Consider the following 115343-nt stretch of genomic DNA (forward strand, 5'->3'; position numbering starts at 1 on the left):
GGGGTCGATGTTCTCGCGGCTCTGGTCGACGTACGAGATCTTGACGGTGTCGCCGACCTTGATCTCGCCCGAGTCGGGCTGCTCGATGCCCTGGATCATCTTGAACAGGGTCGTCTTGCCGGCGCCGTTCGGGCCGATGATGCCGACGATCCCGTTCCGCGGCAGGGTGAAGCTGAGGTCGTCGATGAGGACCTTCTCACCGAAGGCCTTGCTGAGGTTGTTGACCTCGACGACGACGTTGCCCAGGCGCGGGCCCGGCGGGATCTGGATCTCCTCGAAGTCCAGCTTCCGCATCTTGTCGGCCTCGGCGGCCATCTCCTCGTAGCGGGCGAGGCGCGCCTTGGACTTGGCCTGCCGCCCCTTGGCGTTCGACCGCACCCACTCGAGCTCTTCCTTGAGGCGCTTCTGCCGCTTGGCGTCCTTCTGGCCCTCGACCTTGAGGCGGGCGGCCTTGGTCTCCAGGTACTTCGAGTAGTTGCCCTCGTAGGGGTAGAGGCGGCCGCGGTCGACCTCGCAGATCCACTGGGCGACGTTGTCGAGGAAGTACCGGTCGTGGGTGACCGCCACGACGGTGCCCGGGTACTTGGCCAGGTGCTGCTCCAGCCAGTTCACGGACTCGGCGTCGAGGTGGTTGGTGGGCTCGTCGAGCAGCAGCAGGTCGGGCTGCTCCAGCAGCAGCTTGCACAGCGCGACGCGGCGGCGCTCACCGCCGGACAGGTTGGTGACGGGCCAGTCGCCGGCCGGGCAGCCCAGGGCGTCCATGGCCTGCTCGAGCTGGGCGTCGAGGTCCCAGGCGTTGGCGTGGTCGAGCTGCTCCTGGAGCTTGCCCATCTCGTCCATGAGCTCGTCGGTGTAGTCGGTCGCCATCTGCTCGGCGATCTCGTTGAACCGGTCGAGCTTGCCCTTGATCTCGGCGACACCCTCCTGGACGTTCTCCAGGACGGTCTTGTCCTCGGTCAGCGGGGGCTCCTGGAGCAGGATGCCGACCGTGTAACCGGGGGTGAGGAAGGCGTCACCGTTGGACGGCTGCTCGATGCCGGCCATGATCTTCAGGATCGTCGACTTGCCGGCGCCGTTCGGGCCGACGACGCCGATCTTCGCTCCCGGGAGGAAGCTGGTCGTCACGTCGTCGAGGATCACCTTGTCGCCGTGCGCCTTACGCGCCTTGCGCATGGTGTAAATGAACTCAGCCAAGAGAAACCGTCCGGCAGCTTGAATACGGCAGTGGGCAGATACACCCCATCTTGCCGTACCGCCACCCCTGGGTGGAAACGCGTATGGCCGGGGGGCTCTGACCTGGGGCTTCGGGGGTGGTGGCTGAGACTCGCCGGTCACTGCCGGTGGCCGTTGGCCGCCCTCGCGCGGCCCAGGGGCGGCCCAGGCCGACGGGGCACTCCTCCACCGCGCCGGGCTATCGTGCCGCCGTGACCAGCGCAGCGAAGCGCCCCTTGCTCTTCCTCGACGTCGATGGCCCACTCATCCCGTTCGGGTCGTCGTCCGGTCACGCACGGGTCCCTGGGGCCGACGCCTCGACGCCTGTCGACAAGGGGAATCCACTGCTGACGCGGCTTGACCCCACGATCGGGGCGCGCCTCATGGCCTTGGGCTGCCCTCTCGTATGGGCCTCGACCTGGATGGAGGAGGCGAACGAGGTCGTCGCCCCGCGCATCGGGCTACCACGGCTACCCGTGGTGGAGTGGCCGGATGTCGGTGCCGGCGAAGGCCCGCGGGGCCTGCACTGGAAGACCCGCCCCCTTGTTGAGTGGGCCGACGGCCGGCCGTTCATCTGGGTCGACGACGAGATCAGCGGCATGGATCGTCAGTGGGTCGCTGCCGGCCACCCCGGGCCGTCACTTCTCCACCGCGTCGACCCCGTCAAGGGCCTCACCGACGCCGACTTCTCAATGCTCGCCACTTGGCTCTGCACAGCTCTGTAGGGCCGAGACGCGAGCGCCGGGTGGTCGCACCTACGGCGCGGTGGCCGTGAGGGCACGCCGCTGGGATTTGGGCTGCGTCAGCGGACGTCGAGTCATAGGTTGGCGGCGTGCTGAGGACATGGGGGAGGCAGGGTGAAGGTTCCTACGGCGTTGATCGGTGCTCGGGTGGACAGCACCGCATTTGATCTGCAGGTTCGGCTGAGTTTCGGTGCCTTGGACCCGGACGAGGGGTACCGGCTGGGTGCCGAGTTGGTGTTGGATACGCCGTTTCTGTTCCGGGACGCTGCCGGTGAGTGGCACGAGCTGGACCCCGGCACCGGTGTGAGTCTCGCCCCCGTTCTGGCGCTCTTCGGGCAGACCGTGGTTACGGTCGATGTCCGCGACCGCGGTGTGCTGGTCATCGACTTTGAAGACGGTGCGGGGCTATGGGTGGGCCCGGACCCGCGGTTCGTGTCCTGGCGTCTGATCGGGCACGGAGTCGAGCCGATCACGGTCGGGCCCGGGGGCGAGGAGAACTGGGAGCGCTGACCACCACGCAGCGCTGGTTACCCGCCGCGGTCGGCGGAGTCTTGATGGTCTTCGAGGCCGTCGGTCCATGGCGTGGACATACCAGCCGTGGTGATCTTGCTTTTGGGACGATGCCCGCATGACAGATGAGATACGGAACGTGTATCTGCATGCGGCCGAGCGGGCCGTGGAGCTGCTGGGCACCGAGCAGGTGGCCCGCTGCTGGAAGGACGAGTCCGTGCTCGCCGGGATGTCGGTGGGCGGCCTGGCCGGTCACCTAGCTCGGAGCGTCCTGCAGGTGGAGTGGTTCCTCGACGGCAAGGTGCTCGGCGCCGAACCGGTGTCGCCGGTGCGGTACTACGCGCGACTCGTCGGCACGTCAAAGCCGGAATCGGCACTGAATGTCGGGGTGCGTGCCCGCAGCGAGGAGACAGCCGCGGCCGGACCCGATGCCGTCGCCGAGCAGGCACGGGTGGCGTGGGAGCGACTGACGCGACGGCTGAGCACGGAGCCGGCCGACCGACGGGTGGAGGTCCTCCACCGGCCGGGAGAAGAGATGCTGCTCGACGGCTACCTGCAGACCCGCTGTGTCGAGCTGGCGGTGCACATCGAAGACCTCGCGCTCAGCGTGGGCAGTGATCGCCGGGCGCCCGGCGACGCACTCGCCGTAGCGGTGGACGTCCTCGTCGCAGCCGCCCGGGACCGGCACGGGGATCAGGCCGTGCTGCATGCGCTGGCCAGGCGAGAGCGGGATGTCGACCAGGCTCTGCGCGTGCTGTAGCTCGGAAACACGGCAGCGTGTTCCACGGCCCCTCATCGGCAACGAAACCGCTGGTGAGGGGCGCCTTCATGCCCTCGCGTGACAGGTTTGGTGTCAGTGCCGGTCGCCGTTGAGGGGTTCCGGTGCTGTCGCGCCGTCGTCCTCTCCGAAGTCCGGGGCCTGGAAGGGGTTCGTGGTGGGAGGAGGCGAGGCCGTGGCCGTGCCGTGGGGTGCCCCTTCCGGGGCGGAGAAGAGCGAGGTCAGATCGATGGGAGGTCTCCTTCTGGTGCCAAGCCCCGGGAGGGACCTGGTGTGCCGTGACCGGGCACAGCGGTGTCAGAGCTTGGTCATCTTGGCGTACGGGCTCAGGATCCGGTGCTGGGCGGAGCCGAAATCCACGAGGACCGCGATTCCGTCCTCGATGCCGATGACCCGGCCGAGGCCGTACATGTCGTGTGTGACCTGGTCGCCCACAGCGAAGTGCTTGGGAGCTGGAATGACCGGGGCCCTGAAGGGGCTGGTGGGCAGATGGCGCTTCGGTGCAGCAGGCTTTGTCATTGCCCCTAGTATGCGCCCTCGCGTGTTCGGGCGTCTTCGTCTGTCCATCTCCGTTGTCCCGCAGGGCCCCGGCCGGTCTCGCGGCCGGGCCTCTCTCACGCCCTGAAGTGCGCCCGCAACCGCTCCTGCGCCCCCTCCCCGGCTCCCACCTCGTCCAGCCCCAGCAGCGCCGCCCCCAGGACAGGGCCGGCCGTGACCACCTGCGGGATCGCCTTGGGCGCCCGGTCGGACAGCACGTCGGCGATCCTGCCGTTCAGCTGCGCGTGCTGGGCGGCCAGGACCCCGCCGCCCAGGAGGACGGGCGTCGGCTCGTCCAGCAGGTCCAGGCGGGTCAGGGCCACCACGGCCATCGCGACCACCTCGTCCGCCTGCCGCTCGACGATCGTGCGGGCGACCGGGTCGCCGTCCGCCGCCGTCGCGAAGAGCACCGGCGTCAGTTCGTGGCGACGGGATTGTTCTACGTCGCCCAGGTGCAGCGCCTCGATGAGGGCGTACATGGACGGCAGGCCGAAGTGGGCGGGGAGGGTGCGGGCCAGGGCTGTGGGGCGCCCGCGGCCGTCCTCCGCGCGGGCCGCGTGCCACAGGGCCTCCTCCGACAGGCCCCAGCCGCCGCCCCAGTCGCCCGAGACCCTGCCGAGTGCCGGGAAGCGGGCCGTGCGGCCGTCGGGGCGCATGCCGACGCAGTTGATGCCCGCGCCGCAGACGACCGCGACACCCCGGGGTTCCGTCACACCGGCCCGGAGGATGGCGAAGGTGTCGTTCCGGACCGTCACCGTCGCGCCCCAGCCGCGAGCGCGCAGCGCGGCCGCCAACCGGTCCTCCTCGACCGGGAAGTCGGCGTTGGCGAGGCACGCCGAGACGTGGTCGACCGCGGTGAGTCCGGCGGTGGACAGGGCCTGGGTGACCGTGTGGGTGAGAGTGGTCATCGCCGTGTCCAGGCCGACCGCGGGCGGGCGGAAGCCGCCGCCGCGTGCCGTGGCCAGGACCTCTCCGTCCGCCGTCACGATCGCGACGTCCGTCTTGCTGTTGCCGGCGTCGATGGCGAGGACACGTGCGGTCAGGCCCACGCGAGGTGCTCCCGGTTGTGTGCGACGAGTCGGTCGGTGAGCGCCTCGGCGTATTCGTACTGGCCGATGAGGGGGTGCGAGAGGAGGGCCCGGAAGACGCGGGTCCGGCCGCCGTGCAGAGCCGCCTGAAGGGCCAGGTCCTCGTACGTCGTCACGTTGGCCATCAGGCCCGCGTAGAGGGGGTCGACGGAGGGGACCGGGAGGGGAGTGGCTCCCTGCGGGCCCACCGCCGCCTGTACCTCGATCACCGCGTCGTCGGGGAGGAACGGCAGCGTGCCCCGGTTGTACGTGTTCACCACCTGGTACGGGGTACCGCCGCCACCCAGCAGGGCCGCCGCCAGGTCCACCGCCGCCTCCGAGTAGTACGCGCCGCCCCGCTTGGCGAGCAGGGCCGGCTTCTCGTCCAGGGACGGGTCGGCGTACAGGGTGAGCAGTTCGCCTTCCATGGCGGCCACTTCGGCTGCGCGGGAGGGCTTCGTCCCGAGTTCTCGTACGACTTCGTCGTGCGCGTAGTAGTAGCGCAGGTAGTAGGAGGGGACCGCGCCCAGGCGGTCGAAGAGGGGGCGGGGGAGGCGCAGGTCCGCCGCGATCGTGTCGCCGTGGTCGGTGAGCAGCTTCGGCAGGACGTCCTCGCCTTCCGGGCCGCCGAGGCGTACTCCCGTCTCCCAGGTGAGATGGTTGAGGCCCACGTGGTCCAGGTGGACCTCCGGGGGCTCGACGCCCAGCAGGCCCGCGAACTTGCGCTGCAGGCCGATCGCCACGTTGCACAGGCCCACCGCCTTGTGGCCGGCCTGGAGCAGGGCGCGGGTCACGATGCCGACCGGGTTGGTGAAGTCGATGATCCAGGCGTGCGGGTTCGTGCGGCGTACCCGGTCCGCGATGTCCAGGACGACCGGGACCGTGCGCAGGGCCTTCGCGAGGCCGCCGGCGCCGGTGGTCTCCTGGCCCACGCAGCCGCATTCCAGGGGCCAGGTCTCGTCCTGCTCGCGGGCCGCCTGGCCGCCGACCCGGAGTTGCAGGAGGACCGCGTCCGCGCCGTCCACCGCCCGGTCGAGGTCGGTCGTGGTGGTGATGCGGCCGGGATGGTCCTGGCGGGCGAAGATGCGGCGGGCGAGGCCGCCGACCAGGTCAAGGCGGTCCTGCGCGGGGTCCATCAGGACCAGTTCCTCGACGGGCAGAGTGTCCCTCAGGCGGACGAAGCCGTCCACGAGTTCGGGGGTGTAGGTCGAGCCTCCGCCGACCACGGTGAGTTTCATGTGTCTAACCCTTTACTCCTGTGAGCGTGACACCCTCTACAAACGCCTTCTGGGCGAAGAAGAACACGAGGATCACGGGGGCCATCACCAGGACGGTGGCGGCCATGGTGAGGTTCCAGTCGGTGTGGTGGGCGCCCTTGAAGGACTCCAGGCCGTAGGAGAGGGTCCAGGCGCCCGGGTTCTCCGAGGCGTAGATCTGGGGTCCGAAGTAGTCGTTCCACGCGTAGAAGAACTGGAAGAGGGCCACTGCGGCTATGCCCGGTTTCGCCATCGGGAGGACGACCTTCAGGAGGGTGCGCAGGTCGCCGCAGCCGTCCACCTTGGCCGCGTCCAGGTACTCGTCGGGGATCGTGGTGAGGAACTGGCGCAGCAGGAAGATCGAGAACGCGTCGCCGAACGCCATGGGGATGATCAGCGGCCAGAGCGTGCCGGACAGGTCGAGCTGCTTCGCCCAGAACAGGTACATCGGGATGATGATCACCTGCGGCGGCAGCATCATCATCGAGATGACCAGCATCAGGGCGAGGCTGCGGCCCCGGAAGCGGAACTTCGCCAGGGCGTAGGCCACCGGGATCGAGGAGATCACCGTGAGCGCCGTGCCCAGGACCGCGTAGAACAGGGTGTTCCGCCACCAGGTGAGGAAGCCCGGGGTGTCGAAGACCCTGCGGTAGTTGTCCCATTCCCAGGTGTGCGGGATCAGGTCGCGGCTGAGCGCCTGGCTGTCGCTCATGAGTGAGGTGAGGAAGACGAAGAGGAAGGGGAGGGTGAAGAAGAGGGCCGCCGCGACGCCCATGGAGTGGATCGCGATCCACTCCAGGAACGCCCTGCGGTGAGCCGTGCGTTCCGCGGGAGAGGGCGGTGCCTTCGACTCCAGTGGCTTGTCCAGTAGTTGTGTCATCGTTCACCTCCCTGGATCAGACCGCCCTTGCGGCGCATGAGCAGTGCGGTGAAGGCCATGGAGAGGGCGAAGAGGACCAGGGCGACCACACAGGCGGAGCCGTAGTCGAAGCGCTGGAAGCCCAGGTTGTAGACGAGTTGGGGGAGAGTGAGGGTCGACTTGTCCGGATAGCCGGGCTCGAACTGGGTGCCCGCGCCCTGGATCACGCCCGAGGCGACCTTTCCGGCGATCAGCGGCTGTGTGTAGTACTGCATGGTCTGGATCACGCCGGTGACGACCGCGAACATGACGATCGGGGAGATGTTCGGGAGCGTGACGTACCGGAAGCGCTGCCAGGGGGTCGCGCCGTCCAGTTCGGCCGCTTCGTACTGCTCCTTCGGTACGTCCAGCAGCGCGGCCATGAAGATGACCATCAGGTCGCCGATGCCCCACAGGGCCAGCAGGGTGAGGGCCGGCTTCGACCAGGCGGGGTCGTTGAACCAGCCGGGGGCGGGGAGCCCGGTCTTCTCCAGGATCGAGTTGACCGGGCCCGTGCCGGGGTTGAGGAGGAAGGCGAAGGCCATGGTGGCCGCCACGGGCGGCGCCAGGTACGGCAGGTAGAAGAAGGTGCGGAAGACACCCGTCCCCGTCTTGATCTTGGTGATCAGCAGGCCCACGCCCAGGCCGAAGGCGACCCGGAGCGTGACCATGACGAGGACCAGCCACAGGGTGTTGCGCAGGGCGGGCCAGAAGAACGGGTAGTGCTCGAAGACGTACGTCCAGTTCTTCGTGCCCGACCACACCGGCGGCTTGAAGCCGTCGTAGTGCATGAAGGAGAAGTAGACGGTGGAGATCAGGGGGTAGGCGAAGAAGACCGAGAAGCCGATCAGCCAGGGGGAGAGGAAGGCGAGGGTGCGCAGCGTCGAACGGCGGTGTTTCGCGCGCAGTGTGTAGGTGCTCGCGGTGTTCACGGTTTTCACGGTGCTCATGGCTTACTTCGCCTGCGCGATGTCCGTGTCGATCTGCCGGGCCGTCTTCTTCAGGCCGGCCTTGAGGTCGGTGGCCTTGCCGCTCTCGTAGTCGTAGCCGAACTCCTGGATCGTGGTGAGGTAGACGCCGCCGTTGACGGAGGCGGGGGCGGTGGTGGAGTCCGGGTTGGCGGCGATCTCCAGGAACGTTTTGAAGCGCGGGTCGTACTTCAGGTTCGGGGACTTCAGGGCCGCGAGCGTGGAGGGCACGTTGTGGATGGCGTTGGAGAAGTTCACCACCGCGTCCGTGTCGGTGGTCATGTACTTCACCAGCTCCCAGGCCGCGTTCTGCTTGGTGCTGGTCGCCGCGATGCCGGCGATGGTGCCGGTGATGTAGCCCTTGCCGTACTGGTCGGCCTGGTCGTCGGGGACGGGCAGCGGGGCCACGCCGATCTCGAACTTCGGCTTGGTGTCCAGAGCCATGCCGAGGCGCCACTCGCCGTCGAGCTGCATGGCGACCTGGCCGGTGTGGAAGGGGTGCTTGGGGCCCCACTCGTCGCCGAGCTTGGAGCGGTAGGTCTCCAGCTTGCGGTAGCCGCCGAGGGCGTCGACCAGCTTCTTCTGGACCGTGAAGGCCTTTTCGAAGGCGGGGTCCTTGGCCACGTTCGACTTGCCGTCCTTGTCGAAGTACGTCGGGGAGAACTGGCCGAGGTAGTGCTCGGTGGTGGTCTCCCAGCCGTGGTAGTTCGGCATGAAGCCGAGCTGCTTGTAGGACTCGCCCTGGGGGATCGTCAGCTTCTCGGCGGTCTTCTCGAACTCGGACCAGGTCTTCGGCGGGCCGGCGATGCCGGCCTTCTCGAACGCCGTCTTGTTGTAGTAGAGGCCGTACGCGTCGCCGAGGAGGGGGACCGCGCAGCGGTTGCCCTCGAACTGCGTGTACTCGTTCATCGCCTTCGGGAAGGTCTTCTCCGGGGCGATGCCCGACTTCTCGAAGAACGGGTTCAGGTCCACCAGGGCGCCGGAGGAGCAGAACCTCCCGACGCTGTTCGTGGTGAACGACGAGATCACGTCCGGGGCCTTGCCGCCGCCGGTGCGGAGGGCCTGGTTGATCTTGTCGTCGGTCATGTTGCCGACGACGTTCACATGGATGTTGGGGTGCGTCTTCTCGAAGCCGGCGACCAGCTCCTTGACGGCCTTCGCCTCGGAGGGCGCGCTCCAGGCGTGCCAGAAGTTCAGGGTCGTCTCCTTGGAGGCGTCGTCGGAGGCGCCGGAGTCCGCCTGGCCCGTGCAGGCCGTGGCGAGGAGGGCGATGGAGGCGGAGGCGGCGAGGGCGATGGCCGCTTTTCTGGATGTTCCGGGCATGGCAGAGCTCCCTGAGGTACGGGGGAAGAAGGGAAATACCGGGGAGGGGGGTGGGGTCAGCGGGAGGTGTCGAAGACCTCGTCGCGCGTGGTCGCGAGCGCGCTCTCCAGTGCGCCGCGCAGCACGGGGTGTTCACGGACGTCGCCCACGACCAGGCGTGGGCGGGACGCGGCCAGTTCCTCCAGCTCGGCCTGGACGAGGGTGCGCAGCGTGTCGCCGCCCGAGGTGAGGGCCGCGCCGCTCAGCACGACGAGCTCGGGGTCGAGGACCGAGACGAGGGAGGCCAGACCGGTGGCCAGCCGGGTCGCGTAGGTCCGCAGGAGGCGGCGGTGCGGTTCGTCGTCCCTCTCCGCGGCCCGGGCCACCAGGTGTGCGGCGGCCTCGGCGTACGGGCCCGCGGGGATGTCCTCGATGCCGAGTTCGCGGGCCAGCCTGGGGACGGCCTGGGAACCGGCCAGCTCCTGGTAGCCGCCGCTGTTGGCCTTGGTGACCTGGCGGACCAGGGGCGTGCCCGGCACCGGCAGGAAGCCGACCTCGCCGGCGCCGCCGGTCCAGCCGCGGTGCAGCCGGCCGCCCAGGACCAGGGCGGCGCCCAGGCCCTCCTGGTTCCACAGCAGCACGAAGTCCGTGTGGTCCCGGGCCGCGCCGAGGCGCTGTTCGGCGAGTGCGACCAGGTTGACGTCGTTCTCGTACTCGAACGGCATCGGCAGGGCGGCGGCGAGCTCGTCCAGCAGGGTGGGGGAGTGCCAGCCGGGGAGGTGGGAGGCGTAGCGCAGGCGGCCCGTGGTGGGGTCGAAGGCGCCGGGGGTGCCGATCACGAGCCGGTGGATGTCGTCCCGGGCGAGGCCCGCCGCCTTCACAGCGCCGTCCAGGGCGTCGGTGACCTGCTGGACGACCGGGGTGCCGGTGCGCCTGCCGGGGGTGGGCAGCTCGTGGCGGCCGACCGTACGGCCGGTGATGTCGGCGACCGCGGCGAGGATCCGCTGGGGGGTGACGTCGAGCCCGGCCGCGTAACCGGCCGCCGGGTTGACCTCGTACAGCTGGGCGTTCGGGCCCGGCCGGCCTTCGGTGGTGCCGGTGGCCAGGACGAGGCCCGCGGCCTCCAGGCGGGCCAGGAGCTGGGAGGCGGTCGGCTTGGACAGGCCGGTGAGCTTGCCGATCCGGGTGCGGGACAGCTGCCCGTGCTCCAGCAGCAGGTCCAGGGCGGCCCGGTCGTTCATGGCGCGCAGGACGCGCGGGGTGCCCGGCGTGCCGGCGGTTCCTGCCATGCGTGTCCACACCTGCCCTTCGGCTGCTCAGCTTCTCAGCGATCCGGTGGGGAAGTCCATCGGCCGACCTGCGCCGGATCACTGTTAGGAAAGTTTCCTATCTGTGGGGAGGAAGGTAAGCCCGGCGCCGCGCGGGCGTCAATAGGGGACGGTTCAGGCAACGCAGTCGTTACCCGGGCGTGCGAAGCCGGGCATGCGAACCCGGGCACGCGAACCCGGGCATGCGAAAGGGCGGCACCCGGAAGCCCGGGTGCCGCCCCCTTCGTGCTGCGGGCCGGCTACTTCGTGGTGCTCGTCGGCGGTGCGACGGGCGTGAGCGGGGACGCCGCCGCCGACTGCGGGGACGACGAGTTCGCGTACACCGACGGGGGCGCCATCCCCGCCGTCGGGTCGGCGGGCGTCTCCTCGGCCGTGGCCGTGGCCCCGCCGACGATCCGGATGTCCGCCGCGTCGAAGGCCCGCTTGATGCGCCAGCGCAGCTCGCGCTCCACGGTCAGGGACTTGCCGGGCATGGTCTTGGCGGAGATGCGCACGACCATGGAGTCCAGCAGGACGCTGTCCAGGCCGAGGACCTCGATCGGGCCCCACAGCAGCTCGTTCCAGGGCTCCTCGGCGCTCAGCTTCTCGGCGACCTCGTCCAGCGTCGCCTTGACCTTGTCCAGGTCCTCACCGGCGTGGACCGTGACGTCGACGTTGGCCGTCGCCCAGCCCTGGGACAGGTTGCCGATGCGCTTGACCTCGCCGTTGCGGACGTACCAGATCTCGCCGCCGTCACCGCGCAGCTTGGTCACGCGCAGGCCCACCTCGATCACCTCGCCGGAGGCGACGCCCGCGTCGATGGTGTCGCCGACGCCGTACTGGTCCTCCAGGATCATGAAGACGCCGGAGAGGAAGTCCGTGACCAGGTTGCGGGCGCCGAAACCGATCGCCACACCGGCCACACCGGCCGAGGCCAGCAGCGGGGCCAGGTTGATCTGGAAGGTGCCCAGGACCATCAGCGCGGCCGTGCCCATGATCAGGAAGGATGCCACCGAGCGCAGCACCGAGCCGATCGCCTGCGAGCGCTGGCGACGGCGCTCGACGTTGACCAGCAGCCCGCCGAGCCCGGAGCCGTCCACGGACTGGCCGGTCCGGTTCATGCGGTCTATCAGCTTGGTGATCGCGCGCCGGACGACGACCCTCAGCACGGCCGCTATCACCACGATCAGCAGGACCCGCAGGCCGATCGCGAGCCACGTCGACCAGTTCTGCTCGACCCAGCCCGCGGCGTTCGTCGCCTTCTCCTGGGCGTCCTGGAGCGAGGGCACTCTCGGGGTCTGTGTGTCCGAGGGAGTCGGCGACGGCGACGGACCGGCGGCGAGCAGGGCGGCGGACAAGGACACGGCAGGTACCTCCAGGTGCAGCGGTCTGCCCCGGCGCGGTGGTTCAGGGGGGTCAAGGTCACGACTGGGTCACCGAAGGGGCAGAACCACCACACTAACGGGGCATTGTGTGTGCCCTTGCCGGATGTGTGAAGGAGAGACCGTGCTCACCTGGGCTTGAACAGGCCATGATCCGGGGGATGAATCAGATGTGGTCGAAAACACTCCCAGCCCGTTACGGGGACATGGTGGCGCTTTCACCAGGCATGAGGAGAGACTGGCTACGAATCGTCCCGGCGCGAGCCACGCGCCGCCGGCGTCCAAGGAGGCATCCGTGCCGCACGTCCTGGTCCTCAACGCGTCGTACGAGCCGCTAGGTGTCGTACCGCTCCGCCGCGCGCTCGTCCTCGTCCTCGAGAACAAGGCCGTATGCCTCGAGGAATCCGGCGCCTATCTGCACAGCGCGACCGTCACAGTCCCCGCACCCAGCGTGGTCCGGCTCAAGCGATTCGTCCGGGTTCCCTATCGGGGGCCCGTTCCTCTGACCCGCCGGGCGCTGTTCGCCCGTGACGGGGGCCGGTGCATGTACTGCGGTGGCGTCGCAACCAGCGTCGACCACGTCATCCCGCGCAGCCGCGGGGGCAAGCACGTCTGGGACAACGTGGTGGCGTCCTGCCGCCGCTGCAACCACGTGAAGGCCGACCGTCACCTCTTCGAGATCGGCTGGCGGCTGCGCCACAAACCCGCTCCGCCCTCCGGCCTGGCCTGGCGCATCATCGGGACCGGCCATAGGGACCCGCGCTGGCTGCCGTACTTGCAGCCGTACGGCGCGGACGACGCCTTGGCCCGGATCGACGGCATCTCCGCCTGACGAGGATCCGGGCCTTCGTACTGCCGCGTGCGGCCGGCCGACCGGCCCGGGGAACCCCCGTTCCCCCGGGCCGGCCCGTCATGCGGAGGGCGCTCACGCGTACCGCAGCTCCCCCGGGCGCAGCGAGCGGCGCAGCAGGGGCAGCGAGGTGGCCGCGGCCAGCAGGCAGGCGGCGTAGACGGCGACCGGCACCAGGGTGATCGCCCAGGGCACCGGCCGGCCGGCGAGCAGGGCGTACCACGTGCCGATGGCCGTCCCGCCCAGGCCCGAGAGCAGCACGGCGGGGGCGAGCGGCAGCGCGGTCTCCAGCAGCAGGGCCCGGCCGAGCACCGTGCGCGGCACCCCGGCGGCGGCCTGCGCGGCCAGGCCCCGGCGGCGGGTGGCCAGGGACTCTGCGGTGCCGACGGCGAGGCCGGACAGGGTGATCGCGAAGGCGATGGCGATCGCGGCGCCGGTGAGGTCGAGGCCGGTGGTGTAGTAGGACGCGGGTGCGGAGAAGCGCTGGGTGCGCACCACGTCGCTCATGACCTGCCGGATGCCCAGGAAGCCGGTGCCCACGACCGTCACCAGCAGCACCGCCGCGTGCGTCCGGGCGGCCGACCAGGGGTCGTCGCGCAGTCGTTCCGCCGCGATCAGCGTCGCCGCCGACCGGGCCCGGACCGCGAGGATCCGCCCGGTCGCCTTCGCGGTGGCCCCGGAGAGCCACACCGCGCCCGCGCCGACCGCGAGGACCACGCCCATGAGCTGCAGCGGCGGCCCGCCGTTCGGCCGGTTGGAGGCGGCCGGGGACGTCGTGCCCACGGTCAGCAGCGCCAGCACCCCGACGAGCAGCACCCCGGCCAGGAACAGCAGCCCGGGCCCCCGTCCGCCGCGCGGCCCGACCCGGCGCACCCAGCCGAGCGGGGAGGCCACGACCCGGCGCAGCGCCAGTGCGCCGGACGCCGCGCCCAGCACCGGTACGGCGACGGCGACCAGGGTGATCCCCACCCAGGCCAGGGCGGTGGGCCGGTCCCACTGGCGCAGCAGGAGCAGCACCGTGCAGACGGTGGCGACCGCCGAGCCCAGCAGACAGGCCAGCCCGGTCTCCAGCGCGGCGATCCGCCGCACCTGCCAGGGCGTCGCCCCGGCCAGCCGCAGCCCGGCCAGCCGCCGGTCGCGGTGCACGGCGCCGATCCGGGCGCACTGGCCGAGGAACCCCAGCACCGGCACGAGCAGGAGCAGCAGGCCGACGATCACACCGGACCGCGTACCCGGCTCGTCCAGCAGGCCCGCGGCGACGGACACCCGGTAGCTGCCGCGCAGGGAGGCCAGGGCGACGGCGGCCAGCGCGAACCCCGTCGCGAGCGCGGCGCCCGTCGCCGTCAGCGCCACCCGCCACCACTTCCCGCGGTCGGAACCACGGGTGAGCTCCCAGGCGAGGCGCAGATCGGCACGCAGGGCCTTCATGCCGTCACCCCCAGCGGCGCCACGGCACCGTCCCGCAACTGGACCTCGCGGTCCGCGTACGCCGCCACCTGGGCGTCGTGGGTGATCAGCAGGACCGCCGTGCCCGACTCGCTGGCCGTGTGGACCAGGGCCGTCATGACCTGCTCGCCGGAGAGCGAGTCCAGGGCCCCCGTCGGCTCGTCGGCGAAGACCACTCTCGGGCCGGTGACCAGGGCCCGGGCCAGCGCGGTCCGCTGGGCCTGGCCGCCGCTCATCTCGCCCGGCCGCAGGTCCTGCTGCCCGCGCACGCCGAACCGCTCCAGCCACTCACCGGCCAGGGTGCGGGACCGGGCGCGGTCGGTGCCGGCCAGCAGCAGCGGCAGGGCGACGTTGTCCAGGGCCGTCAGCTCGGGGATGAGCTGCCCGAACTGGAACACCACGCCGAACTCGGTCCGCCGCAGCTCGCTCAGCCGCTTCTCGGGCAGGTCCGCCAGCCGTCGGCCGTCGTACGTCACCGAGCCCTCGTCGGGCCGGACGATCCCGGCCAGGCAGTGCAGCAGCGTCGACTTCCCGCTGCCGCTCGCGCCGGTCACGGCGAGGATCTCCCCGGCGTGCAGGTCGACCGAGGCGCCGCGCAGGGCGGGCGTCCTGCCGTGCGCCTTGGTGAGGCCGCTCGCCGAGAGAAGAGGCACGGGTCTGCTCATGCTGCGTCGACCTCCGCGGTCAGGGTGGTGAGCCGGGCCGCCGTGGTGCTCATCCAGCGGAGGTCGGCGTCGAGGTGGTTGAGGGCGTAGTCCGCCGAGAGCACGGTCGCGAGGTCCGCGCCCTTCGCGGCCTTGAGCGCCGTGAGCTCCCGCATCCGTTCCATGTGGGCGGCGCGCTGGGCGCTCAGATACGCGGCCGGGTCGCCGCCCGAGAGGATCGCCACGACGACCTTGGCGAACAGCTCGTTCGCCACGAAGGGCGCGGGCGCCGCGATCTCCCCGGCCCAGCGGGACAGTTCGCGCGTCCCCTCGTCCGTGGCGCGGTACATGGTCCGCTCCGGGCCGCCGTCCGAGCCGGTGCCCTCGATCTCCGCGAGGCCGTCGCGGACGAGGCGCTGCAGGGTCGTGTAGACCTGCCCGTAGGCCAGCGGGCGGGCCTGCGGGAAGCGTTCGTCGTGGCGTCGCTTGAGGTCGTAGCCGTGGCTCGGACCCGTGGCGAGCAGGCCCAGCAGGATGTGGCGGGTGCTCATGCCGAGCATTATGTACTGAGTACATGTACTGAGTGAATAGTTGGCGATCCATTTTCCCGGCCCGTGCCCGAGGGGCGGGTTCAGTCCGTGACGGCGTACGCCTCCACCGACCACAGCGAGTACCCGTACGGCGTGGCCCGCTTCTCGCCCTGCACCCGTACGAAGCGCACGTCGCGCTCGTCCATGCGCACGCTCTCCCGGCCGCCCCGGCCGTCCCGTACCGCGGCCGCCGTGCGCCAGCGGCGGCCGTCCGGCGAGACCTGGACGCGGTACGCCGAGGGGTGGGCGTCCTGCCAGCGCAGCACGACCTGCCCGAGCCGCGCCGGACGCGGCAGTTCGACCTGCCACCAGGCCCCGTCGTCGACGGGGGACGACCAGCGGGTGTCCGGATCGCCGTCGTTCGCCGCCGACGCGGGGAAGTCGGGCGTCTCGTCGCCCGAGGAGCGCGCCGTGCCGGTGCGCGCCAGGTCGGGTCCGCCGGTGGGCGGGAAGGCCCGGACGGTGAGCGTGCGGGTTGCCCCCGCGAACCCCAGCCGGATGTCGTAGGACCGCATCGGCGCACCGCGCTCCACGGTCACCTCGACCGGGATTTCCACCGTCGTGCCGCGCCGCACCGTCAGCCCGCCCTGCGGCACCCGGACCCGGACGCCCTCCGGCGCCTCGGCGGTGAGCCGGCCGCGGGCGTCGGCCGGGCGCAGCGAGCCCAGCCGGGCCGTCAGCCGCTCGGTGCGGCCCGTCTCCACGTCCGCGCGGTCGCGCGGCAGCCCGAGGGAGGTGGCGGGGGAGTCGGCGAACCAGGGGATGAGGTGGTGGACGCGGGAGGGGGCGGGGCCGGTGATCCGCAGGGCGTCGGCTCGCGCCGAGAACCGCACCTCGGTCGCCCCGGACCGGTCCAGCCGGCCCGCCTCCCGCCAGCCCTGCCCCGGCACATGAACCTCGACGCCGCCCTCGGCGCCCGGCTCCGTCAGAGCCGTCACGGCGGTCAGCGCCCGGGGCTGCGGGAAACGCAGCGTGCGGCCGTCGCCGGGGTTGCGGGGCGGCTCGTGGTGGATGCCCGACCAGGCCGCGTACGCCTTCTGCGCCCGCTGCAGGAAGGGGTCCAGGACGTCCGTGCCGACCTCGACCGGCGCCGGCTCCAGCCGGGCCCGCAGCGCGCCGAGCCGGCGGTACGCCGTCCAGGCCGCCGCCGCGTCCCCGGCGCGCTGCGCGTCCAGCATGTCGAGCGCGGCCGTGCCCGCCTCGCCGTAGTACGCCAGCTGCTCCGACCAGGGGGCGACCTCGGAGCCGAGGCCGGTTCCGGACAGCCGCCGGGGCAGCTCGCGCAGCACGGTGAACGCCTCGCGCAGCCGCCGCGCGGCGGCGCCGTCGGTGCCACCCGCCGTACGGGCCCGCCAGTACGCCTCGGTCAGCGGGCGCAGGTATGCCGACTCCTCCTCGCCCAGGACCGACGACGCGTCGTTCCCGGCGAGTGCGGTCAGGGCCTCCTCGCGGCGCCGGTCGCCGCCCGCCAGGTCGGCGATCGCGGCGCGCCAGGACTCCCCGGGGCGGTAGGCGCGCGGGTTCCAGGCGTAGTCGGCGGCGGTGAACAGGGGGATGCGGGACGCCTCGGGCTGCTGCATCGCGTTGGCGAGCAGGGCGGCCGAGCCGGTGGCGACGGCCGGCTCGCGGCCCCGGTAGGGGCCGAGGAAGAGACGGCCGGGCTCGTAGTCGTTGACCGGGTAGTTGTCCATCGTGACCAGCGGATGCCGGAACGCCTCCCGGGCGTCGGCCAGTTCACCGCCCGTGATGGTGCGGGGCACCACCCCGACACCCGTCCACGCCACCTCGGCACCCGGGTCCAGCGTGCCTGCCAGGGCCCGCCGGTAGTCGGTCGTGCCGTCCTCGTAGTACTCGGTCGGCATCAGCGACAGACCGGCGGCGCCGGGGTGCCGTTCCGCCAGGTGCCGGGCCACCGCGTTCGCCACCCGGGCCTGCGCCCGCGCGGCCGCCCTCGGGCCGGAGCCGAACCGGTCGGCGTCCGCGTCACAGTGCCACTCGCTGTAGCTGACGTCCTGGAACTGGAGCTGGAAGGCCCGGAAGCCGAGCGCCCACATCGCGTCGAGCTTGCGCGTCAGCGCGCGTACGTCGGCGTCCGACGCGAAACACATCGCCTGGCCCGGGGCCACCGCCCAGCCGAGCGTGACGTGGTTGCGGCGCGCCCGCTCGGCCAGCTCCCGGAACTCGGCGCGCTGCCCCGCCGGGTACGGCTCGCGCCAGCGCGCCTGCCGGTACAGGTCGTCCCCGGGGGCGTACAGATAGCGGTTCTGCTTGGTGCGCCCCATGAAGTCGACCTGCGCCAGCCGCTGCCGCCGCGTCCACGCGGTGCCGTAGAAGCCCTCGGTGATACCGCGTACGGCGGTGCCGGGCCAGTCGCGTACGACGGCCGCCGTGATCGTCCCGTCCGGACGCAGGAGCTGCCGCAGGGTCTGCACCGCGTGGAACAGCCCGTCCCCGCCGGTGCCGGTCAGGGAGACGCCGCCCCCGCCCACGGACAGCTCGTATCCCCCGGCCGGGAGGGCGTGGCGGTCGCCCCGGCGGACGGGCTCCGTCCGCACCCGCACGACCAGCGCCCCGGGCCCGGCCGAGTCCGTGATGCGCCGGGCCCCGGCCTGCAGCAGTAGCCCGCGCAGGGTTTCGAGGGCGTACCTGTCCGACGATGGGCCGGTGATCAGCGCGACCTCGCCGGTGACCGCGACCGGTGCGCCGTTCGCGCGCAGGGACTGGGGGCGCGGCCAGACCGAGAGGCCCGGCTCGGCGGTGTCGGCGGTGGGTGAGGCGGTCGCGCCCGGGACGGGAGGGGCCGCCACCGCAGCGGAAGGGGCGCCCAGGGTTCCGGCGACGACGGCGACGGCGAGAGCCGCCGCCCGCTTCCCACGCCGCAGTCCCACAGGCCCCCTCCAGGTGTGTTCGACCGGGAGAACGAGCCCACCACCCGCCCGGTGAAGGTGTCAACGAGAGTGGCCGTTATCACTGGATTGCCGGAATCTGGAAGGGGTGGAGGGCAGTGGAATGTGAGCAGAAGCACGATGTCCGGCCTGGGGTGTCTGCCTTCGCGTCGACTGGGTAGGGCTGCGATAACCGTTGAATGCCGTACCCGACAAGGAGGCCCCCGTGGCTGCGATGACTTTCCTCCCGCTCCCGGCCCCGTCCAAACCCGTGGCGGACACGTCCGCCGACCTCGACCCCCACTATGACGATCCCCGCTACGAAGACCCCCACTACTGCGTCTTCAGCTCCGAGAGCACCTGCGCCGAGCCCCCGCTGACCAGCGAGACTCCGCTGCCCGACGCCGAGCCCCTCACCAGCGAGCCGCCGCTCGCCGAATCCGCCCCCCTGACCAGCGAACCCTCCGCCTTCGTCCCGGACTTCACGAGGTCCTAGATGACCGCACCCCGGCCGGCCGAACCGCCTTCCGAGGACCTGTCCCGCCTCGCCGAACTGCACGGCGTCGCCACTTCGTACAGCCCGTCCCCGGACCGTACGGTCGCGGCCTCGGCCGCCGCGGTGACCCTCACCCTGGCCGCTCTCGGCGTGGCCGCGAGCACGCCCGGCGCCGTCCGCGCCGCGCTCGCCGCCCGGGAGCGGGACCGGGGCACCAGGCTGCTGCCGCCCACGGTGGTCGGCTGGGGCGCCGGCCCCCCGGCCGCCCTGGCCGCGCTCCCCGAGGGAAGCCGGCTGCTGATCGAGACCGAGCAGGGCGAGACACGCGCCTCGGCCGAACACCTCCCGCCCGGGGTCCACCGGCTGACCGCCACCGTCCCCGACGGCCGCACGGCCACCGCCCACCTGGTCGTCGCCCCGGCCCGCCTGCCCACTCCCACCGGCCGCTCCCACGGACTCCTCGTCCAGCTCTACTCCCTGCTGTCCCGCCGTTCCTGGGGCATGGGCGACCTGGGCGACCTCGCCGAGCTGGCCGGCTGGGCCGGGCGGTCGCTCGGCGCCGGATTCGTCCAGGTCAACCCGCTGCACGCGGCCGTGCCCGGCGCCCCCACCGACCCCTCCCCGTACCGCCCCTCCTCGCGGCGCTTCCCCGACCCGGTGCACCTGCGCATCGAGGACGTCCCCGAATGCGCGTACGTCGAGGACCGCGATCGGCTGCGCGCGCTGCTGGAGCGCTCCGGCCGGCTGCGTGAAGCGGTGCTGGAGAAGGGCGCGCTGATCGACCGGGACGCCGTGTGGGAGCTCAAGCGGGAGGCGCTCGAGCTGCTGTGCGAGGTACCGCTCGGTCCCGGCAGGCGCGCCGCCTACTGCGACTTCCTCGCCGAGCAGGGGCGGGCCCTGGAGGACCACGCCACCTGGTGCGCGCTGGCCGAGGTGCACGGCCCGGACTGGCACCGCTGGCCGACCGGCCTGCGCGACCCGCGCTCGGCCGAGACCGCCCGGGCCCGCAACGGGCTCATGGACCGGGTGGACTTCTGGTCCCGGCTCGCCTGGCTCACCGACACCCAGCTGACCGCCGCGCAGCGCGCCGGGCGCGAGGCCGGAATGCCGGTCGGGATCGTGCACGACCTCGCGGTCGGCGTCCACCCCGGCGGCGCCGACGCCTGGGCCCAGCAGGAGTACTTCGCCGCCGGCATGTCGGTGGGCGCCCCGCCGGACGCCTTCAACGCCCGCGGCCAGGACTGGGGCCTGCCGCCCTGGCGCCCCGACCGCCTCGCCGAGTCCGGCTACGCCCCCTTCCGCGAGCTGCTGCGCGCCCTGTTCCGCTACGCCGGAGCCCTGCGCATCGACCACGTCATGGGCCTGTTCCGCCTGTGGTGGGTGCCGCAGGGCCGGCCACCGACCGAGGGCACCTACGTCCGCTACGACGCCGAGGCCATGCTCGCCGTCCTCGTCCTGGAGGCTTCCCGGGCCGGGGCGCTGGTGATCGGTGAGGACCTGGGCACCGTCGAACCGGGCGTGCGCGAGGCGCTGCGCGAGCGCGGGGTGCTCGGCACGTCCGTCCTGTGGTTCGAACGCGACTGGGAGGGCGACGGCCGACCGCTGCCCCCCGACCGCTGGCGCGCCGACTGCCTGGCCACCGCCACCACCCACGACCTGCCCTCCACGGCCGCCCGCCTCACCGGCGAGCACGTCGAGCTCCGCGACAGCCTGGGCCTGCTGACCCGCCCGCTGCAGGAGGAGCGCGCCGAGGCCGCCGCCGACATCGCCGAGTGGCTGGCCCTGCTCACCGAGCTCGGCCTGCTGCACGGCACCGGCGGCACCGACACCTCCTCGGAGGAGGCCGAGATCCAGGCCGTCCACCGTTTCCTGCTCCGCACCCCGGCCCGCATGGTCGGCGTCTGGCTCCCGGACGGGGTGGGCGACCGCCGCCCGCAGAACCTCCCGGGGACGTGGGACCAGTACCCGAACTGGCGGCTGCCGATCGCGGACGCGGAGGGACGTCCCGTCACGCTGGAGCAACTGGCGGCGTCGCCGCGGCTGCACGCCCTCATCGAGGTTCTGCGACAGCCGGCCGGCGCGTCCGACGAGTGAAGACGGCTCTTACGGCACCCCGGGCGCGCGGCCCCGGCCGGCGTTGGATACTTTTGGCACCGTGGACAAGAAGAACGCCCTGCGAGCCGGCGCCCTGGCAGCCGGTACGACGCTGATGATGCTGCTCATGTCGTCGCCCGCCTCCGCGCTCACCCGCGACGACGGTGACGACCCCGGCCCGGGCCTGAGCGTCATCGAGACGCTGGGCCTCTTCGTCGTGGCCCCGATCGTGCTGTACCTGGTCATCGCCGGTCTGGTGATGGTCGGGGACAAGTCGCACAAGAAGAAGGACCCGACCAGCTCCAACATCACGACCAAGGCTGAGGGCAAGGCCGAAGCGAAGGCCTGACCGGGGCTCGCTTCGAGTCCGCCGCGCGCCTTTTCCGAGGGCGCCGTCCCCGTCGTACGCACGCGCATGCCGCCGTACGAGGACCGGGGCGGCGCCCTCGGCTTGTCCGGCGGGCGGGCGTCTGGTCGGCCGGGCGTCAGGGATTCGGTGCCGTCAGATAGCGCTGCACCGTCGGCGCCAGCCAGGCCACGATCTCCTGGCGGCTGAGCGCCACGGCCGGTGGGAGGCGCAGGACGTACCGGGCGAGCGCCATCCCGAGCAGCTGCGTGGCGGTGAGCGCGGCCCGCGCCGGGACCTGCTCGGGGTCGGGGCACACCTGGCGGGCGACCGGGAGCAGCTGGTCCTGGAAGATGCCCTGCATGCGCTCGGCCCCGGCCTGGCTGGTGGCACCGACCCTCAGCAGGGCCGTGAGGACCTCGTTCTCCTCCCACATGGCGAGGAAGTGGGTCACGAGGGCGGACCCGACCTCCTCCCGGGGCAGCGGGCCCAGGTCGGGCAGCTTCAGATCGACGGCGACGGCCGCTGCGAACAGGCCCTCCTTGCTGCCGTAGTACCGCATCACCATGGACGGGTCGATTCCCGCGTCCCGCGCGATGGTGCGGATGGTGGCGCGTTCGTAGCCGTCGGCGGCGAAACGCTCGCGGGCGGCGTCGAGGATGGCGGCGCGGGTGGTGTCCGAGCGTCTGGAGGGGACGGCGGGCTTGTTGTCGGGCATGCCAACGAGCGTATGCCAACACGTGTAGGCCAACAAGCGTTGACGAAGTGTGCGTGCGGCTTTACGTTGGTCAACGACCGTTGGTCAACGGGTGTTGGCAAACGTGCGTTGACCAACCGGTCGTCGACCAACCGGTCGTCGACCAACACGTGTTGGCCTACAGGGAGGCCCTGATGAGCGACACCACCCGTACCGTGATCGTCGTCGGTTCCGGCCCCACCGGCCTTCTCCTGGCAGGCGACCTGGCCACCGCCGGTGTCCCCGTCACCGTCGTCGAGAAGCGCCCGCACAAGATCGGCAACCTCTCCCGTGCGTTCGTCCTGCACGCCCGCACGCTGGAGCAGTTGGACGCCCGAGGGCTGGCCGAGGAGCTGGAAGCCGTGGGCCGGCGGCTCGGTCGGTTCCAGCTCTACGGCCGCCTCAGCCTCGACCTCTCCACGCTTCCGTCCCGCTTCAACCACCTCCTCGTCCTGCCGCAGTACGAGGTGGAGAAGGCTCTGGAGCGGCGGGCGCGTCAGGCCGGGGCCGAGTTCCGGTACGAGACCGAGGTGACCGGGCTGACGCAGGACGCGCGGGGCGTGACGGTCGAGGTCCGCGGGCCCGGCGGCGGCGCGGAGGCGCTGCGCGCGGCGTACGTCGTCGGCGCCGACGGGATGCGCAGCACGGTGCGGAACGCGATCGGGCTGCCGTTCCCCGGCCGTTCGGTGATCCGCTCCGTCATGCTCGCGGACGTACGGGTGACCGAGGAGCCCGGGGAGCTGCTCACCTTCGACGCCGTCGGCGACGCCTTCGCCTTCCTCGTCCCGTTCGGCGACGGCTACCACCGCGTCGTCTGCTGGGACCGCGGTCGCGAGCTCCCCGACGACGCGCCCGTCGGGCTCGACGAGATCAGGGAGACCACCCGGCGCGCCCTCGGCCGGGACTTCGGGATGCACGACCCGCGCTGGATCTCCCGCTTCCACAGCGACGAGCGGCAGGCACCCGCCTACCGGGTCAACCGTGTCTTCCTCGCCGGGGACGCCGCGCACGTCCACACCCCGGCCGGTGCCCAGGGCATGAACACCGGCCTCCAGGACGCGGCCAACCTGAGCTGGAAGCTGGCCGCCGTCCTCAAGGGACACGCGGCAGACCCGCTCCTCGACACCTACCAGGCCGAACGCCACCCCGTCGGCAGGTCGGTGCTGCGCAGCAGTGGCGGTATCGTGCGCGCCGCCATGGCCAGGCGGCCCTGGACGATCGCCCTGCGCACCGCCTTCGCCACCTTCCTCGGCGCCGTCGGCCCCGCCCGTCGCAAGGCGCTCGGCCAGGTCACCGGCATCGGATACCGCTACCCCGCTCCCCGCGGCTCCCACCGTTTCACCGGCCGCCGCGTCCCGGACGTCGCCCTGGCCGGGGGCGGTCGCCTCCACGAGGCGATGCGGGGCGGCCGGTTCGTGCTGATCACCCCGGAGCCGTACCGGGCCGGGGGCGACCGTGAGGACCGGCTGGCCGTGGAGCGCTGGGCGGGTGACCGCCGTACGACCGTGCTGGTGCGGCCCGACGGGTACGCGGCGTGGGCGGCCGACGCGGCGGACGCCCGGGCGATCGAGGCGGCCGTCGCCGCGCACGTGGGGTAGCACCTCGGCGGGCCGGCGCCGGTACAGGGGCAGGCCGGCGGATCCGCGGACGCCGGCTCAGTCCTGCCGGCCCTCCGCCGTCCTGAGCAGCTCCCTGAGCAGCTCCGCCAGCTGTCCGGCCTGCTCGGCGTCGAGGCCGGACAGTGCCTCCGTCTGGACGGCGACTCCGGCGCCGACCGCCTCGTCGATCAGCTCCAGGCCCTTGTCGGTGAGTGTGACCTGCAGGCCCCGGCGGTCGTGCGGGTCGGGGGAGCGGCGCAGCAGCCCGGCGCGCTCCAGCTTGTCGAGACGGCCCGTCATCCCGCCCGTCGTGAGCATCAGTGTGGCCGAGAGCTGGCGGGGCGAGAGTGTGTAGGGCTCACCGGCGCGGCGCAGTGTCGCGAGGACGTCGAACTCCCCGCGGCCGATCCCGAACCGCGCGTACGCCTTCTCCGTCCGGTCGCCCATCGCGCGCGAGAGCCGGTAGATGCGGCCGAAGACCTCCATGGCGGCGGTGTCGAGGTCGGGCCGCACCGTCGCCCACTGGTCGATGATCGCGTCGACGGGGTCCTTGCGCTGCTCGGGGCGTTCGCTCATGGCACGAGTATCCGGCCGCTCTGGGTCGCCCGCAAGAAAGTAGCTTGACGGAAAGTAGCTTAGGGCTAAGCTACTTTCTGCCGACCTACTCGAAGGGCGCCTCTCATGGCCATCTCCCGCCCGGCTCTCATCACCCTCACCGCCCTCGCGCCCGTCTCCTGGGGCACGACCTATGCCGTCACCACCGAGTTCCTCCCGGCCGACCGCCCCCTGTTCACCGGCCTCATGCGCGCCCTGCCGGCCGGTCTGCTGCTGCTCGCCCTCGCCCGGGTGCTGCCGCGCGGTGCCTGGTGGTGGAAGTCGGTGGTGCTGGGCGCGCTGAACATCGGCGCCTTCTTCCCGCTGCTGTTCCTCGCCGCGTACCGGCTGCCCGGCGGCATGGCGGCGGTCGTCGGCTCCGTCGGCCCGCTGTTCGTGGTCGGCCTCGCGGCGTTGCTGCTGGGGCAGCGGCCGACGCCGCGCACGCTGCTCACGGGGATCGCGGCCGCGTTCGGCGTCAGCCTGGTCGTGCTTCAGGCGGCCGGGGCGCTGGACCTCCCGGGCGTGCTGGCGGCCCTCGCCTCCACCGCGTCCATGTCCACCGGCACCGTGCTCACCAAGCGGTGGGGCCGCCCCGAGGGCGTCGGCCCGCTGGCCCTCACCGGCTGGCAGCTGACCGCGGGCGGCCTGCTCATCGCGCCCCTCGCCTTCCTCGTCGAGGGCGCGCCGCCGGCGCTGGACGGCCGGGCGGTCGGCGGCTACCTCTACCTCGCCGTGGCGAACACGGCGATCGCGTACTGGCTGTGGTTCCGCGGCATCGGCCGTCTCACCGCCACCCAGGTGACCTTCCTCGGCCCGCTCTCCCCGCTGACCGCGGCCGTCGTCGGCTGGGCGGCGCTCGGCCAGGCGCTGACTCCCGTCCAACTGGCGGGCATGGTGCTGGCGTTCGGAGCGACGGTGGCAGGGCAGATCGGACCGCGACGGAAGGTGGCGGCCCCGCGCACCCTCGCTGTCGACCGGGCGGTACGGCCTTCTGCCTCTCGGCGCGGCGGCAGGCCCGAGGCGTATGTCAGCGTGGGGCGCGGTCCGCGGCGATGACGGCCCGGATCAGGCCGGGGAACCTGCGGTCCAGGTCCTCCTTGCGCAGGCGCATGCACAGCAAGGGGGCGCCCGGCACAGTGCCGGGCGCCCCCGCAGTCGTGACGACGGGGAACGGCTACTCCGCCGCCGCGTCCGCCCGCTGTGCCCGCAGCGCGCGCTCGACGCCCGCCCGGGACTCCGAGACCAGCCGCCGCAGGGCCGCGGTCGGCTCGGCGGAGGTCAGCCAGGCGTCCGTCTTGTCCAGGGTCTCCCGGGAGACCTGGACCGTCGGGTAGAGGCCCACGGCGATCTGCTGGGCCATCTCGTGGGAGCGGGAGTCCCAGATGTCCTTGACCACCTCGAAGTAGCGGTCCGCATACGGGGCGAGCAGCTCACGCTGGTCGGTCTGGACGAAGCCGGCGATGACCGCCTCCTGCACGGCGTTCGGCAGCTTGTCGGAGTCGACGACCGACGCCCACGCCTCCGCCTTGGCCTCCGGGGTCGGGCGGGCCGCGCGGGCCGTGGCGGCGTGGCGCTCACCGGCGGCCGTACGGTCGCGGTCGTACTCGCCCGCGATCTCCGTCTCGTCGAACCGGCCCACGGCCGCGAGCCGCTGGACGAACGACCAGCGCAGCTCCGTGTCGACGACCAGGCCCTCGATCGTCTGCGAGCCCTCCAGCAGCGCGTCCAGCAGGTCCAGCTGCTCGGGCGTGCGGGCCGTCGCGGCGAACGCGCGCGCCCACGCCAGCTGGTGGTCGCTGCCCGGTGCCGCCGCCCGCAGGTGGGCCAGCGTCGCGTCGGTCCAGCGGGCCAGCAGCGCCTCGCGGGCGGCCGGGTCGGCGTACAGGTCGACCGCCAGCTTCACCTGGCGCTGCAGCGACTGCACGACACCGATGTCGGACTCCTTGCCGATGCCGGACAGCACCAGGGACAGGTAGTCGCGGGCCGCCAGTTCGGCGTCGCGGGTCATGTCCCAGGCCGACGCCCAGCACAGGGCGCGCGGCAGGGAGGACTCGAAGTCGCCGAGGTGTTCCGTCACGAAGGCCAGGGACTGCTCGTCCAGGCGGACCTTCGCGTAGGACAGGTCGTCGTCGTTGAGCAGGATCACGGCCGGGCGGCGCTTGCCGACCAGCTGTGGCACGGCGGTCAGCTCGCCGTCCACGTCCAGCTCGATCCGCTCCTCGCGCACCAGCTTGCCGCTGGCGTCGTCGAGTTCGTACAGGCCGACGGCGATCCGGTGCGGGCGCAGCGTCGGCTCGCCCTTCGCGCCGGCGGGCAGGGCCGGGGCCTCCTGGCGGATGGCGAAGGACGTGACGACACCGTCGGCGCCCGTCTCGATCTCCGGGCGCAGCACGTTGATGCCGGCGGTCTCCAGCCACGCCTTCGACCAGGACTTCAGGTCCCGCCCGGAGGTCGTCTCCAGGGCGCCCAGCAGGTCGGACAGGCGCGTGTTGCCGTACGCGTGCGCCTTGAAGTACGCCTGCACGCCCGCGAAGAACTCGTCCTCGCCGACGTACGCGACGAGCTGCTTGAGCACGGAGGCACCCTTGGCGTACGTGATGCCGTCGAAGTTGACCAGGACGTCGTCCAGGTCGCTGATGTCCGCCATGATCGGATGCGTGGAGGGCAGCTGATCCTGCCGGTAGGCCCACGTCTTCATGGAGTTGGCGAACGTCGTCCACGAGTGCGGCCAGCGCGAGCCCGGAGCGGAGGCCTGGCAGGCGATGGACGTGTACGTGGCGAACGACTCGTTCAGCCACAGGTCGTTCCACCACTCCATCGTCACGAGGTCGCCGAACCACATGTGGGCCAGCTCGTGCAGGATGGTCTCCGCGCGCACCTCGTACGCCGCGTCCGTCACCTTCGACCGGAACACGTACTGGTCGCGGATGGTCACCGCGCCCGCGTTCTCCATCGCGCCCGCGTTGAACTCCGGCACGAACAGCTGGTCGTACTTCTTGAACGGGTACGTGTAGTCGAACTTCTCCTGGAACCACTCGAAGCCCTGCCGGGTCACCTCGAAGACGGCGTCCGAGTCGAGGTACTCGGCGAGCGAGGGGCGGCAGTAGATGCCGAGCGGGACGGACTGGCCGTCCTTCTCGTACACGCTGTGCACCGAGTGGTACGGGCCGACGATGAGCGCCGTGATGTACGTCGAGATGCGCGGCGTCGGCTCGAACACCCAGACGCTGTCCTGCGGTTCGGGCGTCGGCGAGTTGGAGATGACGGTCCAGCCCTCCGGCGCCCTCACGGTGAACTGGAAGGTCGCCTTCAGGTCCGGCTGCTCGAAGCTCGCGAACACGCGGCGGGCGTCCGGCACCTCGAACTGGGTGTAGAGGTAGGCCTGGTCGTCGACCGGGTCGACGAAACGGTGCAGGCCCTCACCGGTGTTGGTGTACGCGCAGTCGGCGACCACCCGGAGGATGTTGCGGCCCTCCAGCAGGCCGCGCAGGGCGATCCGGGAGTCCGCGAAGACCTCGGCGGGGTCGAGGGAGTCCCCGTTGAGGGTCACCTCGTGCACGGCCGGGGCCACCAGGTCGATGAACGACTCCGCCCCGTTCTCCGTGACGTCGAAGCGCACCGTGGTCACGGACCGGTAGGTGCCGCCCTCCTGCGCGCCGGAGAGGTCGAGTTCGATCTCGTACGACTCAACGGCGAGCAGCTTCGCCCGCTGCTGCGCCTCTTCGCGGGTCAGGTTTGTGCCAGGCACGCGGTCATCTCCTCGGTATGGGTGGGTTGCGCCATCTTTCCACGGCAGCCTCGCATCAGGCGACGACCTGGGTGTCTCCTAGGGATACCCCTCGCCCGGCGAGGGCCCGGGCGAACTCGCGCACCGCCGCCGTTTCCCCGTCCCGGTGCCACACCAGGCCGAGAGCCGACTCGGGCACGCCCTCCACCGGTACGAACACCACGTCCTCGCGCCGGTGGTACGCGGCCGTGGGCCGGCACAGCAGCATGGCCGCGCGGCCGGCCGCGACCTGGGTCAGGCCCTCCTGCAGGGTGGTCACCGCCGGGCCCGGCACGGCGGACGGGGCGTGGGCCGCCCGCCAGTACGCGGGGGCCGGGGGAGCGGCCGTGACCAGCGGGGCCGCCGCCACCTGCGCCGCGGTCACCTGCGCGAGGGACGCGAACGGGTGGTCCCGGCCGACCGCGACCGTCTGGGGCCGCTCGGAGAAGACCGGGCCCAGCACCAGGTCGGGTTCCTCGACGGGAAGCAGGACGACCGCCGCGTCCACCGTGCCCTCGCGCACGGCGCCGAAGGGATCGGCGAGCGGAATCTCCACCACGTCCGTCACGCACTCCGGGTGCGCGGACCGGAAGGCCCGCACCGCCGCCGTCAGCCCGGTGTCCGCCGTCCCCTGGAAACCGATCCGCAGGGTGCCCTCGACACCCCGGGCGGCGGCCCGTGCGTCGTCCACGGCGTCCCGCAGCCCGCCGTACGCCGGACGCAGCCGCTGTACGAACCGCTCGCCGAGCGGCGTCAGGGCGACCCGGCGGCTGGTGCGGTGCACCAGACGGCCGCCCACCCGGCGCTCCAGCGCGCTCAGCAACTGGCTCACCCTGCTCTGCGAGACGTACAGCCGCTCCCCGGTCCGGCCGAAGTGCAGCTCCTCGGACAGCACCAGGAAGCACTCCAGCTCCCGCAACTCCAGCCCCGCCACGGCCGTTTCCCCTCGGTTCCGATCGATCAGTCCCGCTCATGCAAGGGTGAGGACTTCGCCGTTGTTCCCGGGCGGGCCGCGCAAAAAGGTGGAGGCATGCCCTCCACCAGCTCCACGACCTCCATGACCACCGCCCCGGAGACCGGCACCGGCAGGCCGGCGCGCCCCTGGCCCGCCGTCCTGGCCCTGGCCGGCGCCACCTTCTCCGTCGTCACCACCGAGATGCTCCCGGTCGGCCTGCTCACCTCGCTCGGTACCGGCCTGCACGTCTCCGCCGGCACCGCCGGGCTCGCCGTCACCCTGCCCGGCCTGGTCGCCGCGGCGAGTGCGCCCCTGCTGCCGGTCGCGGCCCGCCGCGCCGACCGGCGCACGGTGCTGTGCGCGCTGCTGCTCCTGCTCGGGGCCGCGAACGTGCTCTCCGCCCTGGCCCCGCACATCGCCGTCCTGCTGCTCGCGCGCGCCCTGGTCGGGGTGTGCATCGGCGGGGTGTGGGCGATCGCGGCCGGGCTGGGGGCACGGCTGATGCCGCCGGACCGGGCGGGCCGGGCGACCGCGCTGATCTTCAGCGGGATAGCGGTGGCCTCGGTGCTGGGCGTCCCCGCCGGCACCTTCCTCGGCTCGCTCGCGGGCTGGCGCTGGGCGTTCGCCGCCCTGGCCGTCCTCGCGGCGGCCGTCGCCGGAGCCCTGGCCCTCGCCCTGCCGCCGCTGCCGCCCGAACGCCCCGTCAGGCTCGGCACGTTCCCGGCCCTGCTGCGCACGCCGCCGGTCTCCCGCGGCCTGCTCGTGACAGCGCTGCTGGTCACCGGCCACTTCACGGCGTACACCTACGTCCGCCCGGTCCTGGAACGCGTCCCCGGTCTGGGCGCGGGAACGGTCAGCACCCTCCTCCTCGGCTACGGCCTGGCCGGAGTCGCCGGCACCTTCGCCGGCGGATGGCTGGCGGCCCGCGACCCACGCCGGGCCCTGCTGGTCATCGCGGCCGGGCTGGGCACGGTCGTCCTGCTGCTGATCCCGGCGGCGGTCTCGCTCGCCGCCTCGACGCCGCTGCTCGTCGTCTGGGGCCTGGTCTACGGGGGCGTCTCGGTGTCCGCCCAGAACTGGCTGTCGGCCGCCGCACCGAGGGCCCGCGAGGCCGGTTCGGCGCTCTTCGCGGGCGTCTTCAACACGGGGATCGCGCTGGGCGCGTTCACCGGGGGCCGCGCGGCCGACGCCCTCGGCCCGACGGCGGTGCTCTGCGTGGGCGGTGGCCTGGCGCTGCTGGCCCTGCCCGCGGTCGTACGGGCCGGGCGGCCCGGGGCAGAGGCAATACGACGTCCGGATTCCGCCGGTACGGAGGCCCCGGGCGCGCAAGTCTGAGGAGCATGACGACGACGTACACCGCAGAGCCCATCGCCCCGCGCGTCCTGAAGGAACTGCGCGCGACGGACGACGCGGGCCGCCCCACGGCCCCCTTCACCGACACCGAGGGCGGGGCACCCCTCCGCTGCTGCCTGTGCCGCAGCGAGCCCGGCGAGCGCATCGCCCTGGTGTCCTACGCCCCGCTGCGCCGCTGGGCGGCGGACCAGGGCGTGGACCCCGGCGCGTACGACGAAGTGGGCCCGGTCTTCATCCACGCCGACGACTGCCCGGGACCGGACGCCGGCGCCGCCCTGCCCTTCACCAACGCCCACCGCACGGTCCGCCGCTACTCCGCCGAGGGGCACATCCTGGGCGGGCGGCTGGTCCAGGAGCCGGATGCCTTCGAGCGGGCCTTCGGGGAAGCGTTCGACGACCCGGCCGTGGCGCTCGTCCACGTCCGGGCCGTCGAGTACGGGTGTTTCCTCTATGAGGTCCGCAGGGGCTAGCCCTTGAGCTCGGCCGCCACCAGCTCCGCGATCTGGACCGCGTTGAGGGCCGCGCCCTTGCGGAGGTTGTCGTTGGAGACGAAGAGGGCCAGGCCGTTGTCCACCGTCTCGTCGCGGCGGATGCGGCCGACGTAGGACGGGTCGTTGCCGGCGGCCTGGAGGGGGGTGGGGATGTCGGAGAGCTCGACGCCCGGGGCGTCCTTCAGCAGCTCCGTCGCGCGCTCCGGGGAGATCGGGCGGGCGAAGCGGGCATTGATCTGCAGCGAGTGGCCGGAGAAGACCGGGACGCGCACACAGGTGCCGGAGACCTTCAGCTCGGGGATCTCAAGGATCTTGCGGGACTCGTTGCGGAGCTTCTGCTCCTCGTCGGTCTCGTTCAGACCGTCGTCGACGATGTTGCCCGCGAGCGGCAGTACGTTGAAGGCGATGGGGCGCTTGTAGACGCCCGGCTCGGGGAAGTCGACCGCCTCGCCGTCGTGCGTCAGCTTGTCCGCTTCGGCGACGACCTTCTGCGTCTGGCCGTGCAGCTCGGCGACGCCCGCGAGGCCGGAGCCGGAGACCGCCTGGTACGTGGCGACGACCAGGGCTTCCAGGCCCGCCTCCGCGTGCAGCGGACGGAGCACCGGCATCGCGGCCATCGTCGTGCAGTTCGGGTTGGCGATGATGCCCTTGGGGCGGTTCGCGATCGCGTGCGGGTTCACCTCGGAGACGACCAGCGGCACCTCCGGGTGCTTGCGCCAGGCGGAGGAGTTGTCGATCACGACGGCGCCCTGGGAGGCGACCTTCTCGGCCAGCGCCTTGGACGTGGCACCGCCCGCGGAGAACAGCACGATGTCCAGGCCGGTGTAGTCGGCGGTCGCCGCGTCCTCCACCGTCACGCCGTCCAGCTGCGTGCCCGCGGAACGGGCCGAGGCGAACAGGCGCAGCTCCGTGACCGGGAAGTTCCGCTCCGTGAGGATCCTGCGCATGACCGTGCCCACCTGTCCGGTGGCTCCGACGATTCCGACCCTCACGGTGACTCCCTCTCCTGCGTCTCTTCACGTACTCGTTGCTTGGCCGAGGCTTTTCCATCATGCGGCCGACCACGGCCCGCCTGTCCACTTCTTTCCCCGGTCTGCCCGGGGAGTGGGACGACGTGTCCCGTTCCATGGTTGCGGACGTCCGGCGCCCACCCCCGCTGAGCTGGAGAAAATCGTCTGCCGGGGGGGCATACGCCGCAAGGTCGCCTGCCCCTGTTGCTCTCGGCCACACGGGAGTGTGACGTATGCCTCTGCCGTCCTGCCACGCCCTGCCGTCGTCCTGCCGGAAAAAGGACCGAACGTTCCGGGCCGTGCCGGCGTCATAGGAGAAACACGGCGAGGGGGGGTGGCTTGTGCTGCTGCGCGGGAGGGCCCGGCGGGGCCGGGAGGCGCACGCCGGGACCGGCGACGATCCGCTGGACGCGGCACAGGAGCGCCGGGTGCGGGCGGTGCTCGCGCTCGGCGGAGTGCCGCAGGCGGACCTGCCGGACGGGGTGCAGCAGGTCCGCCTGCGGTTGCTGGAGCGGGCCGCGAGCGGCCGGGAGGCGCCGCGGGACGTGTCGGCGTGGGCGGCGGTGGTCGCGTCCAACCTGGCCATGGACTGGCACCGCGCCAAACGCCGCCAGGAGCGCCTCGGGGAGCGGCTGGCCGCCCTGCGGCAGCCGGCGCATCCCTCCGGCGAGGACACCAGCGTGCTGTCCCTCGCCGTCGCCCAGGGCCTGGACGAGCTGCCCGACGCCCAGCGGCAGGTCGTCGTGCTGCGTTTCTACGCCGACCTGCCGGTCCGGTCCATCGCCGAGCAGCTCGGCGTCCCGGAGGGCACGGTCAAGAGCAGGCTGCACACGGCGGTACGGGCTCTGCGCGCCCGCCTGCACGAGGACGAGGTGGTGTGACGTGACCGCCCGGAACGACGACGACCGGCGCGACGCCGACTACGACGGCATGGACGCGCTGATGGCAGTGCTCGTCGGCGACCCGCTGCCGGAGGGGGCCCGTCGGGACCCGACTTTCATGACGGCCCACCGCGCGGCCGCGGCGGACGTGGCACTGCTACGGGATCAGTTGCTGCTGATGGGAGACACCCTGGCGAACGCCACAGGGGCGGACGTGGCCGGCCCCGAGCCGGAGCCCCGCGCCGGGACCGACACCGGGGCGCGGACTCGAACGGAAGCGGCGGCTCCGCCGGGGGGACCCCCGGCGGCCGACCCGCGCTCCGCGCACGCTGCCGGGCGGGGGGCGGGTGTGGACCCGTCGCCGGAAGTGGTGGATCCGCCGGGGGGAGTCTCGGTGGACGGCCCGCGGGCCGTGCACGCCGACCTGTCGGGCGCGGCCGGTGACCCGTCCGTCAGGGTGCTGCCCATGGGGTCCCGGGCACATGGGGGGCGGTCCGGGCGGCGTAGTCGGGCCCGCGGTGTCGTCCTGCGCGGGCTCGTCGCTGCCGTGGCCGCCACCGTCGTGGTCGGTATGGGATGGCTCGTCGTGCAGGGCGATCACGGGGCGGGGGACGATGCGGGCTCCGGCTCGGCCGCCGATACCGCGGCCGGTCCGGCGCGTGGCCAGGAGGGCGCCAAGCTCGGTCACGCCGGTTATCTGGCCTGCGCCCGGCTCGTGGCCGAGGGCACCGTCGTCGAGGTCGAACCGTTCCCCGGTGCCCGCCAGGACCGCGTCACCCTCGACGTGGGCCGCTCCTACAAGCCCGCCAAGGGCCAGGACCGGATCGTCTTCCCCATGGACGAGGACGTCGACCCCCGGCCGCGGCCGGGCGACCACGTCCTCGTCGGGATCACGCGCGGGCAGGCCCAGCCGGACCTGTGGAGCGTCGGCGAGAAGGAGATCGCCCCCGAACGCGCCTGGATCACCGCCGCCCTGCCGGAGTCGGCGACCCTGCCCTGCGAGTGAGCAGCGGACGGAAACAGCGAGGGCGGGCGCCCAGCCGGGACGCCCGCCCTCCGATGCCGTCCAACCGCTACGGCACGACCTTCTCGATCTTCACGCTGCCCACGCCCGCGGCCGTCCCGCGCGCGTTGACCAGCTGGACCTCGCCGAAGAACTCACGCCCCTCGGGCGCGGTCGCCGCGGCGGTGACGCTGCCCGAGACCGTCGCCGAGTCGCCCGTGCCGAGCTTCACCGGCGCCGACCCGTCGACCGTGACGCTGCCGAGGGAGGGAGCGAAGAACACGTCCCGGTAGTCGTACTCGGTCGTGCCGGACGGCACCGAGTAGCCGACGACCTCGACGGTGTACTTGCCGGCGGCCGGCGAGGGCACGGAGACCGACTCCTCCGAGTCGCCGTCGGCGGACCTGCCGACCTGCTTGCCGGCGGCGTCGTAGACCACCAGGTCCAGGTCAGCGGCGGCGTCCGAGACGCGGCCGATGGCCACGTCCAGCGACTTCGCGCCCGCGGGCACCTCGACCGTGGTGGTCTGCGTCTCGCGCTGCTTGATCGACGGACGGGTCGTCTTCGACGAGCCGAGCGAACCACCCACCAGCTTGCCGTCGATCGCGGCGAAGCCGTTCGTCACCTTCCAGGAGGCGGCGGCCGGGGTGCCGACCTTCGCCTCCTTCACGGTCACGGTCTCCGGCTCGAAGGCCACGCCGAGCACGGCCACATCCAGCTTGTACGGGTTGTCCAGCAGCGGCGACGTACGGCGCGACTCGACCTCGATCTCCCACACGCCGGGCTGCGGGTCCGCGTAGGAACGCACGTCGGGGCGGCAGGTGTTGGCCGGGTTCGAGTAGTTCGGGTAGCAGTTGACCGTCGACGTCGGGTCGGACGGGACGCCGTACGGGTGGATGGAGATGAACCGGGTCTGGCTCTTGTCCTTCAGCCCGCCCAGCGCGACCTCCAGCGTCTTCGCGCCCTCGGGCACGGTGACGTAGTAGTGCCGCGAGCTGTTGCGCTGCACCGAACCGGACGCGGAGAACGTGTACTTCAGCGGCGCCGCGACCACGACCGTGTTCAGGACCTGCTTGTCGATGCCCTCGGTCTTCGGGTCGTCGACCTCCAGGATCGCGCTCTTGATGCCCGCGGACTTCGGCGCGGCCTGGACCTTGACGGTGACCGGCTTGTTCAGCGGCAGCTTCACCTCGTCGGAGCCGACGATCCGGAACGTGCCGCCCGCGTTGTTCTCGAAGTGCAGCTCGTGCCGGACCGCCTTGTCGGCGCCGGACGTACGGGTGACGGTGATCTCGTACGTCTTCTTCTGGCCGGCCTTCAGGCCGCCCTCACGGTCGTACAGGCCCGTGCCGTAGCCGGGCGTCTTGAGCTTGTCGTCCATCGCGGTGTCGACCGGCGCCTTGACCGTGTACGCGTGGGAGGCCGCGCCGTCGCGGATCGAGTCCCAGGCGTCCTCGATGTTCATCAGGCCCGCGCCCTCCTCGTACGCCTGCACACCCTTGATGTGGTCGGCGGTCGAGGTGAGGGCCGTGCGCAGGGTCGCCGGCGTGAGTTCGATCTTCTTCTGCTCGGCGGCCGACAGCAGCAGCGCGGCGGCGCCGGCGGCCTGCGGGGAGGCCATCGAGGTGCCCTGGAGCATGCCGTAGCCGGCCGGCAGGGAGTAGCCCGCCTCGGCGACCGGGGCGCCCGGCATCCACGTCTGGATCGTGTTGATCGCGGCACCCGGGGCGACCAGGGTCGGGGTGAAACCGCCGTCCTCACGCGGGCCGCGCGAGGAGAACGGCATCAGCGCGTACTTCTTCTCCACGACCGAGCCGTAGTTGGCGGCCCAGGTCTCCTTGGAGACGGACGCGCCGACCGAGATCACCTTGTCGGCCAGGGCCGGGTCGCCGATGGTGTTGGTGCCGGGGCCGGAGTTGCCCGCGGAGATCACCAGCTGCACGCCGTAGGTGTCGATGAGGCGCGTGTACAGCTCGGCGCGCGCGTTGTTGCCGTCGTTCAGCGCCGGCAGGCCGCCGATGGACATGTTGACGATGTCGACGCCGCGCTTGGTGACGAGGTCGATCATGCCCTCGGTGAGCGCGACGTTGGTGCAGCCGCCGGACCAGGTGCAGGCGCGCGAGGAGACCAGCTTGGCGCCCGGCGCCGCGCCGTCCATCTTGCCGCCGAACAGGCCGTTCGCGGCGGTGATGCCCGCGACGTGCGTGCCGTGCTCGGACTCGATGACGCCGATGTTGACGAAGTCGGCCTTCGCGCCGGCGCCGTTGTAGACGACGTCCTTGCGGATCTCGACGACGAACGGCTGCCGCTCGGCGATGTCGGTCTTCGGGTCGTCGGTGCCGAAGTACCCGATCTGGAAGCCGTCCTTGTACGGCTTCATCGCGGTGTCGTCGGCGAAGTCGAAGTTGTTGTTCAGGTCGACGCGGACCGTACCGGCGGCCGGGTCGTACAGCACGCCCCAGGAGTCCGTGGTGTCGCCGTCGCGGTTGGCGTCACCCGCGGCGTCACCGCCGGTGGTGTACGCCTCCTTGAAGGTGCTCACCCGGTACGACCCCGACGGCGCCTTCCAGGTCCTGCCGTCGTGCGTGAACGTGGGGCCCGCGACGGAGGTGTCCATCCGGCGCCAGGTGTTGTCGTTGTCGACGACCGGGTCCGTCGCCGTCACCCAGTCGACGATCTTCCGCTCGCCGGTGGTGGTCTTCTGCAGCGCCGGGTGGCCCAGGTCGACGCCGGAGTCCAGGATGCCGATGGTGATGCCGCGGCCGTCCGCCTTCGGGTGGTCCTCGACGAAGTCGACCGCGCCCGTCTCGAAGGACGGGTTGTACGGGTTCTCCGCGGGGGTCTTCTTCCCCGGCGCCGGGTACGTCCCCGCGGCGGCCTTGGCCCCCTTGGCGGTGTCCGCGGCCGGCGTCGGGTCGTCCAGCGGGATCTCCTCGCGCAGGTCGATGCCGTGCACGGAGGAGAGCTTGGCGGCGGCGGCGATGGCCGAGTCCGCCCGGGACGTCGGGACGGTGGCGCGGACGTAGCCCAGCTTGTCGTCGGCCCGGCCCACCGAGCCGCCCTTGACCGCGTCCAGCTGCCCGGCGACCTGCTCGGTCTGCCCGGGCGCGGTGGCGATCATCATCGTGACGGCCTTGTCGCCGTCGGCCTTGGCCTCGGCGAGCAGGTCCGCGTCACCCGAACCGAGCTTGTCGTGCGCCGACTTGACGTCGGTGTCGGCCGGGGCCGACGCGCCCGGCTCGTCGGCGGCGAAGGCCAGGGGGACCGGCCCGGCCGCGGAGAGGGCGGCGACGAGACCGGCGGCCACGGCGACGCGCGCCACGCGTCTCCTGGCCGATATCGGGTCACGCTGGGGGGTGTTGGTCATCGGCATCCCTTGTAGGTAAAGGAACGAGCGGGAGCGACCGGAACCGATCGGCCCTGGTCGCGACCGTCCGGATCGCAGGCCCGGACGATCGCACAGCTTTACGCAAGGTGACGTTCTTTGGGGAGGGTTGACCGAATCGAAATGGATGTATGGGGAAAACCCGCGATGCGTTTTGCGGGCATGAGTCCCGAAGGCGGCGAAATCGGTTAACGTCCCGGAGTGCGACAGAAGTTGAGGGTGGCGGCCTACGCCATATGTGTCCGTGACGGACAGATCCTGCTCGCCCGTTCCCCGGCCCCCGACGGCACCCCCGAGTGGGTCGTGCCCGGCGGCGGCATGGAGCACGGCGAGGACCCCTACGACACCGTGCGGCGGGAGGTCGAGGAGGAGACCGGGTACCGCATCGAGGTCACCGGACTGCTCGGCGTGGACTCCTCCCGCCGCGTCTTCCGCGAAGGCCTCGGACGCGCCGTCGACCACCACGCCGTCCGCTTCGTCTACGAGGGCCGGATCATCGGCGGCGAACTGCGCAACGAGGTGGGCGGCTCCACCGACCTCGCCGCCTGGCAGGACCTGGACGCGGTGCCCGGACTGGTCCGGGTGGGGATGGTCGACATCGCACTGCGCCTGTGGCGGGAACGGCCTGCCACCGGACGGCTCGCCGACGTCCTGGAGGACGCCGAATAGAGCCTGCCCGAACGACAGGTCTCAGGTGCAGTACCCCGGAAGATGAACACCGCGTGACCGACTCCCGGCCGTTCCCGGAGCGGCCGACGACGCGCGGGGTAGTCCAAGATCCACGTACGGTGATCGGCGCTGCGCGTTGCCACCCCGTTTACGCGCAGGTCATTCCCGGTGCCAACGATCCAGTACGAGCGGGATGTTCGCGTGTCGAGCGTCCCGCGACCACTGCCGACGCGTTCGCACTCGGGGAGAGAAGCGCATGTCGCGCACACGCTCAGTCGCCGGCTCCGGCCAGGGCATCCACCGTCGTTCCGTCCTCGCCGCCACCGGAGCGGTCGCCCTGTCCGCGGGTGTCGGCTACGCCCTGCGGCCCAGCGACAGTCAGGCCGCCACCGCCACGGAGACCACCGAGGCGGTCGCCGCCTCCTCCCGCCGGGCCCCGGCCGCGCCGCTGGCCCCGTACACCAAGGGCACGACCCTGGCGTCCGTGGCCACCCCGCGCGGCTCCGGCTACCGGCGCCTGGGCGACGGACCCGGCTGGCAGCGGGTCGTGCGCTCCGACCTGGCCGCGCCCAAGTCCGGCCGCGCCGGGCGCCGTACCGCGCTCGCGGCGTTCGTACAGCTCACCGACCTGCACATCATCGACGCCCAGCACCCGCTGCGCCTGGAGTACCTGCGCTCGGCCGACATCCACGCCTGGCGGCCGCACGAGGCGCTGACCGTGCAGGGCGCGATCGCGCTCGTGGAGCGGATCAACGCGCTCCGCGGCGCCCCCGTCACCGGCGCCCCACTGCACTTCGCCATGACCACCGGCGACAACACGGACAACAACGCCAAGTCCGAGCTGGAGTGGTTCCTGAAGATCATGAGCGGCGGGCGCATCACGCCCAACTCCGGGGACCCGCGCCGGTACGAGGGCGTCCAGAACAGCGGCCTCAAGCAGTACTGGCAGCCGGACGCCGCGGTCCGCGACAGCGACAAGCAGGCCGGTTTCCCGCACCTCGACGGCTTCCTGAAGGCCGCCATCCGCGAGGTCCGAAGCCCGGGCCTCAACCTGCCCTGGTACTCCACGGTCGGCAACCACGACTCCCTGCCGATGGGCTGCTACGCCTCGCACGGCGACTCCTACCTCACCGAACTCGCCGTCGGCGGAAAGAAGCTGATGGACGTGTCCGCGGCCGAGGCGCAGCGGCTGCAGACCCTCATCAAGAAGGCCCGGGACCCCGAGGGCGTCCGCTACGAGGACTTCCTGAAGTCCCACGCCCGGGCCATGCGTTCGGTCACCCCCGACGAGAGCCGCGCCCCCTTCACTCCCACCGAGTACCTCCAGGCGCACCTGGACCCGGCCTACCGCGGCATCGGCCCGGCCGGCCACGGCTACTCCTCCGCCAACCTCGACTCGGGCACCCAGTACTACGCCTTCCGCATCTCCGACGACGTCATCGGCATCAGCCTGGACACCACCGACGCGGGCGGCCACTACGAGGGCTCAATCGGCACGGCCCAGCTGAAGTGGCTCGACCGGACCCTGCGGGAGAACAAGGACTCCCACGCGGTGATCTTCAGCCATCACACCAGCAAGACGATGACGAACACCCGCATCGACCCGGCCCGCCCCCAGGAGCGCCGCCACAACGGCCAGGAGGTCCTCGCCCTCCTCGGCGGCCACCGCAACGTGCTCGCCTGGGTGAACGGCCACATCCACAAGAACGTCATCACCCCGCACGCGATGTCCTCCGGCGGCTCCTTCTGGGAGATCTCCACGGCCTCCCACGTCGACTACCCCCAGCTCGCCCGGGTCATCGAGCTGACCGACAACAAGGACGGCACGGTCTCCCTGTTCACCACGCTGGTGGAGTCCTCGGCCCCGCACCGCACGGACTTCTCCGACCTCTCCCAGACCGGCCTCGCGGCCCTCTACCGCGAGCTGTCCCTCAACGCCCCCGGTGCGAGCACGACCCTCGGCGGTGACCCGGAGGACCGCAACACCGAGCTGGTGCTCAAGAAGGGCTGATTCCCGCTCAACCCCGCCCGGGCCGGTCAACTCCGGCCCGCCGACTCGCGGTCCCACCCGCCGACACCGCTCGACATGACGGGGGTACGGGACATGAACAGACGCGCACGCACGATCCTGACGGCGGCGACGGTCGTGGCACTGTCGGCGGCCCTGGCGGGCCCCGCCGTCGCGGCCCCGCCCACCGGCGGCCACGAAGCGACCCGGCAGGCGGTACGGGCCGCGGTCGCCGACGGCGTCCCGGGCGTGACCGTGAGAGTGCAGCGGGGACACGGCGCCTGGGCGGCCACGGCCGGTGTCGGCGACCTCGAGACGGGCAAGCCGCGTTCGACGCGCGACCACTACCGCGTCGCCAGCATCTCGAAGACGTTCGTCGCCACCGTCGTCCTGCAACTGGAGGCGGAGGGGCGGCTGTCGCTGGACGACACGGTGGAGAAGTGGCTGCCGGGCGTGGTCCGGGGCCACGGCCACGACGGCCGCGAGATCACCCTCCGCCAGCTCCTGAACCACACCAGCGGCGTCTTCGACTACCTGGCGGACCCCGGTTTCCAGCGGACGTACATGACCGCGGACGGCTTCATGAAGCACCGCTTCGACGAGGCGGACCCGGCGGAACTGCTCGCCTTCGCCCTGGCGAACGAGCCGTACTTCGCGCCGGGCAGTTCGTTCAGGTACTCCAACACGAACTACCTCCTGGCCGCGCGGGTGATCGAGAAGGCCACGGGCAACGGCTACGGCGAGGAGATCGACCGGCGCATCATCGCGCCGCTGCACCTGACCTCCACGTCCGTTCCCACCACCCGTGTGACCCTGCCCCGGCCCAGCAGCCGCGCCTACTCCAAGCTGGCCGAGACGGACACGGGCCCGACGTACGACGTCACGGAACTGAACGCGCGTCTGGCCTACGGCTCGGGCCAGATGGTCTCCAGCTCGGCCGACCTGAACCGCTTCTACTCGGCGCTGCTCCGCGGCAGGCTGCTCCCGCCCGAGCAGCTGAAGAAGATGAAGACCACGGTTCCGTCCAGCCGGGAGACCAGCCGCTACGGCCTGGGGCTCGTCGACCGCAAGCTCAGCTGCGGCGTCCACGTCTGGGGTCACGACGGCGGCATCAGCGGCTCCAACTCGGACGCCGTGACGACCGAGGACGGCCGCCACACGCTCGCCGTCAACTTCAACGGCGACTGGTCGGGCAGCATCCGCGCGATCGTCGAGGCGGAGTTCTGCGGCACGTAGGACGGTGCCGTCTGTCCGCTTGGTGAGAGGCCCGCTCATCATGCGAGAAGAACAGGCGGACCCTCCATCCCTCGGCTGCCCGGCTCCGAATCCCTAGCGAGGAAGGGCACGCGACAGTCGCAGCCGAGGGGGTCCTCCTCATGAAGGGACAGCAACTGCAGGAGGCGGCCAGGGGCGTCATGGAGGGAGCCCGGCCCCGCGAAGCGCCGCCACATCCCGCGGTATCCGCCGCGGCAGAGCGGCTCGCCGCGCTGCTGGCGGATGTCGCCCAGCTGGACGAGGTACCGCTCGACAGCAACTTCTTCGATGATCTCGGTGCCGACTCCCTGGTGATGGCGCATTTCTGCGCGCGGGTGAGGAACCGGCCGGACCTGCCGCCGGTGTCGATGCGCGACGTCTACCGGCATCCGACCGCCGGCAGCCTCGCCGTCGCACTGCTCGACAGCACCCCGCCGTCACCCGAATCCGAGGTGCCCGGCCCGCCGGCACTGCACAGGGGACAGGCCGAGGCCCCGGCAACGGCGCCGCCGACGGGCCGCCCCCACCGCGTGCTCTGCGGGGCACTCCAGCTTCTGGCCTTTCTCGGCTACGCCTTTCTCCTCGCAGCCGTCGCCGCCCAGGGCTACGAATGGATCTCCGCGTATACGCACCCGCTCGACGCCTACCTACGGAGCGTCGTGTTCGGCGCGGCGCTGCTCCTCGTACTGTGCGCCCTGCCCGTGATCGCCAAGTGGCTGCTGTTCGGCCGGTTCACACCACGCCGCTTTCGCGTCTGGAGCCTCACCTACTTCCGGTTCTGGCTGGTGAAGACACTGATCCGGTCGAGCCCGCTGGTCCTGTTCGCCGGGTCGCCGCTCTACCCCCTGTTCCTGAGGGCCCTGGGCGCGCGGATCGGCAGAGGAGTGACGATCCTTTCCCGCTCCGCCCCCGTCTGCACCGATCTGCTGACCGTCGGTGACGGCACGCTCGTCCGCAAGGACACGCTGATGAGCTGCTACCGCGCGGCCGACGGGGTGGTCGAGACAGGGCCGGTCACCCTGGGCCGGGGCGCGGTCGTCGGTGAGGTGACCGTGCTGGACATCGGGACCCGGCTCGGCGACGCATCCCGGCTCGGGCACGCCTCCTCCCTGCACACCGGCCAGGAGGTCCCCGACGGCGAACACTGGCAGGGCTCTCCGGCCCAGCCCGCGGACAGCGACTTCCAGGAGGTGGAGCCCGCCCGGTGCGGCACCGCACGGCGAGCGGTCCACGGCACCCTGCTGGTGTTCACGGTGCTGCTGGTGTACCTGCCGCTGGCGGTGGGCTGCCTGGACGTGCTGCTCTCCCGCATGCTGGAGGGATCCGCGGTCGTGAAGGGCGGGGTCACGGTGCTCTACGCCGACCTGCTGGTGGTCACGGCCGTGGTCTTCTTCGGCGGCCTGATTGCCGCCCTGCTGGTCCTGGCCACCGTCCCTCGGCTGCTGGGCCTGCTCGTCCGGCCCGGCCGGACGTACCCGCTCTTCGGCTTCCACTACTCCGTGCACCGGACGATCGTCCTGATGACGAACAGGAAATCCCTGACTCGTCTGTTCGGCGACAGCTCCTGCATCGTGCACTACCTGCGCTGGATCGGCTATCGCCTGACTCCCGTGGAGCAGACCGGCTCGAACTTCGGGACAGCGGTCAAGCACGAGAGCCCCTACCTGAGCAGGGTCGGCACCGGGACCATGGTCGCGGACGGACTGTCCCTGATGAACGCCGAGTACTCCAGCACCTCCTTCCGGTTGTCGCCGACCGTGATCGGGGCGCACAACTTCCTCGGGAACCGGATCGCCTACCCCGCCGGGGGCCGGACCGGCGACAACTGCCTCCTCGCCACCAAGGTGGCGGTCCCCGTCAGTGGACCGCTCCGGCACGACGTGGGACTTCTCGGCTCCCCCTGCTTCGAGATCCCGCGTTCGGTGGCGCGGGACAGCACCTTCGACGAGCTCAAGGACGGGAACGTCCTGCGCCCACGCCTCGCGGCCAAGAACCGGCACAACGCCGTCACCATGGCATGCCATCTGCTCACGGGATGGCTGTACTTCTTCTGCGTCACCCTGCTCTTCGCGTTCGCCGCGAGCCGGTACCCCGCGTGGGGCACCGTGGCCCTCGCGCTCGCCAACGCCGCCCTGCTGCCGTTCACCTTCCTGTACTACGTCCTCCTCGAGCGGGTCGTCATCGCCGCGCAGCCACCGGAGCCGTTGTTCTGCTCGATCTACGACCGCCGCTTCTGGCGCCGTGAGCGGTACTGGAAGGTCCCGTCCGAGACCTATCTGCACATCCTCGACGGCACCCCGTTCAAGACCGTCGTATGGCGCCTGCTGGGCGTCCGGATAGGGGCACGGGTCTTCGACGACGGCTGCCATATGACGGAGCGCCCCATGGTCGCCATCGGGGACGACTGCACCCTCAACTCGGGCAGTGTCCTGCAGTGCCACTCCCAGGAGGACGGCACGTTCAAGTCGGACCGCAGCGCGCTCGGCGCCGGCTGCACCGTCGGCGTCGGAGCGCTCGTGCACTACGGAGTGACGGTCGGCGACGGCGCCGTGCTGGGGGCGGACGCCTTCCTCATGAAGGGCGAGACGGTTCCCGGGAACGCCCGCTGGGCGGGGAATCCGGCTCGTCCCCTGGACGAGAGCGGAGGTGCGCGGTGATGGCAGCGACAGCGACCGACGCCCGCGTCCCCGGAAGCGACAGCAGGGCCGAGGGCGGCTTCACGGCCGTGCCCCGATGGGCGAAGGAGCCTGTGCCCGGCACCGGGGAGCACGTCAGCAGCGTCCCCCGCGACGTGACGGCGGCCCTGCGCGGGCGGGCCCGTGAACTCGGTGTGCCGCTCACCGCGATCCTCCTCGCGGCCCACGCGAAGGTGCTCGCCCTGCTCTCCGGCGATCCCGAGGTGCGCAGCGGCTGCCTGCTCCCGGACCGGACCGGGCCGCTGCCCTTCGAGCTCACGGTCGGGCCCGGCACCTGGCGCGGGCTCGTGCTCCAAGCCCGGCGGGCCGAGGCGGCGGTGCCGTCGCCCGGGACCGGCTCACCCTCCGCGGCCGGCGCCGAAGCGGTGTTCGCCCCGGCCGGGCAGGAGGTCACCGTCCCGGCGGACGGCAGCGTGCTCCTCGGCGTCTCGGCGGGCGAGGAGGGCGGCCGGCTCGTACTGCGCCTGCGTCACCGGACGGACCTGCTGGACGCGGACTGTGCCGCGCGGATCGGCGGGTACCACCTCGCCGCACTGGAGGCGATCGCCGCCGATCCCGACGCCCCCCACGACCGGCGCAGCCTGCTGTCCGCGGACGAACTCCGGTTCCAGCTCGACGGGCTGGCGGGGCCTCGCCGTGCGCTGCCGGACCGCCGGTTCCACGAGCTGTTCGAGGAGCGGGTACGCAAGGCTCCGGACGCCGTCGCCGTGGTCCACCAGGGCCGCAGCCTGACGTACGCGGACCTCGACACGCGGGCCAACCGGCTGGCCCGCGCCCTGCTGGCCGAGGGGCTCGGACCCGAGGACACGGTCGCCGTGGTGACCGAGCGCGACCTCCACTGGGCGGCCGCCGTGCTCGGCGTCCTCAAGGCCGGCGGCGTGTACCTGCCCGTCGACCCGCGTCACCCGCCCGGCCGCATCGCCGCCATGCTCACCCGCGCCGGCTGCTCGTACGTCCTCACCGAACCGGACAGCACCGGGCAGCTCGACCGGGCGTTCGCATCGCTCCCCGGGACCCGGCGGCTGCTCGTCCCGGACGTCACCGACCGGGCCACCGACGGCACGGGCCTCGGCCTGGACATAGCGGCGGACCGGCTCGCGTACGTCTTCTTCACCTCCGGCTCCACCGGGGAGCCGAAGGGGGCGATGTGCGAGCACGCCGGCCTGCTCAACCACCTGTACGCCAAGATCGACGACCTGGGCATCGGCGAGGGCACGGTGGTGGCGCAGACGGCCTCGCAGTGCTTCGACATCTCGCTGTGGCAGTTGCTCGCGGGGCTGCTGACGGGCGGGCGGACCCTGCTGGTCGAGCAGGACGCCATCCTCGACGCGGACCGGTTCCTGGACACGATCACCGAGGGCCGCGTCAACGTCCTGCAGCTGGTGCCGTCCTATCTCGACGTCATCCTGTCCGCCCTGGAACGCCGCCCCCGGGGCCTGCCGGACCTGCGGTGCGTGTCCGCCACAGGCGAGGCGCTGAAGGCGGAGCTGGTCCAGCGGTGGTTCGCCACCGGTCCGGCCGTGCGACTGGTCAACGCCTACGGACTGACCGAGACGTCCGACGACACCAACCACGAGGTGATGGACCGGGCGCCCGGCACCGACCGGATCCCGCTCGGCCGGCCCATCGCCAACGTGTACGAGTACGTCGTCGACGACAATCTGCTTCCGGTTCCGCTCGGGGCGCCCGGCGCCATCGTCTTCTCCGGGGTGTGCGTCGGCCGCGGCTACGTCAACGACGCCGAACGCACCCGGCTCGCCTACCTGCCCGACCCCCACCGCCCCGGCCAACGGCTCTACCGCGGGGGAGACTTCGGCCGCTGGCGGCCCGACGGGAAACTGGAGTTCCTCGGCCGCCGGGACGCCCAGGTGAAGATCCGGGGATTCCGGGTCGAGATCGGCGAGGTCGAGAACGCGCTGCTGCGCGTGCCCGGTGTCACGGACTGCGCGGTCGTGGTGACCGACGCGGAAGGGCACGGCCGCCAGCTGGCAGCCTTCTGCACGAGCGCGTGCGCGATGACCGCCGAGGACCTGCGGGAGCGGCTCGCGGAGTTGCTCCCCGCGTACATGATCCCGGCGTCCTTCCACCGGCTGGACCGCCTGCCGCTCACGGCCAACGGCAAGACCGACCGCAAGGCGCTCACGGCGCTCGCCGAGGACCTCGGTCCGGCCCGGGATGCCCACGGCGCCCCGCGGACGCCGGCCGAACGGCGGCTCGCGGCGCAATGGGCGGCGGAACTCGGCCTGCCGCCCGGACGGATCCGCCGGGACGACAACTTCTTCGACCTGGGAGGCACCTCCCTGTCGGCGGTACGGCTCGCGGTCTCGCTGGGCCGGGTGATCTCCCCGCGCGACCTCGCCGGCCGTCCCGTACTGGCCGACCTGGCCCAGCTGATCGACAGCCGGTCCGGCGAAGATCCGTGACGGACACGAGGAGTACGAGAGGAGAGCGACATGCTGTCGGCACTCTTCCGCAGGAACAGGGCCACCACGGCACCGGCTCCGGACGGCCTTCCGGTCCTCGATGCCGCAGACACCCCGGACGCCACGGACGCGGCGGCCTGGGCGGCCGGCCGGCGGAACGCGCTGCGTGAACTCGTCGCCGAGCGGGGGGCGCTCGTCGTCCGGGGTCTCGGCCTGCGCTCCCCGGCCGACGTCGAGTCGGTCCTGCGCCAGGTGGCCGAGCGCCCCGTGGCGGAACGCGAGGCGTTCGCCGCCCGCGACCGCCACGCGGACGGCGTCTACTCGTCGTCGGCATGGCCGCCCAACCAGCCCATGTGCATGCACCACGAACTCAGTTACGCCTTCGAGTGTCCCGGCCTGCTGATGTTCGCGTGTCTGGAGCCGCCCGACGAAGGCGGTGCCACCGCGGTGGCCGACGCGACCGAGGTGCTGCACGCGCTGCCCGCCGAACTCGTCGACCGTTTCGCCCGGGAGGGCTGGCTGCTCGACAGGGCCTACCACGAGGGGATCGGCGCGACGCTCGGTCAGTCCTTCGGCACCGACGATCGCGGCGCGGTCGAGGCCTACTGCCGTGCCCACGCGATCGACTGGTCCTGGCAACCGGACGGTTCGCTGCGGACGCGCCAGCACCGGACCGCCGTGGTGCGGCACCCGGTCTCCGGCCGGCACTGCTGGTTCAACCAGATCGCGTTCCTGAACGAGTGGACGATGGCACCCGAGGTCAGGGAGTTCCTGATCGAGGAGTACGGACCGGACGGGCTGCCCTTCAACACCCGTTACGGCAACGGCGATCCGGTGCCTCCGGACGTCGTCGAGCAGATCAACAAGACGTACGAAGCCCACACCGTACGCCGGTCCTGGCAGCGCGGGGACCTGATGCTCGTGGACAACATCCGCACCGCGCACAGCCGGGAGGCGTACCGGGGACCGCGGAACATCGTGGTGGCGATGGCCGACCCCGTGCGTCCCGGCCTTCTCGCACCCCGGACAGGGAGGGAAGCGGCATGACCATCCTGCACACCGCACCGCAGACCGCCCGGACGGACACCCCGGCCGTGCCGTCCTTCGCCGTCGTCCCCGGAAGCCAGGTCAAGGAGGTGCTCCAGGGCCGGGAGAAGACCGTGGTGGAGGTCGTCGAGGCGACGTACCGCCTGCACGGCGCCGGCCGTACGGTCAACCCGCCGTCCTCCTTCCTGCGCTTCCCCGACCGGCCGACGTCACGGATCATCGCCCTGCCCGCCTCGCTCGGCGGCGAGGGCCGGGTGGACGGACTGAAATGGATCTCCAGCTTCCCCGCCAACGTCGCCTCGGGCATCCCCCGGGCGTCAGCAGTCCTCATCCTCAACGACCCCACCACCGGTTACCCCTTCGCTTGCATGGAGAGCTCGATCATCAGCGCCGCCAGGACCGCGGCGTCCGCCGCGTCGGCCGCCGACCGGCTCAGCAGGGGACGAGAACGCCCCGCCCGGCTGGGGTTCGTCGGGGCGGGGCTGATCGCCCGCTACATCCACACGTACCTGGAGGGCACCGGCTGGACCTTCGACGCCATCGGTGTGCATGACCTGTCCCCCGACAGCGCGGCCGGCTTCCGCACCTACCTGGAGCAGTCCGGGGCCGTCGGACGCGTCACCGTGCACCGCAGTGCCGAGGAGCTGATCCGCCTCAGCGATCTGATCGTGTTCGCCACGGTCGCCGACCGGCCGCACATCACCGAGCCGTCGTGGTTCCGCCACAACCCGGTGGTGCTGCACGTGTCGCTGCGCGACCTCGCGCCGCAGGTGCTGCTCAGCGCCACCAACGTCGTCGACGACATCGACCACTGCCTCAGGGCCGCCACCTCACCGCACCTCACCGAACGCCTCACCGGCAACCGCGACTTCCTGCTCGGCACCCTCGACGACGTGATGGCCGGCCGCGTGACGGTCCCGGCCGACCGTCCGGCGGTCTTCTCGCCGTTCGGCCTGGGCGTGCTGGACCTCGCGGTCGGCTCCTACGTCTACGACGAAGTGGCCCGCTCCGGCGGACTGCAGGTCATCGACAACTTCTTTCACGAACTGAGCCGGCACGGCTGAGGACGGCACCCGGCCACCGTCCGGCTCCGGACGAGGAGAACATCGTGCCAGTCATATCCGTACCCCACGCCTTCAACGAGGAGGACCTGTACGTCGACCTCGAGCCGATCACGGGACACCGGCTCTTCCTCAAGTGCGAGGGCTTCAACTTCGCCGGTTCCATCAAGCTGAAGGCCGCGACCGAGATGGTGGAGTCCGCCGAGCGAAGCGGGACCCTCAGGCCCGACTCGATCCTGATCGAGTCCTCCTCCGGCAATCTCGGCGTGGCGTTGAGCATGATCGCCGCGAGCAAGGGCTACCGCTTCGTCTGCGTGACGGACTCCCGGTGCAACCTGGCCACCCGGCTGATGATGGAGGCCCTGGGCAGCCAGGTCCACGTCGTCTCCGACGAGCACGCCACGGGCGGTCTGCTGGGCGCGCGGCTGGCGCACCTGCGCGGTCTGTGCGCCGCGGACGACCGCTATGTGTGGCTGAGTCAGTACACCAACCCCGACAACTGGCGGGCGCACTACTTCAGGACGGCCCCGGCCATCGCCCGCTGGTTCCCGCACCTGGACGTCCTGTTCATCGGGGTCGGCACGACCGGCACGCTGATGGGCTGCGCCCGCTGGTTCCGCTCCTGGCACCGGCCGGTGCGGATCGTCGCGGTGGACAGCGTCGGCTCCGCCATCTTCGGCGACCCGCCCGGACGGCGGATGATTCCCGGACTGGGCATGAGCCTCCGGCCTCCCCTGCTCGACGAGAGTTACGTCGACGAGGCGGTCCGCGTCGAGGAGGCCGATGCCATCCGTACCTGCCAGAGCCTGGCGAGGCGGGGCTTTCTGTTCGGCGGTTCGACCGGCACGGTCGTCAGCGGGGCGACGAGCTGGCTCGCCCGGCACGGAACGCCGGGCCTCACGCCCGTCGCGATCGCCCCGGACCTCGGTGAGCGCTACCTCGACACGATCTACCAGAGCAACTGGGTCCAGGCCCTGTACGGCGGGGACGCGCTCGCCCCGCCGGTGTCGCACGCCGGCGGAGCAGACCCCCGGGCCGTGCGGGCCCCCTCCGACTGAAGGCGGCCGTTGCCATGTGCCTCCTTCCGGCGAGAGCGGTCCCGCGTCCCGAACGGCTCACGCCCGCCGCCTGGACCCGGCTCCCGAAGCCGCTCCGCCCCGGTCGGCCCCGACTGTGGCTGGCCCGGGTGGAGGACCTCCGCGGCGCCGTGGCCCCGCTGGCGGATGTGGTGCTGGACAGCGGGGAAAGGGCGCGGGCCGCGGCATTTCACCGGGCGGTGGACGGGGACGGCTACCGGGTCGCCCACGTGTGCCTGCGCATGCTCCTCGGTGCCTACCTCGGCGTCGAGCCGTCGGAGGTGCCGCTGGTACGGCGCCCCTGCCCCGTGTGCCGGGCCCCGCACGGCCGCCCCGACGTGCCCGGCGTGCCGCTGTGCTTCTCCCTCTCCCGTACCGCCGGCTTCTGTCTTCTCGCCTTCGCGGACACGGCGGTCGGCGCGGACATCGAACGGCTGCCCGCCGATGACGTCGTCTCCGCCCTCACCGCGACGCTGCACCCCCGGGAGGCCGCCGAGCTCGCCGCGTGTCCGCCGGACCGGCGCCCGGCCGCCTTCGCCCGCGTGTGGACACGCAAGGAGGCGTATCTGAAAGGGCTGGGCATCGGCCTCGGACGTGACCTCCGCCTCGACCACGTCGGTGCCTCCACGCGCGGGCCCTGTCAGGTGCCGGGCTGGGCGGTCGACGACGTGGCGGTGGGGAGGGGCTGTGCGGCCGCCGTCGCGGTGGCCGAGCAGTGATGGTCACGAGGGGACGCGGATGACGCCGATGGGGCGAGTGGTGGGCTGGGTGGAGCCGCCGGCCGGTTCCACGGTGATACAGACGGCGGTGGCCCCATCGAGGCGCCCGTCCAGGACCTGTGCCTGACGTCCGCCCGCGGAGGACAGCAGTCCGGCCGGCCGGTACCGCCCCGACTCGGCGTACCAGAGTTCGTAGACCCGGTCGCCGGTGAGCGGCGGCAGTCCGGAGGCGATGAGCGCGGACCGGCCCTGTGCCCGGGAGGCGACCACGCTCGCGGTCCCGCCGCGTGTGAGCTCCTGGGCGCTGATCGTGGCGTCGGGGGCGGCGAGGACATCGGCGAGCCGCCGGTACTCGGCACGGTCCTGCGCGGACTGCTCGCGCGCGGTGTCGGCCTCGGAGCTCTGCCACCAGGCGACGCCTCCGAGAGCCGCGGCCGCCGCCACGGATGCCGCCAGCGCCGGCTTGAGACTCCACCGGCGGCGTCGGCGCCGGGACCCGCCCGTGACGGACCGGTTCTGACGTACGGTGGCGATCTGGTCGAGCACGCGGCGGCGCAAGTCCGAGGAGGGTGTGCTCGTCTCGGCCGCCCCCAGCCGAACGGCCGCACTCGACAGCTGATCGACTTCCAGACGGCATGGGCCGCACACGGCCAGGTGCTTCTCGAAGTCGGTCTCCTCACCGGTCGGCAGCGCGTGCAGCACGTACGCTCCGACTGCGAGGTGTGGGTCGTCGGTGAGGTTCACGAAGCGGCCTCCATGCAGTCGTGCAGGCGCCGCAGCCCCTGGCGCATCCGCGACTTGATGGTTCCCGTCGGCGTCGAGAGCGCCTCGGCGACCTCCGCGTACGTCAGCCCCTGGTAGTAGGCCAGCACCAGTGGCAGCCTCAGCTCGCGGGCGAGCTGGGTCAGGCAGCGGAAGACCGCACGCTGCTCCTCCCGCACCTCGACCTCTTCGGCGACGGTGTCGAAGGAGCGTTCCTGCTCCATGACCGCGGCGCGCAGCTCGCGGACGCGGCCCGCGGTGACGGACCGTACCCGGTCCACCGCGCGGCGGTGCGCGAGGGTGAGCACCCAGTTCCGAGCGGCTCCGCGCGCCGGCCGGAACCGGTCGGCGGTCCGCCACACCTCCACCATCACGTCCTGGGTCACCTCCTCCGCCTGGGCCTTGTCCCCCACCACACGGCAGGCCAGTCCCAGCACCGTGTGTGCCAGGGCGTCGTACAGCTCGGCGAAGGCCTGTTCGTCGCCGTCGGCGGCGCGGACGAGCAACTGGTCCAGCCCGGGGTCGTCCTCCGACTCTCCTCGCCGCCCTTGCCTGTCACCTTCCCTCCGAGCTCCGGCTCCTCGGTCCATCGCGCCTCCTCGCCTCAGCTCGACACTGGCCCTCTTGCGCGAGCGGCGCATCCGGTCCGAAGCCGTCCGTCTGACAGATTCACCTGCCTGCCGCAGCAAACGGCCGGCCTCGCGCCGGGCGGGGCGGTGCGTTTTCCCTCACCTCTTGTTCGAAGCTGCCGCCGCGACAGATCATGATCAATCGCCGCCGGAATGCGAGGAGGGGCCGCCGGCACCCCCGGCGGCCCCTCCTCTCCCCTCCTGGTCCTGCCCCCGGTCCGTCACTACCGGGGCAGCACCACGACATACGCGGCCGGTTCGCGGTCGGCCGAGGCCATCAGGGCCGTGCGGACCACCGTCGCCTGCTGTTCCGGACAGTCGCGGAGCTTCCTGGGCGTGATGTGGACGACCGTGATGCCGAGGCGCTCCAGGTGCTCACGCTTGCGGGCGTACTCGGACCACAGGGCGTCGTCGTCCTGCCGGGGCGCCCGCGTGTCCAGCTCCAGCGCCACCGCCTGGTCGGGCCAGTACGCGTCCAGGCCCCCGAGGTAGGGGCCGCCGGGCAGGCGCAGGTCCACGTTCCAGACCGGGTCGGGCAGGTCGTACTCGCGCACCATCCGGTAGAGGCGGTTCTCCGCGATCGCCCGGCCCTCGGCCAGCAGGGACTCCACCGCGTCCACCACGTGCGGGCGGCTCAGCAGCCGCGCCTGGTTCAGCTCCCGCACCACCGCCGCCGGCTCGCAGTGGTGGCCGCGCACCGCCTCCGTCATCAGCCGGCGCACGATGCCGGCGTCCCGGAGGTCGGCCACCGCGTCGGCCAGCGCGCGGGCGACCGGGGCCACGGGCAGGCCCGTCACCTGCTCGGGGGCGGGCAGCGCGGCGCCGCGGACGATGCGCGCACAGCCCGTCGAGCGCAGCCGGCGCAGCCGCGGGACCAGGACGTCGATCGCGTCCAGGGACGGCAGCGGAGGAGTGGAGGAGAAGCCGTGCAGCGTCAGGGCGGCCAGGCCGGTGATCATCGCCTCCGGGTAGGCGGGGGCGTGCCCCTTGCCCGCGCTCGGCTGGGCGGGGACACCCGTGCCGCGCTCCCGGGCCGCGTACATCAGCACCGCGTGCAGCCGCTCCTCGCTGGTCGGCGGGCCCGGGTGGAGCAGGACGACGCCCGGGAGGAGCTGCTGCCACGGTCCGCCGGGGCGGCACTGCTCGTTCGTCGCGGACGTCGTCACGCCGTGCGAGCGGAGCTGCGCGACCGTCATGACACGGAGCCGGCCGCGGCCGGACAGGTCGTGCAGGGGGCGCGGGGAGAGCGGGGTGTTGTGGGTCATGACCCGCAATTTCCCGCGCTCCGACCGCTCTTTAACCGCTGTTACAGGCCCGTCGACAAATACGGACAACCCAGCACTAAAGGACGGGTGTTCGGATGCCGAAAGCCCCTGGTCCGTTCGGGTGCGGGCCAGGGGTTACGGCTCGCGGGGCACGCATCTCGTAACGATGGCGGAACGCCCCGATCTCAGGCCAAAGCTACTGGCCAGAGGCCTTGTCGCACTCCTGCGCGCGCAGCGCCCGCGCCAGGTCGTCCCGGGCCTCCAGCACCAGCCGGCGCAGGGCCGGGGCCGCGTCCCGGTGTGCCTCCAGCCAGGCGTCCGTGGCGGCGAGGGTTTCCGGGGACTGCTGGAGCGAGGGGAACATGCCCTGCACCACGTGCATCCCGATCTGGATGGACCGCTCGGCCCACACCCGCTCGATCGCCGCGAAGTACTTCTCCGCGTACGGCGCGAGCAACTCCCGCTGCGAGTCCTGGGCGAAACCCGCGATGGTCGCCTCGATCATGGCATTGGACAGCGCGTCCGACTCCACGACCTGCGCCCACGCCTGCGCCTTGACCGCCGCCGACGGACGGGCCGCCAGACAGCGCACCTGGTGGCGCTTGCCGGAGGCCGTGTCGTCCCGGGCCAGCTCCTCGGCCAGCGCCTTCTCGTCCACCACCCCGTGCGCGGCCAGCGGCTGAAGGAACACCCACCGCAGCTCCTGGTCCAGGTCGAGGCCCTCGACCGACGCCGTGCCCGCCAGCAGGTCGCTCAGCAGCGCGAAGTCGGCCTCGGCGGTGGCCGTCCGGGCGAAGAAGCGCGCCCACGCGAGCTGGTGCTCGCTGCCGGCCTCGGCCGCGTACAGCTCGCGCCGCGCGCCCTCGGCGAGGAGGCGGGCGGTCGTCTCCCGCCGCGCGGGCGCCGCATAGTGCGTGACCGCCCACTCGGCCCACCCGTGCAGCATCTGCACCACGCCGATCTCGGACTCGCTCCCCGCGAACCGCAGCACCAGGTCCACGAAGTCCCGCGCCGGGAGCAGCGCGTCCCGCGTCATGTTCCACAGCGCCGACCAGCACAGGGCGCGCGCCAGCGGGTCGGTCACCGACCCCAGGTGCTCGCGCAGCGTCGCCAGCGAGGTCTCGTCGAAGCGGATCTTGCAGTACGTCAGGTCGTCGTCGTTGACCAGGACCAGGTCGGGCGCCTCGGCGCCGGACAGCTCCGCCACGACCGTCCGCGGGCCGTCGACGTCCACCTCGGCGCGCGCGTACCGCTCGACCTCTCCGTCGTCCGTCGCCCGGTACAGGCCCACCGCCACCCGGTGCGGGCGCAGTTCCGGATGCGACTCGGCCGCCTCCTGCACCACCGCCAGCTCCTCCACGCGGCCCTGCGGATCCAGCAGCAGCTGCGGGGTCAGCGCGTTCACCCCGGCCGTCTGGAGCCAGGACCGCGCCCAGGCGCTCATGTCCCGGCCGCTGGTCTCCTCCAGTACCGACAGCAGGTCACCGAGGCGCGTGTTGCCGTACGCGTGCCGCTTGAAGTAGCGCCGGGCGCCCTCCAGGAACGCGTCCTGGCCGACGTACGCCACGAGCTGCTTCAGCACCGACGCGCCCTTGGCGTACGTGATGCCGTCGAAGTTCAGCTTGGCGTCCTGGAGGTCGCGGATGTCCGCCGTGATCGGGTGCGTGGAGGGCAGCTGGTCGGCCCGGTAGGCCCACGACTTGCGGCGGTTGGCGAAGGTGACCCAGCCGTTGACGAAGCGGGTCGCGCCGACCAGTGAGAACTCGCCCATGAAGTCCGCGAACGACTCCTTCAGCCACAGGTCGTCCCACCACTCCATGGTGACCAGGTCGCCGAACCACATGTGCGCCATCTCGTGCAGGAGGACGTTGGCCCGGCCCTCGTAGGACGCCTGCGTCACCTTGCCGCGGAAGATGAACTCCTCCCGGAAGGTGACCAGCCCCGGGTTCTCCATCGCGCCCAGGTTGTACTCGGGCACGAACGCCTGGTCGTACTTGCCGAACGGGTACGGGTAGTCGAAGTGGTCGTGGAAGAAGTCCAGGCCCTGCTTGGTGACCAGGAAGACGTCCTCGGAGTCGAAGTGGGGCGCGAGGCCCTTGCGGCACAGCGCGCCGAGGGGGATCTCCAGCGTCGTGCCGTCCGCGAAGGTACGGGAGTACGTGTCGGTCACGTAGTGGTACGGGCCCGCCACCACACACGTGATGTACGTCGAGATCGGCTTGGTCTCGGCGAACCGCCAGACCCCGTCGGCCCGTTCGCCCACGCCGTTGCTCCACACCGTCCAGCCCTCCGGCGCCCGCACCTCGAAGCGGAACGGGGCCTTGAGGTCCGGCTGCTCGAAGTTCGCGAAGACCCGGCGGGAGTCGGCCGGCTCGTACTGCGTGTACAGGTACACCTCGCCGTCCTCGGGGTCGACGAAGCGGTGCAGGCCCTCGCCGGTGCGGGAGTAGGCGCACTGCGCGTCGACGACCAGCTCGTTGTCGGCGGCCAGGTCCTCCAGCGTGATCCGCGAGCCGTCGAAGACCTCGCCGGGGTCCAGATCCCGGCCGTTGAGTGAGACGGCCGTCACACTCGGGGCGATCAGATCGGCGAAGCTGCTCGCCCCGGGCTCGTTGCAGCGGAACCGGATCGTCGTGACCGACCGGAACGTGCGGGGCCCGTCGGTGTCGTCCTCACCGACCGCGGACCGCAGGTCGAGGGACACCTCGTACCCGTCGACGCCGATCAGGGCGGCCCGCTCCCGGGCCTCGTCGCGGGACAGATTCTCACCGGGCACGGGCGGAACTCCTCAAGCGTCGTCGGATACGGCTGAACAGCACCGATCCTGCCACGTGCCCCTGATACGAGGCAGCCGGGAATGACCGGCGCGAGCGGTGGCGTTGCCGGAGAAACGGTTTCCTCATGAGGAGAGACATGTCGGACAAGACCCCCGTCGACTTCTGGTTCGACCCGCTGTGCCCCTGGGCGTGGATGACCTCCCGCTGGGTGCTGGAGGTGGAGAAGGTCAGGGACATCCAGGTCCGCTGGCACGTCATGAGCCTCGCCGTGCTCAACGAGGACAAGCTCGACCAGCTGCCCGAGGAGTACCGCGAGCTGCTCGAGACCAAGGCGTGGGGTCCCGTCCGGATCGTCATAGCGGCACAGCAGGAGCACGGCGCCGAGGTGCTGGGCGACCTCTACACCGCGCTCGGCACCCGCTTCCACAACCAGGGCGAGGGCCCCGGCAAGGAGACGGTCGCCGCCGCCCTGAAGGACGTCGGCCTGCCCGAGTCCCTCATGGAGCACTGGGACGGCACCCGGTACGAGCCCGAGCTGCGCGCCTCCCACAAGGAGGGCATCGACAAGGTCGGCCAGGAGGTCGGCACCCCGGTCATCGCCGTGCCCGGCGCCGACGGCGAGCAGCTCGCCTTCTTCGGTCCGGTCGTCACCCCGGCCCCCAAGGGCGAGGAGGCCGCCCGCCTCTGGGACGGCACCCTCGCCGTGGCCTCGGTCCCCGGCTTCTACGAGATCAAGCGCACCCGCACCAAGGGCCCGGACTTCTCCAACCTGTAAGTCTCACACCGAGGCGTCGGCTCCCGGGTTCTGCAGTTCCTCCGGGAGCCGGCCCCCGCCGGCCTGATGGCCCCAGGGCTGATACCACCGGCAACCCGGAGCGGTGCAGCGCCACAGGTCCGTGCGGTGCGTCCCGAGCGCCTTCATCTCCTCGGGCTTGAGCGGCGTGAACACCTGCGTTCCGCTGCCGCCACAGGTCGGGCAGTGCTTGTCCTTGAAGAACATCGGCCCCTCCTCGCCATCACCGCCAGGTCCGGGAAGTCGCTTACGACCGCATCGACCCCCATGCGGTAGTACAGCGCGTATTCGGCGAACGCGTCCCCGAAATCGGTACTTCCGGTGCCGCGCCGGAATTCCGCCGGCAGGAACTGGTTCTCCGCCCGGAAGGTGTACGGCCCCACGCGCAGGCCCGCCGCATGCGCGTCCGCGAGGAGTGACGTGCCGACGAGCGACGACTTGTCCGGGCCGATCCAGTCGGCGTACTGCGCGATGTCCGCAAGCCCGTTCGGAGTCGTCATCTCCCGGTAGGTCGTCGCAGGCAGGTCGTACGGCCCGCCCGTCGTCCCCAGCGCCTGCCACAGCGGTACGCCCAGACCCGTCATGCGCTGCAGGCTCGTCGGCTCGAAGGACTGCACGACGCACTCGCGCCGGCCCAGCCGGTTGCGCCGGATCGCGGACGCCAGCCTCGGCTCCAGCGGCAGCCCGATGGACCGGAAGTACGTCGGGTGCTTGGTCTCCGGGAAGACGGCGATCGTCCGGCCGTGCGCCTTCGACAGCTTCCGCGCCAGGTCGACGACCTCCTGGAAGGTCATGACCTCCTCACGCCCGTCGAAGACCGTGTTGCGGTTGCGGACCTGCGGCAGCCGCTCCACCGCCCGCAGCGTCTTCAGCTCGGCGAGGGTGAAGTCCTCCGTGAACCATCCGGTCACGGACCGGCCGTCGACCGTCTTCGTGGTGCGGCGGCCGGCGAACTCCGGTCGGCGGGCCACGTCGGTGGTCTGGGAGATCTCGTTCTCGTGCCGGACCACCAGCACATGGTCCTTCGTCGGCACCAGGTCCGGTTCGATCCAGTCGGCGCCCGTCTGCACGGCGTACGTGTACGAGGCGGCCGTGTGCTCGGGGCGCCAGCCGGCCGCGCCGCGGTGGCCGATGACCACCGGTCCCCTGCGAGGGCCGGCCGCCGCCGGGGCGGCCGTGGCGGCCGTGGCGGCTGTGGCGGCCGTGGTTGTTCCCGCGGCCGCCGCGAGCAGCAGAGATCTCCGTCCGAGCCGCATGCGACTCCCTTTCCCGGTAGGCGGATTCATGTACGTGCCCGGGCCCGCGCCTGCGTGAGCCGGACCAGGTGCTCCTCGTAGCCCTTCGTGTAGTACGCGGCCCGGCCAGGGTCCGGCTCGACGACCTCCGTCGGCCGGGTCCACACCCGCGCGTCCAGCGGCACCCCGTACCGCTCGGCCGCCGCGAGGACCGCGCCCCGGGCACCGACCTCGCCCTCGACGACCCGCAGCGGCCGGCCGAGCACATCGGCGAGCAGCCGCATCCAGGCGGGGCTGCGGGTGCCGCCGCCGCAGACGGCCAGACTCCCGTCGAGGCCCGCCGCCTCGAGACAGTGCCGGGCGGCGTACCCGATGCCCTCGCAGGTGGCGCGGACCAGATCGCCCCGGGTCGACTCCAGGGAGACACCGGTGAGTTCGGCACGCAGCCGGGGCTCGACGAAGGGGGCCCGTTCCCCGGAGGGCGCGAAGTACGGCAGCACGCGCACGCCGTTCGCGCCCGGCGGGGTCTCGGCCAGCAGGGCGTCCACCTCGTCGTGCCGCACGCCCGTCGTCGACAGCACCCAGTCCAGGGCCGCCGTGCCGACCATCGCCGGCATGGCGCGCAGCCAGTACCCGGGCCGGTCGGTGGAGATGTACAGGCCGGCGGGCTCGCCCGTCAGGTCCAGCTCGGTCGTGGCGACCAGGCTCGCCAGACAGGTGCCGACGATCAGCAGGCCGTCCCCAGGCGCCGTCACCCCGGCGCCCAGCGCGCAGGCCGGCAGATCGTACGGGCCGTTCGCGATCCGGGTGCCGGACGGCAGGCCCTCGCCCCGCGCCTCGGCGGTCGCGACCGGGTCGCTCACCGGGGCGAGCAACCCGCGCCGGTGCGTGAGCCCCAGCAGCTCCACGACCCGGTTGTCGTACGTCCGGGTGCGCGGGTCCAGGAACGGCATCGAGGCGTCCGACACATCCGTCGCCGGGCCCGCTCCCGTCAGCCGCTGGAACACCATGTCCTTGCAGTACAGGGCCGCCTTCGCGGCATCCAGCGCCTTCGGTTCGTTGCTGTCCAGCCAGGCCAGCAGCGGCCCCGGACAGCCCGGGAACATCGCGCTGCCCGTCCGTCGGAACACCGTCTCGAACGTACCGTCGGCCAGCCACCGGTCGACCAGTTCGTGCGCCCGCCCGTCCATCCAGGAGGCCGCCGCCCGCACGGGCCGCCCCTCCCCGTCGACCAGCCACACCCCGTCGCCCTGCCCGGTGAGCCCGGCCAGCTCGACCGGCCCCGGAACCCGCCCGGTGACCTCGTCCAGCACGGCGACGACCGCCCCGTACACCTCGTCCATGTCCTGCTCGACGAACCCGCCGTGCAGGGTCAGGTCCACCGGGCGGGAGGACACGGCCAGTTCCCGGCCCGTGTCGTCGAAGGCCGCCGCCTTGACCATGGACGTGCCCACATCGATACCGACGTACATGCGGCTCCCCTCAAGGGTCCTGTCACGGTCCTCAGGTCAGGCAGTGCGCGAGCGGCTCGCCGCGCACCCAGCGGCCCACCTCTTCGGCGGCGATCCGCGCCGCCTTCTCCGCCACGGCCCGCGACGCGCCACCGAGATGCGGGGTCAGTACGACGCGGTCGCCCAGCCCGAGCAGCCGCGAATCCGCGGGCAGCGGCTCCCGCTCGTACGTGTCGAGGGCCGCCGCCGACACCTGCCCGCTCTCCAGCGCGTCGCACAGCGCGCCCTCGTCCAGCAGCGGGCCCCGGGCCACGTTCACCACCAGCGCGCCGGACGGCAGCAGCCCCAGCTCCCGGGCGCCGATCAGCCCTCGGGTCTCGGGGGTGAGCCGGGCGTGCAGGGTGATCACCCGGGAGCGGCGCAGGAGCTCGTCCAGCGAGGTCACGCGCAGGCCGTGGATCTCGCCGTGCACGTAAGGGTCGTACACCATCACCCGTGCCCCGAACGCGCACAGCACCCGGGCCACCCGGCTGCCGACGGCCCCGTATCCGACCAGCCCGACGGGCAGGTCCTCCAGCTCCAGACCGCTCTGCTCGTACGTGTAGTACGTCGCGCCCTCCCAGCTGCCCTGCCGGGCCAGCGGGTCGTGGGCCTGGGGGATGCGGCGCAGGGCGGCCAGCATCATGCCGACGGTGAACTCGGCGGTGGCGGCGGCGTTGCGGCCCGGCGCGAAGCACACGCGCACGTCACGGTTCTTGGCCGCGTCCAGATTGACGTTGACCGGCCCGCCCCGGCACACCACGACCAGCCTCAGATCCGGGCAGGCGGCGAGCACCTTCTCGGTCACCGGCCCCATCTGCGTGACCAGGACCTCCGCCCCGGCCAGTGCTTCGATCATCTCGTCCTCGGCGTCACTGGCCTCCTGCACCTCGGCGACCGGCCCGAACGGCTCCAGCGGCCAGCCGAGTTTCAGTTCCGTCACCCGGGCCCGCTCCACCTCGTGCTCCACCGCCCGGGTGATCAGCGACGGCAGGACGAAGTGGTCACCGGCGGCCACCACACGCACGCTGTTTCCGGCAGTCATCGCAGGGCTTCTCCTGTCTCGGCGTCGAAGACATGGGTGTGCTCCAGGTCGGCGGCGACCCGGACCCGCTCGTCGTGGGCGAGCCGCACCTCGGGGTCGGTGAGGACCACCAGGTGCCGTTCCACCCCGTCGAGGGCGAGGGTCGCCAGGCCCGACTCCAGCAGGGGTTCGTGGGCGACGACCCGTGCGGGCAGGCCCTCCTCGGCGGTGAGCCGGACGTCCTCCGGGCGGATCCCGACCACCACCTCCCGGCCCTCCTGCACCGGCACGGGCAGCGCGATCCGCACCGAGTCGGAGAGGCGGGCCCGGCCGTCGGCGCCGGCGATGCCCGGCAGCAGCGTGATCGCGGGCTCGCCGACGAAGTCCGCCACGAACACGTTGACCGGGCTGTCGTAGATCTCGTAGGGGGTGCCGAGCTGCTGGATGACGCCGTCCTTCATCACGGCGATCCGGTCGGCGAGGGAGAGGGCCTCCTCCTGGTCGTGGGTGACCAGGATCGTGGTGTGGCCCAGGTCCTTCTGGATGCGCTTGAGTTCGCGGCGGGTGGTGTCCCGCTGGGCCGCGTCCAGATGGGACAGCGGCTCGTCGAGCAGCAGCACGTCCGGCTCGCGGATCAGGGCCCGGGCCAGCGACACCCGCTGCTTCTGGCCGCTGGACAGACCGGCCGGGCGGGCGCCGAGGAGGTCGGTCAGGCCGACCCGCTCGGCGATCTCCTTCACCTTGCGGTCGACGTCCCCACGAGCCTTACGGCCCCGGGCCTTCAGCCCGAACGCCAGGTTCTCCGCGACCGACAGCGGCGGATACAGCGCGTAGTTCTCGAACGCGACCCCGATGTTGCGCTGCTGCGCGGGCCGTTCGACCACCGACGCCCCGCCGACCAGGATGTCTCCACCGGTCACCGACTCCAACCCGGCGATCATCCGCAGCGTCGTCGACTTGCCGCAGCCCGACGGGCCGAGCAGCCCCAGCAGTTCCCCGGAACGCAAGCCGAGGTCGAGGCCGCGCACCGCGTCCACGCCCGGACGACCCCGGGCCCGGTAGGTCTTGCGCAGATCACGTAGCTCCAGCTCGGTCATCGCTGCCCTTCGTCGCACAGACCTCGTAACGGACCTTGTGCTCGTCCAGGTCCCGCAGCGCCTCCGCCGACGCCCCGTCGTCCACGAGGAGCGTGTCGAAGCGGGACAGCGGGACGACCCGGTGCAGGGCGACCCGGCCGAGCTTGGTGTGGTCGATCAGCAGGACGTTCCGTGCCGCCGCGTCGAGCATCGCCCGCTTCACGGACACGATGTGCTGCTCCTGGTGGTAGGCGTAGCCCCCGTGCACGGCCGACGTCGACGCGAAACACACGTCCACCCGCAACTGCTCGACCGCCTCCACGCAGGAGACGCCCAGGAACGAGGAGTGCAGCGGGTCGTAGTCGCCGCCGAGCGCCATCAGGTGGATGCCCCGCTGGTCGGCGAGCAGGTTGATCGCCTCCAGGAAGTTGGTGACGACCGTCAGCGGCGTGACCTCGCCCGTGCGCAGCCGCCGGGCTATCTCAAGGGTGGACGTGGAATCGTCCAGCAGGATCGCCATGCCGGGCTCGACCATCCGCAGCGCGTGCTCGGCCACGGCCGCCTTCTCGGCGCGCATGGTCTTCAGCCGGTACTGCACGTTCGACTCGAAGACCCCCGACGGCTGCGCGGTCACCCCGCCCCGGAACTTCCGCACGATGCCCTGCCGTTCGAGTTCGTCCAGGTCCCGGTGGATGGTCATCAGGCTCACCCCGAACCGCTCGGCGAGCTCCGCCGCCGTCGCCGATCCGTCGGCCAGCACCTGCTCGGCCATGGCGGCCTGCCGCGCCGCCGGCCCCTGCTGTCCACCACTGCTGCTGCTCATCGCTGTGTCTCTATCCGTCGTCCCGGTCGCTCCGGCCGGTCGGCCTCGAACAGCAGCAGGTTCTCAGGCCGGACCGCGAGCCGTACCGGATCGTCCGGACGAAGGCGCGCCGCGTCCGCCCGAGGGGCCACCAGCGACACCCGCCGTTCCCCGGTTCCGAGCCGGACGGTGACCTCGACGGACCGGCCGAGCACCTCGGTGACGTACACCGTCCCGGTGAGCTCGTGCCCCTCGCCGCGCAGAGTGATGTCCCGGGGCCGCAGCCCGACCAGGACCTCGGTGCCCGCCGGGGCCTGCGCCCGGACCGGCAGCTCCACCCCGCCGTCCGACCGCACCCCGCTCTCCGTCACCACCCCCGGCAGCAGATTGATCCGGGGCCGCCCGAAGGCCCGCGCGACCTCCGTGTCGTACGGCCGGTACCAGATCTCCTCCCGCGTGCCCGTCTGCACGATCCGCCCCTGCCGGATGACCCCGATCCGGTCGCCGAGCGCCAGCGCCTCGACGGAGTCGTGGGTGACGTACAGGGTGGTGGTGTGCTGCACGGCCCCGATCGCCTTCAGCTCGGCCCGCATCTGCTGGCGGAGCTTGGCGTCGAGGTGGGAGAGCGGCTCGTCGAGGAGGAAGGCCCGGGCCGGGCGGACCAGCACCCGGCCGAGGGCGACGCGCTGCCGCTGCCCGTTGGACAGCTGGCCCACGGGCCGGTCCAGCAACCCGGAGATGCCGAGCAGTTCGGCGATGGCGCCGATCCGCTGCCTGGCCTCGGCGGCGGGCAGCCGGTGCCGGGGCGAGCGCAGGGGCGAGGCGAGGTTGTCGTAGGCCGAGCGGTGCGGGTAGAGGGCGTAGCTCTCGAAGCACATGGCCACGCCCCGGTCGTACGGCTCCACCCCCCGCATGTCCTTGCCGTCGAGTACGACGGTGCCGGAGTCGGGCTGTTCGAGCCCGGCGACGGTCTTCAACGTCGTGGTCTTGCCCGCGCCCGAGGGGCCCAGCAGGCAGAAGAACTCGCCCTCACGGACCTCCAGTTCGAGCTCGTCGAGCGCGACGGTCCTCCCGTACGACTTCCGTATCCCGCTGAGCCGGATCACGACTTCACCGCCCCGAACGACAGGCCCCGCACCAGGTACCGCTGGATCGTCAGCGCCAGCAGCAGCGGCGGTACGACGGACACCAGCGCGGCGGCGGCCGTCAGGTTGTACTTGGGCCGGTCGCCGCCGAGGAAGGACAGCGCGCCCACGGTCACCGTCTGGGCCTCGTTGGAGGTGAGGATCAGCGGGAAGACGAAGTTGTTCCAGGCGAAGATGAAGGCGAGCAGGGATACGGCCGCGATGCCCGGCTTCACCAGCGGAAGCGCCACCTTGAAGAACGCCTGCTTGCGGGTGTAGCCGTCCAGCAGGGCCGCCTGTTCCAGCTCGGGCGTCAGATCGGCGAAGTAGGACCGCATGATCCACACGATCAGCGGCAGCGTCACCAGTTGCAGCACCCACACCATGCCGACGTACGTGTCGAACAGCCCGAGCTTCTGGTACAGCACGAACAGCGGGATGATCACGGTCAGTTCGGGCGCGAAGCGGAACGACAGCAGCGTGAACATCAGGTTCTCGGAGCCCTTGAACCGCCACCGCGCCGAGGCGTACGCCGCGGGCAGCCCCACCACCAGCGAAAGCGCCACCGCCCCCACGGACACCACCAGGCTGTTGACGAAGAACCGCACGAACGGGATGCCCTCGCTGTCGCCGAGGACCGTCCGGTAGCCGTCGAGGGTGGGGGAGAAGGAGAAGTAGGTGGAGAAGAGCTGGTCCGCCGGCTTCAGCGAAAGGATCACCATCCAGGCGATCGGGAACAGCGCGAAGACGAAGTAGAGGACGAGGGCGGCGTCCGCGAGCCACCCCAGCACGCGTTTCTTCACTCAGGTCACCTCCGCGGCCCGGCGCTGGATCTTCCCCAGGTGCTTCACCAGCACCATCGCGGCCAGATACACCACGGCCCACAGCACGATCGTGTAGCTGATCCCGAAGGAGTAGCGCTGGAAGCGGATGGCCTCCAGATACGCCCGGATCTGGAGGACGACGGTCGAGTCACCGGGCCCGCCCTCCGTCAGGGCGTAGATGATGTCGAACACCTTCAGCGAGTCCATGAACCGGAAGATCACCGCCACCAGCACGTACGGCCACAGCATCGGCAGCGTCAGCCGCCGGAAGGTGTACCACCACCCCGCACCGTCCACGGCCGCCGCCTCGAACGGAGACGTGGGCAGCGACCGCAGCCCGGCCAGGGCGAGGATCGCCACGAACGGCGTGTACACCCACACGTCCACGGCGATCGACGACAGCAGGGCGCCCGTCGGGGTGTCCGTCCACTGCACCCCGCCCAGACCGAAGGGCCGCAACAGGTAGTTGACGACCCCCACCGACGGCTGGAGCATCAGCTTCCAGATGATCGCCGCGATCACCGGGGCGATCATCAGCGGCAGGATCAGGATCTTCTCCAGAATCCGGCCGATGAGACTCGACCGGTGCAGCAGCAGGGCGACGGCCACCCCGAGCACGGTCTCGGCGAGGGCCGCCCCGACCGCGTACAGCACCGTCACCCACGCCGAGTTCCAGAACGCCTCCTGCGTGAAGACGGTCGTGTAGTTCTCGAATCGCACCATGTCCGGCTGCGGTTTGCTCGCCGAGAAGTCGAACAGCGTGTAGTACAGGCCGAGCCCGAACGGGTAGAGGATCCCGCAGGTCAGCAGCAGTGCCGGCACGATCAGGAAGTACGGACGCAGCGCGAGCCGCATGGCTAACGCACCTTGTCGGCGAGGTCGTCCGCCAGCCCGTCCAGGACCGACTTCGCATCCTTGCCGCCGTAGATCTCCTGGAGGGCGGCGGCCCAGCTGGTCGTCGCGTCGAAGAACTGCGCCTGCGGGGTGAACTGGATCCTCGTCTGGTCGACGACCGTCTCGAAGGTCTCCAGGAAGCCCGGCAGATGCCGCATCTTGTCCTTGTACGCGGCGTCGTCGGCCACCGACCTGCGCACCGGGTCGATGTGGTTGTGCGTGATCGCGCTCCTGCGCAGGTGCTCCTTGCCGGTCGCCCACTGCAGGAACAGCCAACTGGCACTCTTCTTCTTGCTCTTGGCGTTCATGCCGAGCGACCAGATCCACATGTTGGTGGCCAGGGACCCGTCGGGCCCCTTCGGGCCGGGGTGGAAGGCGATCTTCCCGGAGGCCGGGCTGGCACCCTTCACCGCCTGGAAGTAGGCGGCCGTGTCGGCGTCGAACAGCATCCCGGCCTTCTTGGCGCCCAGATCGCTGGAGCACTGGTACCAGGTGTACGACGTCCAGGACGGCGGCCCGCCCCGCTTGACCATGCCGGCCCAGTCCTCGGTGAAGGCGACGGCGTCGGAGCTGTTCATGACGGGGGTGAGCTTCCCGCCGTCGACCGTGAAGTCCTTCAGCCCGTTGCGGGCGTACATCGTCATGAAGCCGGGATGGATGGTGGCCCAGCTCCTGGACCCGCGTACGGCGATCCCGTACATGCCGTCGAAGCCCGCGCCCGGCGCCCTCTGCTTGATGGTGCCGGCGAGTTCGGTCAGCTCCTCGAAGGTGTCGGCCGGCTTCAGGCCCAGCTTCTTGAACACCTCCGTGTTGTAGGCGACGACGTTCGTCTCCCAGCCCCACGGCAGCGCGTACTGCCCGCCCTGCCCCAGCGGCGCGCCCGCCTTCAGCGACCACTGGTCGGCCTGGAGCAGGTTCGGGAAGAAGTCCGCCTGGTCCCATTCGGCGCCCGTCGCCGAGGAGTTGCGCATCCAGGGCCCGAGGTCCTCCAGCCAGCCCGGCGGACCGTACTGCCACACCATGTACGCGCCGAGCATGAAGACGTCGTAGGAGGCACGCCCGCTGGACAGGTCCACGGTGAGCTTGTCGAAGTAGTTGTCCTCCGGGAAGACGTCGTACTCGACCTTGATGCCGGTCTTCGCGGTGAAGGACTTCAGGTCGGCGATGAGGGCGTCGGTGTACGGGTGCTTGTTGAGCAGCGCCTTGACGGTGGTGCCCTGCTCCCGCTTCCAGTCGAAGGAGCCGGTGACGTCGTCCGCGGCGGACCCGTCGCTCTTGCTGTCGTCCCCGCCGAAGCCGGCGCCGCAGGCGGTGAGCAGCGGGGCCGCGGCAGCCCCGGCGGCGAGCGCGAGGAAGCGCCGCCGGTCGTGCACGTGCGTGTCCATCCGTACCTCCACGTGGGGGCTGGTTAACACGTCGAGTCGACTCGTTAACAGAGGGTGGAACGGCTGAAGTTGGGCGTCAATCCCTCGCGCACGGGAAAATATCGGGGCACAGTGAGAAGTTCACAGATCCGGCTGCGACGTCGTGGGAGGTTCCGGATGGCGGACGAGGGTGCGGGCTGGCTGGGCATCGACCTGGGCACGCAGAGCGTCCGCGTGCTGCTCGTCACCGCCGACGGCAGGGTCCTCGGCAGCGGCGCGGCCCCGCTGACCGGGCGGCGGGGCGGGGTGCGGCACGAGCAGGACCCGGAGCAGTGGTGGTCGGCGCTGTGCACGGCGTCCCGGGCGGCACTCGGCTCCGCGCCCGGCGTGCCGGTCGGCGGCCTCGCGGTGTGCGGCACGTCCGGCACGGTCCTGCTGACGGACCGCTCGGGCCGCCCGGTGAGCCCCGCGCTGATGTACGACGACGGCCGTGCCACGGCGGAGGCCGTGCGGGCCCGGGAGGCGGGGCTCGCGGTCCAGGACACCTGGGCGCTGCCGAAGGCGTTGTGGCTGGTGGGGGAGTACGGGCCCGGCCTACGGCTCGCCCACCAGCCCGACCTGATCGTCACCCGCCTCACCGGCGAGCCGCCCCCGGCGGACTCCAGCCACGCCCTCAAGACCGGCTACGACCTGCACGGGGAGACCTGGCCGAAGGCCGCCCTGGCCCGACTCGGCGTCCCGGACCGCCTGCTGCCGGACGTCGTACGCCCCGGCACGCACCTCGGCGAGGTCACCCCGGCCGCCGCCGACGCCACCGGCATCCCCGCCGGCACCGCGGTGCTCGCCGGGATGACGGACGGCTGCGCGGCCCAGATCGCCTCGGGCGCGCTGCGCCCCGGCTCCTGGAACTCGGTCCTCGGCACGACCCTCGTACTGAAGGGAGCTGCCCGCGACCCCGTCCAGGACCCCACCGGCGTGCTCTACAACCACCGTGCCCCCGACGGCACCTGGCTGCCCGGCGGAGCGTCCAGCGTCGGGGCCGGGACGCTCGCGGCGCACTTCCCGGACGCCGACCCTGCCGCGATGGACGAACTGGCGGCGGCGTTCGAGCCGTCCCGTGCGGTCGCGTACCCGCTGGTCTCGCCGGGGGAGCGGTTCCCGTTCCGGGCGCCGGACGCGACCGCCCTGGTCCTGGGCGAACCCGAGGGCGACGCCGGCCTGTGGGCCGCGCTGCTCCAGGGCGTCGGCTTCGCGGAACGCCTGTGCCTGGACTACCTGCACCACCTCGACGCCCCCCTCGACGGCCCGCTCACCTTCACCGGCGGCGGCGCGCGCAGCGGGTACTGGAACCAGCTGCGCGCCGACATCCTCGGCCGCCCGGCTCGCATCCCGGACCAGACGGAACCGGCCCTGGGCATGGCGGCGCTGGCCGCGTACGGGGCGTCGGAGGCGGGCTCCCTCGCGGACGTCGCCGAGCGCATGGTCCGCGTCCGGACCGTCCTCGAACCCCGCCCCGACCGCACGGCGGCCTTCGCCGGGCCGTACGCCCGGCTCGTCCACGCCCTGCGGGAACGCGGCTGGCTGTCCGCCGCCGTAGCGGAACACGCCCTGACCCGTCTGCACCCGGACACTGGGGAGTCATGACCACCACGCTCCTCCTGGCCCGCCACGGGCAGACCGTCTGGCACGCCGAGAACCGTTACGCCGGCGTCAGCGACATCGGCCTCACCGACACCGGCCGCGCCCAGGCCGAGGCCCTCGGCCGCTGGGCCGCCGCCCACCCCATCGACGCGATCTGGACGTCCCCGCTCTCCCGGGCCGTCGCCACCGCCGAGCCCGCCTGCCGGGCCCTGGGCCTCGTCCCGCGGCGCGAACCCGGCCTCGTCGAATGCGACTTCGGAGTCGTGGAGGGCCGGACGCTCGCCGAGTTCGAGGCCGAGGACCCCGACCGGGCCGCGGCCTTCCGCGCCGACCCCGTCGCCCACCCCTTCCCCGGAGCGGAGGACCCGGCGGCGGCAGCAGCCCGCGGCGCCGCCGCCCTGCGCCGCATCGCCGGCGCCCACCCCGGCGGACGCGTCCTCGTCGTCGCCCACAACACCCTGCTGCGCCTGGTGCTGTGCACGCTGCTGTCGATCCCCGCCGGGGAGTACCGCAGAGTGTTCCCGCGGTTGCGGAACGCGGCGATCAGCGAACTGCGCATGAACCCCGACGGTTCCGCCGCACTCCTCTCACTCAATGTGCCGTGCGGGACGGACGTGCCGTAGCACCATGAGCCCATGACGCAGATCGACACCTCGGTGCCGCACTCGGCCCGGATCTGGAACTACTGGCTGGGCGGCAAGGACAACTACCCGGTGGACGAGGCGGCCGGTGACGCCTACACCGCCGTCTTCCCCGGCATCGTCACCATCGCCCGCAGCAGCCGCGCCTTCCTCGGCCGCAGCATCCGTCACCTCGTCCAGGAGGCCGGCGTACGCCAGTTCCTCGACGTCGGCACCGGCCTGCCGACCGTCGACAACACCCACGAGGTGGCCCAGCGCCTGGCTCCCGAGTCGCGCGTCGTCTACGTCGACAACGACCCGCTGGTCCTCACCCACGCCCGGGCCCTGCTCACCTCCACACCCGAGGGCGCGACGGCGTACGAGTCGATCAGCCTCCACGATCCGGAGCGCATCATCGAGGCCGCCGGCAGGACGCTCGACCTCACCCGCCCCACGGCCCTGATCCTCAGCGGCATCCTGGGCCACGTGGCCGACCACGACGAGGCCCGCGACCTCGTCCGCCGCCTCCTGGCCGGCCTGCCCTCCGGCAGCTACCTCTCCCTCAACGAGGGCTCCCGTGGCACCGACCCGGCCTACGAACAGGCCCAGGACGCCTACAACGAGACGGGCGCCGTCCCGTACTTCCTGCGGTCGGTCGAGCAGATCGAGGCTTTCTTCGAGGGCCTGGAGCTGGTGGAACCGGGTGTGGTCTCGGTACCGCGGTGGCACCCCGAGCCCGGCGCTCCCACGGAGCCGATCGGCCAGCACGGCGGCCTGGGCCGTAAGCCGTAGCGCACGCACGGAAAGCCCCCGCGAGTCACGTCCTCGCGGGGGCTTCCTTCATTCCGCCTGCCGTTCGTGAAGGGTGAGAAGACGATCACGAGGCAGGACGACTCTGCGGCACGCCGCCGTCAGGGGGCCAGGAGCAGCACGTCCGCGCGGGACCTGGCGGCCTCGTACCGCCGCGCCACGTCCTGCCAGTTGACGACCTGCCACATCGCCTCGATGAAGTCGACCTTCTGGTTCCGGTACTGCAGGTAGAAGGCGTGCTCCCAGGCGTCGAAGACGAGGATCGGGGTCGAGCCCTGGCCGACGTTGCCCTGGTGGTCGTAGACCTGCTCGACGATCAGCCGCCCGCTCAGCGGCTCGTATGCCAGCACGCCCCAGCCCGAACCCTGGGTGGTCGCCGACGCCTTGGACAACTGCGCCTTGAACTTCGCGAACGACCCGAACGACTCGGCGATCGCGTCCGCGAGCTCCCCCACACCGTCCTGCGCCAGCGGCTCACCACCGCCGTCCTTCGGGCCGGTCATGTTCTGCCAGTAGATGCTGTGCAGGATGTGCCCGGACAGATGGAAGGCCAGGTTCTTCTCCAGTCCGTTGACCGCCCCCCACGTCTCCTTGTCCCGCGCCTCCGCAAGCTGCTCCAGCGTGTCGTTGGCCCCTTTCACATAGGCCGCGTGGTGCTTGTCGTGGTGCAGCTCGATGATCTCGGGGCTGATCACGGGGGCGAGCGCGGAGTAGTCGTAGGGAAGTTCAGGAAGCGTGTACAGGGGCATGGCGGTGAACCCTCCGGACCTCTTATTGCAATAGGCTTGCAACTGCACGCTAGCAGCAAGAGGGCGGCGATGGGTGTCCAGGGCACACAAAAGGCCCCCGCGTGTGTCGCGGGGGCCCAGGTGCCGGGAGACTTCCGGGCGGGGCTACTGCCGGGCGCGCGCCTTCTGCCAGGCGTAGCCGACGGCCGCCAGGACCAGGGTCATCCCGCCCGTCGAGTACAACTGCACCCGCGTGTCGGGCTGGCGGGCCATCAGGACGAAGACGGCGGCCATGCCGGCCAGCGCGACCCACGTCAGCCACGGGAACGCCCACATCCGCACGACCAGCTTCTGAGGCGTCTCGCGCTCCAGGCGCCGCCGCAGCCGCAGTTGCGAGACGGCGATGAAGATCCAGACGACCAGGATCACCGCGCCGATCATGTTCAGCAGCCAGGAGAAGACGTCGTTCGGCCGCCAGTAGCTCAGCAGCACGCACAGGAACCCGAAGACGGAGGACGCCAGCACGGCGATCCGCGGGACCCCGCCCGAGACCCGGCCCAGCACCTTCGGGCCCTGGCCGCGCTCCACCAGTGAGTACGCGATGCGCGAGGCACCGTAGATGTTGGCGTTCATCGCGGACAGCAGGGCCACCAGGACGACCACGTTCATCAGCTGGCCGGCACCCGGGATGCCGAGTTCGTCGAGGGCGGCGACGTACGGGCCCTTCTCGACGACCTCCTTGGAGTCCCACGGCACCAGCGTGACGATGACGGCCATCGAGCCGACGTAGAACAGCGCGATCCGCCACATCGCCGTACGGACCGCGCTCGCCACGCCCTTGACGGGGTTCTCGGACTCGGCCGCCGCGATGGTGACCGTCTCCAGCCCGCCGTAGGCGAAGACCGAGGCGAGCAGGCCGATGACCAGGCCCTCGCCGCCGTTGGGGAGGAAGTCGGTGAGGTGGGAGGCGCCGGGCGAGTCCGTGCCCGGCAGGATCCCGAGGATCGCCAGGACGCCGAGCGCCAGGAACAGGGTGATCGCGCCGACCTTCAGGGCCGCGAACCAGAACTCGAACTCGCCGAAGTTCTTCACGGCCGCGAGGTTCGTGCCGCAGAACACGACCATGAACAGCGCCACCCACGCCCACTCCGGCGTGCCCGGCAGCCAGCCGCTGACGATCTGCGCGGCACCGATGCCCTCCAGACCGACGGCCGTGCAGAGCAGCACCCAGAACGCCCACCCGGCGGTGAATCCGGCCCAGGGGCCGATCGCGCGCTCCGCGTGCGCCGAGAACGAACCCGACGACGGATACGCGGCCGACATCTCGCCGAGCATCCGCATCACCAGCATCACGAGGAGACCGGAGAGGGCGTAGGCGACCACGATCGACGGACCGGCGGCGGCGATGCCCGCGCCGGAACCGACGAACAGTCCGGCGCCGATCACCCCGCCGAGGGCGATCATCGACAGGTGGCGCTGCTTCAGGCCGTGGGAGAGGGAGATGTCGTCCCTGCTGGACGACGTCTCCGTGGTGGTGCTGCTGGGCATGGGCGCGGCTCGTCCAATGCGTGAGAGGAGTGCGAGGGCAAAAACGCCGACAGTCTGGGACGCCTCTCCGCCCGGGCGAAGAGGCATCCCAGCATATGGACGGCCGCGTCGCTCTCCGTGGCTACGCGGCGACCGATGTGTAGTGCGAGGCGTCGCCCTCGATGACGTAGCTCTCCTTACCCTCGATCCCGACGGGGATGTCCCCCGCGACCGTGACCCGGTGCAGACGGCGCGGCAGACCGTCGTAGTTGTCGACGGCGTAGTGCTGGGTGATGCGGTTGTCGAAGACGACGAGCTGGTTCGGCGACCAGCGGTGGCGCAGGACGTTCTCCGGCCGCACGACGTACGCCTGGAGCAGGTCGAGGATCTTGCGGGACTCGCCCGGCGACAGGCCCACGATCCGCTGCGCGAAGCCGCCGATGAACAGCCCGCGCTCGCCGGTCAGCGGGTGGACGCGGACCACCGGGTGGGCCGTGCGGTACTTGATCGAGGTGAACTGGGCGCGCCGGGCGGCCTGCACCTCGTCGACGTCCTCCTCCGGGACGGCGTAGTCGTAGTCGTTGGTGTGCTCGGCCCACAGCGTGTCGGCGAGGCTGCGCAGCGACTCGGGCAGGTTCCGGTAGGCGGCGGCCGAGCTGGCGATCAGCGTCTCGCCGCCGTACGGCGGGACCGTGATGCTGCGCAGGCTGGTGGCCTGCGGCGGGTTGAGGACGAAGGTGACGTCGGTGTGCCAGTGGTTGGCGGCCCGGCCGCCCTCGCTGTCCACGGGCAGGACGTTCGGGGCGCCGTCGACGGAGGACACCGTCGGATGGGCGGCGGTGATGTCGCCGAAGTGACGGGCGAAGGCCTGCTGCCCCGCGTCGTCCAGCCCCTCCGCGTCGAAGACGAGTGCCTTGTGGGCGTTGAGCGCCTCACGCAGGGCGATGTAGGTCTCCTGGTCGAGGGGCTTGGTGATGTCGACGCCCTCGACACGGGCGCCGATGTTCGCGGTGACCTTGCGGATCTCGATGCTCATGGCGAAGTTCCCTTTCAGGTGGGTCAGACGAGTGCCGGTGCGAGGACGTGCTGGTTGGCGGGGCGCGGGAGGCCGTACCGCTCCCGCAGGGTCCGGCGGGAGCTGCCGTACTCGGTGCGCAGCAGGCCCCGGGCACGAAGGATCGGGACGACGTGCTCGACGAAGGCGTCCAGGCCGGACGGCAGTACCGCGGGCATGATGTTGAAGCCGTCGGCGGCGCCCGAGCCGAACCACAGCCCGATCGTGTCGGCGACCTGCTCGGGCGTCCCCGCGAAGGTGAGGTGCCCGCGCCCGCCGCCCAGCCGCCCGATCAGCTGCCGCACGGTGAGCCGCTCGCGCCGGGCCAGCTCGACGATGAGCGTGTAGCGGCTCTTGGCGCCCTCGATGGCGCTCTCCGGCGGCAGGTCGGCGGGCAGCGGGCCGTCCAGGTCCAGGGTGCCCGGGTCCAGGTGCAGCAGCCGCTCCAGGCGGTCCACTCCGTGCGTGTGCACGATGTGGTCCTCCAGGACCCGCTCGTTCGCCCGCGCCTCGGCCTCCGTCGAGCCGATCACCGGCACGATGCCGGGCAGCACCTTGATGTGGTTGGCGTCGCGGCCGGCCGCGACCGCCCGCGACTTGAGGTCGGCGTAGAAGGCCCGCGCGTCCTCGATGGTCTGCTGGGCGGTGAACACCGCCTCCGCGTACCGGGCGGCGAACCGTTTGCCGTCCTCGGAGGAGCCGGCCTGCACGAGCAGGGGATAACCCTGAGGCGTGCGAGGCACGTTGAGCGCCCCCTCGACGCTGAAGTAGCGGCCCTGGTGCCGGGGCGGATGGATCTTGGCGTCGTCGCCCCACACGCCCGCCGCCTTGTCGGCGACGATCGCGTCGTCCTCCCAGCTGTCCCACAGCTTCAGTGCCACGTCGAGGAACTCGGCGGCCCGCGCGTACCGCTCGGCGTGCGCCGGCTCGGCGTCCAGACCGAAGTTGCGGGCGGCCTCGGCACCGGCGGTGGTGACGATGTTCCAGCCCGCCCGGCCGCCGCTGATGTGGTCCAGGGTGGCGAACTTGCGGGCCAGGTTGTACGGCGAGTTGTACGAGGTGGAGGCCGTGGCAATCAGGCCGATGTGCTCGGTGGCCGTGGCCAGGGCGGTCAGCAGGGTGATCGGCTCCAGTGCCCCGGCGGGCCGCTGGGCCACACTGCTCCACAGCTGCGGGCCGTCGGCGAGGAACAGCGAGTCGAAGGTGCCGCGCTCGGCGATCCGGGCGAGCCGCACGTAGTGCGCCAGGTCCACATGCGCGTGCGGGTCGCTCTCCGGCAGCCGCCACGACGCCTCGTGGTGGCCGGTGGTCATCAGGAACGCGTTGAGGTGCAGCTGTCTGCGGGTCATCGATGGTCCTCCGTGACACCGAGCGCGGCCAGCAGCCGCTCCCGGTACTCGCCGAGCAGGGGGTCGCGGTACGACCGCGGGTGCGCGCGGTCGATGGTCAGGTCGAGGCCGATTTGGCCCTGGTCGAGGACGAGCACCCGGTCGGCGAGCACGATCGCCTCGTCCACGTCATGGGTGACCAGCAGCACGGAGGGCCGGTGGCGCTCCCACAGCTGCCTGAGCAGGCCGTGCATCCGGATCCGGGTGAGCGCGTCCAGCGCCCCGAAGGGCTCGTCGGCCAGCAGCAGTTCCGGCTCGCGGACGAGGGACCGGGCCAGGGCGGCGCGCTGCGCCTCCCCGCCGGACAGCTCGCCCGGCCAGGCCCCCTCGCGGCCCTTCAGCCCCACCTCTTCCAGGGCCCCACGGCCGCGCCGCTCGGCGTCCTTGCCGTCGAGTCCGAGCAGGACGTTGGCGAGTACCCGCCGCCAGGGCAGCAGCCGGGAGTCCTGGAAGACCACCGACACCCGCTCGGGGGCCGTGAGCTGCCCGCTGCCGGTGACGCCGTGGTCGAGTCCGGCGATCGCCCGCAGCAGCGTGCTCTTGCCCGAGCCGCTGTGTCCGAGCAGGGCGGTGAACTGTCCGGCCGGCAGATCGAGGTCGATGCCGTCGAGGACCGTGCGGCCCCCGAACGACCGGGTCAGGCCCCGCAACTGGACGGCGGGCCGGGTCAGCTGCTCAGTGTGCGGCGCCATGACAGCACCCTCCGTTCGACGATGCGGACCGCGCTGTCGGAGATGAGGCCGAAGATGCCGTAGACGACCAGGCCGACGAGGATGACGTCCGTCTGGCCGTAGTTCTGCGCCTGGAACATCATGTAGCCGAGGCCGCTGGTGGCGTTGATCTGCTCCAGCACCACCAGGCCGAGCCAGGAGCCGGTCACGCCGAGCCGCAGCCCGACGAAGAATCCGGGCAGCGCGCCGGGGATGACGACCTGCCGGATGAACCGGTACTTCGACAGGTCCTGGACCTCGGCCAGTTCGACGAAACGGCTGTCGATGCCGGACAGCGCGGCATGCGTGTTGAGGTAGATCGGGACGTAGACGACGATCGCGATGATGGCGATCTTGAAGGTCTCGCCGATGCCCAGCCAGAGGATGAACAGCGGTATCAGACCCAGGGTGGGGATCGCCCGGTTGAGGTTGACCGTCCCGTCGATCAGTGCCTCGCCGGTCCGGGTGAGCCCGGACACCAGCGCGAGCAGGATCCCCACGGCCAGACCGATCGCGAAGCCGGTGGCCGCGCGCTGCAGCGAGGTCAGGATGTCGTCCGGCAGCGTGCCCGCGCTCCACAGGCGGCTGGCCGTCTCCAGCACGGTCCAGGGCGCCGGGATCGCGCCCGGGTCGAGCAGTCCGGCCGCGGAGGCGACGACCCACAGGGCGAGGACGACGGCGGGCCCGACGATCCGGGTGGCGGGCAGCCGCCTGCCGGGGGCCAGTCGCCTGCGCCGGCGCACCTGGCGCGTCTCCTCGGCGGCGGCGAGCGGTGCGGAGGCGGTCTTGGTCGCGGTCGTGGTCGCGTTCGCGGTCGCGTTCGCGGTCGTGTGCGTTGTCGTGGTCACGGCGGTCACCTCCGGTACTCCGCGGGTACGGCCTTCGCCGCGATGGACTCGAATCGGTGGTCGAAGAGCTCGGAGACGTCGAACTTCTTCACGAAGCCGCCCTCCGCGAGCAGATCGGCGGTCTCCTGCTCCCACGCGATCGCCTCGTCCCAGCGCGGCGGGAACAGCGGCTTGTTGGCCAGCGCGGTGACCGCCTTCGCCTGGGCCGGGGTCAGGTTCTGCGTCCCGACGTAGAACTGCTCGTTCCACTCGTCGGGGTGCTCGTACGTCCACACCTGGCTCTTCGCCCAGTAGGGGATGTAGGCGGCGATCGCGGCGGCCTTCGCGGAGTCGTTCAGCACCGAGACCGGCGCCCACAGCAGGTTGAGCAGGTCCACCACGTCCGTGGTGATGGTCCGGGCGGACTTGTACTGCGCCAGGTACGCGGGCGCCTGCGTGTTGGCGAGCGGGGCGATGTCCACCTGCCCGGACTGCAGGGCGGTGAGGAACTGGTTGCTGGTCAGCGGCACCAGCTCCACGTCGTCGTACGCCAGCCCGGCCTTCTTCAGCGCCCGCAGCAGCACGACACCTTGCGCCTGCCCCTGGGAGAAGGCCAGCCGCCTGCCCTTGAAGTCGGCGACCTCGCGAATGTCACTGCCGGGCTTGGTGGCGAACAGGTAATTGGGCTTGCGGGTGATGTTGATCGCGACGATCTTCGCGTCGAAGCCCTGGTAGTGCGCCTGGATCGGAGGAATGCCCGCGTTGTTGGCGACCTCCAGGGACTTCGCGCGGAAAGCGTTGATGACATCGGGGCCCGCGCCGATGTTCAGCCAGTTGGCCACCTTGAACGGCAGGTCGCGGAACCCGGCCAGCTTGAACTGGAGTTGCTGCGCGTTCTGGTACGAGGCGATCTGCAGGCTCGTACCCGCGGGAACCCTGGAAGCCAGCGGAGCGTCGGACGCCGCCTCGGCCGCGGCGCTGTTGTCCGCGCAGCCGCTCAGTCCGGCCGCCGCGGCTGTCACACCGAGCAGTGAGGTCAGGAACAGTCGCCGGTCGAGGCCGGGAACGGGGGGCGAAGGCATGGGAGAACTCCCTGGGGATGGAAGACGGCACAGCACGCGAAATTCCGGCAGGAAAAGCCGGGCAGGGGAATTCACGTGAATTTCACACGGGAAGGAGAAGGCGCTCCGTGAACGGGCGCCGGGGGCGCGTCAACGGGTCAGCAACAGAGAGTGCGACAGCTCGTGAGCGGGCTCATGAACAGGATGTTCCCGGCCATGCGTCACTCCTGTCAACATTCCGAGTTTCTGAATTAAATGACCTCAGGTGACACGCCCAGCGGATCCCGGTAAAGGATGTCGAGCGCCACCGAACCGCCCGCCACGGCCAGCACGGAATCCGGGAAACTGCTCGGTGACACGGTCGCGGCGCGGCCGGCTTCGACCTCTTCCCGCAACGCGGTCAGGCAGTCCTCCCGATACATGATCCCGATCTCCGTCACGACCACCCGCTCCGGGTTCAGCACATCGAGCAGCAGCCCCACCGCGCGCCCGACCCTCCGCGACCGCTCCGTCAGCAGCCGTACGGCCATCGGGTCACCGGCCGCGGCGGCGCCGACCACGTGCATCGGGTTCACTCCGTCGACGATCCCGGCCTCCTGGGCCCGCCGGCAGAGGGTCCGCTCGCTCAACTCGGCCTGGAGGCAGCCCACACGGCCGCAGTCACAGGTCTCCGTGCCGCCCGGCACCGGCAGATGGGCGATGGCCCCGGCCTGGGAGCGCGGCCCGTGGTGCACCTCGTCGTTGGTGGCGAACGCCGCGTCGACCACGTTGCCCGCGAACAGGTGCAGCACGCTGCGGCTGCCCCGTGCCCCACCGAACAGGCGCTCCGCGTTGACCAGCGCCCGCGCGTGCCCGTCCACATGGACCGGCAGCCCGGTGTGCGCGCCGAGCACCTCCCGCACCGGCACCTCGCGCCAGCCCAGCAGCGGATGCTCGACGACGGTGCCCGAGTCCCGGTCCACCCAGCCACCCGCGGCGAAACCGACGCACAGCGCCTTGCTGCCGGGAGTCCCGGCGAGCAGCGCCGCCAGCCCGTCGGCGGCCCGCGCCAACACCGCCGCGGGCTCGGTGCGTTCGTGCTTCACCTCGCGCCGGGCCACCACCCGCCCGCGCAAGTCCAGCAGCGCGACCGTGGTGTGCGGCACCGCCACGTGCACCGAGCCGACCACGAACCGGGAGTCGTCCAGGTCGACCGGCTGGTGCGGTCGCCCCACACCCCCGGAGCGCCGGAGCTCGGCGGACTCGCGGATGAGCCCCAACTCCGCGAACCGGGCACAGTAGGCGGTCACCGACGCCGGCGACAGGCCGGTCAGCCGGGCGATGGTGCTGCGCGCGACCGGGCCGTGCTCCAGCACGGCCCGCAGCACGACACTGGCGCTGGTGCGGCGCCGGTCGCTGTCGGCGACACGGGGAATGGGGGACGTCAGAAGGGGAGCCGCGGTACGGGGCATGGGTATCTTCCTGGGGCCGGTCCGACACTGCGCCGTCTCGATCGGCGAGCCGGATCCCCTCCGCCCCGCCTCACATCGGGCGGCGACAGGTGGCCGTGCCCTGGCGTCGCAGGTCGACGTAGCGACGCGACGAGAAGTACCGGGCCTGGGCAACCATGTTCGCGACGCTAGCAAAACGGCCCGGGGCTGCCCAGACGGTGACCGACGGGCGAGACGACGGACTCGGCGCCGTTGGGGGAAACCTACAGACGTCCGGTTTTCCGCTCTCGTGTTGCAGGGCACCCCATCACCGTGACTGGCATCACGCCGTGGTGGCTGTAACCCGCACCCTTTGTTCGAAGCCGACCAACTGCCGGTCCACGCCTTTGTCGAGCGCTGACGGTGATCGGGGTGAGCGCGCTGGGATAGCGTCACGGTGTCCCATCGGCCCTCACCTTCGCGGAGTCCCCATGAGCACCGCTGCCGCCACACCCGCCCGCACCGGGCAGGTCCTCGCCGACCTGCTGCCCGCATCCCGTGTCCGGGACGCGGCCCTCGTGCTCGGCGGAGCCGCGCTCACCGGCCTCGCCGCGCAGATCTCGGTGCCCGTGCCCGGCTCCCCGGTGCCGGTGACCGGCCAGACCTTCGCCGCACTCCTCGTCGGCACGTCCCTCGGCGCCGGCCGCGGCTTCCTCGCGCTGGCGCTGTACGCCGTGGCGGGCCTCGCCGGTGTGCCGTGGTTCGCGAGCGGCACCTCCGGCGTCGCCCCCTCCTTCGGCTACATCCTCGGCATGATCCTCGCCTCCACGGTGGTGGGCGCCCTGGCCCGCCGGGGCGCCGACCGCTCGATGCTGCGCATGGCGGGCACGATGCTCGTGGGCGAGGCGATCATCTACGCCGTCGGCGTGCCCTACCTGGCTCTCGCCACCGGCATGTCCGCCACCGCCGCGATCGCCGCCGGCCTCACGCCGTTCCTGATCGGCGACGCGCTGAAGGCGGCGCTGGCGATGGGGGCGCTGCCGACGGCATGGAAGTTCGCGAACAAGCGCTGAAGCCGTAGGCGTTACCAAAAGGCCCGCCGGGGGCGTCACGCCCCCGGCGGGCCTTTTGGCGTAAGTACGGTCGGCAGGGGCTGAATCAGCCGTCCTGAACCCCTGGCCGCCGCCGCTGGGACCACCACATCCCGGCCACGCCCGCCGCGAGCAGCGACGCACCGGCCGCCCCCAGCGGCAGCAGATCCCGAGCCGGACCGGTCTTCGGCAGCTCCTTGCCGCCCGGGGAGTCCGGCTTGCCGGGGGAGACCGGCTCGTTGTCGGTGCCGAGCAGCAGCGGCGTCGCCGGTGCGTCCGGCGACGGATTGGTCGTGCCGAACGGCACCGGGCCCTGCTGCCAGAACGTCTTCTTCCCGTCGCCCGTCTGCACGGGCAGACAGATCTTCCCGGTCTTGCCCAGGTCGTACGTCGCGTCGACCGCGTACGACTTCGACTCACCGGCCGCGAGATTGCCGACCGGGCAGCTGAAACCGCTGTTCGAACCCTCCGGAAGATTGTTCTCGGCTATCGCGGAACACCCCTGGACGTTCTTGACGGTGAGTCCGTCGAAACCGACGACCAAAAGCCGGATCTTCCCGCTGTCCTTGTTCCCCTCGTTCTTCACCGTGGCGGTGAGCGCCGTCTTTTCGGAGTCGTTGTCGACCGAGATCTTCTCGGGCAGCAGCGTGGTCAGCTTCGCCCCCGCCGGTGCCTCGTCAACGACCTTTCCTCCCTTGCTGCTCGCGGGCCCTTCGTCTTCCGCTCCGGCCGTTCCGGAAAGGATCACCACGGCCGAGAAGGATGCTGCCACCAGCGATCCCGCGACCGCCGCCGTGCGACGAGAACTCATGTTCGTCCCCCCTTTGGTCCCCCTGGACTGCCCTGGCCTGCACCAGAATTCGCCAGTACTGAAAGAGCTACCACAAGATTTCCCGGCACTATCCTGGTACGGCACGAAGTGTGACCGTTGTGTTTCACTGGAGTCGGTCGCGGCGTCGCGGAGGGGGTGCAGCGGATTGCCGGGGAATGCGAACATCGGCGGTGTTCCAGGGATATTGGTGACGGGGCGCTATCGGCTGGTCGAAAGTATCGGTCAGGGGGGAATGGGGCGGGTGTGGCGAGCCGCCGATGAAATACTCGACCGGCAGGTCGCCGTCAAGGAAATGCGTATCGACGGCCTCGACGCGGAGGACAGCGGGACGCGCCGCGAACGCACCCTGCGCGAGGCCAGGGCCACGGCCCGGATCGACCACCCCAACGTCGTACGGGTCTACGACGTGGTAGACGAGGGCGAACGCCTGTGGATCGTCATGGAGTTGGTCGCAGGCCGCTCCCTCGAACGGATCCTCGCGGAGGAGGGCCCACTGGACCCCGGCGACACGGCCCGGATCGGACTCGGCCTGGTCGCGGCGCTGCGGCAGGTCCATGCGCGGGGAGTACTGCACCGGGACATCAAACCGGGCAACGTGCTCGTGGAGACCGGGAGCGGGCCCGCCGGACCGGCACGCGGCACCGCCGCTCGGCGTGTCGTCCTCACGGACTTCGGCATCGCCGCGATCCAGGACGCCAAGGCGCTCACCATGGTCGGCATGCTGGTCGGCTCGCCCGACTACATGGCCCCCGAGCGCATCTCCGGCCGCCCGCAGGGCCCACCGTCCGACGTCTGGTCCCTCGGCGCGACCCTCTGCGCGGCCCTCGGCGGCCGTTCCCCCTTCGCCCGCGACACCACGCTGGCGACCCTGCACGCGGTCCTGTACGAGGAGCCCGAACTCCCCGCCACGTCCGGCCCGTTGCGCGACATCCTGACGTCCCTGCTGGAGAAGGAACCGTCGGTCCGCCCGCGCCTGGAGGAACTGGAAGCGGCCTTGGCCCCGGTCGCGTTCCCGGCGCCGACGCCTACGGTGGCGGTGGGGCCGGTACGGGAACGACTTGAGCGGACAACGGGGTTGCCGGAGCCGGAGCCGGAGCCCGTGCCGGAACCGGAGCAGCCGGACTCGGAGCCGTCGGGCGTGGAGCCGGTGTCGGATTCGGTCCCCGCTCAGGACCCTGCCGCGAGGCCGGAGCGACGACCCGGGCCCGAACCCGAGCCCCCCGAGCCCCCCGAGCCGGACGAACACTCCGCCCCGGAACCGGACCTGCGGACACCGGCCTCGCCCCCGCTCCCGCCACCCGGGCGGCCTACCCCGAAGGACCCCCGCCAGCCCGCCCCCACCCGCACCCCCACACGCACACCCACGGCGAAGCCCCAGCCGAACAAGGCCGGTTCGCCACCCGCCACCGCCACCACTACGCCCCACCCCACCACGACCAGAGCCCGCCCGAGCCCCGTCTCCCTCACCCGAGCGCAAGCGGCGACGGAGTGCGGCCCCCGCCCCACGCCGGCACCCATCCCTACACCCACCGCGATGCCGCCGGGCGAACTTCCCGGCCCCGCCACTCCGGCCGCGGCCCGCCCCCGCGCCGGCCACCGCCGTACGATGCTCGCCGCCGCGGCAGCCACGGTCGCGACGGTCGGCGCCGTCGTAGGAATCGTGCTGGCGACGTCATCCGGCTCACCTGGCGACGACACCCCCCGAGCAGGCTCCTCGGCCTCCGCATCACCCACGACCGACGGCGAGCCCTCACCCACCGTCGAAGGCACATCCAGGCCGCAGAGCCTGCCGCCGGGCGCGCACCGGGAGGCCGGAGGATTCGCCTGGGCGACACCCGACGGCTGGCGGCGGGACGTGAAGACGGGCGCGGAGGTGCACTACACCTCCCCGGACGGCACGCAGGAACTGGTCGGCAAGTCGTCCCTGGCCCGCGGTGACCTGCTGGAGACCTGGCAGACCTCGGAGCGCAACGCCCACCAGGGCGAGGACTACCGCAAGGTCCGCCTGGAGGAGACGACGTTCCGAGGCCACCCGGCGGTGGTCTGGGAGTACACGTTCACGCTGAAGGGCGTCCACTGGCACGCCCGCCTGCTCGGCTTCAACGTGGACGGCAAGTCGTACCAGATCAACACCTGGTACGACTCCGGTATCGAACCGCAAGCCCTCCGCACGTACGAGAGGGTCAAGGACAGCTTCACGGTGCTGTAGGCGGCAACGCGAAAGCCCCCCCGTTCACCACGAACGGGGGGCACCGCGGAAGGGCCGGTCAGCCGGCCGAAACCTCGTCCCGCCTGTCGTCCTGCGCCTGCTCCTGCGACTGCGCGGCGGCAGCGGCGGCCCGCCGCCCCCCGAGGACCTGCTCCTTCACGAAGGCGACGACGAGGACCAGCGCCGCGACGAGCAGCGACAGCAAGATGGTCTCGCGCCCGTCGTGCTCGGTGTCGGTGAGCATGTAACCGAGGATGAACACGATCAGCGCGGCCGTCGCCCAGGTCAGGTACGGGTACAGCCACATCTTCACGACGAGCTTCTCCGGCGCCTCGGCCTGGATGATCCTCCGCATCCGCAGCTGGGAGAAGCAGATCACCAGCCACACGAACAGGGCGACCGCGCCACTGGAGTTCACGAGGAAGAGGAAGACGGAGTCGGGGAACTTGTAGTTGAAGAACACGGCGATGAATCCGAACGCGACGGACGCGAGGATCGCCGTGCGCGGCACGCCGTTGGCGGTCGTCCGGGCGAAGCCCTTCGGCGCGTCACCGCGCTGGCCGAGCGAGAAGGCCATCCGGGAGGCGGTGTAGAGGCCGGAGTTGAGGCAGGACAGCACCGAGGTCAGCACGATGAAGTTCATGATCTGACCGGCGTGCGGAATGCCGAGGGAGTCGAGCGCGGCGACGTACGAGCCGTCCTTGGTGATGGACTTGCTGTCCCAGGGCAGCAGGGACACCACGACGAAGATCGAGCCGAGGTAGAACACGGCGACACGCCAGATGATGCTGTTGGTGGCCTTGGTGACGGCCTGCTGCGGGTTCTCGGACTCACCGGCGGCCAGGGTGGCGATCTCGCTGCCCATGAAGGAGAAGACGACGAGCAGCACACCGGTGAGGATCGCCCCGGCACCGTGGGGCAGGAAGCCCCCGTGCTCGGTGAGGTTGCTCAGCCCGGCCTGCTCACTGTCCACACCCGGCAGCAGCCCGAACACGGCCAGCCCGCCGATGACGATGAACGCGGCGATCGCGACCACCTTGATCCCGGCGAACCAGAACTCGAACTCTCCGTACGACCCGACGGAGACGAGGTTGGTGGCGGTGAGCACCAGCATCACGATCAGGGCCCAGGCCCACTGCGGCACGGCCGGTATCCACCCCTCCAGGATCACCGCACCGGCGGTCGCCTCGACCGCCAGCACGACCACCCAGAAGAACCAGTACAGCCAGCCGATGGAGAAACCGGCCCAGGACCCGAGCGCCCGGTCGGCGTGCGCGGAGAAGGAACCCGAGGTCGGGTTGGCGGCCGACATCTCACCGAGCATCCGCATCACGAGCACGACGAGCGTGCCGACGAGGGCGTACGACAGGAGGATGCCGGGCCCGGCGGTGGCGATACCGGAGCTGGACCCGACGAACAGGCCGGCCCCGATGACGCCACCGATGGCGATCATGGAGAGATGCCGGCTCTTGAGCCCGGCCTGGAGCCCGGAGCCGTCACCGGGTTCGTTTCCTGTCGTTTTGAGAGTCGGCTGCGAGGTCATGGAACGGATTTCCTTTGCGCCGGGGAGCTGTTTGCCCGTAGGAGCGGTGTACGAGCGGTGTACGAGCCGGTCCAGTGAATCGGAGGCGAACGAATAGGAGAACCTTTGAATCCAGATTGTTACTTGAGGTTTTCCTGAGCTTCCGTAATCCGGCTCACACTCGCGTCAAGTTTTCATGAGCGCCACCCCGCGCACCTGCCCCGAAACATCCGTGTCACACTCGTCCCATGCGCGTGTACCTCGGCTCGGACCATGCGGGCTACGAACTCAAGAACCACCTCGTCGAGTGGCTGAAGGCGGCGGGTCACGACCCCGTCGACTGCGGCCCGCACATCTACGACGCCCAGGACGACTACCCGCCCTTCTGCCTCCGCGCCGCGGAGCGGACGGCCGCGGACACCGACGCCCTCGGCATCGTCATCGGCGGCTCCGGCAACGGTGAGCAGATCGCCGCGAACAAGGTCAAGGGCGTCCGCGCGGCCCTCGCGTGGAGCGAGGAGACCGCGGCCCTCGGTCGCCAGCACAACAACGCCAACGTCGTCGCCGTGGGCGCGCGCATGCACTCGCAGGACGAGGCGACGGCCTTCATCGAGACGTTCCTCAACACCCCGTTCTCCGGTGACGAACGTCACATCCGCCGAATCGACATGCTCGACGCATACGAGTCAACGGGCGACCTCCCTCCCATCCCGCCCCACCACCCCCAGCAGTAAGCCCCTCAGCCCCGCTGAACCATCGGGACCAGGTGGATGTGCGGAGGCGAGCCCAAGGGGTCCCCGAGCCCAACGAGGGGACTGAGCGCCCGAACCCGCCACGGGCGTTTAACGCACCCGGGCCTGATGCGGGCATCCGACGCACCTGAGCCTGATCCAGGCGCCCAGCACACCCGGGCCTCCTGCGAGGGACCCGTGGGCCCGGGTCCGAACGCGGGCGTCCAGCGCACCCGGGTCCGAACGCGGGCGTCCAGCGCACCCGGGCTCGAAGCGGGAGTCCAGCGCACCCGGACTTGATGCGGGGGCGAGGGGCGCAGCCCCATGCGGGGTGCAGGGGCGGAGCTCCGCGAGGGGTGCAGGGGACGCAGTCCCCGCCGGGGTCCGGGGCGGAGCCCCGAGGCGTTTCGACCTCGGCCCCTTGGCGAACTGCTTCGGGTGGGTGGGTGGGAAAGCTCCCCCCGGGGCCCGGGCGGAGCCACGAGGCGAGGTCAGCCTCTTGACCGGCCGAGTCGGGTGGGCGGGTGGGCAAGCCCACGCCCCCGGCGGAGCCCGCGGCGACGATCACAGGAGAACCCCGTGCCGGAAGGCCACACCATCCACCGACTGGCCCACGACTACGCCACCGCCTTCCTCGGCACAACCCCCCGCGTAACCAGCCCCCAGGGCAAGTTCACCGACGCCGCCACCCTCCTCACCGGCACGGAACTCACCCACACGGAAGCCCACGGCAAGCACCTCTTCCTGGGCTTCCACGCCACCGACTGGATCCACATCCACCTCGGCCTCTTCGGCAAGGTCACCTTCACCCTCGCCCCCACCCCCGCACCCCCACCCACCGACACCATCCGCCTCCGCCTCGCGAACGACACCACCTGCGTCGACCTCCGCGGCCCCACCACCTGCGCCCTCATCACGCCCCCGGAGAAGCAGGCGATACACGACCGCCTCGGCCCCGACCCCCTCCGCGACGACGCCGACCCGGACACCGCCTACCGCCGTATCTCCCGCAGCCGTACGACCATCGCCGCCCTCCTCATGGACCAGAAGGTCATCGCCGGCGTGGGAAACGTCTACCGCGCGGAGGTCCTCTTCCGGCACCGCATCGACCCGTACCGCCCCGGCAAGGACATCACCCCGCCCGAGTGGCACGAGATCTGGACCGACCTGGTCGAGCTCATGCACGAGGGCGTCCGCAACAACCGCATCGACACGGTCCGCCCGGAGCACACCCCGGAGGCGATGGGCCGCCCACCCCGCGTGGACGACCACGGCGGCGAGGTGTACGTCTACCGCAGGGCCAACCAGCCCTGCCACATCTGCGGCGGCGAGATCCGCACCGCCGATCTCGCCGCCCGCAACCTCTTCTGGTGCCCGACCTGCCAACGCCCCTGAAACGGCCCGGGCGTCAGAACCCGTGCGGCAACCACGGCGGCACAGCCGCCCCGAATCCGAGCGACGCCTCCGCCAGCGCCCCCGGCCGCAGCTCCCGCACCCGTCCCGCCGCCCCCAGCGAGGCCAGCGACACGCCTCCGAGATACGCCGCCCCCAACTCCCGTACGGACAACGCGACATCCGCCGCATCCGCCGTACGCTCGCAGGACGCCCCCTTCGCATCCCCGCTGAGCCGCCAACGCCCGGCGTTCCAGGGACAGAACGCGTCGTCCACCTCGAACACCACGTCCACCGGCGCCTGATACGTCCGCGCCTCCAGCGCGGTCCCGACATCCACCAGCCGTACGTACAGCGAATCCCGCAACCGCGGCCGGCACCGCCGTATGTCGGACACCATGTACTGCCACGCGTCGTCGACCGGCCGCCCCCGCAGCACCAGCGTCGACGTCAGGTCGATACCGAACAGGAACCGCAACAGCGCCGCGTCCGCCGCGGGATCCAGCGCGGCGGAGTTCTCCAGCGTCACCGTGCCGTTGGCCCCGGCGTGCTCCCAGCCCGGCTTGACGCGGTACCGCGCGTACCCAACCGTGTGCCCGTCCCGCTCGGCGAGGACGCACTGAAGCGGCGACGCCCCCTCCCGCTCGCTCTCCGGGTCGAGCACCCCGAGCCGGTCCCAACCGGGCAACCGCGCCAGCAGCCCGGGCCGCGACGGCACCAGCCGCGCGTACACCGCCTCGCACACGTCGACGACATCGGCGGGAACGGCGTAGCGCAGGCGTACATCGTCCGTACCGGCCGGCAGCGAGGCCAGCCGCACGCGGCTCGTGTCGATCTCGGCGTTCAACTGGAAGGTGGCGGCGCCGTATCCGAACCGGCCGTAGATCGCCGGCTCGGAGGCCGTGAGCACGGCCAGCGGCTCACCCCAGGCGCGGACGTCGTCCAGCTGCCGCCGCATCATCGACGTCAGGACACCGCGCCGGCGGTGCGTGGCGGCGACGCTCACCATCGTGACGCCCGCGGCCGGCACCGAGGCCCCGCCGGGCACGGTGAGCCGGAAGGAGAACGCCCCCGCCGTCCCCACACAGGCGTCCCCGTCCCAGACACCGAGCGAACGGTCGTACTCGGTCAGCGAGTCCCACAACTCCCGCTCCTCGGCGGACTCGGGCACTCCGCCGAAGGCGCGGATGAGGGTGTCGTACCACGTGTCCCAGTCGTCCCGCCGAAGCACCCGCAGGGTCGCCGCGGAGCCGGCCGTGTCAGTCACCATGGCCCATGCCTACCAGGGCAATGCCGGACGAGCGAGGGAATTTCTCCCGGCCGGCGACGGGCGGCGCACCGTGAAGTTCACTGTGAAGTCGGCCCTCGGACGGGGGACAAGTAGGACCTCCCGTGCCAAGCGGCCCGTCCGATGGATAGGGTCCCGAACTAATGGCAGCAGGACGAGAGCGGCGCGCGGAAGCCGAGACGTTCACGGCCCGGTTGAAGAAGCAGTGGCACCGGGCCCGCGTCGGCGTGCGCCGAGCCGCCGTGGACTACTTCCGCGGCGACGGCTCGGACTGGATCGCCCTGGCCGGTCTGCTCCTGATGGTTCCGGTGATCGCGGCGGCGACGCTGGCGAACTCGGTGTGGTTCTCGCCGGCCGCGCTGGTCCTGCCGGTCGTCGTGGGCGGCCTGCTGCTGCGCCCGGCGAGCCTGCTCGGCCTGTACGCGGCGGCGGCCACGGCGCTGATCGTGGAGTCGGTGCGGCTGGGCCCCTACACGGAGGGCCCCTCCAGGGTCACTCCGGGTGTGGTGCTCGTGGTCGCGGCCTGCGGTTTCTTCGGCTTGCTGCTGGCCCAGTTCCGCAGCCGGGTCGGTGTGCCGTGGCGGCGCGGCGGCACCATGCTCTTCGACCTGCGCGAACGCATCCGGGTGCAGAGCAAGCTGCCCGGCCTGCCGGACGGCTGGCACCGGGAGATGGCGCTGCGCCCGGCGGGCGGCCAGTCCTTCTCGGGCGACTTCGTGGTGGCGGCGCGCACCAACGGCGGCCGTACGCTGGAGGCCGTCCTCACCGACGTCTCCGGCAAGGGCATGGACGCGGGCTCCCGCGCACTGCTCCTGTCCGGTGCGTTCGGCGGCCTCCTGGGTTCCCTCCCGCCGCACGCCTTCCTCCCGGCCGCGAACGGCTATCTGCTCCGCCAGGACTGGGACGAGGGCTTCGCGACCTCCATCCACCTGGTCCTCGACCTGGACTCCGGCGACTACGAGCTCTACTCCGCCGGCCACCCGCCGGGTCTCCAGCTCAGCGCGGGCAGTGGCCGCTGGGAGGAGAAGGCGGCCGAGGGCCCGCTCCTCGGTGTGTACGACGGCGCCCAGTTCGACCCGGTGAAGGGCTCGCTCCGCCCGGGTGACGTGCTGATGCTGTTCACGGACGGCCTGGTGGAGACCTCCGACCGCGACATCGTCGAGGGCATCGACCGCCTCACCGGCGAGGCCGACCGTTATGTGGCGGGCGGCTTCCACGGCGCCGCCTGGCACCTCATCGAGGCGGTGGCCAAGGATGTCAACGACGACCGGGCGCTGCTGCTGATCTGCCGGGAGGGCCCGACGGCCGCGTCCGCCCGCTGAGGCACGGACCGCCCGACCCATGGTTCGGTCATGATTGTGTGGTGCTTCTGCGACCGAATCGGACCCCGATTGCACAGGCAACTGTCGTGTTGATAGAGATTATTGACGAGACTTGAGGACGGCCGGAAGCGGTCGCCGCGATGGCCCATACGGGGGAGGCGAGTTAGCGCGATGAAGTTCGACATGGGATCGCAGACGCTGTCGACGTTGCAGCGTGACACGCGTGGTTCGACGGATGACCTGGGTGGTCTGGTCCGTCAGTTGGTGGCGGCGGCGCAGCCGCTGGAGGGTAAGTTCAACGGTTCGGGTCGTGTGATGTTCAACCAGTTCAAGGCGCGGGCGGATCGGATCGCGTCGGATCTGAACTCGTCGCTGTCGGCGATCCTGGGCGGTCAGTCGGGCATGGACTCGGCGTTCTCCTCGGGCGACCAGGAGCAGGGTGACAACGCGCGCCAGCAGATGTCGGCGGCGAACTTCGACGCCGCGCGTTTCCGCTGAGGGCTGGCGGCGTTCGGTTGCTGCCGGTGTTTCGCCGGTTGGGTTTCTGGTTGTGTTCGGTTTCTCGGGGAGTGGTGTGTGATGGCAGGCGCGGATTCGGACCGCAGGTCGTATGACACGGGTGCGTCGGCGGACGCGCAGTCCAACATCCAGGGGGTGATCGGACGTCTGGAGTCGCTGATCACCGAGCGTGACAAGCAGGTGAAGGCGGCGATGGCCGACTTCACGGCGGATGGTGTGGCGGATGAGTACCACGGCAAGGAACAGCGGTGGAACAAGGCCTCGCAAGAGGTCAAGAACATCATTCATCTGCTGAAGACGACGCTGGAGAAGAACGACGGCACGGCGCAGTCGACGATTCAGCGTGCGAAGGCGGCGGTGGACAACATCGGCTGAGCAGCCGCTGTTGCCGCTGTGGGTGTGTCGGTGAAGTTCGTTGGTTGTTTGTGACGGGGGTTTTCGGTGCCCGGCTGGGATTTGAAGCCGCAGGGTATTTCGCATGTGCTGAAGACGACGGGTGATGCGGCGTCGAAGCTGGAGAAGTACGCGAAGGCGTTCGGTGAGCATCTGACGTCGGCGGCGTCCAGCGCGGGCACCGTCTCCGCCGAGGGCGGCGGTGAGGGCGGCGAGAAGGCGCAGGGTGGTCTGGTGGCGCTTGCGTTGTCGCAGTTCGCGGAGCACGCGACGAAGGATCTGAAGTTCGTCGCGGCGCGGGCGGGTAAGTCGTTGCAGGGCGCGGTGGACGCCACCACGGCGTATCTGAACGGTGATGAGGAGATGGCGGCGGAGGCCCAGCGCAAGACGCTGCAGGCGCCTGCGGTGGATCTGCCGGGAGTCGGTAAGCGGTGATACAGCCGGAGAAGATCCCCCAGTTCACCGGAAATCTCGAGCAGCTGGAGACGGACTACGCGGATCTGAAGAAGGACGCGGGTCATGTCCGGGACGCTGGTGGTGACATCCACTCCCGCTTCCAGGGCTTGTCGGCGTTCTATCACGCTCCGGAGGCGGAGCGGCTGTTCGCGACGACGAAGCCGGTGAAGGAGAAGGCGGACGCGTTCGCCGACGATCTGGAGACGGTGTCGGGGGCGTTGTCGTCGTACGCGACGGAGATCCGCCCGCTGGTGGCGAAGCTGAAGCGGCTGAAGGCGGACGCGGCGGCTTTTGTCTCGTCGGTCAAGGACGATGACGAGTGGGAGTACGACGAGGACAAGGTCGACGAGCACAACAAGCTGCGTGATGACATCACCGCGACGGTCGCGGCGTTCTGGGCTGCGGAGCGGACCTGCCACAACAAGATCACCGCTCTGTGGGGCGGGACGCAGATGGTGGCCGGGGACGGTTCGCAGAAGAAGAACCAGTACGGCTTCAACGCCGATGACATGAAGGACGCCAAACTCCCCTGGGGTGACCCGGTGGAGGAGAAGCACCACTGGTACGAGGTCGGCCACTGGGTGAAGTCCTTCGTGTGGGACGGGCTGATCGTCGACGGTGTCTGGGGCACGATCAAGGGCCTGGGCACCCTGGTCGGCTTCGGCGGCTGGGAGGCGATGGGGCAGGCGTGGAAGGGCCTGGCGCAGCTGGCGACCGGTCTGGCCATCACGGCGATCCCCGGGGCGCAGGCGTGGTTCTGGACGGCGTCGGACAAGGAGATGCCGGGCTGGCTGCGTGATTCGCGCACGGCGATGAAGGAGACCGGCAAGGCACTGGTGGCGTGGGATCAGTGGGGCAAGAACCCCGCCCGCGCCGCCGGAGCGGTCACCTTCAACGTCCTGACCACCGTCTTCACCGGCGGCGCGGGCGGCGCCGCGGCGGGCGCGGGCAAGGCGGGCGCGGTCGCCAAGGCGTTGTCGGTGGCGGGCAAGGCCGGCCGGGTGATCGACCCGATGACCTACATCGCCAAGGGCGCGGGTGCGGGCCTGTCGAAGATCGGCGACATCACCAAGGGCCTGAAGGGTGTCGGCAACATCGACATCCCCACGCTCCCCGACGGCTCGGTCCACCTCCCCGACGGCCACCAGCTGGCCCCGAACGGCAACCTCGTCTCGCCCAACGGCACGATCGACACGACACCGGTCCCCCAGGGCACGACCCCGACGGTTCCCCACGGCACCACCCCGACGGTCCCGCACGGCACCACCCCGACGCTTCCGGCCCACTGGACGACGCAGGGCGCCCAGACACCGTCGTACGCAGGGATGGCCCAGAGCGTCGACGGAACCGCGCACACGGTGGACAACGCGGCCACTCCGGGGCACTACACCACGCCCCCCACGGCCCCGATCCACACCCCGGGCGGCGCCTTCGACCCGACACCCGCTCCGTCGGCGTACGACCACACCCCGACGGGCGGCTCACCGTACGACCACACGCCGACGACCGGCTCGCCGTACGGCCACGCTCCGTCCGCGTCCCCGTACGGCCACGCGCCGTCGCCGGGCACGTACGATCACGCACCGGCCCCGTCGGCGTACGACCAGGCGCCTCCGCCCTCGTCGTACGACCCGACCCCGACCACCGCACCGCACACGGGCGGTCACCCTGGTGCGGGAACCCCGTGGTACAGCCAGACGACGGGCGCCAACCCGGCGCACGACGTGCCGCCGGCCCCGCACACGGGAGGCCCCGACGTTCCCGGCAGCGGTGCTCACCCCGGTTCCTCGACGCCGTGGTACCACCAGGCCACGGGCCCGGCGAACCACGTCCCGACCGCGCCCCACCCGGGCGGTCACGACGTCCCCGGCACGGGCGGCCACGGCCCGGGCCACGAGGTCCCCGGCGCCGGTCATGCCGACGACGCCTCGCACGGCGCGGGGCACGGGGACGACGCCTCGCACGGCGCCGGGCACGCGGACGACGCGGCGCACGCCGGCGACCACGCGGACATCGGCCACGATGCGGCGGACGCCGCCGCACACCACGGCACCGACGCCCCGGCCGCTCCGGGCCACCAGGGCGCGGATACGCCGGGGCACGGCGGGGCGGGCGAGCCGTTCGAGTACAAGCCGACCATGTCGGCCGCGCAGTTCGACGCGCTCAGCGACGCCGAGAAGCACGCGGTGGCCGAGGCGGAACTGGCGCGCGGCACGAACCCCGCCCCCAGTGTGAGCAACAAGGCGGGGTTGGAGTACGGAAACGCCTACTGGAATGACTTCCTGGACGACCTGCCCGCGGAGTCGCGGCAGGCGCTGAAGACGTACAGCGGCGATGCGTACACGCAGATCAACTCCCACTTGCGCTTCGGCGACGAAGTGAGCGACTCGCTTAAGCACACCATCTCCGAGATGGACAAGGTCATGGGCGCCCGTCCCGTGCCGGAGGACATCATGGTGGTGCGTGGCACAGGGGTCGGTCACATCAAGGTCGACGGCGCCCCGATCGACTCACCGCTCGACATGCTCGGTGGGACCTTCGACGACAAGGCGTTCACCTCCACCGCTCTCGGGAAGACGCCGCCGCCTCCGTTCGACCAGAATCCGGTGTGGATGCACCTGCGGGTTCCGAAGGACACTCCCGCCCTGTGGATCGATCACCTTTCCGACTATCCGGGAGAACGCGAGTTGCTCCTGGCAAAGGGCTCCGAGTACAAGGTGACGCGCGTGTTCTTCGATGAGGCGCACGGCAAGTGGCATCTTTACGGAGAAGTGCTGCCCAGGCCGAAGCCGTAGCCGGATTGAGGATCAGGCAGAGTTAAGGGACTGTGGACTTCATGAGCAGTGAGCGACCGATCAATCCGCGCTTCGCCGAGGATGTGCACTTCAATCTCGTGGCGCAGGGGCCACCGAAGTACCGGACCCGGACGGACAAACCGGTGCGGTACCTGACGGTGGTCGACAAGGAGGGCGGCCAGGTCCTCGGATACGTGTGGGCCGGTGACGAGGACGACGCCGCCGCATGGGCACCGAGCCAGGCTGCCGGCGGCCGGGCTCTCGCCGAGGGCGGTCACTGGCACGCCAGGCTGCAGGAAGCCAAGGAGCGGGGCCTCTCCCCGTCGGCGGCTCTCTCGGAGATGCTGTCCAACCCGGAGGGGAACCGAGGACGGGTACTGCCGGGTTCTCTCACCGACGCCCCGAACGCCGATGCGGTCAAGGCGCTGGCTAAAGGTGAGTAGCAATCGGTGAGTGAAGGCATGCCCGAGGCGCCGGTGCTTGCCGCTCTCAAGGAGCAGGTGGGCACCATCATGAGCCGGGAACCGTACGTGCCTCCGCTTATCACCGAATCATTGCAGTGGGAGGAAGCCGACAGCCCACCGCGCTATGCCGGGACCACCGACAATCCGGTGCAGTAAGCAGCCGTCATGGACCGAGCCGGTACGGCCCTCGGGTACGTGTGGGCGAACGACGAGGACGACGCGGCCGGCTGGGTCGTGCCGCCGGGTCTGTCGGCCAACGCCGTCAACGCCGGTGGCAGGTGGGTGCGGGCTCTGCGGGCGGGCAAGGCCCGGCAGCTCGCCCCCACTGTCCTCCTCGCCGAGCTGGCGCGCGGCACGAACGACGGTCGGCAGAGTCACGCGGTTCCGGGATCCGGAGCACGGAGAAACGTGGACTCATGAGCAGTGAACGACCGGTCAACCCGCGCTTCGCCGAGGACATGCACCTCAACTTCGTCTCGGGTCCGCCGCGCTACCGGAACCACACCGACAAGCCGGTGCGGTATATCACCGTGGCCGACAAGGAGAACGGTGCAGTGCTCGGTTACCTGTGGGCCGGTGACGAGGACGACGCCGCTGGATGGGAACCGCGGCAGGCCGGCGGCCCTCATGCGGTGAACGAGGGTGGCTTCAGGATCCGTCGGCTGCGCAGTGCCAAGGAGCGGGGGCTTCTTCCGTCTCAGGCCCTCGCCGAGTTGCTGGCTGACCCGGAGCCCGCAGGCAAGGGCCGTGGTCTCGCGGACTCTCTCACCGACGCCCCGAACGCCGCCGCCGTCGAAGCCCTGGCGCAGAGCGAGTGAAGACAACAGCATGACCAACCCCGTGCACTACATCACCGTCACCGCCCCCGACGGCGAGGTGATCGGATACGCCTGGGCAGCCGTGGACGCCGACGACGTCGAGTGGATCAACCGGCGGGCGAGCAGCAGCAGTGCCTACGACGCGGGGACGGAGTGGTACGGCCGGATCCGGGAGGCTCGCGAGCGTGGGCTCACGCCCCTCGGTGTGCTCAACCTGCTCAGCCACGAACCCGGCGTCGGACCCGTCACCGAAGCCGCCGGCGCCGACGCCGTCGAGGAACTCGCCCGCGTCGTCACCCCGGCCGACGACCAGCGCCTCCTCGCCCAGCTCGACCGCGACGACGCCGAGGCGTGGCGGGAACTCGCCGAGGCCTTCGACGCGCTCACGGACGAGGACCGGGACGTGGAGTGGGGCGGTGGGCAGAAGTCGCCGAGCGGTGCCATCCATGTGCCGTTCCCCATGTACAGCGAGGGCGTGTACCGGGCCGTGCATGCCCTGCAGGGGGTCGGAGCCGTCACGTCCGAGCACCGGTGGATGGACAACCCCATGCCCACGCTCCCCCCGGAGGGCGGGCTGCGGCCCGCCGACGCCGTGCGGGCCGCCACCGCCGTGGTGCGCGGCGAGAAGTTCTGCGACGGGACCATCGACGAGGCCCTCAAGAGCGGCCTCCTGGACGCCGTCGTCGCATCGCTCCGCGCCTGGTACGCCGACCCCGCCGCCGCGCAGCCCGCACCCCCGGCCGTAGCCCGTCCCGAGGGCCCTGAGCCCCGCCGTCTTCCGGAACAGGACCTTCCGGAACCCCCGGATCCGTCCCTCCCCATGTGCAGGTTCTGCGGAGGCTCTCCCGCCGCGGACGTCGCGTTCCGCGCGCACCGCGGCCTCGTCGTCCTCATGGGATTCCGGAAGACGGACGGTCCGATGTGCATGACCTGCGGGCTGGCCGTGTATCGCGCGCTGACCACCCACACGCTCGCCTGGGGCTGGTGGAGCCCCCTGTCCCTCTTCGTCTTCGCGCCGTTGACGCTGGTCCGCAACGTCCTGGCCGTGCGCAGGGTGAAGCAACTCCCCGCGCCGGGGCCGGGCATGCTCGGCCCGCGCTACGACCCCGGCGTCCCCGTGCGGCGACGGCCCCGGGCGTACATCGCGCTCATCCCCGCACTGTGGGTGCTCTTCATGATCGTGACAGGGCTGTCGGGCGGTGTGTGAAGACGCGTGGGGGAGCCGCACCCCGGTTGTACGCGTGGCGCGTCCGTGTCTTATGTTGCGGATGCGAAGCTAGGGGGATCGCATGCCGCAGGAGATGAGTCTCGCCGAGGTCGAGGCCGTCGCTCGCACCGCGCACGCCGGGCAGACGGACAAGGCCGGGCGGCCGTACGCCGAGCATCTGTCGGCCGTCGCCGACGGCGTGCGCGCCCGGGGCGGGAACGACGAACTGGTGGCCGCCGCCTGGCTGCACGACGCGCTGGAGGACGGCGTCCTCAGCGAGGAGTGGCTCGACGCGGCCGCCCTCACGCAGCAGACCAAGGACGTCGTACGGGCCATGACCAGGCGGCCGGACGAGGAGCCGGAGGCGTACGCACACCGGATCCTGGCCACCCCGGGCGCCCGGCTGGTCAAGGCGGCCGACCTCGCGCACAACGCCGACCCCCACCGCCTCGCCGCACTCGACGAGCACACCGCCCGGCGGCTCACGCGGAAGTACGCCGCCCTGCGGAAGCACCTGGGCCTGGCCCCGGGCGACTGACCACGCATCAACAAGGCACGGGACGACTGAATGGCACGGGACTACGACAGCCAGCTGCTGGAGTCGGTGGCGGTGCGCCGGCGCCGGATGCGCGACGCGCTGCTGTTCGGCACGCAGCGCGCGCGGCGGACGGCGGACGAGCGGTTCGGCAAGGTCTTCGCGGGCATCGCGATCGCCGCCGTACTGTGCGCCGGCTGCATCGGCTGGTCCTTCCTCCAGGCCACGCTGGCGAAGCAGAAGGCCGAGGAGAAGAAGCAGCAACAGCAGCAGGAGCAGCTGTACAACCCGACGCCCGGCGCCTCCGCGAGCGGTGCCGGCGGCAAGGGTGCGGAGAAACAGTGAACGGGGCGTGCACGGCCGGAGCGAGCGGATCGCAGCGCGGCCGTGGCGGAAAAAACGCGATGATAGGTTCCGGTGAGTGGTGAGCGCAGCAACGATGTCTCGGACCCAGCTGAGCCGGGTCACTCTGATCGGCGAGCGACGACGAGCCGACCTGGTCCTGCCGTCGGACACACCGATCGGCCAACTGCTCCCGGACATACTCCAGTTGCTGGACGACCGGGCCGCCACCCGGCCGACCACCCGGCAGCTGATCACGTCCGACGGATCGGCGCTGCCCCATGACGCGACGCTGGCGTCGGCCGAGGTGCCCGACGGCGCCGTGCTCCGCCTCGTCCGGGCCCATGCCGCACCGCCGGCGCCGGTCGTGCACGACGTCACCGACCAGGTCGCGGACGACCTCGACCTGAGGACCTGGCGCTGGCGCCCGGCCGCCCGCCGCATCAGCGCCGGCGTGGCCACCGTGGTGTTCGCCGTGGCCGCGGCCGTCCTGGCCCGGCAGGAGTTCTCGCTGGAGTCCGTCACCACCGGGCTCGCGGTCGTCACCGCCCTGTTCCTGATCGCCGGCGCGGCCATCGCCCGGATCGGCCGGGGCAACCAGGGCCTGGCCACCGCGCTGCTGCTCGCCGCCGGCGGGCTCGGCCTGCTGACTGCCTGGACCGCCGCCGACGCCTACGACTGGGGCGGGACGGCCCGGCTGGCCGGTATCGCCGCCGCACTGGTCGTCACCCTCGTGCTGCTGGCCTACTGCTCGCCGCTCGGCAAGGGCGGGCTGATCGGGGCCGGGGCGATCGTCGTCGTCGCCCTGGTGTGGGAGGCGGTCGCCCTCCTCCAGGACCGGGCGGACCGGATCGGCGCCGTGATGGCCGTGTTCTCCATCATCCTGCTCGGGCTGCTGCCCCGGTTCGCGCTGATGGCCTCGGGACTCACCGCCCTGGACGACAAGCGCTCCACGGGGACGTCCGTGAGCCGCCACCAGGTCGCCAACGCCCTCGCCGCCACCCACCGCGGGCTCGCCCTCGCCACCATCGTCACCGCGGCGTCCGCCGCCCTCGGTGGCTGGATGCTGACCACCGCGAAGGAGCCGACGGTCTGGACGGTGGGCCTCGCCTCGCTCGTGGCCGTCGTCCTGCTGTCCCGGGCGCGGGCCTTCCCCCTGGTCGCCGAGGTCGTGGCGCTGTTCGCGGCGGCCGCGCTCCTCGTCGTACGGCTCGCGGTGCTGTGGCTGGACCACGCCGGGGGCGCCGGCGCGCTCGTGCTGCTGGGCGCCGCGGCACTGCTGCCGCTGCTGGCCCTGGGCATCGAGCCGCCCGACCACGTCCGGGTGCGGCTGCGCAGGTTCGCCGACCTGATCGAGTCCCTCGGCGTGATCGGGCTGTTCCCGCTCGCCATCGGGGCGTTCGGCATCTACGGGCAGTTGCTCAACAAGTTCTGAGGCTTCGAAGACCAGACGCCCACCCTGTCGCTCCCGCGGAACGACACGGCGGGATGCGGCAGGAGAGAAGGGCGACATGCCGAGCGGGGACAACTGGCAGAACGACGTGCTGCGCGATCTGAGGGGCGGCACGCCCCAGCAGCCGCAGCAGACGTCCCAGCGGCAGGCGGCGGCACAGCAGGCGGCCCCGCAGCAGGGACAGGGGCCGGAGGCGCGGCAGGCGCACGCCGCCCAGCAGGGCACAGCCGGTCAGTACGCCCAGGCCCAGGCTCAGGGACAGGGACAGGGGCACGGACACGGACACGGGCACGGGCAGGGAGAACAGGGGCCGGCACCGGCCTACGGCTACCCGCAGCAGTACCAGCAGCCCACGCCCGCCGAGCAGCAGCACGCGCAACAGCAGGCCTACGCCGAGCAGTACGCGGCCGCGCAACGGCAGGCCTATCCCGCGCAGGGACAGCAGCCTTACCCCGACCCGGCCTACGCCCAGCAGGCCTACGCCGAACAGCAGGCCTACGCCGAACAGCAGGCCTATGCCCGGCAGCAGGCGTACGCCGAGCGGCAGGCTTACGCCGAGCAGCACCAGCAGGCGTACACGGAACAGCAGCAGCACCAGCACGCCCAGCAGCAGGCCTACGCCGAACAGCAGGCCTACGCCGAACGGCACGCGGCCGAGCAGCAGCCGGCCCAGCAGGAGCAGCCCCAGCCGCAGCAGTACGCGCAGCAGCCCCCCGCGCCCCGCGCCCGCGCCTCCCGTTCCACCCCCGACAGCCGTCCGGTCCTGGACCAGAAGCTCGCCGGGGCGGGCAGGGGACCCCGGCGCGGGGAGCCGTTCGCCGCGCGCGCCCTGAGGGCCGTACGCCGTACCGTTTCCTCCTCCGCGGCCCGTGAGGTGGCAGAGACCACCGCGACCGCCGAGATCCTCCAGCAGCCGGTCACCACCGGCCGCCAGATAGCGGTGACGTCGATCCGCGGCGGCTCCGGCAAGACGACGGTCGCCGCGCTGCTGACCGCCACCTACGCCCACTACCGCCAGGACCCCGTCCTGGCCGTCGAGGCCGACCCGGCGCTCGGCTCGCTGCCGCTGCGGCTCGGCGCGGAGAGCCTGCGCTGGACCACCGGCGACCTCGCCGACGTCGTCGAACCGCAGATGACGCTCCTCGACATCACCGGCTACCTCGTCCAACTGCCCGAGAACGCCTGGCTGCTGCCCGGCAGCCAGGGACAGGTCGGGGCCATGCTCGACACCAAGGGCTATGAGCGGATCATGGTGGCGATGCGCCGCTACTTCGGCGTGACTGTCGCCGACTGCGAGACGCTGCCCGCCGAGGTCGCCCGTACCGCCCTGTCCGCCGCCCAGGCCCGGATCCTCACGGTCCCCGCGACGCTGGAGGGCATCGCCAGCACGCACGCGGTCCTGGAGTGGATGCGCGGGCTGCCCCGGGACATCACCACCTCCACCGTCGTCGTGCTCACCGAGACCGTGCCGCACGCCGGCATCGACTTGGAGAAGGCGGCCGAGCAGCTGAAGGCGACGGGGGCGAGCGTGCGGGTCCTGCCCTACGACCGGCATCTGGCGGCCGGCGGCACGATCCGCACTGAGCTGCTCGCACGGGACACCAGGGAGGCCGCCACCCGCTTGGCGGCGGAGGCCTTCCAGCTCTCCCACAAGCGCCGCTGATCCCTCCCACACACGAAGGGAACCCAGGACCGACAGGACAGGTCAACCACGATGAGCACCCGACTGATCCACCGGCCGGCCCGGACCACCAGGCCCCCGGCCGCCCCCGAACCGCGCACCATCGAGGCCCCGCCGAACCTGCCCGACGGCAAGACGGGCTCGATCGCGACCTCGCTGCTGCCCGTCGCCGGCGTGATGTCCTCCGTCGTGATGATGACGGTCGTGCGCAACAGCCAGTTCGCGGGGCTGGGCGCGATCATCCTCCTCGTCACCGTCATCGGCTCGCTCGTGATGCTCTTCACCCAGCGAGGCAAGGCCCAGCGCACCCGCCGCACCCAGCGCGAGGCCTACCTCTCCTACCTGGAGGACCTGCGGGAGGAGCTGTCGAAGGAGGAGCGCGAGCGGCGCGAGAGCACCCAGGTGCTCAACCCGCCGCCGGACGCGCTGTACGACATCGTGCGCGACCCCGCCCGGCTGTGGGAGCGGCGCCGGCTCGACGCCGACTTCCTGCGGGTCCGCGTCGGCACCGGTGAGATGCCGGTGCGCGACCTGAAGGTGGCCCCGCCGGGATCCTCCGTACTCACCCCGCCCGACGAGTTCATGCTGAACGAGGCCTCCGCCCTGGTCGCGCGCTTCGCCAACGGCACCGAACTCCCGCTCACCGTCCCGCTCGACCGCGTCGGCAACATCACCGTCATCGGCCGGCGCGAGGACACCCTGCGCGTCGCCCGCGCACTGATCGCGCAGGCCGCCGCCACCCACGCCCCCGACGACGTGGCCATGGCCCTGGCCGTGCCCGGCGACCGGATCGCCGACTGGGAGTGGGCCAAGTGGCTGCCGCACCTGCTCGACACCGAGCAGTTCGACGGCCCCGTCGCCGCCCGCCGCATCGCGCCCTCCCTGCCCCAGCTGGCCCGGCAGATCGGCCCCGAACTGCGTCGCCGCGCCTCCTACGCCGCCGAGGTCCGCCGCGGCCTCTCCGGCAAGGACGCCCTCGCCATGACCTCCCGGCTGCTCGTCCTCGCCGATGCGCACGGCGCCGACGCGGTGGACCTGCCGCGCCCCGACGACGCGGTGGGCCTGCGGGACATGAGCGTCACCGTGCTGCACCTGCTCGACCAGCGCGTTCAGGAGCCCGGCAGCGTGGGCGTGCGCATCACCGTCGACGGCGAGCGCGTCGTCATCGAGGACCTGCGCGAGAAGGAGCCGATCAGCGCCCACGGCACCGTCGACGAGATCGGCGTCCCCTTCGCCGAGGGCCTCGCCCGGATGCTCGCCCCGCTGCGGCTGTCCGCGGAGTCGATGGTCGACGCTCCGCTCACCGGCCCCGTCGACTTCGCACAGCTGCTCGGCATCGACGACGTGGCCGAACTCGACCTCCACCGGCTGTGGGCGCCGCGCGGCGAACGCGCCTTCCTGCGCGTGCCGATCGGCGTCAGCGACGCCAAGGAGCCCGTGCTCCTCGACCTCAAGGAATCCTCCGAGCTGGGCATGGGCCCGCACGGCCTGTGCGTCGGCGCCACCGGCTCCGGCAAGTCGGAGCTGCTGCGCACCCTCGTCCTCGCCCTGGTCGCCACGCACCCGCCGGAGGACCTGGCCATGGTCCTCGTCGACTACAAGGGCGGCGCCACCTTCGCCCCGTTCGCTCACCTGCCGCACGTCGCCGGTGTCATCACCAACCTGGAGAACCAGGCCGGCCTGGTCGAGCGCGTCCACGCCTCCCTCGCCGGCGAGGTCAAGCGCCGCCAGCAGGTGCTCAAGGACGCGGGCAACGTCGCAGACATCGGCCACTACGCCGCGCTGCGCGCCGAGAAGCGCCCCGACCTGGAGCCGCTGCCACACCTGTTCGTCGTGATCGACGAGTTCGGCGAACTCCTCACCGCCAAGCCGGACTTCATCGACCTGTTCCTGTCCATCGGCCGGATCGGCCGGTCCATCGGCGTGCACCTGCTGCTGTCCAGCCAGCGCATCGAAGCCGGCAAGCTCAAGGGCCTGGAGACCTACCTGTCGTACCGGCTGGGTCTGCGCACCTTCTCCCCGGACGAGTCCCGTACGGTGCTGGACAGCACGGACGCCTTCCACCTGCCCCCGCTGCCCGGCTTCGGCTACCTCAAGGTCGACACCAGCCACTACGAGCGGTTCAAGGCCAGTTACGTCTCCGGCGCCTACCGCGGCCCCGTCCAGCACGAGGACGAGGACACCGGGCCCCTCGCCCTGGAGTACCAGGCCTACAACACCCTCGGCCAGGGGGACTCCGAGGCGCCCGATGAGCCGCAGATGCGGCGCCGGGAGACCGGCCCCACCGAGATGGGCGTGATGATCGACCAGCTGGAGCGGTCCGGTGCCCGCGCGGTGCGCCAGATCTGGCTGCCCCCGCTGCCCGCCGCGGTCCCGCTCGACAAGGTCGCCGGCCCGGTGCAGGTCGGTGCGCGCGGCATGCAGCTCGCGGGGCGCCGCGGACCGCTCCAGGTGCCGCTGGGCACGATCGACGACCCGACCAGGCAGTGGCAGGGCCAGTGGTACCTGGACCTGACGCTCGCCGGCGGCCACGCCGCGATCATCGGCGGCCCTCAGTCCGGCAAGACCACTCTGCTACGCACCCTCGCCCTCTCACTGGCGCTGACCCACACCCCGCAGGAAGTGGGCGTCTACGGCCTCGACCTGGTCGGCGGTGGCCTGCAGGCCCTGTCGGGGCTGCCGCACGTCGGCGGCATCGCCGGCCGGGCCGACCGGGAGCGCGCGGCCCGCACCATCGACTCGGTGCGCGCCATGCTCGACCAGCGCGAGGAACTGTTCCGGGTGCACGGCATCGACTCGCTGGAGCAGCTGCGCACCCTGCGTGCCGCGGGCCGGGTGCCCGAGCTGGCCAGCACCGAGATCGTGCTGCTCATCGACGGCTTCGGCGCGCTCCGCGACGACTTCGAGGACCTCGACGAACCGGTCGTGGACATCCTCAAGCGGGGCAGCGGCTACGGCATCCACGTCGTCGCCGGCATGCTGCGCTGGAACGACGTGCGCATCGCCACCCAGTCCCAGTTCGGCACCCGCGTCGAACTGCGCCTGAACGACCCGAGCGAGTCCAGCATCGACCGCAAGCTCGGCGAGACCCTCTCGCCCGAGGAGAAGGGCCGCGTCCTCACCGACCGCAAGCTCTTCGCCCAGGTCGCCCTGCCCCGCACCGACGGCCTCGCCGACACCGCCGACCTCGGCGCGGTCCTGGAGACCACCGCCCGGCAGATCCGCGCCACCTGGACCGGCGAGGTCGCCCAGCCGGTACGCGTGCTGCCGCACGTGCTGGAGGCGCACCAGCTGCCCGGCCCGGCGGCCGAACCGCGCCGCGTCCCGGTCGGCCTGGACCAGACGCAGCTGGCCCCCGTCCCGCTCGACCTGTTCCACCACGACCAGCACCTGCTGATCATGGGCGACAGCGAGTGCGGCAAGACCAACCTGCTCAAGGTGATCGCCCGCGGCCTGATCGAGCGCTACGGCGACAAGGAGCTCGTCTTCGGCGTCTTCGACCCGCGCCGGGGCCTGCGCGGCGTCATCCCGGAGGAGTACCGGGGCGGCTACGCCTACAACACCAAGCTGTGCGCCGGCCTCGCCGCCGGCATCGCCTCCGAACTGGAGAAGCGGCTGCCCGACGAGACCGCCGACGGCGCCGACCTTGAGCCGGGCAGCTTCTCCGGCCCGCGGATCGTGATCCTCGTCGACGACTACGACGTCCTCACCACGGCGGGTCAGCAGCCGCTCGCGCCCTTCGTGCCGTACATCCCCTCGGCCGTCGACATCGGACTGCACTTCGTCCTCACCCGCCGCGTCGCGGGCGCCTCCCGGGGCCTGTACGAGCCGCTGCTGCAGAGCCTGCGCGAGTCCGGCGCCTCGGCGCTGGTGATGTCGGGCGACCGCAGCGAGGGGCAGCTCTTCCCCGGCGTGTACGCCGGTCCGCAGCCGCCCGGCCGGGGTGTGCTGGTCCGCAGGGGCGAACCGAGCCGGCTCATCCAGACCGTCTACGAGGGGACGAGGTAAACGCGTGACGAAGGATGTCATCGCCCTCACGAAGAAGATGCCCGACCCGCTGAGCGTGCTCGCCGGCCTGCTCTCCGGAGGGCCGGACCTGCTGGCGGGCACCGAGGGCGAGGGAGCCGTGGTGCAGCTCTGCGACCAGCAGGGCCGCCCGCTCGTCTCCGTCGAAGCGCCGCTGCTCGTGCAGGTCAGGGGAGAGGCCGAGCGGCTGCTCGGCGCCCAGGAGCCGGAGGTGCCGTACTGGTGGACCGAGGCCCGGGCCACCACCGGCGTTCAGGAGGCCGAGGAACTCGCCGGGACGTTCGCCGCCCGTATCGCCACGCTGGTCGGCGGGACGGCCTGGCCGCCGCAGGCCGCGTGGTCGATGGCCGTGGTCAAGACGGACGGGATGACGGTGGCGCCCGCGCCGGCCGCCGCCCAGCCGGCCGTGGACGTGCTCACCGACAAGGTCGCCGTCGTCATCCAGGACCGCCCCGTGGTCGCGATGACGGCCTGGCTGTCGGACGCCTTCCGCGCCGCCGGGAACGCCGGCCTGGGACTCCAGATCGTCACCCCCGCGGGCACCCGCCTCTCCCCGGCGGTGCGGGGCAGCATGCCGGGCTGGCCCTCCCGCTGGGTGGTGCAGGACGACCGGGACGGCTACTACGACGGTCTGACCGGAGCGGTTCTCCAGTGGAGCAACGGCCTGTTCGCGACGGTCGAGTCACCGGAGGCGGCCCCGGAGGACCCGCGCACACCCGTCGCCGCCTCCTTCCAGGAGGGCATCCAGGACACGGGTGAACGCCAGCTGGCGATCACCTTCCGCACCGTTCACCCGGCCGACGACCGGCTCGTTCTCGGCGGCGCCGTGGAAGCCGTCTGGCGGGACGTCACCGGTGAGCCACCGGCGGGCTGGGGCACCGAGGAGCCGGCCAACCTCCCCTGGTCGCTGCGGCAGTTGACCGACGTGGCCCACGAGCGGGCGCCCGAGCCGACCTGGCTGGTGGTCGTCGGCACGCCGGAGCGGCCGGGCCTCGCGACGGTGCGCATCACCCGGACGAAGGCCGGCGTGGAGGAGGACGTGACGCTGGTCTTCGGCTACGGACCGGGCGAGCAGATCCCGACGGACGCCGTGGCCGTCGCGGCGGAGAGCCTCGCCACCCGGCACGACCTCCAGTCGATGCTGGTCCAGATCCGCCGGGCCCGCCGCGACCTGTCCGTCCCGGCCCGCTTCGAAGGCCCCGGCGTGCCCTACGCGTTCGTGCTGGGAGCCGAGGAGGTCCGCACGATGCCGGGCGACCGGGCCCGCCGCACACCGCTGCCCGAGGCGCCGCGGGAACTGGGCCCGAAGACCCGTCCGGCGCTGTACTACGCGTTCCGGGGCGACCCGTCGGACCTGTCGGGCTGGCAGGACTTCGAGCGCCTGATGAGACACCTGAAGGGCTCGTAATCCCCGCTTGAGGCAATTGAGGTGCCTGAGACCCTGAGACCTGAGACGCCTGGGCCGCGACAGCTCAAGGGCCCGCACTCGCGACGAGTGCGGGCCCTTGGACTGTCTTGGTCCCAGGCGGTCAGCCCACGGTTGCCTTCTCACGCTCGCGCCGCTCGGCGCTCTGGCGCTCACGGGCCACCTCGGCCGCGTCCCGCTTGAAGGCCCACTCCATCTTCGGCTCCATCGCGAACCGGAAGACCCGCTGCACCGGCTTGGTGCACAGCACCGTCACGACGGCGGCCGCGGCAATGGTCACGGCGATCTCACCGAGCGGCTGGTGCATCCACGTCGGCTCGAACCAGCCCTGGTAGTCGCCGGCCTTCACCAGGAAGCCGTGCAGCAGGTAGCCGTAGAGCGTGCCGGCGCCGAGCGCGGTGAACCACATGTGGCGGCGCGGCACCCAGGCGAAGAAGCAGGCGGTCAGCACCAGGGAGCAGCCGAACATCGCGAGCACCATGACCGGACCGGTCCACCACGGCGCGCCCAGTTCCTGTGCGGCGTCCCGGTGGTAGAACCACGCGGTGTTCATGCGCGGCACGGCCCACCAACTGAAGGCCAGCGCGACGGCGAACACGGGCACCGAGGCGATCCGCACGGAACGCCGGCGCACCATGTGGAAGTGCTCGGGCTTCATCACCAGGCCCAGCACGAAGAACGGCAGGAACTGGAGCACGCGCTGGAGGTCGAGGTCGTCACCGATCTCCGGGCTGACGGTCGCCAGCATGGCGAGGCCGAGCGCGAGCGGCAGCGGCCAGCGCGCCATCTTCCAGATGGGGGTGGTCAGCCGCCAGACGAACAGCGCGCACAGGAACCAGGTCAGGTACCAGGGGTCGAGGAGGCTGATCTCCTGGTGCGGATCGTTGTCGATGAACCGCTTGAAGAGCGGGTAGGCCGTCTCGAAGACGATGTACGGCACGGCCACGCCGGTGATGAGGCGCTTGAGCCGGTCGGGCCGCATGTCGAAGCTGCGCGAGAAGTAGCCGGAGATGATGATGAACGCCGGCATGTGGAACGCGTAGACGACCTGGTACGCGGCCTCGAGTATCCGGCTGTCGCCCTTGAGCGGTTCCCAGGCGTGGCCCATGGCCACGAGCACGATCGCGAGGTACTTGGCGTTGTCGAAGAAGGCGTCGCGCTGCTTGCCGTTCTGCTTCTTCTGGGGGCTCTGCGGCGAGCGCGGGCTCGGCACTCCGTCGGCAGAGGACTGTGCCGGGGGAAGTGGCGCCCTGCGGTCGCCGTTCGGTCGCAGCGAGTTCGTCACAGACCCTCCCACCAGGAGCTCGGGGAGACGATCCGGGACCTCGCTGCGCTTGCGGGGGACGAGGCAGCGTGGAACATCTGAGGCACCCTAGCGTTCCCTGCGGCTATTCGTAAAACGCCGGATGTGAATCCTGGCTATTCGCTGTGGGTACCCCGGATTTCGGGTAGTTGACGTCCTTGCGGGAGTGATGGCCAACACATCGCCGGACGGCGGACTGTGTTCATCACACCCGCCCTGCTTGTCGTGATACTTCCGGACTAAGCGGCGCATAAGACCAGCAGGCGACTCCGGCGGAATGTCCACTTCCGTGCCGCTCCGGCATCTGCCCGCAAGGTCGTTGGGAACTTGCGGGGGCAATTCGAATTAGCTGCGAACGCGTTGTGTGGACACGGAAACGATTCGGTCGAATTCCCTGTGCGGGTGGCTCATCGAATTCCCGTACGAGTCCCGGCCGTTCGCCCCCTGGGGCCGGGCGGCGCACACCGGTCCCGGCGCGAGTGACGTGGTCGATCCGTCACGGGCCGCATAGCCCGGCCGGGTTGGTGGCACGATGGTTCTGGCGGGGTGCGCGGGGTTGCGTCCCCGGGCCGGGAGAGCGGACCGACCGAGGGTGTGATCAGTTGTGGCCATTTCACTGTCTGTGGTGCTGCTGTTGGCGATCATCCTTGTGGTGTTGCTGAGAGGGGGATCCATCAAGGCAGGGCCGGCGATCGTGGCGATCCTCTTCGGCTTCTTCCTCGCCTCGACCGGCATGGCCCCGTCCATCAACCGGTTCCTCAACTCGATAGCGGAGACCATCAACTCCATCAGCTTCTGACCGGGCCGCCGCCGGCCCGAGAAGCGTGCGGATACGCTCCTCCCCGACCAGGGGACAGGCGTGACGGGGGGACCGTACGGGGATGGCGCTGCGCGACTCGGACCCGGCCGAGGTGGGCGGTTACCGCATCGAGGACCGCCTCGGCTCCGGCGGCATGGGTGTGGTCTACCTGGCCCGTTCGGCCTCCGGCCGACCCCTCGCGATCAAGGTCGTGCACGGCCAGTACGCCGACGACGACGAGTTCCGCGCCCGATTCCGCCGCGAGGTGGCCGCCGCCCGCCAGGTCAGCGGGGCTTTCACGGCCCCCGTCGTGGACGCGGACGCCGACGCGCCGCGCCCCTGGATGGCCACGCTCTACATCCCGGGCGCCGACCTCGGCACCCACGTCCGCGAGCACGGCCCGCTTCCTCTGCCCCGCCTACGCGAACTCGCCGCAGGGCTCGCCGAGGCGCTGCGCGACATGCACCGCGCCGGAGTCGTCCACCGCGACCTGAAGCCGGCCAACGTGATGCTCGCCGACGACGGCCCCCGCGTCATCGACTTCGGCATCTCCCGCGCCGCCGAGTTCGCCGCCTCCGACGTCCTCACCCAGACCGGCCGCGTCATGGGCACACCGCCCTTCATGTCCCCGGAGCAGTTCGCCTCACCCCAGGACGTCGGCCCGGCCGCCGACATCTTCTCCCTCGGCTCGGTCCTGACCCACGCCGCCACCCGCCGCGGCCCCTTCGACAGCCCGAGCCCCTACGAGACGGCTCTGCGGGTCGTCGAGGGCGAACCGGAACTCTCCGGCGTACCGGACGAACTGCTCCCCGTCATCCGCCGCTGCCTGGAGAAGCACCACAAGTCCCGCCCCACCGCGGACCAGCTGCTCACCCTGCTCCGCGACGGCAGCGCCCCCGCCGCCCACCTCCTCCCCACCACCGGCTCATCCCAGGCCCGGCCGACCGAGCCCGCCGGGACCGTATGGCCGGACGCGGCACCCGCCGAGCAGGACGAAGAGCAGCCGCACCGGGGAGACGAAGGGCAGCAGCCCCACAGATCCGGCAGGGCCCGGACGGAGCGACACGAACGGCCACGCGACACGGCCGGGACCCCGACCCCGACGCCGACCCCCGAGGCGCCGCGCCCCGGCAGTCGCCGCAGACGCCGCCTGCTGCTGCTCTCGGCCGCCCTGACCGCCGTACTCGCCGCGGTCGTCACCACAACCGTCGTCCGCGCGCGCGGCGGCGACCCCGCGCCCTCGGCCACCGCGAAGCCCGCCGACCTCCCCGCCGGCTGGAAGCCCTGGACAGCGCAGGCCGAGACCCCGTCGTGGGCCGGGCGCGCCCCGGGCCGCGACTCCTCCTTCCAGCGCTGCACCTCCGTGGGCCCGTCCCTGGTGTGCGCCGGTGCCCAGATCATGGCGACCCGCTTCGACCTCGCGGCGGGCCGCAACACCTGGTCCCGGTTCGTCGACCCCACGGCGCCGGACGGCTCCTCCTTCGACGAGGGCGCGATCATCGGCACGGACCGCGGCCGCGTCTACGCCTACGAGGCGGACGAGCGGCAGATGGCGGACGGCGCCGGCCCGCTGTTCACCTACACCGTCGCCGCCCTGGCCGCCGACACCGGCAAGGTGCTCTGGCGCACCCGGACGGCCCTCGGCCAGACGGCGAGCGTTCCCGACGGTGAGCACGGCGGCGCCACAGCCGTCCCCGAAGGCGTCATCACGCTGTACGGCGACCAGGGCGATCAGTACGCCCTGCTCGACGCCGACACCGGCGAGGTCCGCTGGAAGCGCCCGAAACCCCAGGTCGCGGATGACTGCCGACTGCGCGCCGCGACCGAGCGCGCCTACCTGATCTGCACGACCGGCAGGTGGCACAAGGGCACCGCCCGGACCAGCGTCTCCCAGCTCAGCACGGCGACCGGCAAGCCGAGCTGGACGGTCGAGGCGAAGGGCGCCCTGGACGTGCTCGGCCAGGACGGCGACCACCTGGTGCTCGCGGACACGGTCTCGCCGGGCGGCGGCCTCACCCTGGTCGACGTCTCCTCCCGAGCGCTTACCGCCGTACGGGTCCCCGCCGAGCAGTCCGACGCCGCCGGCGCGTACCTGGTCCGCGGAACCGTCTACCTCACCCGCACCAGCGGCGGCGTCAGCGCGATCTCGCCCCGCACCGGCCGGACCCTGTGGGACAGCAACTCCACCGTGGAACGGCCGGGCCCCCCGGCCGCCTCCGCCACTCATGTGTACGTCGCGTCCCCCAGCGGCCGCGTGGCCGCCCTGAACGCCGCCACCGGCAAGGTCGAAGGCACCCGCTCCGGCCGCGACGACAGCGGCCCCGCCGACAACACCTCCGGCGCCCCGCTCACCCTGGTCGGCGACGCCCTGTACGTCCCGTACGGAGAGCGCTCGGTGTACACGCTCGACGTGCGCGACCTGTGAACCCCCGGACCGCCGGATCAGGCCGAAATCGCTCGACCGGTCGAGCGCCGGCGAGCTAGAACGAGTGCCATGAGCTGGGTTGCCAACGTGATGATCTCGGCCGCTGACGCCGACCGGGCCAACGTCGAGGTGCTGAGCGCCTGGCTGAGCGAAGAGGCCCCGCACCGCGGCCAGCCGGACGCCACCGGCGTCGGCGACCTCAACCTCCTCACCGACCAGGACCCCGGATGGGGTGGCTGGAAGTGGCCCGAGTGCCGGGTGTGGGCGGGTGCTCTCAACCACTGCGACCTCGACGCGCTCAGGAAGCGGGTCGCCCAGACGCCCTGGCGGGAGCCGAACGTGGTGCAGCTCCTCGTCATGGACCAGGAGGAATCGTTCTTCCGCCTGTGGATGATCCGGGGCGGGGAACTGAGGCAGTACGCCCCCCTGACGCCGTCCGAAGAGGACGCCGGCTTCTACCTGACCTGATCGTCGGAGGGGCGAAGGTCGGCGACCAGGCGGAAGCGCTCCAGAACCGCCGGCGTCGTGTCGTCGACGGTGAAGCCGGGGTCCCCCAAGGCCGCTCGCATCTCCTCGCTGTGCCAGAACCGCTCGTGGCCTTCGCGCCACTCGGCCACGCTGGTGTGCCCTTCCCCCTCATCCGTCACGTGCGCGAGATCCACCTGCGCGAGCGGGACGACACGCACGCTGGTCACCTCGACGACCGCTACCGGACGCTGGTCCGAGTCGACGACCACCGAACGGTTCCCGACTTCCGGCAGCGGCTCTCCCTCATGCTCGTAGTCGGCGACGAGTCCGGTCGTGGAGGTCTTCGAACCGTTGAGGATCGCTGCGACGAGCCGGTCGCGCAGTGGGCCGGGGAAAGCGAACTCGATCCTGGGCATCGACGCGATGTCCGCGGGTGCGATGGAGTCGGGCGTCATGCGATCACCGTAACGACACGCCCCCTGCAAACGGCTCGGGGCCAGGCGGAGGAATGATCCTCCGACCTGGCCCTGAGCCGTTCAGAGCGGGCGACGGGAATCGAACCCGCGTAGCTAGTTTGGAAGACTAGGGCTCTACCATTGAGCTACGCCCGCACAGCACGCGCCGCAGGTCGGGCGACCGCGGCACTGAAGGCATCGTAGCGGGTCGGGCCCGTCCGTCGCACACCGCATTCCCGCCAGTGGCCGACGCGGCACAGGCCCTGTGGAAATGCGGAGGCCGCACCGCCTGGCGGCATGTACCCTACGTGTCGCACCAGACGGGGTGTGGCGCAGCTTGGTAGCGCGTCCGCTTTGGGAGCGGAAGGCCGTGGGTTCAAATCCCGCCACCCCGACCAGCCATCCGGTCACCTCGCGTGATCGTCTCCTGATCACTCGTGTGATCGCCTTTTGGGCGGTGTAGTCGCTGCCGTTACTATGCAAGCTGCACGCCCGTGTGTCTCATCGTCTGAAGTCCTCCGGGCGGCGAAATCCGCCGGGCCGCTCTGGCACCGGCAGAACCCAAGAAGTCAGCCACAAGGAGACCGAACCGTGAAGAGCGCCGTGGAGACCCTGAACCCGACTCGGGTTCGGCTCACTGTCGAGGTGCCCTTCGAGGAGCTCAAGGACAGCCTCGACGCGGCGTACAAGAAGATCAACCAGCAGGTCACGGTGAAGGGCTTCCGTAAGGGCAAGGTCCCGGCCCGGGTCATCGACCAGCGGTTCGGCCGCGGTGCGGTGCTGGAGGAGGCCGTCAACGACGCGCTTCCGAAGTTCTACACCGACGCGGTCAACGAGGCCGAGCTCAGCCCGCTGGGCCAGCCCGAGGTCGACATCACGGAGCTGAAGGACGGCGAGACGCTGAACTTCACCGCCGAGGTCGACATCCGCCCCGCGATCGAGATCCCGGACTACTCCGGCATCGAGGTCGAGGTCGACGCCGTCGAGGTCACCGAGGAGGACGTCGACAAGGCGGTCGAGGAGCTCCGCGAGCGCTTCGCCTCCACCGCCCCGGTCGAGCGTGCCGCCGAGGACGGCGACGTCGTGACGATCGACCTGGAGGCCAAGGTCGAGGGCGAGGTCCTCGAGGACGGCGTCGCGAACGGCGTCTCCTACACCATCGGCTCCGGCGAGCTGCTGGACGGCATCGACGACGCCGTGAAGGGCCTGGAGGCCGGTGGCGAGGCCACCTTCACCTCCGAGCTCAAGGGCGGCTCCGCCGCCGGCAAGGAGGCCGAGGTCACCGTCAAGGTCACCCAGGTCGCCAAGCGTGAACTGCCCGAGCTGGACGACGAGTTCGCGCAGCTCGCCTCCGAGTTCGACACCATCGAGGAGCTGCGCGCCGACAGCCGCAAGCGCCTGGAGAACATGAAGCAGTACGACCAGGCCACGCAGGCCCAGGAGCGCGTCCTGGAGAAGCTGCTCGAGCTGGTCGAGGTCCCCGTCCCCGAGAAGCTGCTCGAGGACGAGGTCAACACGCGCAAGCACAACCTCGAGCACCACCAGCTCGGCCAGATGGGCCTCGACCTCGCGAAGTACCTGGAGATCCAGGGCAAGAGCGAGGAGGAGTTCGAGACCGAGACCCGCGAGGCCGCGGTCAAGGGCATCAAGACCCAGTTCGTCCTCGACGAGCTCGTCAAGCAGGAGAAGCTCAACGTCAACCAGGAGGAGCTCACCGAGCACCTCATGCGGCGTGCCGCCTCCTCCGGCATGTCCCCCGACCAGTTCGCCCAGGCCGTAGTCGAAGGCGGCCAGGTCCCGCTCCTGGTCGGCGAGGTCGCCCGCGGCAAGGCCCTGGCCGTCGTGGTCGAGAAGGCCACGGTCAAGGACACCAACGGCGAGATCATCGACCTCGACGACGAGGACGAGGAGTCCGAGGCCGAGGCCACGGAGGCCGCCGCCGAGGAGACCCCGGCCGAGACCGCCGAGGAGAAGACCGAGGGCTGAGCCCCCGGGCACTTCGTGACGCCGTGAGGACGGGCCCCGAGACACACAGTGTTTCTCGGGGCCCGTCGCGTTACCGGCCCCCGAGTCGCTACGCCCCCGGCGAACACTCCCATCTCCGGGATTCCCCGAAGGGACCCGCGCGTTAGGGTCCATGAATACCAGGGCAGTGGAGTCTCCGATACGGCTCCCGCCCCGCAGGGAACACGTGAGACGGCCCGGCGCCGTCGTAAGACGAGCAGGTGGATACGTGACGAATCTGATGCCTTCAGCCGCCGGCGAGCCTTCCATCGGTGGTGGCCTCGGCGACCAGGTCTACAACCGGCTGCTCAACGAGCGGATCATCTTCCTCGGCCAGCCGGTCGACGACGACATCGCGAACAAGATCACCGCACAGCTGCTGCTCCTTGCCGCCGAACCGGACAAGGACATCTACCTGTACATCAACAGCCCCGGCGGTTCGATCACGGCCGGCATGGCGATCTACGACACCATGCAGTACATCAAGAACGACGTGGTGACGATCGCCATGGGCCTCGCGGCCTCGATGGGACAGTTCCTGCTCAGCGCCGGCACCCCGGGCAAGCGCTTCGCGCTGCCGAACGCCGAGATCCTCATCCACCAGCCCTCCGCCGGCCTGGCGGGCTCGGCCTCGGACATCAAGATCCACGCCGAGCGGCTGCTGCACACCAAGAAGCGCATGGCCGAGCTCACGGCCCAGCACACGGGCCAGACGGTCGAGCAGATCACCCGCGACTCGGACCGCGACCGCTGGTTCGACGCGTTCGAGGCCAAGGAGTACGGCCTCATCGACGACGTCATGCCCACGGCCGCCGGCATGCCGGGCGGCGGCGGCACCGGGGCCTGAGAGGTCCCCACGGGGCCTGTGGCGCCCCGTGAGGCCCACGGAGCCCCTCCCGGGCCCCCGCGACCCCAGACAGCCCCAGCCGACCGCCTCAGCCCTTTTCAGGAGACACCGTGAACCAGTTCCCCGGCAGTGGGATCTACGACCGTATGCACGCCGTGCAGGACATGCGCGCCGCTCAGGGCGAGTACACCGGCCCGCAGGCCGAGTCCCGCTACGTCATCCCGCGCTTCGTCGAGCGCACCTCCCAGGGCATCCGCGAGTACGACCCGTACGCGAAGCTCTTCGAGGAGCGCGTGATCTTCCTCGGCGTCCAGATCGACGACGCCTCCGCCAACGACGTCATGGCGCAGCTGCTGTGCCTGGAGTCGATGGACCCCGACCGTGACATCTCGGTCTACATCAACAGCCCCGGCGGCTCCTTCACGGCGCTCACGGCGATCTACGACACGATGCAGTACGTGAAGCCGGACATCCAGACGGTCTGCATGGGCCAGGCGGCATCCGCCGCCGCCGTCCTGCTCGCCGCCGGTACGCCGGGCAAGCGCATGGCCCTGCCGAACGCGCGCGTGCTGATCCACCAGCCGTACAGCGAGACCGGCCGCGGCCAGGTGTCCGACCTGGAGATCGCCGCCAACGAGATCCTCCGGATGCGCTCGCAGCTGGAGGAGATGCTGGCCAAGCACTCCACGCAGACGATCGAGAAGATCCGCGAGGACATCGAGCGCGACAAGATCCTCACGGCCGAGGACGCGCTGAGCTACGGCCTGATCGACCAGGTCATCACCACCCGGAAGATGGACAACTCGAGCCTGCGCTGAGGCGAGAGGCTGTATCGTCTGCCGCCCCTTGGCACGGTTTCGGACGGTCCACGTCAAAGCGAACCGCGCCAAGGGGGGCCCGAACGAGGGGCCCGGCAAGGTACCGTCGGACATAAGGCAGCACCAGGAGTCCGCTTGGACGTAGCCGTCCAGGAGTCTCCCAGGCGAAGGGGAAGCACACCGTGGCACGCATCGGTGACGGCGGCGATCTGCTCAAGTGCTCGTTCTGCGGCAAGAGCCAGAAGCAGGTCAAGAAGCTCATCGCAGGGCCCGGTGTGTACATCTGCGACGAGTGCATCGACCTCTGCAACGAGATCATCGAGGAGGAGCTGGCCGAGACCAGCGAGGTCCGCTGGGAGGAGCTCCCGAAGCCCCGCGAGATCTACGAGTTCCTCGAGGGGTACGTGGTCGGCCAGGAGGCCGCCAAGAAGGCCCTCTCCGTCGCGGTCTACAACCACTACAAGCGGGTCCAGGCCGGTGAGAACGGCGGGGGGAACGGCCGCGACGACGCCATCGAGTTGGCGAAGTCCAACATCCTCCTCCTCGGGCCCACGGGCTCCGGCAAGACCCTCCTCGCGCAGACCCTCGCGCGCATGCTCAACGTGCCCTTCGCGATCGCCGACGCCACGGCCCTGACGGAGGCCGGCTATGTCGGCGAGGACGTCGAGAACATCCTGCTCAAGCTGATCCAGGCCGCCGACTACGACGTCAAGAAGGCCGAGACCGGGATCATCTACATCGACGAGATCGACAAGGTCGCGAGGAAGAGTGAAAACCCCTCGATCACGCGCGACGTGAGCGGGGAAGGCGTACAGCAGGCCCTCCTCAAGATCCTCGAGGGCACCACGGCCTCGGTCCCGCCGCAGGGCGGCCGCAAGCACCCCCACCAGGAGTTCATCCAGATCGACACGACGAACGTGCTGTTCATCGTGGGCGGTGCCTTCGCCGGCCTGGAGAAGATCATCGAGTCCCGCGCCGGCGCCAAGGGCATCGGCTTCGGGGCGCAGATCCGCTCCAAGCGCGAGATGGAGTCCAAGGACCAGTTCCAGGAGGTCATGCCGGAGGACCTGGTCAAGTTCGGCATGATCCCCGAGTTCATCGGCCGGCTCCCCGTCATCACCTCGGTCCACAACCTCGACCGCGAGGCCCTGCTCCAGATCCTCGTCGAGCCGCGCAACGCGCTGGTCAAGCAGTACCAGCGCCTCTTCGAACTCGACGGCGTGGAGCTGGACTTCGAGCGCGAGGCCCTCGAAGCCATCGCCGACCAGGCCATCCTCCGCCAGACCGGCGCGCGCGGCCTGCGCGCCATCATGGAGGAAGTCCTCCAGGGTGTGATGTACGAGGTCCCGTCCCGCAAGGACGTGGCCCGGGTCGTCATCACGGCGGACGTCGTCCAGTCGAACGTGAACCCGACGCTGATTCCGCGGGATGCGCGGGGGCGGGGGCCGGGAGAGCAGAAGACGGCCTAGTCACTCACTGCACGCGAAGGCGCCCGGCAAAGTTGCCGGGCGCCTTCGTCGTTGCCGGTGTCAGGCCTTGACGCGGACTTCGCCGCGGACCTTGGTGGTGAGGTCGATCGCCACGTCCTTGGTGACGTCCTGCGCCGCGTCACCCGGCGACACGATGGCGATCGTGCTGTAGTCGGCCCACGCGCAGAACCAGTTGGTCTGCTCCTTCTGGGTCGCCCGGTTCTGCCCCTTGACCGACTGGCACTTCATGACGGCGCCGTCGAGGTCGGCCGCCTCGGGCTCGCCGACCAACTCGGGCTTGCCGGACGCGGTGGCGGACTCCTTTTCGGCCGACTTCTTGAAGTTGGCGAAGAACAGGTCCAGAGTCGCCTCCGGGTCGG

At 71.4% G+C, this 115343-nt stretch carries 99 protein-coding genes and 2 tRNA genes (2 of these 101 cut by a window edge); 54 read left to right on the plus strand and 47 right to left on the minus strand.

Annotation, left to right across the window (positions count from 1 at the left end; translation table 11 throughout):
• Nucleotides 1-1194: the 5' portion of an energy-dependent translational throttle protein EttA gene (gene ettA, locus MQE23_RS29085; RefSeq protein ID WP_037671811.1), read on the minus strand. It extends 471 nt beyond the left edge of the window; only the first 1194 of its 1665 coding nucleotides appear in the window; the start codon lies at nucleotides 1192-1194; its stop codon lies off the left edge, out of view.
• Nucleotides 1195-1424: 230 nt separating this feature from the next.
• Between ettA and MQE23_RS29090 the strand changes: the two genes are divergently transcribed.
• From MQE23_RS29090 to MQE23_RS29100, 3 genes are all read left to right on the plus strand, one after another.
• A complete protein-coding gene (locus tag MQE23_RS29090) occupies nucleotides 1425-1937 on the plus strand; it encodes an HAD domain-containing protein (protein ID WP_243380697.1) in 513 nt (170 codons plus the stop codon).
• Between the two features lie 132 nt (nucleotides 1938-2069).
• Nucleotides 2070-2465, plus strand: coding sequence for a DUF6188 family protein (locus MQE23_RS29095; protein WP_279345163.1), 396 nt, complete (start codon nucleotides 2070-2072; stop codon nucleotides 2463-2465).
• A gap of 118 nt (nucleotides 2466-2583) precedes the next feature.
• Nucleotides 2584-3225 carry a maleylpyruvate isomerase N-terminal domain-containing protein gene (locus MQE23_RS29100; protein WP_243380699.1) on the plus strand — a complete coding sequence of 214 codons (642 nt, stop codon included), beginning with the start codon at nucleotides 2584-2586 and terminating at the stop codon, nucleotides 3223-3225.
• 315 nt (nucleotides 3226-3540) lie between these two features.
• Here the strand turns inward: MQE23_RS29100 and MQE23_RS29105 are convergent, their stop codons facing one another.
• The 8 genes from MQE23_RS29105 to MQE23_RS29140 form a co-directional block, all read right to left on the minus strand.
• Nucleotides 3541-3762, minus strand: coding sequence for a hypothetical protein (locus MQE23_RS29105; protein ID WP_029181646.1), 222 nt, complete (start codon nucleotides 3760-3762; stop codon nucleotides 3541-3543).
• Between the two features lie 95 nt (nucleotides 3763-3857).
• Nucleotides 3858-4829, minus strand: a complete 972-nt coding sequence (locus MQE23_RS29110; RefSeq protein WP_020275402.1) for a BadF/BadG/BcrA/BcrD ATPase family protein — start codon at nucleotides 4827-4829, stop codon at nucleotides 3858-3860.
• Complete coding sequence (locus MQE23_RS29115) at nucleotides 4820-6085, minus strand: 6-phospho-beta-glucosidase (protein ID WP_243380700.1); 1266 nt, start codon at nucleotides 6083-6085, stop codon at nucleotides 4820-4822. The genes MQE23_RS29110 and MQE23_RS29115 overlap by 10 nt, the downstream gene beginning before the upstream one ends.
• Before the next feature lie 4 nt (nucleotides 6086-6089).
• Complete coding sequence (locus tag MQE23_RS29120; protein WP_020275404.1) at nucleotides 6090-6983, minus strand: carbohydrate ABC transporter permease; 894 nt, start codon at nucleotides 6981-6983, stop codon at nucleotides 6090-6092.
• Entirely contained in the window at nucleotides 6980-7951 is a 972-nt protein-coding gene (locus tag MQE23_RS29125; RefSeq protein WP_243380701.1) for a sugar ABC transporter permease, read from the minus strand. Before MQE23_RS29125 ends, MQE23_RS29120 begins: the two co-directional genes overlap by 4 nt.
• A 3-nt stretch (nucleotides 7952-7954) precedes the next feature.
• Nucleotides 7955-9292, minus strand: a complete 1338-nt coding sequence (locus tag MQE23_RS29130; protein ID WP_020275406.1) for an ABC transporter substrate-binding protein — start codon at nucleotides 9290-9292, stop codon at nucleotides 7955-7957.
• 56 nt (nucleotides 9293-9348) lie between these two features.
• On the minus strand, nucleotides 9349-10560 hold the full coding sequence (locus tag MQE23_RS29135) for an ROK family transcriptional regulator (protein WP_243380702.1): 1212 nt from the start codon (nucleotides 10558-10560) through the stop codon (nucleotides 9349-9351).
• Between the two features lie 278 nt (nucleotides 10561-10838).
• The gene (locus MQE23_RS29140; protein ID WP_020275408.1) at nucleotides 10839-11942 is read right to left on the minus strand and encodes a mechanosensitive ion channel family protein; all 1104 of its coding nucleotides are present in this window, start codon (nucleotides 11940-11942) and stop codon (nucleotides 10839-10841) included.
• 313 nt (nucleotides 11943-12255) lie between these two features.
• Between MQE23_RS29140 and MQE23_RS29145 the strand changes: the two genes are divergently transcribed.
• Nucleotides 12256-12792 carry an HNH endonuclease gene (locus tag MQE23_RS29145; protein ID WP_010046718.1) on the plus strand — a complete coding sequence of 179 codons (537 nt, stop codon included), beginning with the start codon at nucleotides 12256-12258 and terminating at the stop codon, nucleotides 12790-12792.
• Nucleotides 12793-12885: 93 nt separating this feature from the next.
• Here the strand turns inward: MQE23_RS29145 and MQE23_RS29150 are convergent, their stop codons facing one another.
• From MQE23_RS29150 to MQE23_RS29165, 4 genes are all read right to left on the minus strand, one after another.
• Nucleotides 12886-14238 carry an FtsX-like permease family protein gene (locus tag MQE23_RS29150; protein ID WP_243380703.1) on the minus strand — a complete coding sequence of 451 codons (1353 nt, stop codon included), beginning with the start codon at nucleotides 14236-14238 and terminating at the stop codon, nucleotides 12886-12888.
• Nucleotides 14235-14921 carry an ABC transporter ATP-binding protein gene (locus MQE23_RS29155; RefSeq protein ID WP_243380704.1) on the minus strand — a complete coding sequence of 229 codons (687 nt, stop codon included), beginning with the start codon at nucleotides 14919-14921 and terminating at the stop codon, nucleotides 14235-14237. Before MQE23_RS29155 ends, MQE23_RS29150 begins: the two co-directional genes overlap by 4 nt.
• Nucleotides 14918-15451: a PadR family transcriptional regulator gene (locus tag MQE23_RS29160; RefSeq protein ID WP_037671830.1), complete on the minus strand. Its 534-nt coding sequence runs from the start codon at nucleotides 15449-15451 to the stop codon at nucleotides 14918-14920. The genes MQE23_RS29155 and MQE23_RS29160 overlap by 4 nt, the downstream gene beginning before the upstream one ends.
• 80 nt (nucleotides 15452-15531) lie before the next feature.
• A complete protein-coding gene (locus MQE23_RS29165) occupies nucleotides 15532-18378 on the minus strand; it encodes a beta-N-acetylglucosaminidase domain-containing protein (RefSeq protein WP_243380705.1) in 2847 nt (948 codons plus the stop codon).
• Between the two features lie 223 nt (nucleotides 18379-18601).
• Here MQE23_RS29165 and MQE23_RS29170 point away from each other — a divergent pair, with 223 nt between their 5' ends.
• From MQE23_RS29170 to MQE23_RS29180, 3 genes are all read left to right on the plus strand, one after another.
• Nucleotides 18602-18871, plus strand: coding sequence for a hypothetical protein (locus tag MQE23_RS29170; RefSeq protein ID WP_029181645.1), 270 nt, complete (start codon nucleotides 18602-18604; stop codon nucleotides 18869-18871).
• On the plus strand, nucleotides 18872-20965 hold the full coding sequence (gene malQ, locus MQE23_RS29175; RefSeq protein ID WP_243380706.1) for a 4-alpha-glucanotransferase: 2094 nt from the start codon (nucleotides 18872-18874) through the stop codon (nucleotides 20963-20965).
• Between the two features lie 61 nt (nucleotides 20966-21026).
• Entirely contained in the window at nucleotides 21027-21314 is a 288-nt protein-coding gene (locus MQE23_RS29180; protein ID WP_037668760.1) for a hypothetical protein, read from the plus strand.
• 136 nt (nucleotides 21315-21450) lie between these two features.
• Here MQE23_RS29180 and MQE23_RS29185 read toward each other — a convergent pair whose 3' ends face one another.
• Complete coding sequence (locus tag MQE23_RS29185; protein ID WP_243380707.1) at nucleotides 21451-22029, minus strand: TetR family transcriptional regulator; 579 nt, start codon at nucleotides 22027-22029, stop codon at nucleotides 21451-21453.
• 173 nt (nucleotides 22030-22202) lie between these two features.
• Between MQE23_RS29185 and MQE23_RS29190 the strand changes: the two genes are divergently transcribed.
• Nucleotides 22203-23645: an FAD-dependent monooxygenase gene (locus MQE23_RS29190; protein WP_243380708.1), complete on the plus strand. Its 1443-nt coding sequence runs from the start codon at nucleotides 22203-22205 to the stop codon at nucleotides 23643-23645.
• A gap of 57 nt (nucleotides 23646-23702) precedes the next feature.
• On the opposite strand, the gene MQE23_RS29195 is transcribed toward MQE23_RS29190, so the two are convergent.
• Complete coding sequence (locus MQE23_RS29195; RefSeq protein WP_243380709.1) at nucleotides 23703-24221, minus strand: MarR family transcriptional regulator; 519 nt, start codon at nucleotides 24219-24221, stop codon at nucleotides 23703-23705.
• Nucleotides 24222-24326: 105 nt separating this feature from the next.
• On the opposite strand from MQE23_RS29195, the gene MQE23_RS29200 reads away from it, so the two are divergent.
• Complete coding sequence (locus tag MQE23_RS29200; RefSeq protein WP_020272141.1) at nucleotides 24327-25298, plus strand: EamA family transporter; 972 nt, start codon at nucleotides 24327-24329, stop codon at nucleotides 25296-25298.
• Between the two features lie 118 nt (nucleotides 25299-25416).
• Here the strand turns inward: MQE23_RS29200 and pepN (MQE23_RS29205) are convergent, their stop codons facing one another.
• Both pepN (MQE23_RS29205) and MQE23_RS29210 read right to left on the minus strand, forming a co-directional pair.
• Nucleotides 25417-27990, minus strand: a complete 2574-nt coding sequence (pepN, locus tag MQE23_RS29205; RefSeq protein ID WP_243380710.1) for an aminopeptidase N — start codon at nucleotides 27988-27990, stop codon at nucleotides 25417-25419.
• 55 nt (nucleotides 27991-28045) lie between these two features.
• Nucleotides 28046-28942, minus strand: a complete 897-nt coding sequence (locus MQE23_RS29210) for a LysR family transcriptional regulator (protein ID WP_020272144.1) — start codon at nucleotides 28940-28942, stop codon at nucleotides 28046-28048.
• Nucleotides 28943-29038: 96 nt separating this feature from the next.
• Here MQE23_RS29210 and MQE23_RS29215 point away from each other — a divergent pair, with 96 nt between their 5' ends.
• Together MQE23_RS29215 and MQE23_RS29220 are read left to right on the plus strand one after the other, a co-directional pair.
• Nucleotides 29039-30298 carry an MFS transporter gene (locus MQE23_RS29215; protein ID WP_243380711.1) on the plus strand — a complete coding sequence of 420 codons (1260 nt, stop codon included), beginning with the start codon at nucleotides 29039-29041 and terminating at the stop codon, nucleotides 30296-30298.
• 5 nt (nucleotides 30299-30303) lie between these two features.
• Nucleotides 30304-30786, plus strand: coding sequence for a DUF1203 domain-containing protein (locus tag MQE23_RS29220; RefSeq protein WP_243380712.1), 483 nt, complete (start codon nucleotides 30304-30306; stop codon nucleotides 30784-30786).
• Here the strand turns inward: MQE23_RS29220 and MQE23_RS29225 are convergent.
• On the minus strand, nucleotides 30783-31799 hold the full coding sequence (locus tag MQE23_RS29225; protein ID WP_243380713.1) for an aspartate-semialdehyde dehydrogenase: 1017 nt from the start codon (nucleotides 31797-31799) through the stop codon (nucleotides 30783-30785). The genes MQE23_RS29220 and MQE23_RS29225 overlap by 4 nt on opposite strands.
• Nucleotides 31800-32161: 362 nt before the next feature.
• Here MQE23_RS29225 and MQE23_RS29230 point away from each other — a divergent pair, with 362 nt between their 5' ends.
• Nucleotides 32162-32698: a sigma-70 family RNA polymerase sigma factor gene (locus MQE23_RS29230; protein ID WP_037669751.1), complete on the plus strand. Its 537-nt coding sequence runs from the start codon at nucleotides 32162-32164 to the stop codon at nucleotides 32696-32698.
• A gap of 1 nt (nucleotide 32699) precedes the next feature.
• Nucleotides 32700-33704, plus strand: a complete 1005-nt coding sequence (locus MQE23_RS29235) for a hypothetical protein (protein ID WP_243380714.1) — start codon at nucleotides 32700-32702, stop codon at nucleotides 33702-33704.
• Between the two features lie 67 nt (nucleotides 33705-33771).
• On the opposite strand, the gene MQE23_RS29240 is transcribed toward MQE23_RS29235, so the two are convergent.
• A complete protein-coding gene (locus MQE23_RS29240; protein ID WP_037669734.1) occupies nucleotides 33772-37068 on the minus strand; it encodes a S8 family serine peptidase in 3297 nt (1098 codons plus the stop codon).
• Between the two features lie 219 nt (nucleotides 37069-37287).
• On the opposite strand from MQE23_RS29240, the gene MQE23_RS29245 reads away from it, so the two are divergent.
• The 9 genes from MQE23_RS29245 (at nucleotide 37288) to MQE23_RS29285 (ending at nucleotide 50039) form a co-directional block, all read left to right on the plus strand.
• Nucleotides 37288-37755, plus strand: a complete 468-nt coding sequence (locus MQE23_RS29245; protein ID WP_243380715.1) for an NUDIX hydrolase — start codon at nucleotides 37288-37290, stop codon at nucleotides 37753-37755.
• A 256-nt stretch (nucleotides 37756-38011) separates the two neighbouring features.
• Entirely contained in the window at nucleotides 38012-39766 is a 1755-nt protein-coding gene (locus MQE23_RS29250; protein WP_020273216.1) for a TIGR03767 family metallophosphoesterase, read from the plus strand.
• 93 nt (nucleotides 39767-39859) lie between these two features.
• Entirely contained in the window at nucleotides 39860-40999 is a 1140-nt protein-coding gene (locus MQE23_RS29255; protein ID WP_243380716.1) for a serine hydrolase domain-containing protein, read from the plus strand.
• A gap of 140 nt (nucleotides 41000-41139) precedes the next feature.
• Nucleotides 41140-43674 carry a Pls/PosA family non-ribosomal peptide synthetase gene (locus MQE23_RS29260; protein WP_243380717.1) on the plus strand — a complete coding sequence of 845 codons (2535 nt, stop codon included), beginning with the start codon at nucleotides 41140-41142 and terminating at the stop codon, nucleotides 43672-43674.
• Entirely contained in the window at nucleotides 43674-46136 is a 2463-nt protein-coding gene (locus MQE23_RS29265; protein ID WP_243380718.1) for an amino acid adenylation domain-containing protein, read from the plus strand. Before MQE23_RS29260 ends, MQE23_RS29265 begins: the two co-directional genes overlap by 1 nt.
• Before the next feature lie 30 nt (nucleotides 46137-46166).
• Complete coding sequence (locus MQE23_RS29270) at nucleotides 46167-47183, plus strand: TauD/TfdA family dioxygenase (RefSeq protein WP_243380719.1); 1017 nt, start codon at nucleotides 46167-46169, stop codon at nucleotides 47181-47183.
• Complete coding sequence (gene sbnB, locus MQE23_RS29275) at nucleotides 47180-48247, plus strand: 2,3-diaminopropionate biosynthesis protein SbnB (RefSeq protein WP_020273211.1); 1068 nt, start codon at nucleotides 47180-47182, stop codon at nucleotides 48245-48247. Before MQE23_RS29270 ends, sbnB begins: the two co-directional genes overlap by 4 nt.
• A 44-nt stretch (nucleotides 48248-48291) precedes the next feature.
• Entirely contained in the window at nucleotides 48292-49302 is a 1011-nt protein-coding gene (gene sbnA / locus MQE23_RS29280) for a 2,3-diaminopropionate biosynthesis protein SbnA (protein WP_020273210.1), read from the plus strand.
• Nucleotides 49303-49316: 14 nt separating this feature from the next.
• Complete coding sequence (locus MQE23_RS29285) at nucleotides 49317-50039, plus strand: 4'-phosphopantetheinyl transferase superfamily protein (RefSeq protein ID WP_051185588.1); 723 nt, start codon at nucleotides 49317-49319, stop codon at nucleotides 50037-50039.
• Between the two features lie 3 nt (nucleotides 50040-50042).
• Here MQE23_RS29285 and MQE23_RS29290 read toward each other — a convergent pair whose 3' ends face one another.
• The 4 genes from MQE23_RS29290 to pepN (MQE23_RS29305) form a co-directional block, all read right to left on the minus strand.
• On the minus strand, nucleotides 50043-50783 hold the full coding sequence (locus MQE23_RS29290; RefSeq protein ID WP_020273208.1) for an anti-sigma factor: 741 nt from the start codon (nucleotides 50781-50783) through the stop codon (nucleotides 50043-50045).
• A complete protein-coding gene (gene sigK / locus MQE23_RS29295; RefSeq protein WP_243380720.1) occupies nucleotides 50780-51391 on the minus strand; it encodes an ECF RNA polymerase sigma factor SigK in 612 nt (203 codons plus the stop codon). The genes MQE23_RS29290 and sigK overlap by 4 nt, the downstream gene beginning before the upstream one ends.
• 263 nt (nucleotides 51392-51654) lie before the next feature.
• Nucleotides 51655-52695, minus strand: coding sequence for a hypothetical protein (locus tag MQE23_RS29300; protein WP_243380721.1), 1041 nt, complete (start codon nucleotides 52693-52695; stop codon nucleotides 51655-51657).
• 196 nt (nucleotides 52696-52891) lie between these two features.
• Nucleotides 52892-55471, minus strand: a complete 2580-nt coding sequence (gene pepN / locus MQE23_RS29305; protein WP_020272999.1) for an aminopeptidase N — start codon at nucleotides 55469-55471, stop codon at nucleotides 52892-52894.
• Nucleotides 55472-55608: 137 nt separating this feature from the next.
• Here pepN (MQE23_RS29305) and MQE23_RS29310 point away from each other — a divergent pair, with 137 nt between their 5' ends.
• Nucleotides 55609-56247 carry a DsbA family protein gene (locus MQE23_RS29310; RefSeq protein ID WP_243380722.1) on the plus strand — a complete coding sequence of 213 codons (639 nt, stop codon included), beginning with the start codon at nucleotides 55609-55611 and terminating at the stop codon, nucleotides 56245-56247.
• 143 nt (nucleotides 56248-56390) lie between these two features.
• Here the strand turns inward: MQE23_RS29310 and MQE23_RS29315 are convergent, their stop codons facing one another.
• From MQE23_RS29315 to MQE23_RS29355, 9 genes are read right to left on the minus strand one after another with little or no spacing between them, the layout of a single operon-like run.
• Nucleotides 56391-57521 (minus strand): glycerophosphodiester phosphodiesterase family protein, encoded by a 1131-nt coding sequence (locus MQE23_RS29315; RefSeq protein WP_243380723.1) that lies wholly within the window; start codon nucleotides 57519-57521, stop codon nucleotides 56391-56393.
• Nucleotides 57522-57547: 26 nt separating this feature from the next.
• The gene (locus MQE23_RS29320; protein WP_243380724.1) at nucleotides 57548-58972 is read right to left on the minus strand and encodes an FGGY-family carbohydrate kinase; all 1425 of its coding nucleotides are present in this window, start codon (nucleotides 58970-58972) and stop codon (nucleotides 57548-57550) included.
• 31 nt (nucleotides 58973-59003) lie between these two features.
• Nucleotides 59004-60035, minus strand: coding sequence for a 2-hydroxyacid dehydrogenase (locus MQE23_RS29325; RefSeq protein ID WP_037669534.1), 1032 nt, complete (start codon nucleotides 60033-60035; stop codon nucleotides 59004-59006).
• Complete coding sequence (locus tag MQE23_RS29330) at nucleotides 60032-61111, minus strand: ABC transporter ATP-binding protein (RefSeq protein ID WP_020273004.1); 1080 nt, start codon at nucleotides 61109-61111, stop codon at nucleotides 60032-60034. The genes MQE23_RS29325 and MQE23_RS29330 overlap by 4 nt, the downstream gene beginning before the upstream one ends.
• Nucleotides 61089-61913 (minus strand): DeoR/GlpR family DNA-binding transcription regulator, encoded by an 825-nt coding sequence (locus tag MQE23_RS29335; protein WP_020273005.1) that lies wholly within the window; start codon nucleotides 61911-61913, stop codon nucleotides 61089-61091. Before MQE23_RS29335 ends, MQE23_RS29330 begins: the two co-directional genes overlap by 23 nt.
• On the minus strand, nucleotides 61910-62998 hold the full coding sequence (locus tag MQE23_RS29340) for an ABC transporter ATP-binding protein (RefSeq protein ID WP_020273006.1): 1089 nt from the start codon (nucleotides 62996-62998) through the stop codon (nucleotides 61910-61912). Before MQE23_RS29340 ends, MQE23_RS29335 begins: the two co-directional genes overlap by 4 nt.
• Nucleotides 62995-63819: a carbohydrate ABC transporter permease gene (locus tag MQE23_RS29345; RefSeq protein WP_020273007.1), complete on the minus strand. Its 825-nt coding sequence runs from the start codon at nucleotides 63817-63819 to the stop codon at nucleotides 62995-62997. Before MQE23_RS29345 ends, MQE23_RS29340 begins: the two co-directional genes overlap by 4 nt.
• Nucleotides 63820-64695, minus strand: coding sequence for a sugar ABC transporter permease (locus tag MQE23_RS29350; RefSeq protein ID WP_020273008.1), 876 nt, complete (start codon nucleotides 64693-64695; stop codon nucleotides 63820-63822).
• A 2-nt stretch (nucleotides 64696-64697) separates the two neighbouring features.
• Nucleotides 64698-66119 carry a sugar ABC transporter substrate-binding protein gene (locus MQE23_RS29355; RefSeq protein ID WP_243380725.1) on the minus strand — a complete coding sequence of 474 codons (1422 nt, stop codon included), beginning with the start codon at nucleotides 66117-66119 and terminating at the stop codon, nucleotides 64698-64700.
• Between the two features lie 156 nt (nucleotides 66120-66275).
• Between MQE23_RS29355 and MQE23_RS29360 the strand changes: the two genes are divergently transcribed.
• The 3 genes from MQE23_RS29360 to MQE23_RS29370 are packed head-to-tail and all read left to right on the plus strand — an operon-like array spanning nucleotide 66276 to nucleotide 69151.
• Nucleotides 66276-67742 carry an FGGY family carbohydrate kinase gene (locus tag MQE23_RS29360; protein WP_243380726.1) on the plus strand — a complete coding sequence of 489 codons (1467 nt, stop codon included), beginning with the start codon at nucleotides 66276-66278 and terminating at the stop codon, nucleotides 67740-67742.
• Nucleotides 67739-68362 carry a histidine phosphatase family protein gene (locus MQE23_RS29365; protein ID WP_243380727.1) on the plus strand — a complete coding sequence of 208 codons (624 nt, stop codon included), beginning with the start codon at nucleotides 67739-67741 and terminating at the stop codon, nucleotides 68360-68362. The genes MQE23_RS29360 and MQE23_RS29365 overlap by 4 nt, the downstream gene beginning before the upstream one ends.
• Before the next feature lie 12 nt (nucleotides 68363-68374).
• Nucleotides 68375-69151: an SAM-dependent methyltransferase gene (locus MQE23_RS29370; protein WP_243380728.1), complete on the plus strand. Its 777-nt coding sequence runs from the start codon at nucleotides 68375-68377 to the stop codon at nucleotides 69149-69151.
• Nucleotides 69152-69270: 119 nt separating this feature from the next.
• Here the strand turns inward: MQE23_RS29370 and MQE23_RS29375 are convergent, their stop codons facing one another.
• The 8 genes from MQE23_RS29375 to MQE23_RS29410 form a co-directional block, all read right to left on the minus strand.
• On the minus strand, nucleotides 69271-69918 hold the full coding sequence (locus MQE23_RS29375) for a superoxide dismutase (protein WP_243380729.1): 648 nt from the start codon (nucleotides 69916-69918) through the stop codon (nucleotides 69271-69273).
• A 144-nt stretch (nucleotides 69919-70062) separates the two neighbouring features.
• Nucleotides 70063-71445, minus strand: coding sequence for an amino acid permease (locus tag MQE23_RS29380; protein WP_020274302.1), 1383 nt, complete (start codon nucleotides 71443-71445; stop codon nucleotides 70063-70065).
• Nucleotides 71446-71566: 121 nt separating this feature from the next.
• Nucleotides 71567-72460, minus strand: coding sequence for a TauD/TfdA family dioxygenase (locus tag MQE23_RS29385; protein WP_020274301.1), 894 nt, complete (start codon nucleotides 72458-72460; stop codon nucleotides 71567-71569).
• Nucleotides 72461-72483: 23 nt separating this feature from the next.
• Complete coding sequence (locus tag MQE23_RS29390) at nucleotides 72484-73827, minus strand: LLM class flavin-dependent oxidoreductase (RefSeq protein WP_243380730.1); 1344 nt, start codon at nucleotides 73825-73827, stop codon at nucleotides 72484-72486.
• Complete coding sequence (locus tag MQE23_RS29395; protein ID WP_243380731.1) at nucleotides 73824-74558, minus strand: ABC transporter ATP-binding protein; 735 nt, start codon at nucleotides 74556-74558, stop codon at nucleotides 73824-73826. Before MQE23_RS29395 ends, MQE23_RS29390 begins: the two co-directional genes overlap by 4 nt.
• On the minus strand, nucleotides 74534-75433 hold the full coding sequence (locus tag MQE23_RS29400) for an ABC transporter permease (RefSeq protein WP_243380732.1): 900 nt from the start codon (nucleotides 75431-75433) through the stop codon (nucleotides 74534-74536). Before MQE23_RS29400 ends, MQE23_RS29395 begins: the two co-directional genes overlap by 25 nt.
• Entirely contained in the window at nucleotides 75430-76485 is a 1056-nt protein-coding gene (locus MQE23_RS29405) for an ABC transporter substrate-binding protein (RefSeq protein WP_020274296.1), read from the minus strand. The genes MQE23_RS29400 and MQE23_RS29405 overlap by 4 nt, the downstream gene beginning before the upstream one ends.
• 230 nt (nucleotides 76486-76715) lie before the next feature.
• Nucleotides 76716-77915: an ROK family transcriptional regulator gene (locus tag MQE23_RS29410; protein WP_243380733.1), complete on the minus strand. Its 1200-nt coding sequence runs from the start codon at nucleotides 77913-77915 to the stop codon at nucleotides 76716-76718.
• Nucleotides 77916-78364: 449 nt separating this feature from the next.
• Here MQE23_RS29410 and MQE23_RS29415 point away from each other — a divergent pair, with 449 nt between their 5' ends.
• A complete protein-coding gene (locus tag MQE23_RS29415) occupies nucleotides 78365-78946 on the plus strand; it encodes a biotin transporter BioY (RefSeq protein ID WP_020274294.1) in 582 nt (193 codons plus the stop codon).
• Between the two features lie 85 nt (nucleotides 78947-79031).
• Here the strand turns inward: MQE23_RS29415 and MQE23_RS29420 are convergent, their stop codons facing one another.
• Nucleotides 79032-79775 (minus strand): hypothetical protein, encoded by a 744-nt coding sequence (locus tag MQE23_RS29420; RefSeq protein WP_243380734.1) that lies wholly within the window; start codon nucleotides 79773-79775, stop codon nucleotides 79032-79034.
• A gap of 208 nt (nucleotides 79776-79983) precedes the next feature.
• Between MQE23_RS29420 and MQE23_RS29425 the strand changes: the two genes are divergently transcribed.
• Nucleotides 79984-82005, plus strand: coding sequence for a serine/threonine-protein kinase (locus MQE23_RS29425; protein ID WP_279345164.1), 2022 nt, complete (start codon nucleotides 79984-79986; stop codon nucleotides 82003-82005).
• 58 nt (nucleotides 82006-82063) lie between these two features.
• Here the strand turns inward: MQE23_RS29425 and MQE23_RS29430 are convergent, their stop codons facing one another.
• Complete coding sequence (locus tag MQE23_RS29430; RefSeq protein WP_020274291.1) at nucleotides 82064-83548, minus strand: amino acid permease; 1485 nt, start codon at nucleotides 83546-83548, stop codon at nucleotides 82064-82066.
• Nucleotides 83549-83775: 227 nt separating this feature from the next.
• Between MQE23_RS29430 and MQE23_RS29435 the strand changes: the two genes are divergently transcribed.
• Nucleotides 83776-84261, plus strand: a complete 486-nt coding sequence (locus tag MQE23_RS29435) for a ribose-5-phosphate isomerase (protein ID WP_037670704.1) — start codon at nucleotides 83776-83778, stop codon at nucleotides 84259-84261.
• A gap of 576 nt (nucleotides 84262-84837) precedes the next feature.
• Entirely contained in the window at nucleotides 84838-85653 is an 816-nt protein-coding gene (locus MQE23_RS29440) for a DNA-formamidopyrimidine glycosylase family protein (RefSeq protein ID WP_020274289.1), read from the plus strand.
• A gap of 13 nt (nucleotides 85654-85666) precedes the next feature.
• Here the strand turns inward: MQE23_RS29440 and MQE23_RS29445 are convergent, their stop codons facing one another.
• The gene (locus tag MQE23_RS29445) at nucleotides 85667-86920 is read right to left on the minus strand and encodes a GNAT family N-acetyltransferase (protein WP_020274288.1); all 1254 of its coding nucleotides are present in this window, start codon (nucleotides 86918-86920) and stop codon (nucleotides 85667-85669) included.
• A gap of 161 nt (nucleotides 86921-87081) precedes the next feature.
• Between MQE23_RS29445 and MQE23_RS29450 the strand changes: the two genes are divergently transcribed.
• From MQE23_RS29450 to MQE23_RS29525, 16 genes are all read left to right on the plus strand, one after another.
• Nucleotides 87082-88260 carry a PP2C family protein-serine/threonine phosphatase gene (locus MQE23_RS29450; protein ID WP_020274287.1) on the plus strand — a complete coding sequence of 393 codons (1179 nt, stop codon included), beginning with the start codon at nucleotides 87082-87084 and terminating at the stop codon, nucleotides 88258-88260.
• A gap of 171 nt (nucleotides 88261-88431) precedes the next feature.
• A complete protein-coding gene (locus tag MQE23_RS29455) occupies nucleotides 88432-88758 on the plus strand; it encodes a hypothetical protein (protein ID WP_020274286.1) in 327 nt (108 codons plus the stop codon).
• An 81-nt stretch (nucleotides 88759-88839) separates the two neighbouring features.
• The gene (locus MQE23_RS29460; RefSeq protein ID WP_037670702.1) at nucleotides 88840-89154 is read left to right on the plus strand and encodes a pore-forming ESAT-6 family protein; all 315 of its coding nucleotides are present in this window, start codon (nucleotides 88840-88842) and stop codon (nucleotides 89152-89154) included.
• A gap of 105 nt (nucleotides 89155-89259) precedes the next feature.
• Nucleotides 89260-89607: a DUF6507 family protein gene (locus MQE23_RS29465; RefSeq protein WP_020274284.1), complete on the plus strand. Its 348-nt coding sequence runs from the start codon at nucleotides 89260-89262 to the stop codon at nucleotides 89605-89607.
• A complete protein-coding gene (locus MQE23_RS29470) occupies nucleotides 89604-92423 on the plus strand; it encodes an ADP-ribosyltransferase (RefSeq protein ID WP_243380735.1) in 2820 nt (939 codons plus the stop codon). The genes MQE23_RS29465 and MQE23_RS29470 overlap by 4 nt, the downstream gene beginning before the upstream one ends.
• 41 nt (nucleotides 92424-92464) lie before the next feature.
• Nucleotides 92465-92866, plus strand: a complete 402-nt coding sequence (locus MQE23_RS29475; RefSeq protein WP_037668491.1) for a hypothetical protein — start codon at nucleotides 92465-92467, stop codon at nucleotides 92864-92866.
• A 6-nt stretch (nucleotides 92867-92872) separates the two neighbouring features.
• Nucleotides 92873-93043, plus strand: coding sequence for a hypothetical protein (locus MQE23_RS29480; protein WP_243380736.1), 171 nt, complete (start codon nucleotides 92873-92875; stop codon nucleotides 93041-93043).
• Nucleotides 93044-93052: 9 nt separating this feature from the next.
• On the plus strand, nucleotides 93053-93307 hold the full coding sequence (locus tag MQE23_RS29485; protein WP_020271890.1) for a hypothetical protein: 255 nt from the start codon (nucleotides 93053-93055) through the stop codon (nucleotides 93305-93307).
• Nucleotides 93304-93705: a hypothetical protein gene (locus tag MQE23_RS29490; RefSeq protein WP_020271891.1), complete on the plus strand. Its 402-nt coding sequence runs from the start codon at nucleotides 93304-93306 to the stop codon at nucleotides 93703-93705. The genes MQE23_RS29485 and MQE23_RS29490 overlap by 4 nt, the downstream gene beginning before the upstream one ends.
• Nucleotides 93706-93715: 10 nt before the next feature.
• Complete coding sequence (locus MQE23_RS29495) at nucleotides 93716-94912, plus strand: DUF6508 domain-containing protein (protein ID WP_243380737.1); 1197 nt, start codon at nucleotides 93716-93718, stop codon at nucleotides 94910-94912.
• An 82-nt stretch (nucleotides 94913-94994) separates the two neighbouring features.
• The gene (locus MQE23_RS29500) at nucleotides 94995-95450 is read left to right on the plus strand and encodes a phosphohydrolase (RefSeq protein ID WP_243380738.1); all 456 of its coding nucleotides are present in this window, start codon (nucleotides 94995-94997) and stop codon (nucleotides 95448-95450) included.
• Nucleotides 95451-95480: 30 nt separating this feature from the next.
• The gene (locus MQE23_RS29505; RefSeq protein ID WP_020271893.1) at nucleotides 95481-95792 is read left to right on the plus strand and encodes a hypothetical protein; all 312 of its coding nucleotides are present in this window, start codon (nucleotides 95481-95483) and stop codon (nucleotides 95790-95792) included.
• A 94-nt stretch (nucleotides 95793-95886) separates the two neighbouring features.
• On the plus strand, nucleotides 95887-97224 hold the full coding sequence (gene eccD, locus MQE23_RS29510) for a type VII secretion integral membrane protein EccD (protein WP_020271894.1): 1338 nt from the start codon (nucleotides 95887-95889) through the stop codon (nucleotides 97222-97224).
• Nucleotides 97225-97300: 76 nt separating this feature from the next.
• Nucleotides 97301-98905 carry a MinD/ParA family protein gene (locus MQE23_RS29515; protein WP_243380739.1) on the plus strand — a complete coding sequence of 535 codons (1605 nt, stop codon included), beginning with the start codon at nucleotides 97301-97303 and terminating at the stop codon, nucleotides 98903-98905.
• Nucleotides 98906-98956: 51 nt separating this feature from the next.
• The gene (gene eccCa / locus MQE23_RS29520; RefSeq protein ID WP_243380740.1) at nucleotides 98957-102931 is read left to right on the plus strand and encodes a type VII secretion protein EccCa; all 3975 of its coding nucleotides are present in this window, start codon (nucleotides 98957-98959) and stop codon (nucleotides 102929-102931) included.
• Between the two features lie 4 nt (nucleotides 102932-102935).
• Complete coding sequence (locus MQE23_RS29525) at nucleotides 102936-104357, plus strand: DUF6177 family protein (RefSeq protein WP_243380741.1); 1422 nt, start codon at nucleotides 102936-102938, stop codon at nucleotides 104355-104357.
• Between the two features lie 121 nt (nucleotides 104358-104478).
• Here the strand turns inward: MQE23_RS29525 and MQE23_RS29530 are convergent, their stop codons facing one another.
• Nucleotides 104479-105660, minus strand: coding sequence for an acyltransferase family protein (locus MQE23_RS29530; RefSeq protein WP_243380742.1), 1182 nt, complete (start codon nucleotides 105658-105660; stop codon nucleotides 104479-104481).
• Between the two features lie 622 nt (nucleotides 105661-106282).
• Here MQE23_RS29530 and MQE23_RS29535 point away from each other — a divergent pair.
• The 3 genes from MQE23_RS29535 to MQE23_RS29545 all read left to right on the plus strand — a co-directional run bounded on the left by MQE23_RS29535 (nucleotide 106283) and on the right by MQE23_RS29545 (nucleotide 109370).
• The gene (locus MQE23_RS29535; RefSeq protein WP_010041885.1) at nucleotides 106283-106477 is read left to right on the plus strand and encodes a hypothetical protein; all 195 of its coding nucleotides are present in this window, start codon (nucleotides 106283-106285) and stop codon (nucleotides 106475-106477) included.
• 82 nt (nucleotides 106478-106559) lie between these two features.
• Entirely contained in the window at nucleotides 106560-108902 is a 2343-nt protein-coding gene (locus MQE23_RS29540; RefSeq protein ID WP_243380743.1) for a serine/threonine-protein kinase, read from the plus strand.
• Nucleotides 108903-108971: 69 nt separating this feature from the next.
• Nucleotides 108972-109370, plus strand: a complete 399-nt coding sequence (locus tag MQE23_RS29545) for a squamosa promoter-binding protein 15 (protein ID WP_243380744.1) — start codon at nucleotides 108972-108974, stop codon at nucleotides 109368-109370.
• Here MQE23_RS29545 and MQE23_RS29550 read toward each other — a convergent pair.
• A complete protein-coding gene (locus tag MQE23_RS29550) occupies nucleotides 109358-109825 on the minus strand; it encodes an ASCH domain-containing protein (RefSeq protein ID WP_020271905.1) in 468 nt (155 codons plus the stop codon). The two genes, MQE23_RS29545 and MQE23_RS29550, sit on opposite strands and share 13 nt — an antisense overlap.
• A gap of 85 nt (nucleotides 109826-109910) precedes the next feature.
• A tRNA-Gly gene (locus MQE23_RS29555) sits at nucleotides 109911-109981 on the minus strand.
• A 165-nt stretch (nucleotides 109982-110146) separates the two neighbouring features.
• Between MQE23_RS29555 and MQE23_RS29560 the strand changes: the two genes are divergently transcribed.
• From MQE23_RS29560 to clpX, 5 genes are all read left to right on the plus strand, one after another.
• A tRNA-Pro gene (locus tag MQE23_RS29560) sits at nucleotides 110147-110223 on the plus strand.
• A 193-nt stretch (nucleotides 110224-110416) separates the two neighbouring features.
• On the plus strand, nucleotides 110417-111811 hold the full coding sequence (gene tig / locus MQE23_RS29565) for a trigger factor (RefSeq protein WP_243380745.1): 1395 nt from the start codon (nucleotides 110417-110419) through the stop codon (nucleotides 111809-111811).
• 259 nt (nucleotides 111812-112070) lie between these two features.
• Nucleotides 112071-112676 carry an ATP-dependent Clp protease proteolytic subunit gene (locus MQE23_RS29570; protein ID WP_010041894.1) on the plus strand — a complete coding sequence of 202 codons (606 nt, stop codon included), beginning with the start codon at nucleotides 112071-112073 and terminating at the stop codon, nucleotides 112674-112676.
• 110 nt (nucleotides 112677-112786) lie between these two features.
• On the plus strand, nucleotides 112787-113494 hold the full coding sequence (locus MQE23_RS29575) for an ATP-dependent Clp protease proteolytic subunit (protein WP_020271909.1): 708 nt from the start codon (nucleotides 112787-112789) through the stop codon (nucleotides 113492-113494).
• Nucleotides 113495-113676: 182 nt separating this feature from the next.
• Complete coding sequence (gene clpX / locus MQE23_RS29580; protein WP_020271910.1) at nucleotides 113677-114963, plus strand: ATP-dependent Clp protease ATP-binding subunit ClpX; 1287 nt, start codon at nucleotides 113677-113679, stop codon at nucleotides 114961-114963.
• Nucleotides 114964-115023: 60 nt separating this feature from the next.
• Here clpX and MQE23_RS29585 read toward each other — a convergent pair whose 3' ends face one another.
• On the minus strand, nucleotides 115024-115343 hold the 3' end of the coding sequence (locus tag MQE23_RS29585; RefSeq protein WP_020271911.1) for a hypothetical protein. The gene runs 631 nt beyond the window's last position; only the last 320 of its 951 coding nucleotides appear in the window; its start codon lies beyond the right edge, outside the window; its stop codon occupies nucleotides 115024-115026.

Origin of the sequence: Streptomyces sp. HP-A2021 (assembly GCF_022807935.1) — a bacterium.
Classification (GTDB): Bacteria; Actinomycetota; Actinomycetes; order Streptomycetales; family Streptomycetaceae; genus Streptomyces; species Streptomyces afghaniensis.

Bases quoted from the DNA above. Each gene is read 5' to 3' on its own strand.
- MQE23_RS29100 (WP_243380699.1), top strand. From the start codon at position 2,584: ATGACAGATGAGATACGGAACGTGTATCTGCATGCGGCCGAGCGGGCC.
- MQE23_RS29105 (WP_029181646.1), bottom strand. From the start codon at position 3,762: ATGACAAAGCCTGCTGCACCGAAGCGCCATCTGCCCACCAGCCCCTTC.
- MQE23_RS29115 (WP_243380700.1), bottom strand. From the start codon at position 6,085: ATGAAACTCACCGTGGTCGGCGGAGGCTCGACCTACACCCCCGAACTC.
- MQE23_RS29120 (WP_020275404.1), bottom strand. From the start codon at position 6,983: ATGACACAACTACTGGACAAGCCACTGGAGTCGAAGGCACCGCCCTCT.
- MQE23_RS29125 (WP_243380701.1), bottom strand. From the start codon at position 7,951: ATGAGCACCGTGAAAACCGTGAACACCGCGAGCACCTACACACTGCGC.
- MQE23_RS29130 (WP_020275406.1), bottom strand. From the start codon at position 9,292: ATGCCCGGAACATCCAGAAAAGCGGCCATCGCCCTCGCCGCCTCCGCC.
- MQE23_RS29135 (WP_243380702.1), bottom strand. From the start codon at position 10,560: ATGGCAGGAACCGCCGGCACGCCGGGCACCCCGCGCGTCCTGCGCGCC.
- MQE23_RS29150 (WP_243380703.1), bottom strand. From the start codon at position 14,238: ATGAAGGCCCTGCGTGCCGATCTGCGCCTCGCCTGGGAGCTCACCCGT.
- MQE23_RS29155 (WP_243380704.1), bottom strand. From the start codon at position 14,921: ATGAGCAGACCCGTGCCTCTTCTCTCGGCGAGCGGCCTCACCAAGGCG.
- MQE23_RS29160 (WP_037671830.1), bottom strand. From the start codon at position 15,451: ATGAGCACCCGCCACATCCTGCTGGGCCTGCTCGCCACGGGTCCGAGC.
- malQ (WP_243380706.1), top strand. From the start codon at position 18,872: ATGACCGCACCCCGGCCGGCCGAACCGCCTTCCGAGGACCTGTCCCGC.
- MQE23_RS29185 (WP_243380707.1), bottom strand. From the start codon at position 22,029: ATGCCCGACAACAAGCCCGCCGTCCCCTCCAGACGCTCGGACACCACC.
- MQE23_RS29190 (WP_243380708.1), top strand. From the start codon at position 22,203: ATGAGCGACACCACCCGTACCGTGATCGTCGTCGGTTCCGGCCCCACC.
- MQE23_RS29195 (WP_243380709.1), bottom strand. From the start codon at position 24,221: ATGAGCGAACGCCCCGAGCAGCGCAAGGACCCCGTCGACGCGATCATC.
- MQE23_RS29200 (WP_020272141.1), top strand. From the start codon at position 24,327: ATGGCCATCTCCCGCCCGGCTCTCATCACCCTCACCGCCCTCGCGCCC.
- MQE23_RS29215 (WP_243380711.1), top strand. From the start codon at position 29,039: ATGCCCTCCACCAGCTCCACGACCTCCATGACCACCGCCCCGGAGACC.
- MQE23_RS29220 (WP_243380712.1), top strand. From the start codon at position 30,304: ATGACGACGACGTACACCGCAGAGCCCATCGCCCCGCGCGTCCTGAAG.
- MQE23_RS29240 (WP_037669734.1), bottom strand. From the start codon at position 37,068: ATGACCAACACCCCCCAGCGTGACCCGATATCGGCCAGGAGACGCGTG.
- MQE23_RS29250 (WP_020273216.1), top strand. From the start codon at position 38,012: ATGTCGCGCACACGCTCAGTCGCCGGCTCCGGCCAGGGCATCCACCGT.
- MQE23_RS29255 (WP_243380716.1), top strand. From the start codon at position 39,860: ATGAACAGACGCGCACGCACGATCCTGACGGCGGCGACGGTCGTGGCA.
- MQE23_RS29260 (WP_243380717.1), top strand. From the start codon at position 41,140: ATGAAGGGACAGCAACTGCAGGAGGCGGCCAGGGGCGTCATGGAGGGA.
- MQE23_RS29265 (WP_243380718.1), top strand. From the start codon at position 43,674: ATGGCAGCGACAGCGACCGACGCCCGCGTCCCCGGAAGCGACAGCAGG.
- MQE23_RS29270 (WP_243380719.1), top strand. From the start codon at position 46,167: ATGCTGTCGGCACTCTTCCGCAGGAACAGGGCCACCACGGCACCGGCT.
- sbnB (WP_020273211.1), top strand. From the start codon at position 47,180: ATGACCATCCTGCACACCGCACCGCAGACCGCCCGGACGGACACCCCG.
- MQE23_RS29285 (WP_051185588.1), top strand. From the start codon at position 49,317: ATGTGCCTCCTTCCGGCGAGAGCGGTCCCGCGTCCCGAACGGCTCACG.
- sigK (WP_243380720.1), bottom strand. From the start codon at position 51,391: ATGGACCGAGGAGCCGGAGCTCGGAGGGAAGGTGACAGGCAAGGGCGG.
- MQE23_RS29300 (WP_243380721.1), bottom strand. From the start codon at position 52,695: ATGACCCACAACACCCCGCTCTCCCCGCGCCCCCTGCACGACCTGTCC.
- MQE23_RS29310 (WP_243380722.1), top strand. From the start codon at position 55,609: ATGTCGGACAAGACCCCCGTCGACTTCTGGTTCGACCCGCTGTGCCCC.
- MQE23_RS29315 (WP_243380723.1), bottom strand. From the start codon at position 57,521: ATGCGGCTCGGACGGAGATCTCTGCTGCTCGCGGCGGCCGCGGGAACA.
- MQE23_RS29320 (WP_243380724.1), bottom strand. From the start codon at position 58,972: ATGTACGTCGGTATCGATGTGGGCACGTCCATGGTCAAGGCGGCGGCC.
- MQE23_RS29325 (WP_037669534.1), bottom strand. From the start codon at position 60,035: ATGACTGCCGGAAACAGCGTGCGTGTGGTGGCCGCCGGTGACCACTTC.
- MQE23_RS29330 (WP_020273004.1), bottom strand. From the start codon at position 61,111: ATGACCGAGCTGGAGCTACGTGATCTGCGCAAGACCTACCGGGCCCGG.
- MQE23_RS29335 (WP_020273005.1), bottom strand. From the start codon at position 61,913: ATGAGCAGCAGCAGTGGTGGACAGCAGGGGCCGGCGGCGCGGCAGGCC.
- MQE23_RS29350 (WP_020273008.1), bottom strand. From the start codon at position 64,695: ATGCGGCTCGCGCTGCGTCCGTACTTCCTGATCGTGCCGGCACTGCTG.
- MQE23_RS29355 (WP_243380725.1), bottom strand. From the start codon at position 66,119: ATGGACACGCACGTGCACGACCGGCGGCGCTTCCTCGCGCTCGCCGCC.
- MQE23_RS29360 (WP_243380726.1), top strand. From the start codon at position 66,276: ATGGCGGACGAGGGTGCGGGCTGGCTGGGCATCGACCTGGGCACGCAG.
- MQE23_RS29365 (WP_243380727.1), top strand. From the start codon at position 67,739: ATGACCACCACGCTCCTCCTGGCCCGCCACGGGCAGACCGTCTGGCAC.
- MQE23_RS29370 (WP_243380728.1), top strand. From the start codon at position 68,375: ATGACGCAGATCGACACCTCGGTGCCGCACTCGGCCCGGATCTGGAAC.
- MQE23_RS29375 (WP_243380729.1), bottom strand. From the start codon at position 69,918: ATGCCCCTGTACACGCTTCCTGAACTTCCCTACGACTACTCCGCGCTC.
- MQE23_RS29380 (WP_020274302.1), bottom strand. From the start codon at position 71,445: ATGCCCAGCAGCACCACCACGGAGACGTCGTCCAGCAGGGACGACATC.
- MQE23_RS29385 (WP_020274301.1), bottom strand. From the start codon at position 72,460: ATGAGCATCGAGATCCGCAAGGTCACCGCGAACATCGGCGCCCGTGTC.
- MQE23_RS29390 (WP_243380730.1), bottom strand. From the start codon at position 73,827: ATGACCCGCAGACAGCTGCACCTCAACGCGTTCCTGATGACCACCGGC.
- MQE23_RS29395 (WP_243380731.1), bottom strand. From the start codon at position 74,558: ATGGCGCCGCACACTGAGCAGCTGACCCGGCCCGCCGTCCAGTTGCGG.
- MQE23_RS29405 (WP_020274296.1), bottom strand. From the start codon at position 76,485: ATGCCTTCGCCCCCCGTTCCCGGCCTCGACCGGCGACTGTTCCTGACC.
- MQE23_RS29410 (WP_243380733.1), bottom strand. From the start codon at position 77,915: ATGCCCCGTACCGCGGCTCCCCTTCTGACGTCCCCCATTCCCCGTGTC.
- MQE23_RS29415 (WP_020274294.1), top strand. From the start codon at position 78,365: ATGAGCACCGCTGCCGCCACACCCGCCCGCACCGGGCAGGTCCTCGCC.
- MQE23_RS29420 (WP_243380734.1), bottom strand. From the start codon at position 79,775: ATGAGTTCTCGTCGCACGGCGGCGGTCGCGGGATCGCTGGTGGCAGCA.
- MQE23_RS29430 (WP_020274291.1), bottom strand. From the start codon at position 83,548: ATGACCTCGCAGCCGACTCTCAAAACGACAGGAAACGAACCCGGTGAC.
- MQE23_RS29435 (WP_037670704.1), top strand. From the start codon at position 83,776: ATGCGCGTGTACCTCGGCTCGGACCATGCGGGCTACGAACTCAAGAAC.
- MQE23_RS29445 (WP_020274288.1), bottom strand. From the start codon at position 86,920: ATGGTGACTGACACGGCCGGCTCCGCGGCGACCCTGCGGGTGCTTCGG.
- MQE23_RS29450 (WP_020274287.1), top strand. From the start codon at position 87,082: ATGGCAGCAGGACGAGAGCGGCGCGCGGAAGCCGAGACGTTCACGGCC.
- MQE23_RS29455 (WP_020274286.1), top strand. From the start codon at position 88,432: ATGAAGTTCGACATGGGATCGCAGACGCTGTCGACGTTGCAGCGTGAC.
- MQE23_RS29460 (WP_037670702.1), top strand. From the start codon at position 88,840: ATGGCAGGCGCGGATTCGGACCGCAGGTCGTATGACACGGGTGCGTCG.
- MQE23_RS29475 (WP_037668491.1), top strand. From the start codon at position 92,465: ATGAGCAGTGAGCGACCGATCAATCCGCGCTTCGCCGAGGATGTGCAC.
- MQE23_RS29485 (WP_020271890.1), top strand. From the start codon at position 93,053: ATGGACCGAGCCGGTACGGCCCTCGGGTACGTGTGGGCGAACGACGAG.
- MQE23_RS29490 (WP_020271891.1), top strand. From the start codon at position 93,304: ATGAGCAGTGAACGACCGGTCAACCCGCGCTTCGCCGAGGACATGCAC.
- MQE23_RS29495 (WP_243380737.1), top strand. From the start codon at position 93,716: ATGACCAACCCCGTGCACTACATCACCGTCACCGCCCCCGACGGCGAG.
- MQE23_RS29500 (WP_243380738.1), top strand. From the start codon at position 94,995: ATGCCGCAGGAGATGAGTCTCGCCGAGGTCGAGGCCGTCGCTCGCACC.
- MQE23_RS29505 (WP_020271893.1), top strand. From the start codon at position 95,481: ATGGCACGGGACTACGACAGCCAGCTGCTGGAGTCGGTGGCGGTGCGC.
- eccD (WP_020271894.1), top strand. From the start codon at position 95,887: ATGTCTCGGACCCAGCTGAGCCGGGTCACTCTGATCGGCGAGCGACGA.
- MQE23_RS29515 (WP_243380739.1), top strand. From the start codon at position 97,301: ATGCCGAGCGGGGACAACTGGCAGAACGACGTGCTGCGCGATCTGAGG.
- eccCa (WP_243380740.1), top strand. From the start codon at position 98,957: ATGAGCACCCGACTGATCCACCGGCCGGCCCGGACCACCAGGCCCCCG.
- MQE23_RS29540 (WP_243380743.1), top strand. From the start codon at position 106,560: ATGGCGCTGCGCGACTCGGACCCGGCCGAGGTGGGCGGTTACCGCATC.
- MQE23_RS29545 (WP_243380744.1), top strand. From the start codon at position 108,972: ATGAGCTGGGTTGCCAACGTGATGATCTCGGCCGCTGACGCCGACCGG.
- MQE23_RS29550 (WP_020271905.1), bottom strand. From the start codon at position 109,825: ATGACGCCCGACTCCATCGCACCCGCGGACATCGCGTCGATGCCCAGG.
- MQE23_RS29570 (WP_010041894.1), top strand. From the start codon at position 112,071: ATGCCTTCAGCCGCCGGCGAGCCTTCCATCGGTGGTGGCCTCGGCGAC.